Source organism: Flavobacterium sandaracinum, from assembly GCF_004349135.1.
GTDB classification, from domain to species: domain Bacteria; phylum Bacteroidota; class Bacteroidia; order Flavobacteriales; family Flavobacteriaceae; genus Flavobacterium; species Flavobacterium sandaracinum.
The window spans coordinates 173015-288357 of sequence record NZ_SMFN01000001.1; the positions used below are offsets into that span (position 1 = coordinate 173015).

General features: G+C 34.3%; 107 protein-coding genes and 1 pseudogene (2 of these 108 running past the window's edge). 62 read left to right on the forward strand and 46 right to left on the reverse strand.

Features of this window, described 5'->3' with window-relative positions:
* Both E0F91_RS00750 and E0F91_RS00755 read left to right on the forward strand, forming a co-directional pair.
* Window positions 1-212 carry the 3' end of a hypothetical protein gene (locus tag E0F91_RS00750; RefSeq protein ID WP_132064472.1) on the forward strand. The gene continues 256 nt to the left of window position 1, outside the view, so the window shows 212 of its 468 coding nt (coding positions 257-468); its start codon lies off the left edge, out of view; its stop codon occupies window positions 210-212.
* Window positions 213-242: 30 nt separating this feature from the next.
* On the forward strand, window positions 243-1145 hold the full coding sequence (locus tag E0F91_RS00755; protein ID WP_132064473.1) for an N-acetylmuramoyl-L-alanine amidase: 903 nt from the start codon (window positions 243-245) through the stop codon (window positions 1143-1145).
* Window positions 1146-1710: 565 nt separating this feature from the next.
* On the opposite strand, the gene E0F91_RS00760 is transcribed toward E0F91_RS00755, so the two are convergent.
* A complete protein-coding gene (locus E0F91_RS00760) occupies window positions 1711-2760 on the reverse strand; it encodes an outer membrane beta-barrel protein (RefSeq protein WP_132064474.1) in 1050 nt (349 codons plus the stop codon).
* 571 nt (window positions 2761-3331) lie between these two features.
* On the opposite strand from E0F91_RS00760, the gene E0F91_RS00765 reads away from it, so the two are divergent.
* Window positions 3332-3637 carry a hypothetical protein gene (locus tag E0F91_RS00765; RefSeq protein ID WP_132064475.1) on the forward strand — a complete coding sequence of 102 codons (306 nt, stop codon included), beginning with the start codon at window positions 3332-3334 and terminating at the stop codon, window positions 3635-3637.
* A gap of 79 nt (window positions 3638-3716) precedes the next feature.
* A complete protein-coding gene (locus tag E0F91_RS00770) occupies window positions 3717-4196 on the forward strand; it encodes a hypothetical protein (RefSeq protein ID WP_132064476.1) in 480 nt (159 codons plus the stop codon).
* A gap of 135 nt (window positions 4197-4331) precedes the next feature.
* On the opposite strand, the gene E0F91_RS00775 is transcribed toward E0F91_RS00770, so the two are convergent.
* From E0F91_RS00775 to E0F91_RS00805, 7 genes are all read right to left on the reverse strand, one after another.
* Complete coding sequence (locus E0F91_RS00775) at window positions 4332-5684, reverse strand: NAD-dependent succinate-semialdehyde dehydrogenase (protein ID WP_132064477.1); 1353 nt, start codon at window positions 5682-5684, stop codon at window positions 4332-4334.
* 234 nt (window positions 5685-5918) lie between these two features.
* Window positions 5919-8030 carry a response regulator gene (locus E0F91_RS00780; RefSeq protein WP_132064478.1) on the reverse strand — a complete coding sequence of 704 codons (2112 nt, stop codon included), beginning with the start codon at window positions 8028-8030 and terminating at the stop codon, window positions 5919-5921.
* A 419-nt stretch (window positions 8031-8449) separates the two neighbouring features.
* Complete coding sequence (locus E0F91_RS00785; RefSeq protein WP_132064479.1) at window positions 8450-9991, reverse strand: acyl-CoA carboxylase subunit beta; 1542 nt, start codon at window positions 9989-9991, stop codon at window positions 8450-8452.
* 119 nt (window positions 9992-10110) lie between these two features.
* Window positions 10111-11550 carry an acetyl-CoA carboxylase biotin carboxylase subunit gene (accC, locus tag E0F91_RS00790; RefSeq protein WP_132064480.1) on the reverse strand — a complete coding sequence of 480 codons (1440 nt, stop codon included), beginning with the start codon at window positions 11548-11550 and terminating at the stop codon, window positions 10111-10113.
* A gap of 102 nt (window positions 11551-11652) precedes the next feature.
* Window positions 11653-12138 (reverse strand): acyl-CoA carboxylase biotin carboxyl carrier protein subunit, encoded by a 486-nt coding sequence (locus E0F91_RS00795; RefSeq protein WP_132064481.1) that lies wholly within the window; start codon window positions 12136-12138, stop codon window positions 11653-11655.
* Between the two features lie 99 nt (window positions 12139-12237).
* Entirely contained in the window at window positions 12238-14466 is a 2229-nt protein-coding gene (locus tag E0F91_RS00800; RefSeq protein ID WP_132064482.1) for a B12-binding domain-containing radical SAM protein, read from the reverse strand.
* Window positions 14467-14579: 113 nt separating this feature from the next.
* Window positions 14580-14774, reverse strand: a complete 195-nt coding sequence (locus E0F91_RS00805; protein WP_132064483.1) for a hypothetical protein — start codon at window positions 14772-14774, stop codon at window positions 14580-14582.
* Window positions 14775-14926: 152 nt separating this feature from the next.
* Here E0F91_RS00805 and E0F91_RS00810 point away from each other — a divergent pair, with 152 nt between their 5' ends.
* Window positions 14927-16561 carry a site-specific DNA-methyltransferase gene (locus E0F91_RS00810; RefSeq protein WP_132064484.1) on the forward strand — a complete coding sequence of 545 codons (1635 nt, stop codon included), beginning with the start codon at window positions 14927-14929 and terminating at the stop codon, window positions 16559-16561.
* Window positions 16562-16656: 95 nt separating this feature from the next.
* Here the strand turns inward: E0F91_RS00810 and E0F91_RS00815 are convergent, their stop codons facing one another.
* Entirely contained in the window at window positions 16657-17034 is a 378-nt protein-coding gene (locus E0F91_RS00815; protein ID WP_132064485.1) for a GxxExxY protein, read from the reverse strand.
* Window positions 17035-17116: 82 nt separating this feature from the next.
* Between E0F91_RS00815 and E0F91_RS00820 the strand changes: the two genes are divergently transcribed.
* Entirely contained in the window at window positions 17117-19753 is a 2637-nt protein-coding gene (locus tag E0F91_RS00820; protein WP_132064486.1) for a DEAD/DEAH box helicase, read from the forward strand.
* 63 nt (window positions 19754-19816) lie between these two features.
* Here the strand turns inward: E0F91_RS00820 and E0F91_RS00825 are convergent, their stop codons facing one another.
* Entirely contained in the window at window positions 19817-21100 is a 1284-nt protein-coding gene (locus tag E0F91_RS00825; RefSeq protein WP_132064487.1) for an MFS transporter, read from the reverse strand.
* Between the two features lie 104 nt (window positions 21101-21204).
* Here E0F91_RS00825 and bshC point away from each other — a divergent pair, with 104 nt between their 5' ends.
* Together bshC and E0F91_RS00835 are read left to right on the forward strand one after the other, a co-directional pair.
* Entirely contained in the window at window positions 21205-22794 is a 1590-nt protein-coding gene (gene bshC, locus E0F91_RS00830; protein ID WP_132064488.1) for a bacillithiol biosynthesis cysteine-adding enzyme BshC, read from the forward strand.
* An 86-nt stretch (window positions 22795-22880) separates the two neighbouring features.
* Entirely contained in the window at window positions 22881-23300 is a 420-nt protein-coding gene (locus E0F91_RS00835) for a nucleoside-diphosphate kinase (protein ID WP_039109514.1), read from the forward strand.
* A 128-nt stretch (window positions 23301-23428) separates the two neighbouring features.
* On the opposite strand, the gene E0F91_RS00840 is transcribed toward E0F91_RS00835, so the two are convergent.
* Window positions 23429-23725 carry a DciA family protein gene (locus E0F91_RS00840; RefSeq protein WP_073355171.1) on the reverse strand — a complete coding sequence of 99 codons (297 nt, stop codon included), beginning with the start codon at window positions 23723-23725 and terminating at the stop codon, window positions 23429-23431.
* Window positions 23706-24146, reverse strand: coding sequence for a hypothetical protein (locus E0F91_RS00845; protein WP_132064489.1), 441 nt, complete (start codon window positions 24144-24146; stop codon window positions 23706-23708). Before E0F91_RS00845 ends, E0F91_RS00840 begins: the two co-directional genes overlap by 20 nt.
* Window positions 24147-24385: 239 nt before the next feature.
* Here E0F91_RS00845 and E0F91_RS00850 point away from each other — a divergent pair, with 239 nt between their 5' ends.
* Window positions 24386-25462 carry a serine hydrolase domain-containing protein gene (locus E0F91_RS00850; protein WP_132064490.1) on the forward strand — a complete coding sequence of 359 codons (1077 nt, stop codon included), beginning with the start codon at window positions 24386-24388 and terminating at the stop codon, window positions 25460-25462.
* 187 nt (window positions 25463-25649) lie between these two features.
* On the opposite strand, the gene ftsY is transcribed toward E0F91_RS00850, so the two are convergent.
* From ftsY to E0F91_RS00905, 11 genes are all read right to left on the reverse strand, one after another.
* Complete coding sequence (gene ftsY / locus E0F91_RS00855; RefSeq protein ID WP_132064491.1) at window positions 25650-26630, reverse strand: signal recognition particle-docking protein FtsY; 981 nt, start codon at window positions 26628-26630, stop codon at window positions 25650-25652.
* A 128-nt stretch (window positions 26631-26758) separates the two neighbouring features.
* Window positions 26759-26911 carry a DUF4295 domain-containing protein gene (locus tag E0F91_RS00860; RefSeq protein ID WP_072675716.1) on the reverse strand — a complete coding sequence of 51 codons (153 nt, stop codon included), beginning with the start codon at window positions 26909-26911 and terminating at the stop codon, window positions 26759-26761.
* Window positions 26912-26920: 9 nt separating this feature from the next.
* Entirely contained in the window at window positions 26921-27103 is a 183-nt protein-coding gene (gene rpmG / locus E0F91_RS00865) for a 50S ribosomal protein L33 (protein WP_017495179.1), read from the reverse strand.
* A gap of 27 nt (window positions 27104-27130) precedes the next feature.
* A complete protein-coding gene (gene rpmB / locus E0F91_RS00870; RefSeq protein ID WP_073355163.1) occupies window positions 27131-27367 on the reverse strand; it encodes a 50S ribosomal protein L28 in 237 nt (78 codons plus the stop codon).
* A gap of 72 nt (window positions 27368-27439) precedes the next feature.
* On the reverse strand, window positions 27440-28693 hold the full coding sequence (locus E0F91_RS00875) for a CinA family nicotinamide mononucleotide deamidase-related protein (RefSeq protein ID WP_132064492.1): 1254 nt from the start codon (window positions 28691-28693) through the stop codon (window positions 27440-27442).
* A gap of 227 nt (window positions 28694-28920) precedes the next feature.
* Window positions 28921-29265: an Hpt domain-containing protein gene (locus E0F91_RS00880; protein WP_132064493.1), complete on the reverse strand. Its 345-nt coding sequence runs from the start codon at window positions 29263-29265 to the stop codon at window positions 28921-28923.
* Window positions 29265-29876, reverse strand: a complete 612-nt coding sequence (locus tag E0F91_RS00885; protein WP_132064494.1) for a fumarylacetoacetate hydrolase family protein — start codon at window positions 29874-29876, stop codon at window positions 29265-29267. The genes E0F91_RS00880 and E0F91_RS00885 overlap by 1 nt, the downstream gene beginning before the upstream one ends.
* A gap of 34 nt (window positions 29877-29910) precedes the next feature.
* A complete protein-coding gene (locus E0F91_RS00890; RefSeq protein WP_132064495.1) occupies window positions 29911-30687 on the reverse strand; it encodes a 3'-5' exonuclease in 777 nt (258 codons plus the stop codon).
* Between the two features lie 147 nt (window positions 30688-30834).
* A complete protein-coding gene (locus E0F91_RS00895; protein ID WP_132064496.1) occupies window positions 30835-32136 on the reverse strand; it encodes a dihydrolipoamide acetyltransferase family protein in 1302 nt (433 codons plus the stop codon).
* Between the two features lie 84 nt (window positions 32137-32220).
* Complete coding sequence (locus tag E0F91_RS00900; RefSeq protein WP_132064497.1) at window positions 32221-33396, reverse strand: glycosyltransferase family 2 protein; 1176 nt, start codon at window positions 33394-33396, stop codon at window positions 32221-32223.
* 63 nt (window positions 33397-33459) lie between these two features.
* Window positions 33460-33975: a cupin domain-containing protein gene (locus tag E0F91_RS00905; RefSeq protein ID WP_132064498.1), complete on the reverse strand. Its 516-nt coding sequence runs from the start codon at window positions 33973-33975 to the stop codon at window positions 33460-33462.
* Between the two features lie 412 nt (window positions 33976-34387).
* Between E0F91_RS00905 and E0F91_RS00910 the strand changes: the two genes are divergently transcribed.
* From E0F91_RS00910 to E0F91_RS00925, 4 genes are all read left to right on the forward strand, one after another.
* The gene (locus E0F91_RS00910) at window positions 34388-35356 is read left to right on the forward strand and encodes a T9SS C-terminal target domain-containing protein (RefSeq protein ID WP_132064499.1); all 969 of its coding nucleotides are present in this window, start codon (window positions 34388-34390) and stop codon (window positions 35354-35356) included.
* 79 nt (window positions 35357-35435) lie between these two features.
* Window positions 35436-37298, forward strand: coding sequence for an ABC-F family ATP-binding cassette domain-containing protein (locus tag E0F91_RS00915; protein ID WP_132064500.1), 1863 nt, complete (start codon window positions 35436-35438; stop codon window positions 37296-37298).
* Between the two features lie 197 nt (window positions 37299-37495).
* Window positions 37496-37948, forward strand: coding sequence for a Gmad2 immunoglobulin-like domain-containing protein (locus tag E0F91_RS00920; RefSeq protein WP_132064501.1), 453 nt, complete (start codon window positions 37496-37498; stop codon window positions 37946-37948).
* A 207-nt stretch (window positions 37949-38155) separates the two neighbouring features.
* Complete coding sequence (locus E0F91_RS00925; protein ID WP_243698813.1) at window positions 38156-39727, forward strand: carboxypeptidase-like regulatory domain-containing protein; 1572 nt, start codon at window positions 38156-38158, stop codon at window positions 39725-39727.
* Window positions 39728-39959: 232 nt separating this feature from the next.
* Here E0F91_RS00925 and E0F91_RS00930 read toward each other — a convergent pair whose 3' ends face one another.
* Window positions 39960-41507, reverse strand: a complete 1548-nt coding sequence (locus tag E0F91_RS00930) for an SDR family NAD(P)-dependent oxidoreductase (protein ID WP_207919020.1) — start codon at window positions 41505-41507, stop codon at window positions 39960-39962.
* Between the two features lie 587 nt (window positions 41508-42094).
* On the opposite strand from E0F91_RS00930, the gene E0F91_RS00935 reads away from it, so the two are divergent.
* Window positions 42095-42907: an O-methyltransferase gene (locus E0F91_RS00935; RefSeq protein WP_132064502.1), complete on the forward strand. Its 813-nt coding sequence runs from the start codon at window positions 42095-42097 to the stop codon at window positions 42905-42907.
* Between the two features lie 56 nt (window positions 42908-42963).
* Here the strand turns inward: E0F91_RS00935 and E0F91_RS00940 are convergent, their stop codons facing one another.
* The gene (locus E0F91_RS00940; protein WP_132064503.1) at window positions 42964-43641 is read right to left on the reverse strand and encodes a DUF6565 domain-containing protein; all 678 of its coding nucleotides are present in this window, start codon (window positions 43639-43641) and stop codon (window positions 42964-42966) included.
* A gap of 611 nt (window positions 43642-44252) precedes the next feature.
* On the opposite strand from E0F91_RS00940, the gene E0F91_RS00945 reads away from it, so the two are divergent.
* From E0F91_RS00945 to E0F91_RS01005, 13 genes are all read left to right on the forward strand, one after another.
* Complete coding sequence (locus E0F91_RS00945) at window positions 44253-44939, forward strand: ABC transporter ATP-binding protein (protein WP_132064504.1); 687 nt, start codon at window positions 44253-44255, stop codon at window positions 44937-44939.
* Window positions 44940-45097: 158 nt separating this feature from the next.
* The gene (locus E0F91_RS00950) at window positions 45098-45955 is read left to right on the forward strand and encodes an ATP-grasp domain-containing protein (protein WP_132064505.1); all 858 of its coding nucleotides are present in this window, start codon (window positions 45098-45100) and stop codon (window positions 45953-45955) included.
* 178 nt (window positions 45956-46133) lie between these two features.
* Complete coding sequence (locus E0F91_RS00955; RefSeq protein ID WP_132064506.1) at window positions 46134-46703, forward strand: cob(I)yrinic acid a,c-diamide adenosyltransferase; 570 nt, start codon at window positions 46134-46136, stop codon at window positions 46701-46703.
* A gap of 163 nt (window positions 46704-46866) precedes the next feature.
* Window positions 46867-47088, forward strand: coding sequence for a DUF2795 domain-containing protein (locus E0F91_RS00960; protein WP_007138072.1), 222 nt, complete (start codon window positions 46867-46869; stop codon window positions 47086-47088).
* 85 nt (window positions 47089-47173) lie between these two features.
* Window positions 47174-50515 (forward strand): preprotein translocase subunit SecA, encoded by a 3342-nt coding sequence (gene secA / locus E0F91_RS00965; protein WP_132064507.1) that lies wholly within the window; start codon window positions 47174-47176, stop codon window positions 50513-50515.
* A 473-nt stretch (window positions 50516-50988) separates the two neighbouring features.
* Window positions 50989-52230, forward strand: a complete 1242-nt coding sequence (locus E0F91_RS00970) for a hypothetical protein (RefSeq protein WP_132064508.1) — start codon at window positions 50989-50991, stop codon at window positions 52228-52230.
* 167 nt (window positions 52231-52397) lie between these two features.
* Window positions 52398-54491 carry a DEAD/DEAH box helicase gene (locus tag E0F91_RS00975; RefSeq protein WP_132064509.1) on the forward strand — a complete coding sequence of 698 codons (2094 nt, stop codon included), beginning with the start codon at window positions 52398-52400 and terminating at the stop codon, window positions 54489-54491.
* 219 nt (window positions 54492-54710) lie between these two features.
* The gene (locus E0F91_RS00980; protein WP_132064510.1) at window positions 54711-55346 is read left to right on the forward strand and encodes a hypothetical protein; all 636 of its coding nucleotides are present in this window, start codon (window positions 54711-54713) and stop codon (window positions 55344-55346) included.
* A gap of 439 nt (window positions 55347-55785) precedes the next feature.
* Entirely contained in the window at window positions 55786-56928 is a 1143-nt protein-coding gene (locus tag E0F91_RS00985; RefSeq protein ID WP_132064511.1) for a BamA/TamA family outer membrane protein, read from the forward strand.
* A 229-nt stretch (window positions 56929-57157) separates the two neighbouring features.
* On the forward strand, window positions 57158-57358 hold the full coding sequence (locus tag E0F91_RS00990) for a DUF4177 domain-containing protein (protein WP_073355212.1): 201 nt from the start codon (window positions 57158-57160) through the stop codon (window positions 57356-57358).
* Between the two features lie 225 nt (window positions 57359-57583).
* Complete coding sequence (locus E0F91_RS00995) at window positions 57584-58003, forward strand: hypothetical protein (protein WP_132064512.1); 420 nt, start codon at window positions 57584-57586, stop codon at window positions 58001-58003.
* Window positions 58004-58125: 122 nt separating this feature from the next.
* Complete coding sequence (locus E0F91_RS01000) at window positions 58126-58617, forward strand: hypothetical protein (RefSeq protein WP_132064513.1); 492 nt, start codon at window positions 58126-58128, stop codon at window positions 58615-58617.
* Window positions 58618-58620: 3 nt separating this feature from the next.
* Window positions 58621-59349 carry an LVIVD repeat-containing protein gene (locus E0F91_RS01005; protein WP_132064514.1) on the forward strand — a complete coding sequence of 243 codons (729 nt, stop codon included), beginning with the start codon at window positions 58621-58623 and terminating at the stop codon, window positions 59347-59349.
* On the opposite strand, the gene E0F91_RS01010 is transcribed toward E0F91_RS01005, so the two are convergent.
* Complete coding sequence (locus E0F91_RS01010) at window positions 59346-60002, reverse strand: TrmH family RNA methyltransferase (RefSeq protein WP_132064515.1); 657 nt, start codon at window positions 60000-60002, stop codon at window positions 59346-59348. The two genes, E0F91_RS01005 and E0F91_RS01010, sit on opposite strands and share 4 nt — an antisense overlap.
* 222 nt (window positions 60003-60224) lie before the next feature.
* On the opposite strand from E0F91_RS01010, the gene E0F91_RS01015 reads away from it, so the two are divergent.
* The 5 genes from E0F91_RS01015 to E0F91_RS01035 all read left to right on the forward strand — a co-directional run bounded on the left by E0F91_RS01015 (window position 60225) and on the right by E0F91_RS01035 (window position 67737).
* Window positions 60225-60920, forward strand: a complete 696-nt coding sequence (locus tag E0F91_RS01015; protein ID WP_132064516.1) for an SIR2 family NAD-dependent protein deacylase — start codon at window positions 60225-60227, stop codon at window positions 60918-60920.
* Window positions 60921-61035: 115 nt separating this feature from the next.
* Window positions 61036-62382 (forward strand): adenylosuccinate lyase, encoded by a 1347-nt coding sequence (gene purB, locus E0F91_RS01020; RefSeq protein ID WP_132064517.1) that lies wholly within the window; start codon window positions 61036-61038, stop codon window positions 62380-62382.
* 185 nt (window positions 62383-62567) lie between these two features.
* A complete protein-coding gene (locus tag E0F91_RS01025) occupies window positions 62568-64808 on the forward strand; it encodes a cation:proton antiporter domain-containing protein (protein ID WP_132064518.1) in 2241 nt (746 codons plus the stop codon).
* A gap of 432 nt (window positions 64809-65240) precedes the next feature.
* A complete protein-coding gene (locus E0F91_RS01030; RefSeq protein ID WP_132064519.1) occupies window positions 65241-65846 on the forward strand; it encodes an NAD(P)H-dependent oxidoreductase in 606 nt (201 codons plus the stop codon).
* A 1-nt stretch (window position 65847) separates the two neighbouring features.
* Window positions 65848-67737: a monovalent cation:proton antiporter-2 (CPA2) family protein gene (locus E0F91_RS01035; protein ID WP_132064520.1), complete on the forward strand. Its 1890-nt coding sequence runs from the start codon at window positions 65848-65850 to the stop codon at window positions 67735-67737.
* An 80-nt stretch (window positions 67738-67817) separates the two neighbouring features.
* On the opposite strand, the gene E0F91_RS01040 is transcribed toward E0F91_RS01035, so the two are convergent.
* Window positions 67818-69281, reverse strand: a complete 1464-nt coding sequence (locus tag E0F91_RS01040; RefSeq protein ID WP_132064521.1) for an aminoacyl-histidine dipeptidase — start codon at window positions 69279-69281, stop codon at window positions 67818-67820.
* Between the two features lie 109 nt (window positions 69282-69390).
* Here E0F91_RS01040 and E0F91_RS01045 point away from each other — a divergent pair, with 109 nt between their 5' ends.
* On the forward strand, window positions 69391-70452 hold the full coding sequence (locus E0F91_RS01045) for a DUF3810 domain-containing protein (RefSeq protein WP_132064522.1): 1062 nt from the start codon (window positions 69391-69393) through the stop codon (window positions 70450-70452).
* A gap of 336 nt (window positions 70453-70788) precedes the next feature.
* On the opposite strand, the gene E0F91_RS01055 is transcribed toward E0F91_RS01045, so the two are convergent.
* On the reverse strand, window positions 70789-72093 hold the full coding sequence (locus tag E0F91_RS01055) for an NAD(P)/FAD-dependent oxidoreductase (RefSeq protein ID WP_132064523.1): 1305 nt from the start codon (window positions 72091-72093) through the stop codon (window positions 70789-70791).
* Window positions 72094-72292: 199 nt separating this feature from the next.
* Here E0F91_RS01055 and E0F91_RS01060 point away from each other — a divergent pair, with 199 nt between their 5' ends.
* The 12 genes from E0F91_RS01060 to E0F91_RS01115 all read left to right on the forward strand — a co-directional run bounded on the left by E0F91_RS01060 (window position 72293) and on the right by E0F91_RS01115 (window position 82554).
* Entirely contained in the window at window positions 72293-72721 is a 429-nt protein-coding gene (locus tag E0F91_RS01060) for a hypothetical protein (RefSeq protein WP_132064524.1), read from the forward strand.
* Between the two features lie 408 nt (window positions 72722-73129).
* The gene (locus E0F91_RS01065) at window positions 73130-73633 is read left to right on the forward strand and encodes an RNA polymerase sigma factor (protein ID WP_132064525.1); all 504 of its coding nucleotides are present in this window, start codon (window positions 73130-73132) and stop codon (window positions 73631-73633) included.
* Entirely contained in the window at window positions 73630-74262 is a 633-nt protein-coding gene (locus tag E0F91_RS01070; RefSeq protein ID WP_132064526.1) for a hypothetical protein, read from the forward strand. Before E0F91_RS01065 ends, E0F91_RS01070 begins: the two co-directional genes overlap by 4 nt.
* Before the next feature lie 216 nt (window positions 74263-74478).
* Window positions 74479-76425, forward strand: coding sequence for a threonine--tRNA ligase (gene thrS, locus E0F91_RS01075; protein WP_132064527.1), 1947 nt, complete (start codon window positions 74479-74481; stop codon window positions 76423-76425).
* A 16-nt stretch (window positions 76426-76441) separates the two neighbouring features.
* Entirely contained in the window at window positions 76442-76999 is a 558-nt protein-coding gene (gene infC, locus E0F91_RS01080; RefSeq protein WP_370273076.1) for a translation initiation factor IF-3, read from the forward strand.
* A 151-nt stretch (window positions 77000-77150) separates the two neighbouring features.
* On the forward strand, window positions 77151-77348 hold the full coding sequence (rpmI, locus tag E0F91_RS01085) for a 50S ribosomal protein L35 (RefSeq protein WP_022827375.1): 198 nt from the start codon (window positions 77151-77153) through the stop codon (window positions 77346-77348).
* Window positions 77349-77512: 164 nt separating this feature from the next.
* On the forward strand, window positions 77513-77857 hold the full coding sequence (rplT, locus tag E0F91_RS01090) for a 50S ribosomal protein L20 (RefSeq protein ID WP_132064528.1): 345 nt from the start codon (window positions 77513-77515) through the stop codon (window positions 77855-77857).
* Window positions 77858-78754: 897 nt separating this feature from the next.
* On the forward strand, window positions 78755-79630 hold the full coding sequence (locus E0F91_RS01095; RefSeq protein WP_341825413.1) for a DNA-binding transcriptional response regulator: 876 nt from the start codon (window positions 78755-78757) through the stop codon (window positions 79628-79630).
* A 633-nt stretch (window positions 79631-80263) separates the two neighbouring features.
* Window positions 80264-80569, forward strand: coding sequence for a hypothetical protein (locus E0F91_RS01100; RefSeq protein WP_132064529.1), 306 nt, complete (start codon window positions 80264-80266; stop codon window positions 80567-80569).
* On the forward strand, window positions 80562-80906 hold the full coding sequence (locus tag E0F91_RS01105; protein ID WP_132064530.1) for a hypothetical protein: 345 nt from the start codon (window positions 80562-80564) through the stop codon (window positions 80904-80906). Before E0F91_RS01100 ends, E0F91_RS01105 begins: the two co-directional genes overlap by 8 nt.
* Before the next feature lie 260 nt (window positions 80907-81166).
* Window positions 81167-81574, forward strand: coding sequence for a hypothetical protein (locus E0F91_RS01110; RefSeq protein ID WP_132064531.1), 408 nt, complete (start codon window positions 81167-81169; stop codon window positions 81572-81574).
* A gap of 173 nt (window positions 81575-81747) precedes the next feature.
* Entirely contained in the window at window positions 81748-82554 is an 807-nt protein-coding gene (locus E0F91_RS01115) for an endonuclease/exonuclease/phosphatase family protein (RefSeq protein ID WP_132064532.1), read from the forward strand.
* A gap of 32 nt (window positions 82555-82586) precedes the next feature.
* Here the strand turns inward: E0F91_RS01115 and E0F91_RS01120 are convergent, their stop codons facing one another.
* Complete coding sequence (locus E0F91_RS01120) at window positions 82587-83429, reverse strand: isoaspartyl peptidase/L-asparaginase (RefSeq protein ID WP_132064533.1); 843 nt, start codon at window positions 83427-83429, stop codon at window positions 82587-82589.
* Between the two features lie 37 nt (window positions 83430-83466).
* On the reverse strand, window positions 83467-84339 hold the full coding sequence (locus E0F91_RS01125) for a cyanophycinase (protein ID WP_132064534.1): 873 nt from the start codon (window positions 84337-84339) through the stop codon (window positions 83467-83469).
* Between the two features lie 442 nt (window positions 84340-84781).
* On the opposite strand from E0F91_RS01125, the gene cphA reads away from it, so the two are divergent.
* Window positions 84782-87406 carry a cyanophycin synthetase gene (gene cphA, locus E0F91_RS01130; RefSeq protein WP_132064535.1) on the forward strand — a complete coding sequence of 875 codons (2625 nt, stop codon included), beginning with the start codon at window positions 84782-84784 and terminating at the stop codon, window positions 87404-87406.
* Between the two features lie 187 nt (window positions 87407-87593).
* Here the strand turns inward: cphA and E0F91_RS01135 are convergent, their stop codons facing one another.
* On the reverse strand, window positions 87594-88853 hold the full coding sequence (locus E0F91_RS01135; RefSeq protein WP_132064536.1) for an asparagine synthetase B: 1260 nt from the start codon (window positions 88851-88853) through the stop codon (window positions 87594-87596).
* Between the two features lie 343 nt (window positions 88854-89196).
* On the opposite strand from E0F91_RS01135, the gene E0F91_RS01140 reads away from it, so the two are divergent.
* Entirely contained in the window at window positions 89197-89919 is a 723-nt protein-coding gene (locus tag E0F91_RS01140) for a DUF547 domain-containing protein (RefSeq protein ID WP_165930070.1), read from the forward strand.
* Here the strand turns inward: E0F91_RS01140 and E0F91_RS01145 are convergent.
* From E0F91_RS01145 to tgt, 8 genes are all read right to left on the reverse strand, one after another.
* The gene (locus tag E0F91_RS01145) at window positions 89916-90584 is read right to left on the reverse strand and encodes a response regulator transcription factor (RefSeq protein ID WP_132064538.1); all 669 of its coding nucleotides are present in this window, start codon (window positions 90582-90584) and stop codon (window positions 89916-89918) included. The two genes, E0F91_RS01140 and E0F91_RS01145, sit on opposite strands and share 4 nt — an antisense overlap.
* A gap of 3 nt (window positions 90585-90587) precedes the next feature.
* Window positions 90588-91379, reverse strand: coding sequence for a sensor histidine kinase (locus E0F91_RS01150; RefSeq protein WP_132064539.1), 792 nt, complete (start codon window positions 91377-91379; stop codon window positions 90588-90590).
* A gap of 642 nt (window positions 91380-92021) precedes the next feature.
* Entirely contained in the window at window positions 92022-92414 is a 393-nt protein-coding gene (locus E0F91_RS01160) for a hypothetical protein (RefSeq protein ID WP_132064541.1), read from the reverse strand.
* Window positions 92415-92583: 169 nt separating this feature from the next.
* A complete protein-coding gene (gene dnaB, locus E0F91_RS01165; RefSeq protein ID WP_073350996.1) occupies window positions 92584-94128 on the reverse strand; it encodes a replicative DNA helicase in 1545 nt (514 codons plus the stop codon).
* Between the two features lie 144 nt (window positions 94129-94272).
* Complete coding sequence (locus tag E0F91_RS01170) at window positions 94273-95226, reverse strand: acetyl-CoA carboxylase carboxyltransferase subunit alpha (RefSeq protein WP_091171356.1); 954 nt, start codon at window positions 95224-95226, stop codon at window positions 94273-94275.
* Window positions 95227-95341: 115 nt separating this feature from the next.
* Entirely contained in the window at window positions 95342-96229 is an 888-nt protein-coding gene (locus tag E0F91_RS01175; protein ID WP_132064542.1) for a DMT family transporter, read from the reverse strand.
* Window positions 96216-97304 carry an LptF/LptG family permease gene (locus E0F91_RS01180; RefSeq protein WP_132064543.1) on the reverse strand — a complete coding sequence of 363 codons (1089 nt, stop codon included), beginning with the start codon at window positions 97302-97304 and terminating at the stop codon, window positions 96216-96218. The genes E0F91_RS01175 and E0F91_RS01180 overlap by 14 nt, the downstream gene beginning before the upstream one ends.
* A 157-nt stretch (window positions 97305-97461) precedes the next feature.
* Window positions 97462-98592 carry a tRNA guanosine(34) transglycosylase Tgt gene (gene tgt, locus E0F91_RS01185; RefSeq protein ID WP_132064544.1) on the reverse strand — a complete coding sequence of 377 codons (1131 nt, stop codon included), beginning with the start codon at window positions 98590-98592 and terminating at the stop codon, window positions 97462-97464.
* A gap of 284 nt (window positions 98593-98876) precedes the next feature.
* On the opposite strand from tgt, the pseudogene E0F91_RS18055 reads away from it, so the two are divergent.
* The 4 genes and pseudogenes from E0F91_RS18055 to E0F91_RS01205 form a co-directional block, all read left to right on the forward strand.
* A pseudogene (locus tag E0F91_RS18055) lies at window positions 98877-99074 on the forward strand (tyrosine-type recombinase/integrase); the annotation flags it as partial.
* Window positions 99075-99217: 143 nt separating this feature from the next.
* Entirely contained in the window at window positions 99218-99931 is a 714-nt protein-coding gene (locus E0F91_RS01195) for a hypothetical protein (RefSeq protein ID WP_132064545.1), read from the forward strand.
* Window positions 99932-100000: 69 nt separating this feature from the next.
* Entirely contained in the window at window positions 100001-100498 is a 498-nt protein-coding gene (locus tag E0F91_RS01200; protein ID WP_132064546.1) for a DUF4468 domain-containing protein, read from the forward strand.
* 607 nt (window positions 100499-101105) lie between these two features.
* The gene (locus E0F91_RS01205) at window positions 101106-102575 is read left to right on the forward strand and encodes an ArnT family glycosyltransferase (protein ID WP_165930071.1); all 1470 of its coding nucleotides are present in this window, start codon (window positions 101106-101108) and stop codon (window positions 102573-102575) included.
* A 491-nt stretch (window positions 102576-103066) separates the two neighbouring features.
* Here the strand turns inward: E0F91_RS01205 and E0F91_RS01210 are convergent, their stop codons facing one another.
* Together E0F91_RS01210 and E0F91_RS01215 are read right to left on the reverse strand one after the other, a co-directional pair.
* The gene (locus E0F91_RS01210) at window positions 103067-103531 is read right to left on the reverse strand and encodes a hypothetical protein (protein WP_243698814.1); all 465 of its coding nucleotides are present in this window, start codon (window positions 103529-103531) and stop codon (window positions 103067-103069) included.
* A gap of 104 nt (window positions 103532-103635) precedes the next feature.
* The gene (locus E0F91_RS01215; RefSeq protein WP_132064549.1) at window positions 103636-104475 is read right to left on the reverse strand and encodes an alpha/beta hydrolase; all 840 of its coding nucleotides are present in this window, start codon (window positions 104473-104475) and stop codon (window positions 103636-103638) included.
* 210 nt (window positions 104476-104685) lie between these two features.
* Between E0F91_RS01215 and E0F91_RS01220 the strand changes: the two genes are divergently transcribed.
* Window positions 104686-105117, forward strand: coding sequence for a DoxX family protein (locus E0F91_RS01220; protein WP_207919021.1), 432 nt, complete (start codon window positions 104686-104688; stop codon window positions 105115-105117).
* A gap of 111 nt (window positions 105118-105228) precedes the next feature.
* On the opposite strand, the gene E0F91_RS01225 is transcribed toward E0F91_RS01220, so the two are convergent.
* The gene (locus tag E0F91_RS01225) at window positions 105229-105606 is read right to left on the reverse strand and encodes a hypothetical protein (RefSeq protein ID WP_132064550.1); all 378 of its coding nucleotides are present in this window, start codon (window positions 105604-105606) and stop codon (window positions 105229-105231) included.
* Between the two features lie 366 nt (window positions 105607-105972).
* Between E0F91_RS01225 and E0F91_RS01230 the strand changes: the two genes are divergently transcribed.
* The 6 genes from E0F91_RS01230 to E0F91_RS01255 all read left to right on the forward strand — a co-directional run bounded on the left by E0F91_RS01230 (window position 105973) and on the right by E0F91_RS01255 (window position 109089).
* Entirely contained in the window at window positions 105973-106542 is a 570-nt protein-coding gene (locus tag E0F91_RS01230; protein ID WP_132064551.1) for a Crp/Fnr family transcriptional regulator, read from the forward strand.
* A 64-nt stretch (window positions 106543-106606) separates the two neighbouring features.
* Window positions 106607-107143 (forward strand): heme-binding protein, encoded by a 537-nt coding sequence (locus tag E0F91_RS01235; RefSeq protein WP_132064552.1) that lies wholly within the window; start codon window positions 106607-106609, stop codon window positions 107141-107143.
* Window positions 107144-107161: 18 nt separating this feature from the next.
* A complete protein-coding gene (uraH, locus tag E0F91_RS01240; protein ID WP_132064553.1) occupies window positions 107162-107569 on the forward strand; it encodes a hydroxyisourate hydrolase in 408 nt (135 codons plus the stop codon).
* A 166-nt stretch (window positions 107570-107735) separates the two neighbouring features.
* Window positions 107736-108020 (forward strand): rhodanese-like domain-containing protein, encoded by a 285-nt coding sequence (locus tag E0F91_RS01245; protein ID WP_132064554.1) that lies wholly within the window; start codon window positions 107736-107738, stop codon window positions 108018-108020.
* A 1-nt stretch (window position 108021) separates the two neighbouring features.
* Entirely contained in the window at window positions 108022-108342 is a 321-nt protein-coding gene (locus E0F91_RS01250; protein WP_132064555.1) for a rhodanese-like domain-containing protein, read from the forward strand.
* A 177-nt stretch (window positions 108343-108519) separates the two neighbouring features.
* A complete protein-coding gene (locus E0F91_RS01255; RefSeq protein ID WP_132064556.1) occupies window positions 108520-109089 on the forward strand; it encodes a YciE/YciF ferroxidase family protein in 570 nt (189 codons plus the stop codon).
* A 130-nt stretch (window positions 109090-109219) separates the two neighbouring features.
* On the opposite strand, the gene E0F91_RS01260 is transcribed toward E0F91_RS01255, so the two are convergent.
* The 3 genes from E0F91_RS01260 to E0F91_RS01270 all read right to left on the reverse strand — a co-directional run bounded on the left by E0F91_RS01260 (window position 109220) and on the right by E0F91_RS01270 (window position 111515).
* Window positions 109220-110314 carry an alkene reductase gene (locus tag E0F91_RS01260; RefSeq protein WP_132064557.1) on the reverse strand — a complete coding sequence of 365 codons (1095 nt, stop codon included), beginning with the start codon at window positions 110312-110314 and terminating at the stop codon, window positions 109220-109222.
* Window positions 110315-110340: 26 nt separating this feature from the next.
* The gene (locus tag E0F91_RS01265; protein ID WP_132064558.1) at window positions 110341-110841 is read right to left on the reverse strand and encodes a hypothetical protein; all 501 of its coding nucleotides are present in this window, start codon (window positions 110839-110841) and stop codon (window positions 110341-110343) included.
* Window positions 110842-110933: 92 nt separating this feature from the next.
* Window positions 110934-111515 (reverse strand): Crp/Fnr family transcriptional regulator, encoded by a 582-nt coding sequence (locus E0F91_RS01270; RefSeq protein ID WP_132064559.1) that lies wholly within the window; start codon window positions 111513-111515, stop codon window positions 110934-110936.
* A 149-nt stretch (window positions 111516-111664) separates the two neighbouring features.
* On the opposite strand from E0F91_RS01270, the gene E0F91_RS01275 reads away from it, so the two are divergent.
* Window positions 111665-112519 carry a transketolase gene (locus E0F91_RS01275; protein WP_132064560.1) on the forward strand — a complete coding sequence of 285 codons (855 nt, stop codon included), beginning with the start codon at window positions 111665-111667 and terminating at the stop codon, window positions 112517-112519.
* Between the two features lie 111 nt (window positions 112520-112630).
* Entirely contained in the window at window positions 112631-113584 is a 954-nt protein-coding gene (locus tag E0F91_RS01280; protein WP_132064561.1) for a transketolase family protein, read from the forward strand.
* 67 nt (window positions 113585-113651) lie between these two features.
* On the opposite strand, the gene bamM is transcribed toward E0F91_RS01280, so the two are convergent.
* Window positions 113652-114617, reverse strand: a complete 966-nt coding sequence (gene bamM, locus E0F91_RS01285; protein WP_132064562.1) for a BamM family beta-barrel-assembly machinery protein — start codon at window positions 114615-114617, stop codon at window positions 113652-113654.
* Between the two features lie 79 nt (window positions 114618-114696).
* Here bamM and E0F91_RS01290 point away from each other — a divergent pair, with 79 nt between their 5' ends.
* Complete coding sequence (locus E0F91_RS01290; RefSeq protein WP_132064563.1) at window positions 114697-115083, forward strand: RNA-binding S4 domain-containing protein; 387 nt, start codon at window positions 114697-114699, stop codon at window positions 115081-115083.
* A 105-nt stretch (window positions 115084-115188) separates the two neighbouring features.
* Window positions 115189-115343: the 5' portion of a phosphoribosyltransferase domain-containing protein gene (locus tag E0F91_RS01295; RefSeq protein ID WP_132064564.1), read on the forward strand. Its footprint extends 346 nt past the window's final position; only the first 155 of its 501 coding nucleotides appear in the window; its start codon is at window positions 115189-115191; the stop codon falls past the right edge of the window.

The following is a 115343-nucleotide window of genomic DNA, read 5'->3' on the forward strand; positions in this document are numbered from 1 at the left end:
TTTCTAATGTTTTAAACGAAAGTATTAGAACGCAAGGCATGCTCATGAAAGCGGAGACTAGCCAAGAACTTAAAATAGAAAACTTGAAAGTTCTTTCGGAGGTTACCGATAGAAAAATAATGGAATTACTGAATAAGGATCAGAAAGAAAAATTTATCGCCCTTAATGAAGCAGCAAAAAATCCAAAAAAATCCAAAAAAAAATCTAAGTAACTGCTTGAAGTCTTTGTTAAATAAACGTACATGAGAAAAATTTTTTATTATCTGATTTTTGCCGGCATTATTACTTCCTGCTCTTCCAATCCTTACAAAAAAACGGAGAAAGTATATGATGAAAAACTTAAATCATTAAAAGAAACTATTTCAAATAAAGATCCGCATCCATTGCCGGTTATACCTCATGTTGTACTAAACATTGACACTTTATACACAAAACAATTACAGACTTATAAGGATACTATTTTTAAAATGGGTCCAACCCCATTAGAAAACGGAATCAATACAGAATGGATAGGAACCGTAAATTTTAATTTAAGAAAACCTAACTTCATTATTATTCATCACACCGCACAAGATTCTCTGCAACAGACAATAAATACATTTACAAAAATAGCGACGCAAGTTAGCTCTCACTATTTAATTTCCGATGATGGGAAAGTCATTCAAATGCTAAATGACTATTTAAGAGCATGGCATGCAGGAAATGGTTCTTGGGGCAAAAACACCGATATTAATTCTACATCAATAGGCATAGAACTGGACAATAATGGATCTGAAGTTTTTTCTGAATTACAGATTAATAGTTTGCTGGCTCTTTTAACTAAGTTAAAAAAAGACTACAATATTCCGTCCCAAAATATTATAGGTCACGCTGATATTGCACCCACACGAAAAAAAGACCCAAGTGCTCTATTTCCTTGGAAAATATTAGCCGAAAAAGGGTTTGGAGTTTGGCCTGATGCTTTTTTAGAGACAGCTCCCGCTGATTTCAATATAGAACAAGGTTTACGAATCATAGGTTACGATACTAAGAATTTATCTGCTGCAATTATCGCATTCAAACTACATTTTATTCAAACCGAAGTAAATGATCTTTTAGATGAAAAAACGATAAACACTATTTATTCTATTTATAAAAAGCAATAAATAAGTACGAGATTAAATATTAAAAACTTCTTCTAGGCTTTTGATAAGACTATTTTTAGTTGTAATAGTATCATTCAATGACGCAAAAAATTATAGTGTTCGCACTAAATAATGTACTGTAAATTACCTATTTTTTACATTAGCGTTTAGAGAATTAATCGACAAAATAACTAAACTATTTCTAACTAGATGGTCTTCTATTTAGTAAGATTGATTAAATGTACGCAAGATTAAATCGACAAAAATCAGTAAAATTTTATCACAGATTCAAAAATGAGATCATGATTTAAAAAATTATTACGCTGTGGTTAAAACGCTGTTTTTAAGCTACAACTAGAATATGAGAGATCGCATAGTTTAATAATTTAATGCAGAACAACAGCTGTTTTATCAACTACTTTTTCAATACAATGATACAAAACCCCTCTTAATGGAAGGTTACAAAATAATGAATCGCTTAAAAAAGTTCGTTTTTCATTGTTGTAATTTTACTTATACTACCCTGTAAAAAAAACTGCCAAAATACTTAAAAGTATTCTGGCAGCAAAAAAAAATAGTATTGGAATTAGAATGAATAGGTAGTTGCGAGTAAAGCATACGCAGTAACTCCTTTTGGCGCTGCATCACTATTTGAAAAGATATCCTCTGAGGCCATATCTACGCGAAACTCTGGTATAATAGTTAGATTCCCTACTTTATAATTCAAGGACAATGTATTACCCACAACGCTAGTTCCAGCAAGCAAACCTAGTCCTGCTGTAGCCTCTTTAGCATCTAAGTATTCCAATCTGTAAGCTAAACTTAAGGATTCTTTAAAAGTTACATTAGCATATCCTACTAAAGAAAACCATTCGCCATCTAATGCAGTATTAAAATCATTATTAGTCATTGCATACGTCCCATTAAATCCAAGTGAAAAAACATCGCTTACTTTTTTTGTTCCCACAAAATCAAATTGGGTTTTATTTTCATCTGACGATGGATTACTACTCCCTGAAGTTACGTTAAAGTAAGCACTACCGCTATCTCCCAAAAATGCCACTTGCCCGATAAATGTTTTCTGAGAAGAACCCGCTTCAATTGTTGTTTTGAAATCAGTTGGGTTCGAAACACCAGCCATCAAGCTAAACTTTCCTGATGTATATTGTGCTTTTACGCCAGTATTGAAGAAAGGACCATACGTAAATGCATAAGACATACTATAATTCTTATTATCGACTGCATCCACTAACTCATATCCAATATGAGTCCCAAAGCTTCCTGCGGTTACTTTAAATTTATCTGAAAATTCATAAGTAAAATTCAATTGTTTAATCATAAAAGTTTCTGCCCCGTCATTATAAGTAAATTGAGCCGCTCTGTTTCCAAAACCCAAATCTACAAAAACAGATGCTTTACCCATTTTGTGAGAAGCCTCTATAGAAGCCATTCCCAATTCAAAGGAGTTATGAGAATTCGTGAAACTCGTTAAACTATTATCTATGCCAGAAAAATCATATTTGTAATACGCGTCCGCTGATCCCGCAAAAGTGGTTGTAGGAGCAGGAGTTTCTTCCTGTGCAAATGTTAATGTAGTTGTTAGTAAAATTACTAAAGTAGTTAGTTGGTTTTTCATTTTTGGTTGTTTTGATTCGTAATAAGTTGTATAATTAATCGTTTTGCTTCAAATTTTGTAGGTTTCAGGCATTTTTTAAAGCCTTTATACCGTAAAATTCTCTTTTTATTAAAGCGAATTTATTAACTTTTATTCCACTTAGATTATTATTCCCAACTTATTTATCGAGATTTAAGAAGAATTATCAATAACGAAAAATGAATAAAATAAAATGTTTATTCTCTATTTTTAAGGAACTATTTTAAAAATACAATAATATTATTTTTACACCTACCCCCTATTTATTTATACATTTTAAAATATTATAGTTTTTAAATCTGAATATTTATAAAATTACAATACTTATATTTATACATACCCCTTAAAAAAACCCCATGTCCATAAAATATTAAATTATTAATTAAAAACAAAATAGACAACAACTTACTTAATTCTATCCAGTTAAAACTAAATCTTTACACTATTTTGACAAAGCTCAAACCATCTAACTAGAGCACCGAAACAAATAGCGCTTTACTTATTTTATGAAAATTTTAATTGTATTTGGATTCCTTTTTATTATTTTTAGAAGATGAATCAAACACTAATCAAAGCTTGTTTATTTTTAGCATTTGTCACATTCTCTTGTGTATGGATAAGTGATGGATTTGCTATACTAGATGGAGATAAAAAATTTGATTTTTACGAACAGTCGGAAAAGCAATCAGAGGAAAACAATCTAGAAATCAAAACAAAAACACTTTTCTTGAACACCATCGAAAGTATTCGTTCTTTAGAATTTTCTATTTTTGAAAAAACCAGCATACATTCTACTGATTTGTTCAGCATGAAGGAATTTGCCTTGCAAAAGACAACTCCGCCACCAAAACAAGGATAAAGACTCTCCAATATCCATAAAAAATGAAATAGAGGTAACCAAAGCTTTAAGAAATATCAATATAAAAAATATACAACAAATGAGAACTATATTCACAATACTCGCACTCTCCTTTACAGTGTCATTTATGGCACAAACCCATGAGATCACAAAACATAACGGAGAAACAATGAAGGTAAACTTCATTAAAATTGAAAATAATTTAGTCTACTATACCAATGTAGAAAGTACCGAAGAAAAGAAAATTAGCCAATTTTCAATTTCCAAATTGCACGAAAAATCAAAAAAAGAAGCTAAAACCGTATCGGAAAAAATAGCTTTATCTGGAAAGGCCGATTATAACAAAGTCATCGTTTTAAATCCCTCCCAAACTGAAGGCTTGAGAGAATCCGGAACCATAAGTAGCTTCTTAGGAAAAACTAAAGGAGAAACTAATCTATCTTTTAAGGATGGAGCGGCAAAAAGATTAAAAGAAAATGCGGCCGATAAAGGATTCCCATTTATTGTGATCCTTTCCACCAAGTCTAAAGATTTAAAAGCAGTTATGTATACGTATTAAGAAAGAGGGGGGCCACTTTGCAAAAAAACATCCAAAGCTCTTTTTTATCTGAACAAAAAAACGAGAATAGATTGTGTAAAACAATTTCTATTCTCGTTTTTTTATTAAACCACACCTTTCCTTTTAAAAAAGAAATTATTCTATAACTAGTGATTTCATATTCATAAATTCTTTAATCCCTACTGCTCCTAACTCCCTACCATAGCCCGATTTTTTTATTCCCCCAAAAGGAACTCTCGAATCAGATCGTACTAAAGAATTCACAAAGACATTTCCTGCTTCTATCTTTCTTGCTAGTCTATAGGCATGTTCACGGTCCTCTGTCCATATTGCAGCAGCTAATCCGTATCTATGATTATTGGCAATTGCAATGGCATCATTTTCATCTTTGGCTCTACTAACCGTTGCCAGTGGGCCAAAAGTTTCTTCCTGAAATGCAATTGAATTAACGGTAACAAAATCAATTAAAGTGGGTTGGAAGTTACAGCTTTCCCGCTCTCCTCCAACTATTAATTTTGCTCCTTGTTGTAATGATTTTTCCAATTGATCTGCTAAAGTTTCTGCTAAATCTAATCGAGCCAAAGGTCCCATCTCAATTCCTTCTTGAACTGGATTCCCCTGTTTTAAAGCTTTTATATTTTGAGCAAAAAGTGATACAAATTCATCAGCTACTTTTTCTGTAACTATAAAACGTTTAGCGCAAATACAAGCCTGCCCCGCATTTAACATTCGGGATTGTGCCGCAACATGGGCGGCTTTCTCTAGATCAGCATCATTTAATACGATAAATGCATCCGAACCTCCCAACTCCATTACTGTCTTTTTGATGTGTTTTCCCGCCAGCGAGGCTACTGATGAACCTGCACCTTCGCTACCGGTCAAAGTAATTCCATGGACAATATTAGAGGCTATAACACTTTCGACCTGCGGTATTTCAATGCTTATTTGTTGAAAAACTCCTTCAGGAAAACCGGCTTCTAAAAAAGCACTTTCAATCGCCTTAGCACACCCAATTACATTGGAAGAATGTTTTAAAAGGGTAACGTTTCCTGCCATAATTGCTGGTGCCGCATAACGCAATACTTGCCAAAAAGGATAATTCCACGGCATTATTGCAAAAACAGCTCCCATGGGATCATAAACAGACAGACTCTTGAATGGTGTGCTATAGTATTCGTCTTGTAGCATTTCCTCCGCATGGTCGGCGTAATAATCACAATTACTTGCTGATTTTTCTACTTCAGCTCTACTTTCAATTATAATTTTGCCCATCTCGTTCGTAATAAGCAATCCTAATTTTTCTTTATTTTCTCTTAAAACAGCTGCAAGTCTTTGCATTTTATCTGCTCTTTCTTGAAAAGAAGTAGTCTTCCAATCTTTAAAAGCGCTTTCGGACAATTTAAGCTTGTGATTGAGTTGCGTATTTGTTAATACTTCATGTTCAGCAATTACTTCTTGTGAAAATGGATTTATGGATTTAAAGATCATGTTCGTTGTATTTAAAATTTGTTATAAAGGTAGCTAGTAAGCAGCTGAAAATGGTTTCAAATTCACGCTAAAGTTACTCAATTGCTTTTGCTATATCTGATTAGTAACAAATCCGTTTAGCTATTATAATTCTATAATTTAGATGAAAGTGCCTAAATAAAACTTTAGCTGATGAACAAATTTTGGCTGTAAAAAATCAGCTTTCTTGAATTCATCAACGCAAATGTGTTAAATTTAGGAGTTACTTTCCATAAAAATCGAATCCAACAATTCAAATATTTTTTCTTTATCCAATGGTTTTGTAATATAGTCCATAAAACCATATTGCATGATTCTTTCTCTGTCGTCAAAGGATGAATAAGCGGTTTGAGCAATAACAGGAAGTTCCGGCTTGAATGCTTTTATCAGTGCAAATGCTTCAAACCCATTTAAAACTGGCATTTTTATATCCATAAAAACCAAACTAATAGTTGGATTTTCAGCACAAATATTTACAGCTTCCTGGCCATTAAATGCACGTAAAACGGTATGGTTCTTTGATTCAATAATTTTCTTTAATAGCAAGAAATTGATATTATCATCTTCCGCAATTAAAATAGTTTCACTCTCCTGATTTCCAGAAAAATAAATCTTCTTCGTCGGCAGACTTTCTAGTATAGTTTCATCATACTTTAACGGTATTGTAAATGTAAAAACAGATCCAATTCCTATAGTAGATTTTACGCTAATTTCGCCTCCCAACATTTCTACATACGCCTTAGTGATAGACAAACCTAATCCTAATCCTTTCATTTCATTGGTAGCATTAGCTTCAATTCTTCTGAATCTATCAAAAATAACTTTCGAATAATCCTCGCTAATTCCTAAACCAGAATCTTGAATGGTAAAGGCTATAACTTCTTTTTTATTATTTATTTCATAGCCAAAAGACACGAAACCTTTATCTGTAAATTTTACTGCGTTTGTTATTAAATTTACAATAATCTGTTTCAGTTTTGTTTCGTCTGTTAAGATGTTCTTTTGAATTTTATCGGCGCTATCGACAATAAAAAACTCAATTTCTTTTTCTTTTGGAATGGTTATTTTTATAGACTTATACAAATCGGCCATACATTTTTCTAAATCTAAACCTTTATAATTTGGCGTGATTTGCTTTGCATCAATTCTGGACATTTCAATTAAATCCTCAATAATAAAAACTAAACTATTTCCGCTATTCCTGATGATTTTTATATATTCGGATTTCTCATTTTCCGTCAGGTTAGCATCCGTCAATAAATCACTAAAACCCATAATCGCATTCATAGGAGTTCTGATTTCATGCGATAAATTAGCTAAGAATGATGATTTTAACGTATCACTTTCTTCAGCTTTTTGCTTGGCAATCTCTAATTGCTTCCTTTGGTTATTATTTTCTTCGAAAAGATTTCCAATGTAACCAAACTCTCCTTTGGATTTTCTCAAACTATTTATCGAATCAATGTCGCCTGTTTCCAAGATATTCTTGATTAACTTTAAAGGATTGTAAACCCATTTTTTAGTATAATAAATAAAAATAAGCATGTTAACTATTGAGGCCACCACAACTATAAAAAGAATTTCTTTTGTTTTGCTGTAATTTAAATTAAAGGGTCTTTTAAATAGTAATTTGCTTATCCGTTCATTTTTCCAATCTTTTAAATCTAAAGCTACAACAACAAAATCCTCCTTGGGTTTCACCATATAATCAGAAGCGGTCAAATTAACTTCGGAACTACTTATATTTCCTAATGAAGAGGAAAAAGTTTTATCTAAAAGTCTGGCCATAAAAAAATAGCCTGAAGGTTTTGTTTTACGCTTTTTTGGATCTCTTGAAGGATGAATTGTTGCAGCAAAAACCTCAACGATACCTTCAGGAATTTTTACATAAAACCTTTTAAGTTTAGACTCATAAAGTACGGTCATCATCTCTTTAGGAATAAAATCAAAACTTTTAATCTTGTTCGATGTTGTTTTATTTATTATTTTTTTGTCTAAATCGTAAATCCCGATATAATCCATTTCATAGGATTCAAATTCACTTACTATGAAATCGTTGTACCAATTTTTATCTTTTGTTTTCGTAAAATTGACTAATTCATCCCAAAATGTAACATCAATAATTGTGGCTGTAGACGTTTTAGAGTTGAGCCTAAACAACGATTTTACCTCACTATCATACTGATTATAGGTAGTGTTATAAAAACGTTCTTCTTCCTGAAGCGTATAAAGATATAATGAAGTATATAGTAAAAAAAAGAAAACAGTTGTTGAAGCAATCAACAAAAGTAATTTGAAATACGTATTTAAGTTAAATAATCGTTTCATAAAATTAGACAAGCAAAAAAATATAAATGATAAATCTCAAGTTTTTTTTGTAGGATATATCACTTTTTTTTAATCGCCGCAAGGTAGGCTTTTTTTTATAAAAAAACACAACCATTTAAACTAATGCAGTTTATCATAATTTTGATCAAATAATTAATTTAAACCATGCCTTAAACCAACTTGTGTTTAATTTATAAATTTATCTCCTAAATTCCATGTTGGTTTTTATCAAATTATTTTTTTGAAATTTTGTATCTACTGTACCGGCATCACAAATTCCAATCACTTTACAATCTAAAATTGGTAGTCAATAGATTAAAAAACAAACCCATTCTTGATTTTTTTTTATAAAAAACCCCAAATAGCACTTAACTTTTGGGGTAGTTCAAAAATTTATTCTCTTTAATTCTATCTCATAATTACAAAGGAATGTTACCGTGTTTTCTATTTGGAGTTACAATAACTTTATTTTCGAGCATGCTAAACGCTTTTATCAGTTTGCGTCTGGTGTCTTCTGGCAAGATTACTTCATCAACAAATCCACGTTGCGCTGCGGTATACGGATTTGCAAACAACTCACCATATTCTGCTTCTTTTTCCAATAATTTTGCTTCATGATCTTCGGCATCGCTGATTTCTTTTTTGAAGATAATTTCAGAGGCACCTTTGGCTCCCATCACGGCAATTTCAGCAGTGGGCCAAGCAAAATTCATATCGGCACCAATGTGTTTTGAGTTCATTACATCATACGCACCACCATAAGCTTTCCGCGTAATCACTGTTACTCTTGGCACAGTTGCTTCGCTGAGGGCATACAACAATTTTGCACCGTGAACAATAATCCCGTTCCATTCTTGATCAGTTCCTGGTAAAAATCCCGGTACATCCACCAAAACCAATAACGGAATATTAAAACAATCACAAAAACGGGTAAATCGAGCTGCTTTTTTCGAACTGTTTACATCGAGACAACCAGCTAAAATCATTGGTTGGTTGGCTATAATTCCAATGCTTTTTCCTCCCAATCGAGCAAAACCCACCAAAATATTTTCAGCATAATTTTTATGAATTTCATAAAAGGAATCCTCGTCAATAATTCCACCAATCACCTCATGCATATCATATGGTTTGTTGGGATTATCTGGAATAATAGTCGCTAATTGTGCCCGAACCTCATCATTTAATTCATAAGCTAAATTATGTGCTTTTTCTTTATTGCTTTGCGGCAAATAACTCAACAAGCGTTTCAAATCCTCCAGACACTCCACATCATTGGTAGAAGTAATATGTGCCACACCCGATTTAGTGGAATGCGAGCTGGCTCCACCCAATTCCTCTGAGGTCACCGTTTCGTTAGTCACCGTTTTAACTACATTCGGACCTGTTACGAACATGTAACTGGTGTCTTCAACCATCATCGTAAAATCAGTCATTGCAGGAGAATAAACAGCTCCACCAGCGCAGGGTCCCATAATAGCAGAGATTTGTGGAATTACACCTGAAGCTTGTACGTTTCTGTAAAAAATATCGGCATAACCACCCAAAGAACGTACCCCTTCCTGAATTCGAGCTCCTCCAGAATCATTCAGTCCAATCATGGGTGCGCCCATTTTTACGGCCATATCCATGACTTTACAGATTTTCTCAGCATGAGTTTCAGATAAGGAACCACCAAAAACCGTAAAATCCTGAGCAAAAATATAAACCAATCGTCCGTTGATGGTTCCGTATCCTGTAATGACACCATCCCCATAATACAGTTCTTTTTCCATTCCAAAATCAGACGTTCGGTGCGTCACCAACATGCCAATTTCTTCGAAAGAACCTTCGTCCATCAAGTAATTGACACGTTCTCTCGCCGTTAGTTTTTTATTCGAATGTTGTTTTGCTATTCTATTTTTTCCACCACCCAAATGCGCTTCGGCGATTTTATCATTTAGTATATTGATTTTGTCTTTCATATTTATTTTTTTAACCGCCAATTCGCTAATTTTTATTTGAAAACCATTTAGAAATTTAGTTTCATTTAGAAAAGCTGAGCTTAATTTTTCTTGATTTCTTAATGGCTAGAACAATAATTTTAATGTAATAAGCGTACTATTTTTTGATCTTCAAAATACTGTTTCATAGCCACAAGAGCTGCAATTTCGGCTTCTTTAGCCATTTGGTTTTTCAGTAGCTCCGCATTGTAATATTTTTTCACAAAATGAGTGTCGAAATTTCCAGAACGAAAGGCTTCATGTTCAAAAACAAACTTCCCAAAAGGCAAAGTAGTTTGTACTCCCTCCACATGATATCCATCGATCGCTTTAATCATCAACTGAATCGCTTCTTCACGAGTTGCTCCGTAAGTAATTAACTTGGCCAACATGGGATCATAATAAATTGGAATATCCATTCCTTGTTCAAAACCATTATCGACGCGTATATTTTCGCCAACAGGCAATTCATACACATCCAAGTGCCCTACACTTGGTAAAAAATCATTCGTAGGATCTTCTGCATAGACTCTCAATTCTACTGCATGCCCTTTAATTTTTAAATCTTCTTGCTTCATCGATAAAACTTCTCCTCTCGCTACTCTGATTTGCAATTCTACTAAATCAGTACCTGTAATCCATTCTGTAACAGGGTGTTCTACTTGCAAACGAGTATTCATTTCAAGGAAATAGAAATTATTATTTTCGTCCAATAAAAACTCTACTGTTCCCGCACCTAAATAATCACATGATTTAGCCACTAAAACAGCCGCTTCTCCCATTTGCTTGCGCAATTCAGGCGAGAGAACGGATGAAGGTGCTTCTTCAATTACTTTTTGGTGACGACGCTGGATGCTGCATTCCCTTTCGAATAAATACAATATATTTCCGTGACTGTCGGCCATCACTTGAATTTCGATATGCCGTGGTGAGGCTACATATTTTTCGATAAAAACAGAACCATCCCCAAATGCTGCTATTGCTTCACTAATAGCACGATCCATTTGAGATTCAAAATCACTTTCGCTTTCGACTACTCGCATTCCTTTTCCACCGCCTCCGGCCGAAGCTTTTATCAGAATGGGAAAACCAATTGCGTTGGCTGCTACTTTTGCTTTTTCGATATCAGTAATTGCTTCGTCTACACCAGGAACCATTGGAATATTATAGTCTTTAACAGCCTCTTTAGCTGCTAATTTACTCCCCATAACTCTAATGGCTTTGGATTTTGGACCAATGAATACGATGTTGTTTTTTTCACACTCTTCAGCAAAATCTGCATTTTCACTCAAAAATCCATAACCAGGATGAATTGCATCAACATTTAGGGCTTTGGCTACCTCAATGATTTTGTGTCCTAACAAATAGGATTGACTTGAAGGTGCTTCACCAATCCAAACCGCTTCATCAGCAAATTTTACGTGAGGTGCATTTCGATCTACAGTTGAATAAACGGCAACTGTTTTAATGCCCATTTTTTGTGCGGTTTTCATTACCCTAATGGCAATTTCCCCTCTATTGGCAACTAATATTTTTTTCATATTTAATAAGACTAAAAGAATAAAGACCGTTTCACTACTAGAACAAAGAGCCGAAAATTCTTATTTATTTATCTATTTTCTACACTCTATTATCTTTTTTCTCTATTCGAATTCAATTAACAACTGACCTTTATCAACAGCATCTCCCATAGCAACTGCAATGGATTTGATAACACCATCTCGAGGCGAAAGAAAGCTATTTTCCATTTTCATTGCCCCCAAAATAATCAGGTTATCATTCTCTTTTACAGTTTGCCCTACCACAACACTGATTTCTAGAATTAATCCAGGCATAGGTGCTTTGATAAAATTGACTTGTTTGGTAAGTCCTGTTTCGAATCCCATATCCTTTATCATACTATCCAGAGGATTTGAGATGACAACGGTGTAGGTGTTGTTATTTACCTTAACAGTGTAGTTTTTTTGAAGAAAATCAGAAGCGATAATTTCCGCTTGATAAGGAGTGTTTCCGTGTAAAATATGAAATTTATTCGTTTCCACACTTACTGCATCCAGTTGTGAAACACTTTCCTTTTCCAAATCAAAATGAAAAGTGTCGTTTACATTAACTTTATAACCAATACTCATTTGTCTCTATTTTAGAATCGTAAAAATAAGTAAAAGAAAACGTTTTCGTAAACCTAAAATTAAGTTTTATGCTAAATAGATATAGTTACGTAGAAAAAATCATAACACTAATAGTCCAAATTCTCGAAGCGTTTTAATTGGTTTAGAGAACCAGAATAATTCAAAGTCTTCCAACTGTGATTCAAAATCAGACTTAACTTCTTGGTAACTAATCGTTTTAGCATTGAAAACAGAAATCTTCAAGAGCATTTCAACTAACCATTCTCCTTCATTTTTATTGGTTTGAATGGTAAAACTTTCTTTTTTATCATGAAAAGTGAATGTCATCATTTCCCAAGAATTCCCTTTTTTAGATTTCGTAAAATGTTCTACAAAAGTTTTTCCTCCTAACCAAACGATTTTGGCTGTAGGTTTGATGTTGAAATCATCCTCTTCTTGTAAAGCATCATAAATAAAATCAGGCGAGATTTTAGTCTTTGGAATTTTAAATTCAAACCAATCCTGCAATTCATAATCAAAACAGATTCCGTGCATGAAGTTGAACAACGATTTCTTCAGTCCAAAACTGAATTTATCGTGATCAATTCCTGTTTTATCCACATAATTAATGTCGTTATTGGCAAAAGTCCCAATAATATCTGTTTCCTTTACGACACCAAATTTTTCAGGATATAGGCCTACAGGACTGTGTGCTGTCATGGCAAATTGATGCCAAAAACCAGATTGCAATACGCCAACTTCAAACAATTGACGCACCATTTCCAGACTGTCCACCGTTTCCTGAATGGTTTGCGTAGGATATCCGTACATCAAATACGCATGAACCATTACACCTGCTTCAGTGAAATTCCGAGTCACTTTTGCGACTTGCTCAACAGTTACACCTTTGTCTATTAGTTTTAATAATCGATCCGAAGCGACTTCGAGACCACCAGAAACGGCAATACAACCGGAAGCTTTTAAAAGCAAACACAAATCTTTGGTAAAACTTTTTTCAAATCGAATGTTGGTCCACCACGTGACTGCTAATTTCCTACGAAGGATTTCGAGAGCCAAAGCACGCATTAAAGCCGGAGGTGCAGCCTCATCAACAAAATGAAATCCGTTCTCGCCCGTTTGAGCAATCATTTCCTCCATTCTGTCGCACAATAAATTGGCTGCAACGGGTTCATAGATTTTGATATAATCCAGAGAAATGTCGCAAAACGTACATTTCCCCCAATAACAACCGTGTGCCATGGTGAGTTTATTCCAGCGACCATCACTCCACATCCGGTGCATTGGATTCACAATTTCGATAACCGAAATGTATTTATCCAAAAGCAAATCTGAATAATCAGGCGTGCCCACTTGAGATTGTTTGTAATCTGGTTTTGTTGAATTGTTTTTGTAAACCACTTTTCCATCTTCCAACAGAAAGGTTCGTTTCAAAGGCATCTCGTCCCTCGACTCCGCTCGGGATGACGCGCTTGAAGTGACAGCATTTATTAATTCTTCAATTGGTGTTTCTCCATCATCCAAAGTAATAAAATCAAAAAATTCAAAAACACGCACATCTGAAAGCGAACGCAGTTCTGTATTTGGGAAACCACCACCCATTGAAATTTTAATATTTGGATAATGCTTTTTGACCCATTGAGCAGAGCGAAAAGCAGCATATAGATTTCCCGGAAATGGAACAGAAATCAAAAATAATGTAGGTTGAATATTCTCTATTTTTTCTTTTAGAATCGAAAGAAGAATCTCATCAATATAAGTTGGTTCTTGCTGTAAAGCTTCGTACAATTCGTCAAAAGAATTAGCGCTTCGACCCAAACGTTCTGCATAGCGGCTGAATCCAAAATTGGAATCGACACATTCTACAATAAAATCCGAGATATCTTCAAGGTACAAAGTCGCTAAATGTTTTGCTTTATCCTGAGTTCCCATCGTTCCAAAAGCCCAATCCAATTCTTCCAATTGTGCAAATCGAGACGCTTCTGGCAAGAAATCTTCTTGACAAATTTGGAGTGCTAATGTTGGATTTTTTCCTTGTAAAAATGCAATTACGGGATTGATGGTTTTTAGATACTCATCTTGTAAAGCGTAAATACGTTTTGAGTTATCTGAGATAGTTTCGCTTGGAACTTGAAACCTAAAACTTGAAACCTGAAACAAATTTAAAAGTCCTTCTTTCGAAAACAATTTCAAAATCACTTCAATCCCTAAATCAGCCTGCACAGATTCAATTCCTTTTGTATTCAAAAAGCCTTTGATATAAGCGGTTGCCGGATACGGTGTGTTCAGTTGGGTAAAAGGCGGCGTGATGAGGAAAAGTTTGGTTTTCAAGTGGAATTATTTTGTGCAAAAATAAAACTAAAAATTTGAGTTTAAGAGATTTTGTCAGAATAGTAAAAAAAGTATTTACACGATTTATTCAACCGATATAGAAAATCCAATTGCTATTTATTTTTTTCTAAAAAATTAATTTTTAAATCTTTGATCAGTTCTGATGGTTCTACTTCAAGAGCGTGAGCAATTTTAAAGAATAAATTCATTGTCATTCCTTGGTTTTTATCAAAGATAAGACGCAAAGCCTTTTCGTCGCAACCAACTTTTTTTGCAAATTGAAGCTTATTCCCATTATGTTTTTCCATAAAGAGAATTCGAATTCTTTCGGTTAGGGTTTCCTTTATTTGATCTAGTTCACTTTGCACTCGACAAATAAAATCAACCCTTGCAAATTAATTCATTTTACAATTCGGAGTTTACTCCGAAAATATTTATATTTGGACAAAATCAATAACAAATGCCCACACTAAATTGGATTGGTAAAGACAAAATCATCAATCACCACCAAGATGTTCCTTATAAGGTGCTCAATCACGAATATGGCTTTTCTGAAAACGAAAAATTGGAAACCCCAATAGCATCCGGAAATCTAATCATTAACGGAGATAACCTTGAAGCGTTAAAATCCTTATTACCCAAATATGAAGGCAAAGTAAACTGCATTTATATAGACCCACCTTACAATACAGGAAACGAAAGTTGGGTTTATAACGACAATGTAAACTCACCACAAATAAAAAAATGGTTAGGAAAAGTTGTAGGTAAGGAGAGCGAAGATTTGACACGACACGACAAATGGCTGTGTATGATGTATCCTAGATTGAAATTATTGCACAAACTATTGGCAAAAGATGGAGCTATTTTTATATCAATTGATGATAATGAACAAGCCAATTTGAAATTGATGATGGATGAGATTTTTGGAAATGGAAATTTCGTTGGAAACATTGCAGTTGTTAATAACTTCAAAGGCAGAAGTGATGATAAATTTATCGCAACAGCCCATGAGAGTTTATTAGTTTTTCATAATGGTAATTTCATCACAAATGGTGTAGAGATTCCAAATGAGTATTCCTCAGAATATAAAGAAAAGGATAATTTAGGAAATTATAGATTACTAGGATTACGAAAAAGAGGTAGTAATTCAAGAGAGATAGATAGACCTAATTTATTTTACCCCATATATTTTGACGAGATTACTAAGGAAATTTTTCTTGATAAGAAAAATGGAACATTTGAAATACTTCCAAAATTATCAAATGGTGAAAACGGAAATTGGAGATGGGGTAAAGAAACTTTTATCAAAAGACTAGCTGAAGTAGAGATAAGAATTGTCAAAAAAAGAAATGAATATGATGTTTTCCAAAAAGACTATTTAGAAAAAGATGGTATCAATAAAAGAGTAAAACCTAAATCATTTTGGCACGGTTCAGAATTTTCTAGCGAGGCAGGCACATTACAATTAAAAAAAATGTTTAAAGAAAAAATTTTTGAAACTCCAAAATCAATTGATTTAATAAAGTATTGTTTACAACAAGCAACAAATCCAAACTCCATAGTCCTCGACAGTTTTGCAGGTTCAGGCACAACAGCCCACGCCGTTTTAAACTTAAACCAACAAGACAATGGTAACAGAAAATTCATTTTAATAGAAATGGAAGATTATGCCGAAACCATTACAGCCGAAAGAGTCAAACGGGTCATAAACGGTTATGCCGATGTAAATGGAACAGGAGGCAATTTTGATTATTATACTTTAGGCGAACCACTTTTTGACGAAAACAACAATCTTAACGAAATAGTTGGTGTAGAAAAAATTAGAGAATACGTTTGGTTTACCGAAACTAGAACCTCAATTAATGAGTTGTCAAGTACTAAACCATTTTTAGGAACTCACAACGACACAAGCTACTATTTTATCTACGACAAAGAAGTTATTACAACATTAGATTATGATTCGTTAGCGGAACATATCAAGGAAAAAGCCGAACGTTACATAGTATATGCAGATATGTGCTTGCTACCCGAAGTGTTTTTAAGAGAAAAAAATATTGAGTTCAAGAAAATCCCAAGAGATATAACGAGGTTTTAGGTAATATGATGGTTTCCCGCAGATCATATAGATTTAGCAGATTATTTTATTAAGTTCTCAATCTGCAAAATTTGCGAAATCAGCGGGAGATAAAATCATAACCCATTTACTTTTCTAAAAATTGATTCTAAAATAACATTAGTATTAAAATTAACAAGTATGCCCAGTTTTAGTCCTGAAAGTTTTAAATATGTTATTAGCTGTTTATGGTGTACAGACCTCAAATCTTCAACAGACTTTAGTTCAATGATAACCAAATCGTTCACTAGCAAATCGATTCTGAATGCGCTATCTAATTTGATTCCCTCAAAAATTACAGGAAGCTCAACTTGGCGTTTTACATCTAAACCCATTTCGGTTAATACATGTGCTAAAGCAATTTCATACACGCTCTCTAATAGCCCAGGTCCTAAAACATTATACACTCTAAAAATAGCACCTCGTATTTTAAATGAAATATCGTTTTCAATCATAATATTAATTTACGTAATTCAAATTAGAGTAAATATAAAAAAAAACTGATTAAAAATTTAATTTTTCACAATAAGCAAAAATATGGAACTAAAAACCTATCAAAAGCAAGTAATAGACGATTTACAAAACTATTTTGACTATTTGCAAAATCATAAGCAAGCCGATGTTGCTTTTAACACCTATTGGCAAGACAAAATTGGACAATACAATCCGTTGTCAGGCGAGGGAATGCGTCCCTATCAAAATACTGTTCCTAATGCAGTACATTTGAGTATAAAAGTCCCAACAGCTGGTGGCAAAACCTTTATTGCTTGCAATGCTTTGAAAACCATTTTTGATGCTATGCCAGATACCAAAACTAAAGCTGTGGTTTGGTTGGTACCGTGGAGTAATTTGCTGGATCAAACTGTGAAAAATCTTTCTAATCCTGAACATCCGTATTGTCAAAAACTAAATTCGCTATTCAATAATAGAATTCAAGTGTATGAAAAACGAGAACTGTTGCAAGGAGCCAATTTTAATGCCTCGACTGTAAAAGAACAATTGAGTATTATGGTAATGAATTTTGCTTCCATAAGAGCCAAAAACAAAGACGATAGAAAAATAAACGAGCAAAATTCTAATTTGGCTAATTTTCAAATTAATGAAATTGATATTTTAGAGGGAACAGAACGCGAAGCGTTAATCAATGTCATTAGAAGTTTAAACCCGATTTTGGTAGTCGATGAAAGCCACAATGCCGAAAGTGATTTGAGTGTAGAAATGTTGAATAATCTCAACCCAAGTTTTATTCTTGATTTAACGGCAACACCAAAACAAAATGCCAATATTGTAAGTTTAGTTTCGGCAATTGAGCTCAAAAAAGAGCATATGGTAAAACTGCCCGTGATTGTTTACAACCATCAAAACATTGAAGGCGTTATAGAAAGTGCGTTGCATTTGCAAAATAAACTAGAAATCGAAGCTAAAATTCTAGAAGCTAACGGCGGAAAATATATTCGCCCAATTGTTTTATTTCAAGCGCAACCCAAAGGAAAAGAAGACAATACAACGTTTGACAAATTAAAAGAACAATTAATTAAAATTGGAATTCCAGACGAGCAAATCAAAATTAAAACTGCCAATAAAGATGAGTTGAAAAATATCGATTTGATGAGTAAAGACTGCTCAGTTCGTTACATTATAACTATCAATGCCTTGAAAGAAGGCTGGGATTGTCCATTTGCTTATATTTTAGCATCGCTGGCTGACAAATCATCAGAAGTTGATGTGACTCAAATTTTAGGTCGAGTTTTGCGACAACCTTATGTAATGAAACACAGCGGAACGATGCTCAATTTGTCTTATGTGATAACTGCTTCAGTAAAATTTCAGAACACTTTGCAAAACATAATTAAAGGCTTGCAACAATCGGGATTTAGCGAAAAAGATTATCGAGAAAAAGATATAATGCCCGAATTTGTAAAAGAAGAAACGAAACAAGAATCGTTAGATAATTTCTTTTTCCCTGAACAAGTTGAAACACCTGCCGAAGTTGAAAATAGCTTTGATGTTACAAAAATATCATACAAACCCGATGAAAGTTTTACAACTACTAATTCAACCGTTTTTGAAATCGAAGAAATGGCTATTGCACAAAACGAACAATTTCAGAAGCAAATTGCCAATGTCGAAAATGTCAATATAACCAATCAAATTTATACGGAAGTTGGTATGAAAGTGAAACAATATAAAATGCGTGAAAGTGTTGCCGAGCAAGCCCAACAAATTGAATTACCCAGATTTGTAATTGAAGTGCCTCGAAGTGATATTTTTGATTTAGGCCAAGGCGATACACAGTTATTAGATAGAGTAAATTTGCTCAAATCATTTAAACTTTCGGATAAAAGCATCGAAATCAATTTCAATAAAGTTTCTGCTGATTTGTATAAAATTGACACCGAAAAAACCACCAATGATGGCTATAAAATGGTATCGGTAAAAATTGAAAACAACGTTCAAGAACAAATTACAGCCTATATCGTTGCCAAACCAAAAGAAAGCCAAATTAAAGATATTGCGTATCAAATTGTAAAAGAAATTGATAAAATGCCCCCGATTTCGGATAATGAAATTAAAAAATATGTGAATCGTATTTTGGAAAATTTGTCAGGAAATGAACTGCTTGATTTTTTACAATACAAGTATTCGTATACCAAATTAATAAAAGACAAAATCAATCAACTAGCAGATATCGAGGCTGAAAAAATATTTTTGGAATGGATTGATATTGATAAAATTACAACTCAAGCTAACTGGAAATTTGAAACAGCAATCATTCCCTCCAAAATAGGAAATGATATCGGGAATTCATTGTACACGCATGAAGGCGATATGAACGGGTTGGAACAACAATTTATTATGGAAATTTCTAATGCTCCCAATATTGCTTTTTGGCATCGAAATTTAGGTAGAGGAAAAGGTTTTTCATTAAATGGATTCAAATCCAATCATTACCCCGATTTTATTTTGGTAACTAAAACCAATAAAGTTATTGTTGTAGAAACTAAAGGATCTGACCGTGATAACTCGGATAGTGCTTCAAAACTTAGACTTGGAAAAGCTTGGGAAAAATGTGCTGGTTCTACAAAATTCAAATACTTTATGATTTTTGATAGAAATGCAATTGATGGTGCTTTTAATTTAGAAGAGGGAATAACTCGAATTAAGCAAATATAAAAATAAAAAAAAGGTCAACTGAAAAATTTCAGTCGACCTTTCTATTTTAAAATCTTTTATATTTTAAAATTTATGCTCCTCTTTACTAATCACCAGTAGTGCAAACAACGAAATACAAGCCGCTATGGTCAGATAAAATCCAACATAAGTCAAACTATAAGTGCTTGCTAACCAAATCGCAATCATAGGTGCAAAAGCAGCTCCCAAAATTCCAGCTAAGTTAAAGGTCAAAGAAGCTCCTGAATACCGAACAGCAGTGGGAAATAATTCAGACAAAAAAGTACCCAACGGACCATACGTAAATCCCATCAAAGCCATTCCTGTGCATAAAAATACAGTAATCATGACCGAACTTCCTGAGTTCAAAAAATAAGAAAATGCAAAACCAAACACCGCAATAGCAGTTGTGGCAATAATCAGCATTTTACGTCGCCCAATTTTATCGGCAACAACCGCCGAAATGGGAATAAACGCTGCAAAAAATAAAACCGAAAACAACTGAATCAATAAGAAATCTCTTTTTGCAAAACCTAAGTCGGAAGTAGCCCAACTCAATGTAAATACAGTCATTAAATAAAAAACTAAAAAGGTAGTCACTGCCGCTAAAGTCCCAAAAATCAATTGGTTTTTATACAATTTAATCAGTGTTATAAAGGGAATCTTCACCTCTTCTTGTTCTTTTTTTGAGTTTTCAAAAGATGGAGTTTCGGTAATTTTAGTTCGGATATAAAAACCAACTACCACCAAAAGCGAACTAGCTATAAACGGAATTCTCCAGCCATAATTCATAAAATCATCATTGCTCAAAGTATCTGTCAATAACAAAAACGTCCCACCAGAAAGCAACAAACCAATAGGCGCTCCTAATTGTGGAAACATGCCGTACCAAGCTCTTTTATTTGGTGGTGCATTTTCAATAGCTAAAAGTACAGCTCCTCCCCACTCGCCTCCTAAACCAACACCTTGCCCAAATCGACACAACATCAATAACAAAGGAGCCGCAACTCCAATACTAGCATAACTAGGCAAAAAACCAATAGCTACAGTCGAAATACCCATAGTCAATAAAGCCGCAACCAAAGTGAATTTACGTCCTATTTTATCTCCATAATGTCCAAAAAACGCGGAACCAAGCGGACGCGATAAAAAAGCAATTGAAAAAGTAGCTAGTGATTGTAAAGTCGCCAAGGTATTATCTGAACTTGGAAAGAATAATTGTGGAAAAACCAATACAGCGGCATTCGCATAAATATAAAAATCAAAAAACTCTATCGTGGTACCTATTAAACTGCCAAAAAGAACATGTTTTACTGAGTTTTTGGCGTTAGGCATTGAATTATCTTTCATAAGATTGTTAAAAATATTTCAATAAAAATGATACTATTTTTCGAAAGTAACAAATAAATAATTCCAATAAATAATGGTAAATTAGCATCTTATAAAACTTTATTATGCCAACCGACTGTATCAGCTATCAGAATTCCGGATATTTTTCTCCTTTGATGAATGATTATTTAGACCAAAAAACCAATTTATCATCCTTATATAACAGATTTCCAACACTTGAAAGCTTTGAAGCTCAAATTCTTGAAAAGCAAAATAACTTTGATAACGCTTCCCGAGAAACGCTGGTTACTGTTTTACAAAAAGAATATTTAAAAGTTGAAACTTCCGCAATAACGGGGCAAAATATTAAGGATTTAGCACTTCAAAATACATTCACCGTAACCACCGGACATCAATTAAACTTATTCAGCGGACCGCTTTATTTCTTGTACAAAATCATTTCGACTATTAATTTAACAACCAAATTAAAAGCGAAATATCCAACGTATAACTTCGTACCCATTTACTGGATGGCAACCGAAGATCATGATTTTGAAGAAATCAATTATTTCAATTTTAAAGGAAAGAAATTCCGTTGGAATAAAGAAAGCACAGGTCCCGTTGGAAGATTGTCTACTGATGGTTTAGCTGATTTCCTAGAAGTTTATAAACTGGAGTTGGGTTCCAGTACAAATGCCGAAACGTTAAAAAAATTGTTTGAAGATTCTTATCTTGTGCACAACAACCTAGCCGATGCAACACGTTTTTTGGCAAATGCACTTTTTGGCGCGTATGGATTAGTCATTTTGGATGCTGATAATGCCGATTTAAAACGCCATTTCATTCCATTTGTAAAAGAAGAATTACTACACCAATCCTCCCACAAATTAGTTTTAGAAACTGCCGAAAAATTAAAAGAATATACGATTCAAGTTAATCCCCGTGACATAAATTTGTTTTACATCGAGGATACTGTTCGTGAGCGTATTCTTTTTGAAGAAGAGAAATACAAAGTAAATCATACAAAAATTGAGTTTTCTGAAACAGAAATTCTAGCATTATTAGAAAATCATCCAGAAAAATTCAGTCCTAACGTCATTATGCGTCCATTGTATCAGGAAGTGATTCTTCCTAATTTATGCTATATCGGCGGAGGCGGAGAAATTGCCTATTGGTTGGAATTAAAATCCTTTTTTGCTGCTGCAAAAGTAACATTCCCAATACTTTTATTGAGAAACTCTGTCCTATTGGCAACTGAAAAGCAAGCTAAAAAAGTAGACAAATTAGAATTGAATTGGGGAAATTTATTTTCGAAACAGGCCCATTTAGTAACTACTAAAACCAAAGAATTATCAGATTTCCCAATCGATTTAGCCGATTTGAAAACACAATTGCAAAAACAATTCAGTATTCTTTATGATATAGCGAACAAAACGGACGAATCTTTCCTTGGAGCTGTAAAAGCGCAAGAAAAAAAACAAATCAAAGGTTTAGACAATTTAGAAAAACGTTTGCTAAAAGCTCAAAAAAGAAAATTAAATGACGTGTTAGAACGCATTACCAACTTACAAAGCGAGCTGTTCCCTAACCAAAGTTTACAAGAACGCCAAACTAACTTTTCGGAATTTTATTTGGAATTCGGCGAAAATCTCATTCCGGCCTTGGTTCAACAACTCAAACCATTGGACAATCAATTTGATATTATTGTACTTTAATCAGATAACCGTTATTTGAATGCCGAATTTGTAAAAATAATCAATAAAAAAATACTATTTTTGCACAAAATTTAAAAAATAAAAAGATGGCTACAAATAGAACATTTACAATGATTAAGCCTGATGCTGTTGCTAACGGACACATCGGAAACATACTTGCAATGATTACTACTGCAGGTTTCAAAATCGTTTCTTTGAAATTAACACAATTAACTGTTGCTGATGCTCAAGCTTTTTACGAAGTACACGCTGCAAGACCTTTCTATGGTGAATTAGTTGAATTCATGTCAAGAGGACCAATTGTTGCTGCTATTTTAGAAAAAGACAATGCAGTTGAAGATTTCAGAACTTTAATTGGTGCTACAAATCCTGCTGAAGCTGCTGAAGGAACTATCCGTAAAGCATACGCAACTTCTATTGGTGAAAATGCAGTTCACGGTTCTGATAGCGATGAAAATGCAGCTATCGAAGGTGCTTTTCATTTTGCTGGAAGAGAGCAATTTTAATTTCAGATTTCAGATTGCTGATCTGATATTTCAGATTTAATAGAAAATTCCCGTTTCCAATAGAAACGGGAATTTTTATATTTAGTGTAATCTGAAATCAAAAATCGTTAATCAGTAATCTAAATTCATTATCTCAAAACCACATCCTTCACCACGTCACGTCGTAGTTCCTCATTAATCATCGCCACAATTTTAGATTTCCCATGACTTAATTCTTCCCGCAAAACAGACGAAGTCAACTCAACATACAACGTACTCCCTTTCAAAACCACATTGTTCGTATAACTGTTCACACCATTACCCATCAAGTTTTTCCAAGCATCTTTCACGTCAATTTGGTCCATTCCGGGTTGCAGTTTATTCACCTGGATAATTTGTTTCAAAACATCCCCTATAGTACTTTGATTATTTAGTCGTTTTGCCATCGCCCAGTAAATTTATTGATGTTGCTTTTTTGTAATGATATTCAACTTTTTCCTTGTTCAACAGCACTAATTCTTCCGCTGAAACAGCAATTAATTCCTCACTCCACTTCATATAAGGCGTAGAATAGTCTAAGAATACTTTGTCATCCGCAAATCGAACGGTTACGTTTTCATACGTATCGTTCACCACAAACGTACCGTCTAATTGCGGCATCACTTTCTTCCGAATCCCTATATTATTCTTTATTTCGAAATAATCATACACCTCATTCATCCCGTATTCTTTGTCCTTTATGGAATCAAAAACTACCTTCTCCACTTCCCAATATCCATTTATTTTTGAAATATCTTCTGGCTTTACCTTTTGCTGACAAGCCACAAAAAGAAATGCCAAAAATAGAATGCTAACTGTTTTTTTCATAATACTAATTTTTTTTAGGAGCTGTTTCCTGCTTTACGCTTCAATCTTTTTATCCGCTGAAAAAGCGGCTAAAAAGGATTTACGCTGCAATCAGGGCTAGGGAATTTGTGATTAATCGCGTTTATTCTAGATACAAAGTTACTCTTATTAACTTCAAAGAAAACAAAAATTTCAGAAACACTTTAAACTATTTTCTATATTTTTGGTGGTAAAGGAATTAGAACTAAATCAGTAGCAAGATGTCAAAAATAATCTACAGTCTCTTCATTGTATTATTGTGCAGCAGCTGCAGTACTGAAACCACGGAACCAATTCCTACTCCACCAACAACTGAAAACCTTTATTTCCCACCTTTAACTGGCACCACTTGGGAAACAAAATCAATTGCAAGTTTAGGTTGGAAACAAACCGCTGTGCAACCGCTACTAGATTATTTAGAACTCAAAAAGTCTAAATCTTTCATCATTCTTGTCAACGGAAGAATCGTAATGGAAAATTATTTTAACGGTCATGATGCCAATGCTTTTTGGTATTGGGCAAGCGCCGGAAAAACACTAACCTCAACTGTAACAGGAATAGCACAACAAGAAAACCTCATCAACATCAATACTAAAGTTTCACAATACATAGGAACCGGTTGGACGAGTTTGCCTTTAGCCAAAGAAAATTTGATTACAAGCAAACACCTACTCAACATGACTTCCGGATTAGATGACAGTACAGATGATGTTGATCCAGCAAGTCTAAAATACAAAGCCGATGCAGGAACGCGTTGGGCGTATCATAATGTATATGTGAAATTACAAGATGTGATCGCACAAGCCAGCGGACAAACTTGGAATACCTATTTCAATACCAAATTGAAAGATAAGATAGGAATGGATGGCGCCTGGTTTCAATTAGGCAACAATTCCGTTTATGGAAGTAATTCACGTTCCATGGCGCGTTTTGGACTTTTAATCTACAACAAAGGAAAATGGGAAAGTAACACGATAGTGAATGAAAACTTTTTAAAGGAAGCTACAAATACTTCACAAACAATCAATCTAGGATACGGCTATTTATGGTGGTTGAATGGAAAATCAAGTTATCATTTACCACAAAGCCAACTGCAGTTTAATGGAAGCCTAATACCAACAGCACCAGCCGATATGTACATGGGATTGGGTAAAAATGATCAAAAAATATATGTAGTTCCAAGCAAGAAAATGGTCGTTATCAGAATGGGAGATGTTGCAAATCCAGATAATCCAACTTTTGCTTTATCCGATTTTGATGCCGTTTTATGGCAAAAAATAAGTGCTTTGTATCAATAAAATTACTTGGTTTTCAAACGTCTCATAAAACCCAAAACAAAGAAAACCAAACCTATTATCAACAAGAAATAATAAAAACCAAGACTTTTATCTCGGACAAGGTTTGCCAATATAAAAGAAATGACACTCACTAAATAAAGATACATGGGAGGTGTATTTTTTAAAGAAGAAAAATCCATCCTAATTATTATTTAAAAAAACTATCTACAAACTCATACTTATTAAACACCTGAAGATCCTCAATTCCTTCTCCAACACCAATATATTTTACTGGAATTTTAAATTGATCTGAGATTCCTATAACAACCCCACCTTTGGCAGTTCCGTCTAATTTTGTAACAGCTAAACAAGTAACCTCAGTAGCTGCTGTAAATTGTTTCGCTTGTTCAAAAGCATTCTGACCAGTTGATCCATCCAAAACTAATAACACATCGTGTGGTGCATCACCAACGACTTTTTGCATTACTCGTTTTACTTTGGTCAACTCGTTCATTAAGTTAATCTTATTATGCAATCGACCTGCCGTATCAATAATAACGATATCCGCATTTTGAGCAACAGCAGATTGTAAGGTATCAAAAGCTACCGAAGCCGGATCACTTCCCATATCTTGACGTACAATAGGAACACCTACACGATCCGCCCATATTTGCAACTGATCGATGGCAGCAGCCCGAAAAGTATCGGCAGCACCCAAAACAACATTATAACCTTGTTTTTTAAACTGGTACGCTAACTTCCCAATAGTAGTTGTTTTTCCAACACCATTAACTCCAACCACCATTAAAACATACGGTTTCGTCTGAATTGGAATTACAAATTCAGTACCCTCACCAGAATTGGTCTCTGATAATAAAGCAGCAATCTCTTCTCTAAGAATTTGATTAAGCTCCTCTACACCAAGATATTTATCTGAAGCAACACGATTTTCGATTCTAGTGATTATTTTTAATGTGGTATTTACACCAACATCCGAGGCAACAAGGATTTCCTCTAAATTATCTAAAACTTCATCATCCACTTTTGACTTCCCGGCTACCGCTTTAGTTAGCTTCGAAAAGAAATTTGTTTTTGATTTTTCAAGACCTTTATCTAATGTTTGCTTTGCCTCTTCGCTAAAGCTCGGGTCTTTTTTCTCTGATGAAAATATTCTTTTGAAAAAACTCATTGTATAAATAGTATTAAGAATGAAGTATTTAAGTCCAAAGAACCAATACGTTTTCTAATGGTAAATATAGAAAATAAAAAAGCTACTTCCGAATGAAAGTAGCTTTTCTATATAATGCTCATTGAATATTATTTCTTTTTCAAGAATTCATCAACTGATTCTGGTGTCATTATAGATTCTACGAATGTATATGCACCTGTTTTAGGAGATTTCACCATTTTGATGGCTTTTGATAATCTCTTAGAAGCTGTCTGTAAGGTTGCTACTGTTTTCTTTGCCATGACTAATAATTATTTAATTTCTTTATGAACAGTTACACGTTTCAAGATTGGATTAAATTTTTTAATCTCTAATCTGTCTGGAGTATTTTTTTTGTTCTTTGTTGTTATGTATCTTGAAGTCCCTGCAACACCTGATGTTTTGTGTTCAGTACATTCTAAAATTACCTGGATTCTATTACCTTTCTTTGCCATCTTGCTATTTTTTTATTTTGGAAGGGATTATTTAATAAATCCTTCTGCCTTCGCTTTTTTCAAAACTGCAGCGATTCCATTTTTATTAATTGTTTTTATCGTAGATGCTGCTACTCTAAGAGTAATCCATCTATCTTCTTCTGGAAGATAAAAACGCTTTTTAACTAAGTTCACAGAAAATTTTCTCTTAGTTTTGTTCATAGCGTGAGAAACGTTATTTCCTACCATCGCTCTTTTACCTGTAAGGTCACAAACTCTTGACATTATACTTATCTTTTATCGTTATTCAAAATCAGGGTGCAAAGAAAAGAAAAATAAACCTATTAACCAACATTATTAACGCACATTTTTCAAAATTTCTTTCTGCAACAGCTCTAAACTTTTAATTACTGCTCTATCTATCACTTTTTCACGGGGTTGACCAAAATTAAATTCTTCAACAATTATTTCGCTTGGCGTAGCCAATGCAATAAAAACAGTCCCAATTTCAGCATTAGAGTCCCCTTTTGATGGCCCTGCGTTTCCCGTTGTCGCAATTGCATAATCAGTTTTCATCATCTTTTTAACACTCATAGCCATCGCCGAAACTACTTCCTTACTCACCACAGAATATTCCTTTATGAGACTTTCCGGTATGCCTAAAACATCAATTTTAACCTCCGTTCCGTAGGAAACTACACTCCCTTTAAAATAACTTGAAGCACCAGCAATAGCGGTCAAAACCTGTGCGATTTTACCTCCAGTACAACTTTCAGCTGTTGATAACGTTTTATTTTGTTTTACCAGCATTTTACCCACTACAACCTCTATCGTCTCATCATCGTCAAAACCCACGATAATATCATTGATTAAAAGATCCAGCGACTTTACATTTTCAGCTAGAGCAGCTTCTAATTTTTCTTTGTTAGTCCCCCGTGCCGAAAGTCGCAAACGAACTCTTCCAGGTGCAGGCAAATAGGCCAATTTAATATATTCCGGAAGATTATTTTCCCAATCCTCAATTCGTTCGGCTACTAAACTTTCGCCTTGACCGTAAGTCAGAATAGTTTTATGAATAATATAGGGACGCTCGTATTCCCGAACTACTTTTGGTATAATTTCATGTTCTACTATATATTTCATTTCATAAGGAACTCCTGGTAGCGAAATAAAAACGGTATTTTCCTTTTTCATCCACATTCCTGGCGCTGTACCCACTTTATTGTGCAATACCGTACATTTTGAAGGAACAAGTGCCTGATCTTTATTAATTTGCGATGCTGTTCTGTTCAGCACTCGTTGAATAAGCTCAACTACATGATTTTCTACAGCTTTATCAACAATTAATTCATCTTCAAAATAATCACAAAATGTTTTCTTTGTGACATCATCTTTAGTAGGTCCCAAACCACCCGTGATAATGACTAAATCTACTTTGTTTTGAAGTCCAGCAAACGTATCTAAAATATGCGTTTTATCATCACTTATCGAAATAATTTCATTGATCTCTACGCCAATTTTATCTAACGATTTGGCTATAAAGCCAGAATTAGTATCTACAATTTGGCCTATTAAAATTTCGTCACCAATGGTAACTATGGTTGCTTTCATTTTTCTAATGCTATTTATTTTATACCGTTGTAATCAAAAAGAGAAACATACTATAGTTAGCACATTTCTCTTTTTCTTAAGGAAGTAGTTTACCTGATTTTATTTTTATTAGAGCCCTTTTAAATTTATTCAAAGCGAAAATCTTCTCTCATCTAATTATTAAAACAAGACTAGAATAATCGCAACGAGTAGCCCAACATGCTTTTTCAGTGAATCAAGACGTAATATTACAAATCGAAATCTTTTTTGATCTCTTTGATAGCGTCGTTCACTTGATTTTTCACACTCTTAAAAGTTTCTTTGATGTCTTTCTTTTTCCCTTCGACTTTGGTCCATGCTTCGATTTGAAGAATCTCTTCAAAAGCCACGTTCAAACCCATTAAATCGAGCGTTGGTTTTATCTTGTGCGCATAAGCATAAGCATGCTTGTGGTCTTTCTTTTTTATTCCTTCTTTGATTTGCAGCAAATCTTCTGGAACTTCAGTAACAAACAAAGTTAGAATTTCGTTTACAAATTCTGGATCGTTGTCTGAAAGTGCGTACACTTTTGAAAGGTTGTAATTTATAGCCATTATTTTACTTGTATTCTAAATAGTTGTTGTCCCTCTAAAAATCCTTCTAGTACATCATCGGGTTTTACTGCTGCAACCCCTTCCGGAGTTCCTGTAAAGATAATGTCACCAATTTTTAACGTAAAAAACTGCGAAACATAAGAAATAAGCTCGTCAATTTTCCACAACATAAGACCGGAATTACTCATTTGCACGGTTTTATTATTATTGGTTAATTCAAAAGTAATATTTTCTAATGAACTAAATTGACTTTTAGGCAAAAATTCACCTATAACTGCCGAACCGTCAAATGCTTTGGCTTTCTCCCAAGGCAATCCTTTAGCCTTTAACTTATCTTGCAAATCGCGAGCGGTAAAATCAATTCCGACACTAATTTCGTCATAATATTTATGAGCAAACTTAGGTTCGATGTATTTACCGACTTTACTAATTTTGACTATAATTTCAATTTCATGATGCACCTCTTCTGAAAATTCAGGAATCACAAATGGATGCTGCTTCAACAAAACAGCCGAATCCGGCTTCATAAAAACCACGGGCTCCGTAGGTCTTTCGTTATGCAATTCTTCGATATGATTGGTATAATTTCTACCTATGCAAATAATTTTCATTTCGTGCTTTATTAAATAATGGTGGATTTCAAAATTAGCTAAATTTATTATTCAGTTTTCGAAGTTTGATAGCAGTCAATACTTTTTTAGTATACAAAGGAAAATCAGCATTTTGAATCCAACTAAAATAACCAGGTTCTGTTTCCAGAATTTTATCCACTTTGATTCCTTTATGCTTTCCAAAAGCAAAAATCTCTTCATTATCTTTATCAAAAGCAATCATTCCTGCAAAATCAGCAATCTTCTTTCTTGTCGAAAATTCCGAAAGTAGTTTCATGTCATTTTCCAATTCAGGATAGCGATCCAATTGCGCTTTCAGGATTTCATAGGTTGCCATAGTATCCGCCTCCGCAGAATGCGCATTTTCCAATCCTTTATCACAATAAAATTTTAAAGCTGCAGATAACGTTCGTTCTTCCATTTTATGAAAAATAGTCTGAACATCTACTGATACTTTTCCCTTCATGTCAAAATCTACTCCAGCACGCAATAATTCTTCCGCCAACAACGGAATATCAAACCGATCCGAATTAAATCCAGCCAAATCACTGTCTTTTATCATATTGTAAACTTGCACAGCCAACTCATTAAAAGTAGGTTCATTAGCCACTTTTTCGTCGGTAATTCCATGAACGGCTGTGGTTTGCGCGGGAATTGGAATCGTTGGATTCACTAACCATGTTTTACTTTCTTTATTTCCGTTTGGAAAAACTTTGAATATTGAGATTTCTACAATTCTATCTTTTCCGATATCTATTCCAGTTGTTTCAAGATCGAAAAAGCAAATTGGTTTATTGAGTTTGAGTTCCATTTTTAATTTTTGTGTGATTACAAATATAGAAATTTGGGATTAATTTTGTTTCACCTTTGACCTTTAAAGTTCTAAAAAACATGACAAAAACAAAAAACCCGACCAATTTATAAAAACAAGTCGGGTCTAAAATACTATTATCTATTTTTAAATATCTCTGTTGACGTCAAAAGCTTCTAAATATTCAGCTACGCGTTTTACAAAACTACCTCCTAATGCACCATCTACAACACGATGATCGTAACTGTGCGATAAGAACATTTTTTGGCGAATGCCTATGAAATCACCTTCCGGAGTTTCAATAACTGCTGGCATTTTACGAATAGCTCCCAATGCTAAAATTCCCACTTGTGGTTGATTTAAAATTGGTGTACCAAAAACACTTCCAAAAGTACCTACGTTCGTTACTGTATAAGTACCCCCTTGCGTATCATCTGGTTTTAGTTTTCCAGCTTTAGCACGACCTCCTAAATCGTTTACGGCTTTTGCCATTCCTACAAGGTTCAATTGATCTGCATTTTTAATAACAGGAACAATTAAGTTTCCGTTAGGCAGTGAGGCAGCCATTCCAAGGTTGATGTTTTTCTTTTTGATAATGAAATCACCATCTACAGAAATATTCATTCCCGGAAAATCTTTCAGTGCTTTTGCAACTGCTTCCATGAAAATAGGAGTATACGTCAACTTCTCCCCTTCTCTTTTTTCAAAAGCATTTTTATTTTTTTCTCTCCATCTCACAATGTTCGTTACATCCACTTCAATAAAGGATTGTACGTGCGCAGATGTTTGTACGGAAGCCACCATATAACCCGCAATTAACTTGCGCATTCTATCCATCTCAATGATTTCGTCTCCACCACTTACTGATACTGGAGCCGCTTTTTGCGCAACTGGAGCCGAAACTATTTTTTGAACTGCCACAACCGGAGTCATCACAGCTGGCTGATTCGATCTGTTTTTTACGTAATCTAAAATATCATTTTTAGTTACTCTTCCTTCTTTTCCAGTTCCTGAAATTGCTTCTAACTCTGCAACAGAAACCCCTTCTTCTTTGGCGATATTTTTCACTAAAGGCGACAAGAATTTTTCAGAATCAGAAAAGTCAACTGGAGCGGCAACACTTTCTTTAGCAGCATCAACAGTTTTTGCAACTTCAGCTACGACTGCAGCAGGTACCGCTTCTTTAACGATTGGTACCAAGTCACCGCCTTCGGTTTCGATTATCGCAATAGTCTGACCTACTTGAACCAGATCATCTTTTCCAAACAATTGTTCGACTAAGATTCCCGAAACTTCGCTTGGCACTTCACTGTCTACTTTATCAGTAGCAATTTCAAGTACTGCTTCATCGGCTTCTACTTTGTCTCCAACTTGTTTCAACCAATTTGTAATGGTTGCTTCTGCAACGCTTTCTCCCATTTTAGGAAGTTTTAATTCAAATCTTGCCATATTGTTAACCTAAAAGGTAATTTTGATTTTCAGTTTGCGAAATTACTAAATATTTCAATTATAAATTACATTAAATGCAATTTTTTACTCGATTTTAATAACCTCACCTCTTTCGCTACTATTGTTACTTCCTATTAAAAAATTAGCTTTTTTTGGTATAATTTTAAACGTAAAGCCTGTATTCTTTAAAGATTCAAGAATAGCGATGCTTTCTTTAAATGAAAGGAATTCGTTATCCAGAATAATTTCCACTCGGTCTTTATTTTTAATAGAAGACGAATTTACCATTTTTTCTGTTTTTAAATCGTGAAACGACACTTTTTTTTGCAATACAACGCGGAGCTTATCTGCTAATTTTTCGTTAGATGAAAATAAAAGATAGGAGTTTGGACTGCTTTTTACTTTGGATTTCCCTTGAAACATTTTTACAAAAGAAAAAAATACAATTCCCATTTTCATAAAAACAGAAAAAAATGCGGAGCTGAAACCATCGGAACTAAAATGCTTTTTATAAAAGAAGTTCATGGCCTCTTGAAAACGTTTCATATAAGTCCCATCCTTGATTGTACTTTCGCCTTTGTAGTGAACAACAGTCGTTTCATGGAAATAATAATTGAATTTCCCTTTTTTAGAAATCATGTAGGACAAATCAATATCATCGGAATACATGAAACAATTTTCATCGAATCCACCTACTTCACAATACAACTTTCTTTTCATCAGCATAAAAGCACCCACCAAAATTGCAACTTTTCCAGTTTGATCTTGGTTTAAATGCTGCGCATAATAACTCCCAAAAAGTGGTGATTTAGTAAACAATCGATACAATCCAGTGATTTTGGTAAAAGCCACCCAAGGCGTTGGAACACCCCGCTTACTTTCACGCAGAAAATTGCCAGTTCCATCAATCAGTTTACAACCTATAATTCCTAAATTAGATTGTTTATTGGCAAAAGCCAAGACTTTTACAAACGTGTCTTCGGCAACAACGGTGTCAGGATTGAGAATGCAAATATATTTCCCACACGCTTCAGCAACAGCGCTATTATTTGCTTTCGAGAAACCTACATTCTCCTTGTTTTGAATGAGTTTTATGTTTGGGAAGCGTTGCCTCATCATTTGACAACTATCATCCTGCGAATTATTATCGATGACAATAATCTCGCCATCAATGTCTTCTAATGCACTTTGAACGCTTAAAACACATTGTTCGAGAAAATAGCGAACGTTATAATTAAGGATAATAACTGATAATTGCATTTTCAAAGATAGATTTTAAGATGTAAAGCCACAATAATTCCAAAAAAAATACACGCTTTCTATCTATCGTCCAAAATCATCTTGCAAACGAACAATATCATCCTCATCTGAAGGATTTTCAGCATCAGTGTGTTGCCAAATTTCAGCTACAATTCCCCAAGAATCTAAACCTATTAAACGGTGTCGTTCGCCTTTTTCCATTTGGATAAAATTTCCTGGTATCAGTTGCTGAATCTTACCTTCTTCATCAGTCAAACTGGTTTTCACCCCTACAACTCCTGAAACTATCTTCCACAGTTCTGCCCTGCGAAAGTGATATTGCCAAGACAACCGTTTGTGAGGCGCAACTACCAGAATCTTTGGACTTAACTTATTGGTGATTTTAATTGTTTTCAGATCAAGATGCGGAAAAAAAATAGCGGCAAATTCAGGAGCTTGACCTTCATCAATAACAAAAAAACCTCCCCAAGGTCTTGTATCATCTTGTTTTTCAATCGTAAAGTTTTCCTTTTTTAAAGCTGCTACCAGTTGTTCAAAAACAGCTTTTTTTTCTAAAGTATCCGGGATATTAAGATTCATTTTTAGTGTTTTAAAAGTGTAAAAGTGTTGTTTTTAATGAGATGCATGCTACCAAAAGTTTCTACAAATACTAAAATCACTTACTTACCATGTAAATTCTATCGAAAGATTTTTCACTCCTCTTGAGAGGCTCTTCCTTTTTTTTGCCCAAAGTTAAGCATAATTGTGATTTTATTTCCTTCAAAAAACTAGAGAAACAACATTTGTTGGTTATCTATTGCGGTTAATTGACATTTCTGTACCACAAATTGTTTTCCTCTCTGCTAAGTTATAATTCTTTTTTTCGAGAGAAAACGTGCTACTTCAAATTCATGTAAACAAAAATCATTCTTTCTCAATTCCTTCTTTAGTCTGTAAAATCGCTAACTTTTGAAAAATAGAAGGAAGTATTAAACCTAATCTAATTGAAGCATTGAGAAAGACACTCCTATTATTATCGCTACTAACCGCTAGCCTTGCTCAATCCCAAATTTCAGGATGTACGGATCCACTTTCCAAAAATTACAATCCAAAAGCTACCACAAATGATGGTAGTTGTCAATACACTTCGGTGAAAATCAAGCCAAAATATTCTGTAAAATTGAATGCAAGTCTAAAAGAAACTTCTGGTTTAACACAAAGCGATTCGCTTTTTTGGACCATTAATGACGATACTGATACCGTTCTTTATGGCCTTGATGCGACTGGTAGTATTAAAAATAAAATACTGCTTAAAAAAGTATCAAATACAGATTGGGAGGAAATAGCACAAGACAACAACTATTTCTATATTGGTGATTTTGGAAATAATTCCAGCGGAAACAGAAAAGATCTTCACATTTTACGAATAGAGAAAGAAACACTTTTAACACCTGACCAAAAGATTGATACGATTTCGTTTACCTATTCCAATCAAACTAATTTTAATAAAAAAGCGGCTAATACTACAGATTTTGATTGTGAAGCTTTTGTTGTTTCCGATGATAGTATTTATCTGTTTACGAAGCAATGGAAGCACAAAAAAACAAGTGTGTATGCCTTACCAAAAACTCCAGGTACTTACATTGCAAAGTTAAAAGAAACTTATAACACCGAAGGACTAATCACTGGAGCAGCCTATTTACCTGAGAAAAAATTACTTGTTTTATCAGGATATAATAGATTTTTATTTCCTTTTATATACCTTTTATACGATTATAAGACAACTCATTTTTTTTCTGGCAATAAAAGAAAGATCAAAATTGCACTTCCTTTTCATCAAATAGAAGGCATTGCCACTCCAGATGGAATTCATTTTTATTTGACCAATGAAAATTTTGTCAGAAAACCAATAGTCGATGTAACACAGCAATTGCACCAACTGGATTTAAGTCCATTTTTAAGTCATTTTCTTAATCAATAAGTCTTGAAAAGCTTCATATTCAAACAAACTATTCGCAATTAGTCATTTAATAGTTTACTTTTGCCAAAAATTTAGCCTTGTGAATTACTTATCAGTCGAGAATATATCCAAATCTTTTGGGGAAAGAACACTTTTTGAAAACATTTCTTTTGGAATTAACAAAGACCAAAAAATTGCTTTTATAGCCAAAAATGGTTCGGGAAAAACCACTATTATGAGCATTATTAATGGCTTAGACGAGTCGGATACCGGACAAGTGGTGTTGCGAAAAGGCATCAAAATGGCTTTCTTGTCGCAAAACAATAATTTGCAGGAAGAATTGACCATTGAAGAAAGCATTTTTGCCTCTGATAATGAGATTTTGAAAGTTATTGAAGCCTACGAAAAAGCATTAGAAAATCCAGAAGACGAAGAAGCGTATCAAAAAGCTTTTGACGGAATGGACCAACACAATGCGTGGGATTTTGAAACGCAATACAAACAAATTTTGTTCAAATTAAAGTTGGAAGACTTTAAACTGAAAGTAAAAAACCTCTCTGGTGGCCAGAAAAAACGTTTGTCATTAGCTATTATTTTAATCAACCGTCCGGATTTATTAATCTTAGATGAACCTACGAATCACTTAGATTTAGAGATGATTGAATGGTTAGAAACTTATTTTGCCAAAGAAAATATTACGTTGTTTATGGTGACGCACGACCGTTTCTTTTTGGAACGTGTTTGTAACGAAATCATCGAACTCGACAACGGAAAATTATATTCCTACAAAGGAAATTACTCCTATTATTTAGAGAAAAAAGAGGAGCGCATCGCTTCCGAAAATTCGAGTGTCGATAAAGCACAGAATCTTTTTGTGAAGGAATTAGAATGGATGCGCCGTCAGCCAAAAGCGAGAACGACCAAATCAAAATCGCGTCAGGATGATTTTTATGACATCAAGGAAAAAGCACAAAGTCGCCGTCGCGAAAATAAAGTGGAACTTGAAATCAACATGGAACGAATGGGAAGCAAGATTATCGAGCTTCACAAAATCTCCAAGAAATTTGACAACCATGTGATTTTGGATAATTTCAGTTTTGACTTTCAACCGGGAGAACGCATTGGAATTATTGGAAAAAATGGTACAGGAAAATCAACTTTTTTAAATTTATTGACTGGTGGAATTCCGCTTGATGGAGGAAAAGTAGTGATTGGTGAGACCATAAAACTGGGCTATTATACCCAAAGTGGTATTAACCCAAAGCCGGGACAACGCGTTATTGATGTTATTAAGGAATACGGTGAATTTATTCCTTTGATGAAAGGAAGAATGATTTCGGCTTCACAATTGTTAGAGCGCTTTCTTTTTGATGCCAAGAAACAATATGATTTCGTTGACCGATTGAGTGGTGGTGAATTGAAGCGTTTGTACTTGTGTACCGTTTTGATTCAGAATCCAAATTTCTTGATTCTCGATGAGCCTACAAATGATTTGGATATTGTGACTTTGAATGTCTTGGAAAGTTTTCTTTTGGATTACCCTGGATGTTTGGTAGTGGTATCCCATGATCGTTATTTTATGGATAAAATTGTAGATCACTTATTCATTTTTAGAGGAAAAGGTGTTATTGAAGATTTTCCTGGGAATTATTCTGATTTTAGAGCCTATGAAGATAGTGCTGATGTAGCTCAAAAAGAGGAAAACAAAGCTGAGAAAAAAGACTGGAAGCAAAACAACCCAACAGGAAATTTAACTTTCAATGAGCAAAAAGAATACCAAAAGCTTGAAAGAGAAATCAAGGATTTGGAGCTAGATAAAACTAAAATCGAGCAGTTATTCGCCGATGGCAAAGTGGCTGATGCCGATATTGAAAAGAAAGCCAAAGAACTCGAAAATATCATCCACAAAATTGAAGACAAAGAGGAAAGATGGTTTGAATTAAGTGCCAAGATAGAAGAATAGGATTAATATTAAGTTTGCAGTCGCAGTTTGCAGTCGCAGTTTGCAGTGACGTACACAAATACTTTTCGTTTATAAACCCACAACAGAATTTTAATTTTGTTTTATTTTTATGTTTTAGAAATGGGAAGGTTTAGCCAAAGAATCTGACCATACGCAATACGAGCAGTCAATGTATGGTAAAATAAAAAAATACAACTATGAGATGGACAATTTTATTATCGGCAGTACTATTATTCGCATGTAATAAAAAGGAAACTCAGCACCCTACCGTTTTGAATGACAGCCTAATGAACATTCCTGAAACAACTAAATTAGTAAAACCTTCAACACCAGAAAATTCGCTACCCAAACAGTATTCAAATGAACGTTTTAAAGAAGTAACTGTTGAACGCATAGATGAAAACAAATTCCAAGTACGCGGAAAAGGGCAAATCTTTGAGGCAAATTTTAACTGGATTATTGAAGACGGACACGACGAGTTAAAGACGGGTTTTCAGACGACTGATGCGGGAGCTCCCGAGTGGGGCAAATTTGATTTTACAATTACGGTTCAGAAAAAAAGAGAGAATTCTAAATTGATCCTCGTTTTGTTTGAATCAAGCGCTGAGGATGGTAGTCGTCAATATGAATTGCCGATTGTTCTTTTTTAAGTTGAGAAAACTCTCCAACGGATACAGTAATTCAACAGAATTTACGTCTACAAAAGTAGTCCACACAACCCACAACAGAATTATGATTCTGTTGTGGGTTTCGTTTAGTAAGAAATTAACAACAAATTAATATTTACGTTGGTAGCAGCATTGGTTTATCCTATATATTTGGCGATTGAATCCTCTCATACAATTAGCCTCAAAATCATGAAAATACTTTCTATAGCTTACATTACAACCAAAACAAAACAGCAACCTGTACTTACCATGCTAGTTCTAGCTGTTACACTACTTACATTTCAAGGAACACTGGCTCAAAATATTCAAGCAAGAATAATTGACCGCGCAACCAAAGAAAATATTCCATATGCCAATATACAAGTAAGCGCTTTAGAACATCTGGTATCGAACGAAGAAGGATATTTCAATCTTTCAGAAGGTAATAGCAAAGACGAAATAGTGATTACTATTTCCTATTTAGGTTATTTTAGTCAACAATTGACTATTAACCAATTAAAAAAATTAGATTTTGTTGTCGCACTTCAGCCTAGTATTTTTGAACTTAATGATGTCAAAGTTTCAAATGTGAAACCTAACCCTTATGAAATCATGGCCCAGGTTAAAGCAAATTTAAATACCAACCATAAAAATGATGTTCTGCCATCTAAAGATTTCATCTTTTACAGAAAATCTGGACTTTTCAAACCTGCAGTAATCGAAGTAGAAATAAATGAATCCACTGGCTTTTCTAAGCATGCACTGAAAAAAGTAAATAGTGATGTTCAAAAATTTATTAGCAAATTGATTTCTTCACCACCAAAAGACTTCACGGATATTCTAGGCAACTATTACAATAGCACCATAAAAAAAGACGACAAGTATGTACCGGTTACAAAATTAGAAGTTCTAAAAGCAACAATACTTGAAAATGAAGGCAGTAGCACCTCAGCTGATGAATTGAAAAAACTAGCGATAAATACTATCCTACAACATCTTGATTCTACTAAATACTATCGTGCTAAAAGTGGTCTTTTTGGCTCTCGTGATACTATTTCACTTCGAAAAGACTTCAACAAGAAAAAAACAAAAAATAAAAACACTAGCACGCAGATACTAGCTACAAAAAATAACCTCAATACCTTTTTGACCGAAAATAATTTACTAAACACCAGTTCGTTCAACTTTATTTATAACCCAGAATGGTATGAATATCAGTATGAAGGATTGTCTTATATGGATGGTACTGAAGCTGCTTATGTCTTAACATTTAAACCTAAAAAGAGCAAGGCAAAATATATTGGCAAATTATATATTTCTGACTCTGACTATGGGGTACTAAGAGTCACTTATGATTTAGATGCTGGCGAAAAATTGAACAATGTGAATTTGAAATTAATTCTTGGAATAAAAGCTGCAGACAATAAAAGAAAAGGAACTTTAATGTACCGAAAAAAAATCCATGGAAAAGGCTATTATTTGCAATATGCCAATATCGAAAAAGGACAATATTTTTATGTAAACCGTCCGTTGAAGTTTATTGAACTCACCAGCGAGGAAAAAGATATTTTCTCTCTTGACATTAAGATTGAGGGTAACACAAGTAGTAAAATGGAGTATTTAAATATGTCCCATACTATTATAACTCCTTCTGAACTTCAAAAAGTAACAGAAGCCGACTTTAAATTCACAAAAATTAAGTCATACGACCCTAAAATCTGGAAAGATTATAATGCTATCGAACCTCTTTCAGAAATGAAGCGTTTTAAAACTATGGAGTAAAGCAAAAGTTAAATTTGTTATACTGTATATTTTAGTTCTGAATAAAAAAAAACTTATTTTTATAAAATAATTTAATCAATACTATTTACATAGATCGTCACTAAATTCCTTAAAATCAAACCATTTATCACACCATAATTCAATAAAAAACCACAGCAAAATCCTGTTCTGCTGTGGTTTATTTTTTATTTATATGATTTTTTAATTCCCTTTTCGGGTGTTAGAGGGTTTTCTACCAAGGAATAGGATTGTAATCCTTCAAAAACTTCCCACACCAATGTTTTCCGGTATTGATTCCATCAAACAACGGATCCATCACGCGTGCCGCACCATCTACAATATCTAATGGCGGTTGAAAATCTTCTTCTTCCTGTTTTCTTTTGGCTAGTTCAGCTGGATCTTCATCAGTCACCCAACCGGTATCCACGGCATTCATGAAAATTCCGGCTTTCGCCAAATCTCCTGCTGCAGTGTGTGTCAGCATATTCAGAGCCGCTTTAGCCATATTGGTATGCGGATGACGGGCTTCTTTAAAAAAACGATGAAACTTACCCTCCATTGCTGAAACATTGATGATGTGTTTTTTTCCTGTATTGTCTTTTTTCATCACTTCCGAAAGACGGTTACACAATACAAAAGGCGCCACGGAGTTAACGAGCTGCACTTCGATCATTTCGGTAGTTTCGATTTGGCCTAGTTTCAATCTCCAACTATTGGTTTTGCGCAAATCGACTTGCTGCAAATCGGCATCAAGCTCTCCCTCTGGAAAAACTTCAGTCGCCACCAATGCATTATCAAACGAATATGGAATTTGAGATAATTTGGCGGAAGCCCGCAAACCAATTCCTGGCTCTGGTCCGTGCCAAGTCACTGGCATATTTTGATTGGACGAAATCCCCGTGGTTAACACTTTTAGTTCCTCTAAACAATCCGTATGATCTAACAATAATTCTTGCGCTTGTTTAGGCAAAGATGCGATTTGACGTTCTTCGTTTTCCATCAAATGTGCATAAAATCCTGCTGGACGCCGAACCGTTTGCGCCGCATTATTAATCAGTATATCCAATCGTTCGTATTTTTGCTCAATAAAATTGCAGAAAATTTCCACGCTAGGAATGTGTCGCAAATCCAATCCATGAATTTTCAAACGATGTCCCCAATCTGCAAAATCATCTTCTTTAGAAAATCGCAAAGCAGAATCCACCGGAAAACGAGTCGTAGCAATAACAGTAGCTCCACCGCGCAACAACATCAACGTAATATGATACCCAATTTTCAAACGCGAACCTGTGATAACGGCAACTTGCCCTTTTACATCAGCTGTTTGAAACCGTTTGGCATAATTAAAATCACCACAATCGGTACACATCGTATCATAAAAGTGGTGCATTTTAGTAAACTCGGTTTTACAAACGTAACAATTACGGGGAGTTTCCAGTTCTAATTGTTCTTTGGTGTTGAGTTCATTAAAAGCCAATAGTTTTGGCGCCACAAAAATACTAGCTTCTCGAGCATATCGGATTCCTGTCTCTTTTCGGGCGGTTCTATCTTGCTTTTCTTTTTTGCGTTTAGCGACTAATTTTCCGTCTTTTTTTCTACGGGAAAGCTCTTCTCGATCGGGTCTAGAAAACTGACCTGCCGCTTTGATTAATGCCGTTCGTTGATCTTTTGGAATCTCAAAAATTTGGTCGGTATCGGAATTTAATTGTGCTAAAATGGCGATACATTTCTCTATTTCGTCTGAAGTTATGGTCGTTTTATGTTCTATTTGTTCAATCATTATTGTGAAAAATGGGTAATTAGTACGGTACAAATTCCAAGGGCGCAAATATAGCCTTTTTAAAGTCGGAAAGTTTCAAAGTCAAAACGCTATTTCACAGAGATCCTCAAAGGAAACGCAGAGACTCGCAAAGTTTAGTTTATTGATTTTCATATTTCAATAAATCTCCGCGTATCTTTGCGTTTTTGCTTTGTGTACTCCGTTAAAGAAAATAACTCTCGCAAAGATTCTCAAAGGAAACACAGAGACTCGCAAAGTTTAGTTTTTTGATTTTCATATTTCAATAAATCTCCGTGTATCTTTGCGTTTTTGCTTTGTGCAACTTTGTGAAATAAAAAACTCTGGCAAAGATTCTCAAAGGAAACGCAAAGACTCACAAAATTTAGTTTTTTGATTTTCAAATTTTAATAAATCTCCGTGTATCTTTGCGTTTTCACTTTGTGCAACTCTGTGAAATAAAAAACTCTCGCAAAGATTCTCAAAGGAAACGCAGAGACTCGCAAAGTTTATTTTTTGATTTTCAAATTTTAATCAATCTCCGTGTATCTTTGTGTTTTTGCTTTGCGAATCTTTGCGTTACAATAACTATGCTATTTCAAATAAAATCGTATTTACAATTCCTATGGCACTCAAAAAATGAGCATGCCGTCCATTCTCCGTTTGTGTTTTGTTTACTGACGAAATGTTTCTATGATAAAAAATCTAAACCACAATACGCTGTTTTAAAAAAGTATCGAAACTCGCTTTTAGCAAACAATACTACTATTAAAGTCACTGATTTTGGTGCGGGTTCGAAAGTTTTCAAATCCAATACAAGAGTTATTTCTAAGATTGCAAAAACAGCAGGAATTTCCTCGAAGCGAGCCGAATTATTATTTAGAATCACCCATTATTTTCAGCCTGACTCTATTTTAGAAATTGGAACTTCGTTAGGATTAGCGACTGCTGCGCTTTCATTAGGAAATTTAAAAGCAAAAATAACAACGCTAGAAGGCTGCCCGGAAACAGCAAAAATTGCTCAATTGCAATTGCAAACATTCAATTATAACAATGTAGCATCTATAGTAACAACGTTTAATTCTTATTTAGAGAAACGGAATTCATCTGTGAATACTCCAACTGAACATTCGGGACTAAACACGGAACACTTTTCCTTAATTTACTTTGATGGAAATCATTCCAAAAAAGCAACCTTGGAGTATTTTGAGTTATTACTTTCAACCGTGACAAATGAAACCATTTGGATATTCGATGACATTCATTGGTCACTAGAGATGGAACAAGCTTGGAAAAGTATTAAAAGTCACCCACAAGTTACGGTCACTATAGACACATTCCAGTGGGGATTGGTATTTTTTAGAAGAGAACAGCCCAAAGAACATTTTGTGATTCGGGTTTAAACAAAAAAAATGACAGCCATCACTGACTGTCATTCTTAAGTTGAATTAATTATTCCTTATTCTTTAGCTCTCTGCATTTCTCCTGATTTAGCTCCCATTCTGTTCAATGTATACATTGGTGCAAATTTCACTTTTAAACCAGCAATTTTTCTATTGTCTTCAGCTGAAAGTCCTTCTTTTTCAACAGTATTTTTTCTACTGTCTAGTGCTTCATACATCAATTTGATTTCATCCCAGTCTTCACGAGAATATTTATCTTTGTTATCCTCAACGGTATGAACAAACTGTTGGTATACATTGTGAATGTTAGCAGCATTCACCCAATTAAAGTTCATATCCTCGCCCATTTTACCTTCACCAAACAAAGTATTCCTCATTTGCTGTTTGTTATTAGGTGCAGTAGCAATTGCGGCAGCTGCAGCCATTTTTTGAGCTTCCACCTCAGCTTTCAAAGCTTCATATTTTGCTCTACTTGCATCAAGTCGGGCTTGTGCATCTGCATTATCTTTAATATCAGCAATCGCCATTTCAGCCTCTCCAGCTCTTAATTCGTATGATGCTTCTATTCCGTCCCAGTTTCCTGCTACATCTGCTGCTGCAACATTGCCTAATGAATCTACATACATCACATAACTATCCACTTTTTTTTCTGCTTGCTCCGCTTTTTCATCTTTACAAGATGTAAATCCGATAGCGATTACCGCTAATCCTAATGCTAATTTTGTATTTTTCATAATTTAAGATTTGTTTAATTATTACTAAACAAAAGTAAATAACATTGCTCTATATTCAACAAACAACAAAAAATTATATAAAAAATGAATATAATTGTGAAATAAAAAAGATAAAAGTGTGAATTATACAAAACGAGACTAGAATTGTGTAAAACTTTAAATTTGGATAATGCTTATCAATAATCTCAAAAAACAGCTTAAATGAAAAACTATTACAAATAACCTGTTGGGTACAATTATGCAAAACGGCTGTTCGAATGTTTTTTGTGAAGTAAAACGAAACAAAACTTCTCGATACGCTCTGCTACTCGAAGTAACGTGTATCGAGAACCGTTTTTAATGAAATTTTCTTTATCCTGAGTTTTTATCGAAGGACTACATACATTTTTCTACCGAAAAATACTCGAACTGACGAAAAATTACCATCAAAAACTAATTACACCCAACGCGTTAAAAACAACAAAATAATACAGGATCTAGATTTCAGTGGTTGCAGACTGTAACAAATTAAAAAAACAACTACTTATTAGTAATTCAAAAGTTTTTGTACTTTTAAACTCTAAATTAATAGCAACCCGAGCACCGTCAAAGGTTAAAAATCATACATTCTAATGGCAAACCCGCTAATAAAAATAACCAATATCAAAAGAGATTTTGTTCTTGGAAATGAAATCGTTTATGTTCTTAAAGGCATTGATTTAGAAATAAACAAAGGAGAATATGTAGCATTAATGGGACCTTCAGGATCTGGAAAGTCTACCTTAATGAATTTATTAGGCTGTTTAGACACTCCTACTTCCGGAACCTATATATTGAACGGAAAGGATGTAAGCCAGATGAAAGACGATGAATTAGCCGAAATTCGAAACAAAGAAATTGGATTTGTTTTCCAGACTTTCAACCTTTTACCGCGAACAACTGCATTAGACAATGTGGCCTTACCCATGATTTATGCTGGATTTTCTAAATCAGATAGAAACAAACGTGCCTCCGAAGTATTGGATCAAGTAAATCTTTCAGACCGAATGGATCACCAACCCAACCAACTTTCAGGAGGGCAACGCCAGCGTGTAGCCATCGCTAGAGCATTGGTCAACAAACCTTCTATTATCCTTGCAGATGAACCTACTGGTAACTTAGACAGCAAAACGTCATTAGAAATCATGAAACTTTTTGGAGACATCCACGCCAATGGAAATACCGTAATTCTAGTAACGCACGAGGAAGAAATCGCAGCTTATGCCAACCGCGTCATTCGTTTGCGTGATGGACTCATAGAAAGCGACATTTCTAAATAGTTTTTTTAGGAGCTTATCCGGCTATCCGCTACAATCTTTTCTAAAACCTTTCAGCCCTCAAAAGGCTGGAAGCTTTTAGAAAAGGATTTCCACTATTATCCGGGCTAGGAAATCCAAATTACAATTGCGTTTACTACTACCAAACATCACTTAAAAAAATGAAAATCGCCCTATTAACCTGCGAAAAACTTCCTGATTTAAATCCCGAAGACCAAAAAATAATTCCAGCACTCGCCAAACACAATATAGAATCTACTGCTGTTATTTGGAACGACAAAAATATCAATTGGACTGATTACGACTATTTAATTTTTCGCAATACTTGGGATTATTTCGAGAAAGAAACCGAGTTTAAACTTTGGCTGGACCACATAGAAAAATTAGGAATCAAAACACTGAATCCTATCAAGGTGATTAAGCAAAACATCCATAAGTTTTATTTGTGCGAAATGGAGCAGCAAGGAATTACAATTTTGCCAACCGTTTTCATTGACAAGACAGAACATCTCGATCTTGGGGAACTGATTCCTGCGCATTGGAAAAAAGCGGTAATAAAACCTGCATTTTCGGCAGGATCGTATCTAACCGAAGTTTTTGATGTATCAAATAGTACAGAAATAGACCAACAATATGCCGCCATTGCTGTAGAAAAAGAATTACTGGTGCAGGAATTCATGCCTCAAATTCAAACATTAGGCGAAACTTCCTTTATCTTTTTCAACAAAAAATTCTCTCATGCAGTCAACAAAAAACCGGTGGATGGCGATTTTAGGGTTCAATCGCTTTTTGGAGGAATCTATACGTTAGTACATCCAAGTCAAGACTTGATTCAAAAAGCACAAAAAATAGTCGATACCTTTAAAGAAGATTTGCTATATGCTCGCGTCGACGGTATTTTAATAGACCAAGAACTTTACCTTATGGAAGTGGAATGTATTGAACCCGATCTGTATTTCAATCTAAGTGAAAATTCATTGGAGCGATTTGTTAACTCAATTGTAGAATTAATACAGTAATTTTGTTTTCAAATCAAGGTAAACACTTTTAACCTTTTTAGACTTAAAAAGTTAAACCATTAAAAAAATTAAGGCTTAATTAACTTAATGTCTTAATGGTTTAAAAAAACTATTTTTTAAAGTTTCAAAAGCGTTTGCCCTAGTTTTAAACAAGCAAAATATAAAACCTGAGATCAAAATGAAAGTATATACAAAAACCGGAGACAAAGGAACCACAGCACTTTTTGGTGGAACCAGAGTCCCAAAAGACCACGCCCGAATAGAAAGCTACGGAACCGTAGACGAATTGAATTCACACATTGGTTTAATTCGCGACCAAGAGATGAATGCACATTACAAAGAAATCCTAGTCGAGATTCAAGATCGACTTTTTACGGTTGGCGCCATATTGGCAACTCCACCCGAAAAAGAAGTGAAGAAAAACGGAGAACTGCGTTTGAAGAAATTAGGAATTATTGAATCCGATATTGAATTGTTGGAAAATGAAATAGATGCCATGGAAGAAGCGCTTCCACCAATGACTCATTTTGTGCTTCCAGGTGGACATACTACTGTGTCATATTGTCATATAGCGCGTTGTGTTTGTCGCAGAGCAGAGCGTTTAGCAGTCCATTTAAGCCATAATGAACCTGTAGCAGAGATCGCTATTAAGTACCTAAACCGACTTTCTGACTACCTTTTTGTGTTGGCACGAAAGTTGTCTCATGACCTGAACGCTGACGAAGTGAAATGGATTCCCAGAAATTAGTATTCAGTTTGCAGTGCTCAGTATTCAGTACGAAAACTTTAAACTTCAAACGGGAAACTTTAAACTAAATAAAACGTTCTTAACTTTAACTAAAAATAAATGATTTTTTACTTGTATTTTTCAGTAAAAAATTTATTTTTGCACAAAACTAAATCGACAACAGATGTATTGGACATTAGAATTAGCATCCTATCTAAGTGATGCACCGTGGCCTGCTAACAAAGACGAACTTATTGACTACGCTATTAGAGCAGGCGCTCCATTAGAAGTAGTAGAAAACCTTCAATCTATAGAGGATGAAGGCGAGATATATGAATCAATGGAAGAAATATGGCCAGATTATCCAACAGACGAAGATTATCTTTGGAATGAGGATGAATATTAAAAGGTAAACCAATAAAAAAGTCTCAAAAGAGGCTTTTTTTTGGTTTAAATTTATAAAATTACACAATTAGAAATAAAAAAATATCATGAGTTTCATAAACAGTATTATTAAAGTCTTTGTTGGCGATAAGTCACAAAAAGATGTCAAAGCTTTACAACCTTATCTCAACAAAATAAAAACTTTCGAGGAACCACTCAAGGTATTATCCCATGATGAACTTAGAGGGAGAACGAACTTTTTTAAAGACAAAATAAAACAAGCTCGTTCAGAAAAAGATGCTAAAATCACAGCTCTGAAACAAGAAGTGGAGAACATCATTGATATTGACAAAAGAGAAGATATTTACGTAGCCATTGACGCTCTTGAAAAAGAAGCGTACGACATATCAGAAAAAACTTTGATGGATATTCTTCCAGAAGCTTTTGCTGTAGTTAAAGAAACAGCGAGACGTTTCAAAGACAATACCGCCATTGTTGTAACTGCTACCCCAAAAGATCGTGAACTTTCTGCTACTAAAAGCTATATAACTTTAGACGGAGACACTTCCATCTGGGCAAATTCTTGGAGTGCTGCAGGAAAAGAAATTACGTGGGATATGATTCACTATGACGTACAGTTAATAGGTGGAATGGTGTTGCACGAAGGAAAAGTAGCCGAGATGCAAACCGGTGAAGGAAAAACATTAGTAGCCACTTTACCGCTTTATTTGAATGCTTTGACTGGAAACGGAGTACATCTTGTAACAGTGAATGATTATTTGGCTAAAAGAGATAGCACTTGGAAAGCGCCATTATTCGAATTTCACGGGATGACTGTGGAATGTATTGACAATTACCAACCCAGCTCAGAAGGTAGAAAAAAAGCTTACGACGCGGACATTACGTACGGAACCAATAATGAATTTGGTTTTGACTACTTGAGAGACAATATGGCACACTCGCCAGAAGATTTGGTACAAAGAAAACACAATTTCGCCATTGTCGATGAAGTCGATTCGGTTTTGATAGATGATGCCAGAACCCCATTGATTATCTCAGGTCCAGTCCCACAAGGAGATCGTCATGAATTCATGGAAATGAAACCAAAAATCGAAAATCTAGTAGCGCTTCAACGTCAGCTAGCCAACGGTTTTTTATCTGAAGCTAAAAAATTAATCAAAGAAGGAAATACTAAAGAAGGTGGTTTCCAATTGTTAAGAGCCTACAGAGCATTACCGAAAAACAAAGCATTGATCAAGTTTTTAAGTGAAGAAGGAATTAGACAATTGCTTCAAAAAACAGAAAATCAATACATGCAGGATAACAAAAGAGACATGCACAAGATCGATGAGGCCTTGTATTTTGTTATCGAAGAAAAAAACAATCAAGTTGAGTTGTCAGACAACGGAATCAAATACCTTTCTGGCGATACTGATTCAGATTTTTTCGTTCTTCCAGACATTGGAACTGAAATTGCAGCTATCGAAAAGAAAAAATTAGATAAAGACACTGAAGCCGAAGAAAAAGAACAATTATTTCAAGATTTTGGTGTAAAAAGTGAGCGCATTCATACGCTGACCCAACTTTTGAAAGCCTACGCTTTATTCGAAAAAGATGTAGAATATGTAATCATGGACAACAAAATCATGATTGTTGATGAGCAAACAGGTCGTATCATGGATGGTCGTCGTTATTCTGACGGATTACACCAAGCGATTGAAGCCAAAGAAAATGTAAAAATTGAAGCCGCTACACAAACATTTGCAACCGTTACATTACAGAATTACTTCAGAATGTACAACAAACTGGGCGGAATGACTGGAACAGCCTCTACTGAAGCAGGTGAGTTATGGACCATATATAAATTGGATGTAGTAGAAATTCCTACGAACAGACCAATGGCCAGATTAGACAAAGAGGATTTTATTTATAAAACGACTCGTGAAAAATTCAATGCCGTTATCGAAGACGTAACGGAATTATCTAAAGCAGGAAGACCGGTTCTTATTGGTACAACATCGGTAGAGATTTCAGAATTATTAAGCCGAATGTTGAAAATGAGAGGCGTTGCACACAATGTCTTGAATGCAAAAATGCACAAACAAGAAGCACAAATTGTAGAGGAAGCCGGAAAACCAGGTGTGGTAACTATTGCAACCAACATGGCTGGACGTGGAACGGATATTAAATTATCTGCCGAAGTAAAAGCCGCTGGTGGATTAGCCATTGTAGGTACAGAACGTCATGATTCGCGTCGTGTCGATCGTCAGTTGCGTGGTCGTGCAGGACGTCAAGGTGATCCGGGAAGTTCTCAGTTTTATGTTTCTCTTGAAGACAACTTGATGCGTTTGTTTGGTTCTGAAAGAGTAGCGAAAGTGATGGACAGAATGGGACTGCAGGAAGGTGAAGTGATTCAGCACTCTATGATGACAAAATCGATCGAGCGTGCTCAGAAAAAAGTAGAAGAAAACAATTTTGGTGTTCGTAAACGTTTATTGGAATACGATGACGTTATGAATGCACAACGTGAAGTGGTGTACAAACGCCGTCGTCACGCCTTGTTTGGAGAGCGTTTGAAATTGGATATTGCCAATATGTTGTACGATACTTGTGAATTGATTGTAGATCAAAACAAAGCAACAAACAACTTCAAAAACTTTGAATTCGAATTAATCCGTTATTTCTCCATCACTTCGCCAGTTACGGAAAGTGAATTCAGTAAACTGAGTGAAATGGAATTGACCGGTAAAATATACAAAGCAACGCTAGAATATTACACCGAGAAAACCGAAAGAAGCGCCAGAGAAGCGTTCCCGATTATCAAAAGCGTTTACGAAGATAAAAACAACCAATTTGAACGTATTGTAGTTCCGTTTACGGATGGAATCAAATCGTTGAATGTGGTTACTGATTTGAAAAGAGCATACGAAACTGCAGGTGCGCAATTGGTTGCTGATTTCGAGAAAAACATCACTTTAGCAATTGTTGATGAAGCTTGGAAAAAACACTTGCGTAAAATGGATGAGTTGAAACAATCCGTTCAGCTTGCCGTTCACGAACAAAAAGATCCATTGCTTATTTACAAACTGGAAGCCTTCAATTTGTTTAGAGCCATGATTGACAATGTGAACAAAGAAGTGATTTCATTCTTGTTCAAAGGCGATTTACCCGCTCAAGAAAACCAACAAATTCAAGAAGCAATTGATGTAACGCCAAAAGAAGATTACACCACTTCCAAAGATGAAATTGTGAGTAGCGAAGCGGCCAATCGTGAAGCTGGCGAAACACAACAAAAACAAGTTACCGAAACGATTACGAGAGATATGCCAAAAATCAATCGCAATGATAATGTTACGATTCAAAACGTGGCCAACGGACAAACACAAGAAATGAAATACAAAAAAGCCGAGAGCCTCATCGCTTCAGGACAATGGGTTATTGTTAACTAATAACCGTTTCAAATCTTTACTATTACATTCCCCAATCACGAAAGTAGTTGGGGATTTTTTTATCCTGAATACATTTCAGGATCTCATTTCAGGATTGATCCTCAATTCATTTTAAGGAGCAATTCCCGCCATACGCTGCAAGCTATTTGGTTTCAAACTCTTTTCTAGCTGCTGTCAGGAGCTTCTCCCGAAGTGTCGGGATTCGCTCTGCCACCACCAGAAAAAAGTAATTGGCTACCTGCATGCGTTTTTCGCTGCGGTCAGGGCTAGGGTTTTGCGTTGATTAGTTCGTTTAGGGTTATACAAACGTTATCGAAAAAAAGGCAAAAAGACTATTTAATGAATTGTACTACATTTATTATTTATATATTTGTAAATAATCCACTACGCGGTAACGTATATACTCGCAATTTGGGGTGGATAAATACTACTACTTAGCGCCAATAAACTAGTTAGCTGTAATACTAAAAAAAATGTACCAAGGAAGTAAATTGAAACTATATAGAGAAGGAAACTTAAAGAGTGTTTTTGGTAATTCGGCAAGTCAGATAGAGAGCCAAATTAATCAAAAATCAGAAGATTATATTCTTAACGTAAGTGAAGTAGAATTTGGCGAGTTTTTAATCCAAACTCATATCATTGATTTTCCAACACTAGATTTTGAGAATGTTTACGTAGAGAGTTACGAAAAAGAAATTCCTGCTGATAGATTTCCTGGGAATTATGATGTACGTAGCGGAGAGATATACAAGAGAGATGTTATAGTTTATCATATACCGTATTCTGGTAACATTTACATACTAAGAAATCAGGGAGTAAGCTCTTTTTCTATGTCAGGTAGTATTGATGTTGGAGTGACTAATGATAGTATAACAACCGAAATAATTAATTTTGATAGCAATCCAGAAAAAATAAAACGTGATTTTGAAGACTGCAAAAGATTTATTTTATCTGATTATGATACTCTAAAGAAAGATTGTGCAAGATTTAATAATGAAGTATTAGCCTTTGCCATAGGAAAGATTAAGGAACGTAAGCAAAAACTTCTTTCAAAAAATAATTTACTTTCTTCTTTAGGGGTTCCTTTAAAAAAGAAAGTTGGTGTTGCAGAAACATTTTCTATTCCAAAACCGGAATTAAGAAAAAAAATAATTATTGAACCGAAAGTGTATGAAAAAGGTTTTAAACCTGAGCCTACGTTATCAAATGAAAATTATTTTGAGATATTAAAAATAATAAACGATGTAGGTAAAAATTTTGAAAGAATGCCATCCACATATTCAGGCAAAGGAGAAGAAGATTTAAGAGACCATATACTTCTAACTCTTGACCCAAACTTCGAATTTGGTAGTGCAAGTGGAGAAACTTTTAATAAAAAAGGAAAAACAGATATTCTTTTGAAATATGATAGTGATGTTGTTTTTATCGCGGAATGTAAATTTTGGACAGGGAAAGGTGGTTACTTATCAACTATTGACCAACTATTGGGTTATCTAACATTTAGAAACTCTAAAACATCATTAATTATGTTTGTGAGAAATAAAGACATGAGTAATGTGATTTCAATTATTAGTGAGGTAACCGAAACACATCCAAATTACATTAGGACAGAAAAGAAAAATGGTGAAACTTGGTGGAATTATATTTTCCACATTAACGAGGATAGAAATCGAGAAATTAGTTTAGGAATTTTAGCATATCACCTTCCTGAATAAAAAGTACTTCAGTTAACGGCTGTTTTGATTTAGCTGGAATTTAGTGGAATTATCGTTTCGAATCAATTTTTCGTTAACCCGAAAGTTGATAGGTTACTAACTTCTAGACATATTAAAGTCGCGACACGTTAGTGAAAAGCATCTGAAAAATCCTGGAAATAAGAAAAATGACAACAATCGAAAATATTGATTTAGACAAGAATAATGTAGAATTTAATAATGCTTCTGAATTTGTGAAGCATACTGACAAACTTATTTATTTAACCGGAAAAGCAGGAACTGGTAAAACAACATTCCTAAAATCTTTAAAAAATAATACAACTAAAAATGCTGTAATCTTGGCTCCAACTGGAGTGGCTGCAATAAATGCTGGAGGCCAAACAATTCATTCTTTTTTTCATTTACCTTTTGGTCCATTTGTAGTAAATGACAAAAGATTAAGATCGAGTAAAGAACTTGGAGATTTAGAAGATACAACTATTTACAGCACTTTTAAATATAAAGAAGAAAAAAAAATAATTATTAAACAGCTCGAACTTCTAATTATTGATGAAATTTCAATGGTAAGATGTGATACACTTGATGTAATTGATAAAATTTTAAGAGTTTTTAGACAAAAACCTTTTTTACCATTTGGAGGTGTTCAAGTTATATTAATTGGAGATACTTTTCAGCTCCCACCTATCGCAGATTTTGCTCAATGGGAAATCTTAAAAAATTATTATGAAAGCCCGTTCTTCTTTAGTTCAAAAGTTGTTATCGAAAACAAACCAGTTTATATTGAACTCAAAAAAATATATAGACAAAAAGAACAAGAGTTTATTGATTTATTAAATAAAATAAGAGTAAATCAAATAAACGATTTAGAGCTTAATGATTTAAACAAAAAATATAATCCAACTTTTTCATCTAATGGAATTAATAATCATATCATTCTATCAACAACTAACGCACAAGTAAACCAAACGAATGCGACAAAATTAGACGAGATAAAAAGTGAAACTAAAATTTTTGAAGGAAAAGTTACAGGAATTTTTCCAAAAGACAGTAAAGGAAGTTTTGTATTACCAACTGAACAAAATTTACATTTGAAAGTTGGTGCTCAAATAATGATTTTAAAAAATGATTCTGGCGAATTTAAAAGATATTTTAATGGAAGAATTGGAAAGGTATTATCGCTCGAAGATGATAAAATTATCGTTGAGTTTTCCGATGAAAGCAAAGTTCAAGTTGAGAAAACATCTTGGAACAATATTCAATATGTTTGGAATAAAGAAAAGCGTAAAATTGAAGAAACAACTATTGGAACTTTCACACAATATCCATTAAGATTAGCTTGGGCAATAACTGTACACAAAAGTCAAGGTTTAACATTTGAACACGTTTATGCAGATTTAGGTAATGCATTTGAAGACGGTCAAGTTTATGTTGCATTAAGCCGTTGTACTTCATTAAGTGGACTTGTATTAAAAAGCCAAATTCCAAGAAATAAAATTAGAACAAATAATAATGTTATTGAATTCGCTAAAACAGAAACTCCAAGTACTTTAATCGTTCAAGAATTAAATTCTGGAAAAGCTGATTATTTTTATAGAAGAATTCGTGAAGATATAAAGACATTAAATTTTAACGAAGCATATAACAATTTTATTAAAGCATTAAAATTCAGAAATGACATTGAAACAGAAATATTTAAAAAATATTTTGTAACAACTGCCAGTAAGTTTGTTTCATACAAATCAAAACAACAATTTCTATTTACTGATTATCAAGTAATAAAATCAGAAAAAGAAGAGATTAAAGCAAAACTATTGATAAATGAAAATGAAAACATTGAATTTGAAAGCAAAATAGAAGAACAAAACAGAGGATTAAAAATTTTGTTAGAGAAAACTCGTGATCATGAAAAACTCTTAGAAAATGAATTACACAAAACAAAAAAACTTAATAGCGAAATTATACAATTAAAGAGTGAAAACGAAAAATATAAGTCTGAAAATTTAACTTATAAAACAGAAATACAACATTTAGAAAACAAGAAAAATGAACTAAAAAAGATAAAAGAAACAAAAGTGTTAGAAATAAATCTTTTAAATAAAGAAAACATTAAACTTGAAAATAAAATTTCCAATTTTGAAAATGAAATAATTGGACTTAAAACAAAACAAAATATTTTAGAAGATATTAATAGAAAAAACGAAATTGAAATAGAAAGGCAAAAAAACCTAAAATGGTACCAAAAACTTGTAGGGAAGAAATAATGCCAGCCACTAACCCCGATAGCGCAGTTTTGCAAACTGTGCCCACAACAATAAGCACATAATCTATAGAAAATACTAAATGTGATTGCTTCGTTCCTCGCAATGACTCCGTAATGGGATGTCACAGTTTAAAACTGAAAACTGCTTTTTAACCAAGCAATACACTTGTAAAACCTCTTAAAACTAAAATCAATAACAAACCTTAAAATAAATTACAAAATGAAAAAAATGATTACCATTAGTTCCCTTTTAGTTTCCGCAATGCTTTTGAATAGTTGTGCTTCCGGGTATAAAAAAATAAATCCTGAAACAATAAATTACGCATCCAAAAGTATGGAAAGCAATATTTTACTAGAATACAAATACGATTTGTTAGCAAAAAAATATAAAAAGAAAGAAACTAAAAATAACATCAAACTCATTGCAGTCAAGATTACAAATAACACCGAAAATGAAATTGTTTTGGGAAGAGATTTTAAACTCTCTTATGAAAACGGTAATGAAGTTAGTTTAATTGAAACTGAAAAATTATTTAAAACTATCAAACAAAGTCCAGCTTCCTATTTATGGTACTTACTTTTAGCTCCAGTTCAATTACAATCAGGAACTACAACAACATCAAATGGATTTTATACGGAAACTAAACCTGCAAACACATTTCCAATTGGATTGATAGCAGGTCCAGGATTAGCTACTGGTAATATGATTGCAGCAAGTACAGCAAATAAGAATTTTAAAAATGAATTGATGCAATTTGATCTTAATGGAAAAACAATCAAAAAAGGCGAAACGGTTTATGGTTTAATAGGTTCAAATTCGAATAGCTATGATTCAATTAAAGTAAAGATACAATAACGCCGCTCCGCAAAGTATCTCTGAAAACAAATAAATTTCTAGCAAAAGCTGCGCAAATGTCTCTGACTTTGCGCAATTTTAGAACTTGATAGGAAAACTAAAACATCATAAAGTCTCTGACTTTCATCAATCCCAATAACGCGGATTTACAATCCGTGCCCACAACAATAAGCATTTAAACTAAATGTGACTGCTTCGTTCCTCGCAATGACTCAATAAACCGGATCGACAGGTTTTGCAATCCTTGCCCACAACAATAATCACTTAATCAAAATAAAATGCTAAATTTGATTGCTTCGTTCCTAATAAAACTAACCAACAAATAAAGTTAAATTGCTAAAAATTCTTGACTCAAATCAATTGATTTCCATTCAAAAAACAACTATACTTGTTGCCTGAATAGGCAGCTGTTTTTATTGTATGATTTTACTATTAAACTATGAGCGTTAAAAATTTATTAGCAACGGTAATGATTTGCTTTCTGTGTAATGTAGGTGCTGTAAACGCACAAAATGTTTTTAAAAGATACTTTAATCATCTTGTTAATGATTCCACTGACGTAGCCCAACCTCAACTTTTAATATATCCAACTTTAGCCTACGCTCCTGAAACCACTTGGGAAATTGGTTTAAGCTCGCTTTACGTCTATTATGCCAAACGAGACACTACAAATAGGTTAAGTGAAATTAGCGGATTCACTTTCTTTACGCTTGAAAATCAATATGGTTTATGGTTTGACCACGCTATTTATTCAGATCAAGACAAATTGTTTTTACTGGGGAAATTGCGCTTTCAAAGTTTTCCACTTTTGTATCACGGTATTGGCAACAATTCTCCAAAAGAGTATGCGGCACTTGTCAATGCCAATCAAATTTTGATCAAAGAACGTGTGCTAAAGAAAGTAGCGAAAAATTTATTTTTAGGTTTGGAGGTAGAATATCAAAGTCTGTCCGGTGTTGATTTTGTTTTAGAAGATGCTAATAATGGTACTTTTCAATTTCCTTTAGGTGCTAATGGATCTAATAATTTAGGTTTGGGTGCAGGAATAGTGCTAGATAACAGGCATAATGTTTTAAATGTCCGAGATGGTTTTTATTCTGAGTTGGCTTTTTTGCATTCCAATCCAACTTGGGCAAGCACTTATAAATTTTCTTCTGTTTATTCAGATACCCGTATTTATAAACCCATTGGTAAAAACAATGTTTTAGCAGCGCAAGTTTTGGGGCAGTTTAATTTTGGAGATGTGCCATTCAATCAATTGGCACAACTTGGGGGCGAAAGTATAATGCGTGGCTACTATTACGGAAGGTATAGAGATAAGCACCAACTGGCTACGCAAATTGAGTATCGAATGTTACCGCTTCCTTTAAAATTTACCAAAAGAATTGGGGCAGCCGTATTTGCAAGTACTGGAACCGTTTTTAATAACACAAATGATTTGAGCGTTCCTAATTTAAAATTCTCTGGTGGTGCGGGTTTACGCTTTTTACTATTTCCAAAAAAAGACATTTGGACCCGAATGGATTATGCAATTACCAAAGAAGGTGGCGGATTCTACTTGTTTATTGGTGAGTCTTTTTAAAATAATCGATCAGCCGTAACCTTGGCCCCTATCGCAATAAATTTTGATTCGTTCCAGCGGCGATACCCAAACACTAAAAAAAATATAAAATGTAGGCACTTCGTTCTTGGGAATGAATTAGTATGTTGGCACTATTTTTTAAATAGAAGAAAAATATTTTTTTGTAATACATTTCAACTACATTTACAGAACAAGAGAGAACATATTTTAATTACCAAAAAAAAACATTATGAAAGAATACAAAGTAGAAAGTTTAATTTATTACTCTAAATTGACTTTAGATTCAAAGCACATTGCTAATGACTCAAAAAAAGAAATTCAGGAAAAACTAGATGAATATGCAGCAAAAGGATATCGATTCACTACATCAACGTCAACAAATTTTGGTTCTGCCATTTATATTCATTTGTATTTTGAAAAAGATATTTAATCAAAGTCAGACAAGAATAGATTTGATTGATTAAAAAATCCATGCTTACAAGTGAGACCATTTCATTGCATGTTAACACTGAAATGGTCTTTTTGGTGTCGTAAAGCAATCGGCTCTTTGTGAATTTGTACAATTTTTAGAACTTGAATTAATTTAAAAAATGAGAAAGCCGCAGACTTTCATCAAAACGCTCAAAATGCTAGTAATTAACAACAACTGAACGTAATGAAAAAAATACACTTCAATCACTTAACCTTTAAAAAATGGACGTCACTTTTAATGGTACTTTCTATCGTTTGTATTCTAATTGGTGGATTTGAAATTTTTGAATTTGAATACAAAAGAACAAATAGAATGTTAGCATCAATAGGTTATTTATGCCAAGCAATATACTACAGTAAAATGTTTTGGTTTAAAAACTATGTTGAATGGAATAAACTGGGAATGAACATCAAATTGAATAGTTTTTTAAGCAAATCAATCACTTTTGAAAATGTCGAAAAATTGGAATTAGACAATAATACATTGAAAATAATACAGAAATCTGGAAGGAACAAAATATTCGAAATTGATGACGTTCCTCGTAATGATTTGGAAAAACTCATAGCAATAATTCAACAAAATAGCGGGATTGAAAGCACCTAGTTTCTAGAAATTGAAAATTGTGGATTAGTGCTCACAAATACAAAAACTTCTTTACCAAAAATTAACATGCGCCACACGCAACCAAAAGCGCTTTTGACTATCTTTAAAAAAAGATTTCGCAAATGAAAAAAATAGTACTTCTCCTGCTGGTTTCATTTTTATTTATTTCCTGTTGGCCAACAACGGAAAACGGTGACTTTACACGACAAGAATACAAACCGGTGATTATTTCCCGCAGTACTCTGGAAAGTTCCATTGCGTTTCAAAATGCGCAGCCCATTATTAAATCGGGAAAAATCTACATCAAGGACAATTTCATGTTTATCAATGATGTGAATAAAGGTTTTCATGTTTATGATTACACAGATCCTACTAAACCTGTCCGTCTCCATTTCATCAAAGCGCCTGGGGCTACTGATTTAGCCATCAAAGGAAATATGGTGTACATCAATCAAGCAGTAGATTTAGTCACTGCCACATTTGATCCTATCACCAAAGTTTTTACGGTTACCAACAGAAACAAAAATGTGTTCCCGCAAAAGCAAGCTCCAAATGGTTTATTTGGCTACACCAAAGAAAATGAAATAATAATCGACTGGACTTTAATCAAGTAACACATGAAAAAAATTATATCCTTCGTATTACTCGTATTTATAATAGGTTGTTCGGACAGTGATAGCGCGCAAAACGGCGATACAGGGCAAGGTGGTTCACTTGCTGTTTTTGCCATAAAAGGAAACTATCTCTACGGCGTTGACCAGATGAAGTTGAATGTATTCTCGCTAATCGATTCTGAAAAGCCGGTGAAAGTCAATGAGATTCCAATAGGTTTTGACATAGAAACCCTGTTTTCATACGGAGATAATCTCTTTATTGGATCCAGAAACGGGATGTTCATCTATTCGATCAGCAATCCTGAAAACCCAACGAAATTATCGAGTGTGCAACACTTTACCGCTTGCGATCCTGTCATTGCGAACAGCACACATTCCTATGTAACCTTGAATTCAAACGCAACTTGCGGCAATAACACTAACGTTTTGCAGATTTATGATACTAAGGATCTTACGAATCCAAAATTAATTCATAGCAGAACACTAACACAACCCAAGGGAATTGGCTTTTACACCACTGATTATCTGTTGGTGTGCGATGATGTTATAAAAATTTTCGACATTAGAAATCCAGTTGAACCTATTTTGGTTCATGCTATTGACAAAAATTGTTTTGATGTAATAGTGCGAGACAACACCTTATTTGCCATTGGCAACAAAGGCGTATACCGCTATAAAATGAATCCAAATGACATCAAAGACATAAAACTAGAGAGTGAAACAACGTTTTAATGTTCCTCAAAATACCGTGCTTCGATTCTTTTAATGTCTTTTATCGAATTTTTGGCCCAAGCCAAACGCTTTTCTAAAATTTCATTTTCGGATAAATGCCAATCAATGTTGGAGTTGCGCAATCGATTCGTTAAGTTTTGAATGATGATTGCTGCTGAAACCGAAATATTCAAACTTTCCGTGAAACCTACCATCGGGATTTTTAGGAAACCATCGGCACGTTTCAAAATTTCTTCGGATAATCCGTCTCTTTCGGTACCAAAAAACAAAGCACTCGGTTTAGAAATATCAAAGTCTTCCATCAAACAATCCTTCTCGTGAGGCGTCGTAGCAATGATTTGGTAGCCTTGATTTTTTAAGGTATCGACACAATTCGCAATGCTATCGAAGGTGTTAATATCTACCCATTTTTGAGCGCCCATGGCAATTTCTTTATCGATACTTTTTCCGTAGCGTTGCTCGATGACATTCAATTCCTGAATTCCGAAGATTTCACAACTGCGCATCACCGCACTTGTATTGTGCATTTGGAAAATATCCTCCACAGCAATTGTAAAATGCTTGGTTCTGTTTTCCAATACTTTTATAAATTTTTCTTTTCGGTTGTCTGTTAAAATGTTTTCAAGAAAAGCGAGGTAATCGATATCAACCATTGGGAATTATTTTTTGCAAAAATAGTAAAAAAGAGTAGCTTTATAACTTCAAATTGAGTTTTGACTTCTCTTCGGTTTATAGTGTTCAACAGTAACGGAATCGTGATTGTTGACGGAATTTGCGTGAGGGATAGAGGCGGTATCCTTTTTTGGGCTTTTTTTGGCCCTAAAAAGATAAAGCCGAAAGCCCGACCCTTGTGGTCACGCCCAAATAAAAAAAATATGAAAAAGAAACTAGTGGTTTTGACAGGAGCCGGAATTAGTGCTGAAAGCGGTATCAAAACCTTTAGAGATAGCGACGGACTTTGGGAAGGGCATAATGTTCAAGATGTGGCCACTCCGGAAGGCTGGCGTAAAAATCCAGCTTTGGTACTTGATTTTTACAATCAAAGACGAAAACAGCTCAAGGAAGTAGAGCCAAATCTTGGACATCAGATTCTTGCCGAATTAGAAAACTATTTTGAAGTGTACATAATCACACAAAATGTAGATGATTTACACGAACGTGCCGGAAGTTCTAATGTTTTGCATTTGCATGGCGAATTATTAAAAGTCCGAAGTAGCAAAAACCCAAATTACATTTTAGATTGGTCAGAGGATTTGAATTTTGGTGATTTCGACGAAAATAATAACCAATTGCGGCCGCATATTGTTTGGTTTGGCGAAGAGGTTCCAGCGCTTGATGAAGCAATAACCATCACTCAAAGTGCGGATTATTTTGCAGTAATTGGAACCTCTTTGCAAGTGTATCCTGCAGCTGGATTAATTGATTACGCGCAACGGGAAACCCCTATTTTTTATATTGATCCAAAACCTATAAAAATTCCAAACCTTAGAAATCCATTGGAGGTCATTCCAGAAGTAGCTTCGAAAGGAGTTGCCTTCTTGAGAGAAAAATTACTTGGTCAATTGCAATGACAACAACAGTTGCAATGGCAAAAAATCAATTATAATTGCAATAAAAATCTAAACTTATAACCCATAACTTGTAACTTATAACTATTTTTGTGCCTTTCGAACAAACAACTAAACAATGACTACTTTAAACGAATTGAATGCTATATCGCCAATCGACGGACGGTACAGAAACAAGACTATTTCTCTGGCTCCATTTTTCTCTGAAGAAGCCTTAATCAAATACCGCGTACTAGTTGAAATTGAATATTTCATTGCTTTGTGCGAAGTGCCTTTGCCACAACTTGCAAACGTAAACCCAAATTTATTTGAAAGTTTACGTGACATTTATAAAAACTTTTCTACTGAAGATGCACTTTGGATTAAAGAAACGGAGAAAGTAACCAACCACGATGTAAAAGCGGTGGAATACTTTATCAAAGATGCATTTGAAAAACTAGGTTTGTCCCAATATAAAGAGTTTATTCACTTTGGATTGACTTCTCAAGATATTAATAATACCGCGATTCCTTTATCTACAAAAGAAGCTTTCGAGAAAGTATACATGCCTTCTTTGATTACTTTGACGTCAAAATTGAAAGATTTAAGTGTGGAATGGCGCGATATTCCAATGCTTGCCCGTACACACGGACAACCCGCTTCTCCAACGCGTTTGGGTAAAGAAATAGGTGTTTTTGTAGAACGTTTAGAGGAGCAAATGCGTTTGTTGTTTAATGTTCCTTTTGCTGCTAAATTTGGTGGAGCAACCGGAAATTACAACGCCCATCATGTGGCGTATCCACAAATTGACTGGAGAAAATTTGGAGGGAAATTTGTAGAAGAAAACCTGGGGTTGCACCACTCCTTCCCTACTACACAAATTGAACATTACGATCATTTCGCTGCCTTTTTTGATGCGTTGAAAAGAATAAATACCATCATTATTGATTTAGACCGAGACATTTGGACGTATGTTTCGATGGAATATTTCAAACAAAAAATCAAAGCAGGAGAAATAGGTTCTTCGGCTATGCCACACAAAGTAAACCCAATTGATTTTGAAAATTCAGAAGGAAATTTAGGAATTGCGAATGCGATTTTCGAACATTTATCAGCTAAGTTACCATTATCAAGATTGCAACGCGATTTGACGGATAGTACCGTTTTGAGAAACATTGGTGTGCCAATAGGACATACAATAATCGCTTTTGAAGCTACTTTGAAAGGATTGAACAAATTATTATTAAACGAACCAAAATTCCACGAGGATTTAGAAAAAAACTGGGCTGTCGTTGCTGAGGCTATTCAGACTATTTTACGTCGGGAAGGATATCCTAATCCGTATGAAGCGTTGAAAGGATTGACTAGAACCAATGAAGCGATTGATAAAAATGCCATTCATGGTTTTATTCAAACCTTAGACGTTTCGGATGCAATTAAAGCCGAATTGATGCAAATCACACCTAGTAATTTCTTAGGAATATAGATTAACAAAATTATTCGATTTTATAAAATCCCGTTGAAAAGGAACAATAAATTCTTTTGAACGGGATTTTTGTTGCTAAAAAAATCATAAAAAGCGGTATTTAGCATTAATTGTGCTTTTAAAATTAAAGTTTTTTTATATCTTACCACAGTACACAAAAACGTAAAAAAAACAACTAAACGCCTATGAATCCCGCAGAAACAGTAGCAACTGTATCACACCACTTGCAACCTTTAATTAGTGATTTAGGATTAATCCTAATGACCGCCGCAGTAGCCGTTTTGTTATTTAAAAAAATCAAGCAACCACTGGTTCTGGGTTATTTAATTGCCGGATTTTTAGCTGGAAATCATTTTGATTTTTTTCCTTCAGTAAAAGATATTAAAAGCGTTGAAGTTTGGGCAGAGATTGGCGTAATCTTTTTGTTATTCAGTTTAGGACTTGAATTCAGTTTTAAGAAACTGATGAAAGTAGGCGGAACAGCATCAATTACCGCCATAACACAAATCCTTGCAATGGTCTCCATAGGGTATTTAGTAGGTCAATGGATTGGCTGGAAACCCATGGACAGCATCTTCTTAGGAGTAATTCTTTCCATTTCGTCCACCACAATTATCCTAAAAACGTTTGACGAGCTGGGCGTAAAAACGCAAAAATTTGCGGGAATCGTTATTGGTTCTCTTATCGTTCAAGATATCGTTGCCATTTTAATGATGGTATTGCTTTCCACAATTGCAGTGAGCCAACAGTTTTCAGGAAGTGAATTGTTATTATCTGTTTTTAAACTGATCTTTTTCTTGACCATTTGGTTTGTTGGCGGTATCTTTTTCATCCCCACCTTACTAAAAAAAGCAAAAAGTATTCTTACTGATGAAATGCTTTTAATCATTTCACTGGCGTTGTGCTTAATGATGGTTATTCTTGCTGCTAATGTTGGTTTTTCACCTGCACTAGGTGCTTTTATCATGGGTTCTATCATTGCCGAAACGACTCAGGCAGAACATATTGAACATTTAGTTAAACCCGTTAAAGACCTTTTTGGAGCTGTTTTTTTCGTATCTGTTGGTATGTTAATTAACCCTGATACGTTGTACGAATATGCTTTACCTGTCGGTATTTTAACTTTTGTCGTGATTTTGGGACAATCCATCAGTTCAACAATTGGCGCACTCGTTTCCGGTCAACCTTTAAAACAATCCGTGCAGACCGGAATGAGTTTATCGCAAATTGGAGAATTTTCCTTTATTATTGCAACACTTGGAATGACTTTGAATGTAACCAGTGATTTTCTGTATCCTATTGTTGTAGCCGTTTCAGCAGTGACCGCATTTACGACTCCATTCATGGTAAAATTCTCTACTCCATTCTCAGAATATCTGGAAAAAAAATTACCCCGAAGATGGATCAAAAAAATTGAAAGGTACAGTGCTAATACGCAATCAATTAAATTAGTAAGCAATTGGCAAATAGTAGTTCGTGCTTTTTTGACACAGGTAATCATCCATTCCGTAATTATAGTAGCTCTTATTTTACTTTCATCCAAATTCATTTTACCTCTAGTTGAAGGATCACAATTTGGTAATATATTCGCTGCATTAATTACGTTAGTAATACTTTCCCCTTTTTTGTGGGCGCTATCCTTGCGTCGCGTTGCGGTTAAAGAAGTAGCCATTTTAAGAGAAGAACGCAAATATCGCGGGCCCATTCTGATGATGGTTTTACTGCGAATGGTATTAACTCTTTTTTACATTGGATTTTTATTAAATATCTTTTTCTCCCCTATAATTGCCTTTATAGCACTGATAGCGGCGGTTGTTGTCTATTTTGTTTTTCCAAAAAAATTAAATGCACAATACCAAAAAATAGAAGATCACTTTCTAAACAATCTAAATGCCCGAGAGATAAAAAAAGCCATCCGAAGCAGAAGTCATTTAACCCCTTGGGATGGTCACATGACTACTTTTGATATTGCACCAACTTCCAACATTGCAGGAAAAACATTAGAGGAACTGCGCATTAGGGAACAATTAGGAATTAATATCGCCTTTATCAAAAGGGGAGAAATTATGATTAATATACCAAATAAAAATGAACGTTTATTCCCGGGAGATGAAATTTGTGTTATTGGAACTGACCATCAAGTCAAAGAATTTAAATCTTATTTACATCAAAATGAAATAGAAATCCCGGAAAAAGTATCTGACATCGATATTATTCTAAAACAATTAGAACTTAAAGAAGAAGAATTTATTGGTACCACCATACGGGATTCTCAGTTACGCGAAAAAACAAATGGTTTGATTGTAGGAATCGAAAGAAGTGGAAAAAGGATTTTAAATCCAGAGTCAAGTATGATTCTAGAAAAAAATGATATTCTTTGGGTAGTAGGAAGCAAAAAACTATTGACCACCTTTTTCAAAAATTAAACAAAAAACAATTAGATGGATTAACCGCTTTCATACGACTAGCTGATTAATTCCTAAAAAACCGAACAATGTCTTTAAATAAATTACTTCGGGTCAAAGCCCCAGAAGTAGTAGCAAAATAAAAGCCACAGATTCACAGATTTTCAATAATTTTTATTAATCTGTGAATCTGTGGCAAAAAAATTGAAGCAAAACTTCAAGGAATTAAACCTAAAGAGATTAAATCGTGTCAGAATGATTTTATATTTTGACAGAATTTTATATTTGTCCGTTACTAAAAGTTATAAAATAGCTTTTCAACCGATTGCTATTAAAAATACTAAACAATATTTTATATCTTTCAATAAATTTAAAAAGGACAAAAAATACTGTAAATCTGAACTTTAAACACCTGTAAATTTTTAAAAAATAAATAGTTAACAACTAATTTTTATGTCAAAAAATAAAATTTTAATCCTATTTTCTCATCCATTATTCGAAAAATCACATGCGAATAGGGCTTTAGTGGAAAACATACCTAATTCAGAAAATATCACTTTTCATGATTTATATGAGGAATATCCAAATTTTGACATAGATGTAAAGCATGAGCAAGTTCTTCTAAGCCAACACGACATCATTATTTGGCATCATCCAATGTATTGGTACAGTTGTCCACCATTAATGAAACAATGGATTGATATGGTACTGGAACACAACTGGGCATATGGAAAAAAAGGAAAAGAATTACAAGACAAAATTATATTTCAGGTCATTACCACTGGAGGCGATAAGGAGAATTATTGTGAAACAGGCAGCGATCGTTATAGTATTGTTGAATTGTTGGAACCGTTCAATCAAACGGCAAAGGTGTGTAATATGATTTACTTACCTCCTTTTGTAGTTCATGGAACTCATAACATGGCAAAAGAAGATTATGACAAAAACGGAGCCGTTTATGGTTATTTACTTGACTATTTAGAGAACAGCGATTTGGATTCTGAAACCATTTTGCAATACCATTATATGAACGAATGGTTTGCTACAATACAAGTTTAATATGGATACCAATTTTTTACTACAAGCAATTATTTATTTATCGGCCGCTGTAATTTGCGTTCCTATTGCAAAAAAACTAGGCTTAAGTTCTATTTTGGGCTACTTATTAGGTGGAATTGTTATTGGTCCTTATGTTTTAGGCTTTATTGGTCAGGAAGGCGAGGATATTATGCATTTTGCTGAATTTGGAGTGGTTATGATGCTGTTTTTAATTGGTCTGGAACTAGAGCCTCGCAAGTTTTGGAAAATGCGAAAATTCATTCTTGGCATGGGATCTTCGCAAGTATTAGGAACCACTGTTCTTTTATTTGTCGGATGCCTTATTTTTATGGATTGGAAATGGGAAACTGCCTTAGCCATTTCGCTGGCATTGGCATTATCTTCAACGGCAATTGTATTGCAAACTTTAAAAGAGAAAGGATTGTTGAATACATCCGTAGGTCGATCCTCTTTTGCTGTTTTACTGTTTCAGGATATCGCTGTGATCCCAATATTAGCTTTTTTACCGCTACTTTCAACTGTAAATCTTGAAGCGACAAGTGATGCGCCACAATCCTTAATTACAGGCTTTCCAAGCTGGTTACAAACTCTAATTGTTTTGGGGATTATATCGACTATCTATTTTGCCGGTCGTTATGTATTTGTTCCCTTATTGCATATAATTGCAAAAACTCGATTACAGGAATTATTTACTGCCTCGGCATTATTATTAGTAGTAGGTGTTTCCTATTCGATGCAATTGGTTGGATTGAGTCCTGCACTTGGTGCTTTTATGGCTGGAGTTGTATTGGCTAATTCTGAATTTCGACATGAATTAGAAGGAGATATTGCTCCATTTAAGGGATTACTTTTAGGCCTTTTTTTTCTAGGCGTTGGTGCATCAATAAACTTTCAATTAATTATTGAAAATCCTCTTTTCATTTTTATTTTTGGAGCCATCCTAACTTTTATAAAATTTCTAGTTTTATTTGTAATTAGTAGAATTCACAAAAAAAACAACAATCAAAACCTTTTATTTGCTTTTGGATTGAGCCAAGCAGGTGAATTTGGCTTTGTAATCATGAGTTTTTGCATGCAATTAAGTATCATTCCTAGTGTTTTGGCAAATCAAATGATGGCGGTAATCGCTATGAGTATGCTTGCAACTCCTTTTTTACTGCTAATAAACGAGCGAATAATTTATCCCAATTCCAGAATCAAAGAAAAAGTGACGGAAAATAAAAAAGATGATGATTTCATAGATGAAGACAATCCTGTTATTATTGCTGGTTTTGGCCATTTTGGTAGCACAGTAGGACGTTTATTGAGAGCCAATAAAGTAAAATCGACTATTCTAGATTATGATTCTGATCGAATTGATTTATTACGAAAAATGGGTTTCAAAGTGTATTATGGAGATGCAACACGATTGGAATTGCTGAAAGCGGCTGGTTGTGAAAACGCCAAACTTTTTATTGCAGCCATAGACAATCCATCAGTGAATTTACAAGTAATTGAAACATTAAAAAAACATTTTCCACATTTGAAAATCTTGACTCGTGCCCGCAATCGAAATGATGCTTATGAACTAATCGATCATAAAGTCGAGCATATTTACAGAGAAACATTATACAGCGCTGTAAATATGGGTGTTGACGCCTTAGTTGAATTAGGTCATCGCAAGTATACAGCCACTAGACAAGGACGGCAATTTATAAAATATGACGAAATAACTACTCGTAAATTAGCGGAAAGACGTCATGATAAAATGGCGTATATGATTACCATTAAAGAAGAAATTGAACTACAGGAACAGTTACTGAAAAGCGATCTATATTCGCAGATTGCAGCAACAAACCATAGTTGGGATAGTGAACATTTGAAAAACAACCTCTCTGAACCCGCTGATTAGAAATTATTATACTAAATAAAAAGGCATAATTAAAATCCTAAATGGAACTTAATTATGCCTTTTTCTATGGTTTTAAACTATTATTTTACTGGAATCGTCGCTAAAATTTCCAATACAAATTTCCAAAATTTCTGAGAAGAGGAAATACTCGCTCTTTCGTCTGGAGAGTGAGCTCCATGAATGGTTGGTCCAAAAGAAATCATATCCATATCTGGATAATTAGTTCCCAGAATTCCACATTCTAATCCTGCATGACACGCTACTACTTTTGGTTTTTCTCCGTTTTGTTTCTCGTAAATTGGAACTAAAACATCTAAAATTTCAGATTCTGAATTGGGTGTCCAACCCGGATAAGATCCTGAAAATTCCACTTCACAACCCATTAATTCAAAAGCAGAACGCAGTGCGTTAGCCAAATCAAATTTAGAGGTTTCAACCGAAGAACGCGTTAAACATTGTACTGTAAGTTGTCCGTCTCCCACAATTACTTTGGCAATATTATTTGATGTTTCTACTAGATTGTCAAAATCAGCGCTCATTCTATACACCCCATTGTGAGCCGTATACATGGATCTCACAAAGTAAAACTGAGCAATTGTTGGCATTACTTTAGCAGGAGCTGCCTCCATTTTTTCAAAAACAACTTCTAAATTGGGTTCTGTTGTTTTAAACTCGGTTTTGATTTCGTTTACAATTTGCTGCATGTCAAAAACAAAAGCTTCGTCATACACCTCTGCAATAATAACTTTCGCCATACTTTCACGAGGAATAGCATTACGTAAACTTCCTCCTTTTATTTCTGAAATTTGCAAACCAAAATTATCAAAACCATCAAACAACAATCGGTTCATGATTTTATTGGCATTACCCAAGCCTTTGTGAATATCCATTCCTGAATGTCCGCCTTTCAAACCTTTTACAGTAATGGTGTACCCTACTGAACCTTCTGGAGTTTCCTCTTCATCATATTCCGCAGTAGCCGTCACATCAATTCCACCTGCACAACCAATGTCGATTTCATCATCTTCCTCAGTATCCATATTCAACAAAATTTGACCTTGCAGAATTCCTCCTTTTAGGTTCAACGCTCCAGTCATTCCTGTTTCTTCGTCAATGGTAAACAAAGCTTCAATTGCAGGATGCGGAATATCCGTACTTTCTAATATTGCCATGATGGCTGCAACTCCAAGACCGTTATCAGCACCAAGAGTTGTTCCGCGAGCACGAACCCAATCGCCATCTACATACATATCGATTCCTTGTGTATCAAAATCAAAAACAGTAGCTGCATTTTTTTGGTGTACCATATCCAAATGTCCTTGAAGCACAATTGCTTTTCGGTTTTCCATTCCAGCAGTTGCCGGTTTGCGAATGATAACATTGCGAATATCATCTTCAAAAGTTTCTAATCCAAGGCTTTCGCCAAAGTTCTTCATGAATGCAATTACTCTATCTTCTTTTTTAGAAGGACGTGGAACCGCATTTAAATCGGCAAACTTATTCCACAGCGCTTTTGGTTCTAAATTTCTTATTTCTTGACTCATTTATATTTTTTTGAAGTTTACTATTTTTAAAGTTCAAAGTTACAAAGTTTAAATTCCTTATGGTACTAATTGATATTGTAATTATATTTACATTTTGAAAAAACACTCCGTGAAACGCAACTACATTCTTCCTTCCTTTTTATTGTTCCAAATTATCATTCTGAAAATCATTCCTTTCTTTCCTGAAAATGTGGAACAATTTTACAGTAACGGATTGTATCCTATTCTTTCTCAATATTCTAGAATTGCGTTTGGGAGAATCCCTTTTTCCGTAGGGGATTGCCTTTACTTTATTTTGATTGTATTGGGTTTCAAGTGGCTTCTGAGAAAAAGAAAAACGTGGAAAACAGATTGGAAAAATAATGTTTTAGCGATTTTAAGTTTTCTGTCGGTTTTTTATTTTTGTTTTCATTTACTGTGGGGTTTCAATTATTACCGCCAACCGCTGTTTGAAAAAATGAATATTGAACGCGATTATACCGATGCTGATCTTTTGATTTTTACCCAAAAATTAATCGCTAGAACAAACGCCATTCAAATGCAGATTACAAAGAATGATCGCTTAAAAATAGTAATCCCGTATTCAAAAGAACAGATTTTTGAAATGAATCTGAACGGATATAAAACACTTTCAAACCAATATTTTTTTTTAAAATACACGCATCCAAGCAGTAAGCAATCATTGTTCAGTTTGCCCTTAACTTATATGGGTTTTGGAGGGTACTTGAATCCATTTACGAATGAAGCACAAGTTAATTATTTAGGACCGATGTACAGTTTCCCGATGACTACGAACCACGAAATGGCACACCAAATGGGTTTTGCCAGTGAAAGTGAATGCAACTTTATCGGCTTTCTGGCATCCATAAAAAATGAAGATTTATACATTCAATATTCCGGTTACAGCATGGCTTTGCGCTATTGCTTAGGGAATTGGCAAGCGAGAGATGAGGCTGTTTTTAAACAATTATTGAAAACGGTCAATACCGGAATTTTAAAAAACTACAAAGAAAGCGAATATTTCTGGAAGCAATATGACACGATTATTGATAAAGGGTTCCATGCTTTTTATGACCAATTCCTCAAAATAAACCAGCAAAAGGATGGCCTAGAGAGTTATAACAAATATGTGAATTTGATGGTAAATTACTATAAGGGAAAAGAGTTTTAGGTTATCTGTTTTCTGTTGTGGGTTATCTGTTGTCTGTTTTGGGTTTTCTGTTTTGGGTTTTCTGTTTTCTGTTTTCTGTTTTCTGTTTTCTGTTGTGGGTTATCTGTTTTGGGTTATGGGTTATCTGTTTTGGGTTTTCTGTTATGGGTTATGGGTTGTCTGTTTTGGGTTTTCTGTTATGGGTTATCTGTTTTGGGTTATCTGTTTGCTGTTTTGGGGGTTCTGTTCGTGGCTATTTATTGTGCGTTATCAGCTTTATTTTATCAAATTAATATCGAGGTTTGAAATTAATTTTTGATACGTCCTAAAAAGCATTTCTACACACGAATTCCTTTACTACATCTCATCACTAGTAAACGTGGTAAAACTTTTCTTTTTAAACGGTCTGATAATCAAACGGCCCTCGCGGTCAAAACGAATGTAATTATAAACCCAATTTAAGAAAACTACCGCTTTATTTTTAAATCCAATTAGTGAAAATAAATGTACAAACATCCAAACAAACCAAGCAAAAACGCCACTAAAATGGTATTTAGGCAAATCGACAACTGCTTTATTTCTTCCAATTGTTGCCATAGAACCTTTATCATTGTATTCGAACGCTCCCATGGGTTTATTTTGAATTAATTTCACCAGATTTTCACCCAGTAATTCCCCTTGCTGTATTGCTGGTTGTGCCATCATAGGATGTCCTTGCGGATAAGTTTCGGATTCCATGGATGCAATATCACCCACCGCAAAAATATTTTCGTACCCCACCACTTGATTAAATTCATTCACCCGAATACGTTCTACTTTTTCTACCAGAGATTTTGCATCTAATCCGGCTACAACAGCACCTTGAACTCCTGCGGTCCAAATTACAGTGGCAGTTTCAAACATCAAATCGGAATTTGTGGTTATCGTGCGTCCATCATAATTAGTGACACGGACGTTTTTCCAAATTTTCACACCTAACCCAGTTAGAAATTTTTCGGCAGCTTGAGAAGATTTCTCACTCATAGTATTCAGGATACGGTCGCCACTTTGAATTAGGTTAATTTCCATTTTGGTAATATCAAGATCGGGATAATCTTTTTGCAGAATTGCTTTTTTCATTTCAGCCAAAGCGCCAGAAAGCTCTACTCCTGTAGGTCCGCCGCCAACAAGTACAAAATTAATGAGGCTGTTTTGCTCGGCTACATCAGTGGTTAAAACCGCTTGTTCAAAATTTTCAAGAATCAAACTACGTATGTTGAGCGATTGCGGTATGGTTTTCATAGCCATACTGTTGCGCTCAATTTCTTTATTACCAAAATAATTGGTTTTGGAGCCGGTGGCAATCACGAGATAATCATAGCTTAATTCGCCAATTTCGGTGATTACTTTTTGATTTATAGTATCTATTTCCTGAACATTGGTGAGTCTGAAGTAAACGTCATCGTATTCCTGAATTACTTTTCGGATTGGATAGGCTATAGAACCTGCTTCGAGACCGCCTGTAGCCACTTGATACAATAAAGGTTGGAACGTATGATAGTTGTGTTTGTCTAAAAGAACTACCTGAACTTTTTTGTTTTTTAGTTTCTTAGCCAATGCAATTCCTGCGAAGCCACCTCCTATAATTACTATTCTGGGTAAAGCTGAATTTGGGATGTTCATTTTTAAAATAGAATGATGAATTACAAAGTTAGTAAAGATTTAAGAAATTAGCTACCAATGACTTACAATATATAATTGAAAAAATCAGATGAATAGCTGATAAACATCAAAAAAAAAGTGTCAAACACTTGTAATTACGATTCTATTATTACTATTTTAGCTACTTAATTAATTGTAACCAAAAAAAAATATTTACCTTATGAAAAAAAGAATTTCAGGTGTTGTAGTCTCTTTATCCCTACTGGTTTTACTAAATAGTTGTGGTGTCATGTTTGGTGGAAGCAGATACGAAGGTACAATTGTTGCTAAGGATCGCCCAAGCGCAGCAATTTATGTTGATGGGCAAAAAATGGGTGATGGCCAAGTCACTGCATTATTCCCAAGAAATAAAGCTCTAAATGTAGAATTAAAAGAAGAAGGTTGCGATACTAAAAAACAAACTTTTAATACAGCTTTTAGAACTGGAAACTTTATCTTAAGTGTTGTCTCGTTTGGATTAATTGGTCTTGGTGTAGATTTAGGAACTGGCGCCGCTTACAAACCAGACCATATCAATAATCCTTCTGTTAAGAAAGTTAGCGATAAAAAATATACTTTTAATGTTGATTATTCTGAATGTAAAAAATAGTCTAGTCCTTTTTTAAACTTATCAAAAGCCTTTTATGTAATTCATAAAAGGCTTTTTTGAACCCTTTTCTACTCCTTTTCACCATTAAATGAAGCTGAATACTGTTAATAGTGAAACTCTAATTTTTATACTGAAATTTCATAAAGTCACTACTTACAACTCTTAGCTGTTTATTGTAAAATATTAGGAATATAATTTTACTATTGTTTTTTTCAACTGTTGTTGTGAAATACAAAATGGGTAAATTAGCCCCGATGGAAATGGAAATCCTTTTTTTCTGATTTTTTTCAGAAAAAAGATTGAAATGTACAGCGGGACGACTTTTTTTTATAAAGTTGAGATTTTTGTGCTCCAAAAAAAAGGGAGTATTGTAACAAAAACCAGTAATGACTTACTAACGTACATAGTATGAGTGAAAATCTAGAACAATCTTTTGTAAAACAGCTGCAGGAAAACCAGAATATAATCCACAAGATTTGTAGGTTGTATACTAATGGCGATGATGCACACAAGGATTTATTCCAAGAAATTACGATTCAGTTGTGGAAGGCTTTTCCTAAATTTAGGGGTGACAGCAAATTTTCTACTTGGGCGTACCGAGTCGCGCTGAATACGGCGATTACTTTGTACCGAAAAACAAAACGATCCATAAACACGATAGAATTTGAAGGGCGACAACATTTCCTGAATGATGTAGAGTATGATTATGAAGAAGAGGAACAATTAAAACTAATGTATAAAGCGGTTTACCAGTTGAATGATATCGAAAAAGCATTGATATTTATGTATCTGGAAGACAAGGATTATCAAGAAATAGCAGAAACATTGGGAATTAGCGAAGTAAATGCCCGAGTGAAAATGAATAGGATAAAAGGGAAATTAAAAAAAATATTAAATCCATTAGGAATATGAAAGAGCTGGATTTATTAAAGAAAGACTGGCAAAAGAGTGATAATTCTTTTGAGCAGGTATCGGAAATCGAAATTTATAAAATGATTCATAAAAAATCATCTTCAATTGTGAAGTGGATTTTAATCATTAGTGTTTTAGAGGTTATACTATGGACATGTCTTAGCGTTTGTTTTGATTCAAATGAGTATTTGGAAAAAATAAAACATAGTGAGTTCATTCCCTATTTTGAGGTATTGTCCTATGCTAATTATGCAGTCATATTAATTTTTATATATTTATTTTATAAAAACTATATTTTAATATCGACAACAGCTTCTACTAAACAATTGATGCAGGATATTTTAAAAACACGCAAAACAGTTCAATATTACGTTTGGTACAACTTGGCAATGCTCGTTTTTAGCTTGATCATTGGATTCATCATCGCATTTGTTTACAATCCTGAAATGGAGATGTTAAAAGACAAAATTGCAGAAAACAACAAGGTAATGGTGATTACAATAGGTGTTTTATTCTTGATCAGTCTTTTATTATTTGGTTTATTCTGGTTGTTTTACCGAATATTATACGGAATTCTATTGCGTCGTTTGTATGTGAACTATAAGGAATTAAAGAAAATAGATTTCTAGACCCTTGTTATTACTAGAGTTAAATTTAAAATCGACCCGCGAATAAATCGTCGTTCTTTTTTTGACATTAAACTTTAAATGACGTAGAATTATTTCGATAAACTACATTGATTCTTACAAACCCTTTAGATTATTAGTTTTAGACTAACAAACCTTACATATATATTGTTTGTATTTTTGTAATGGTCTATATTTGCATTCTTAAAATATCAAACAATGATTAAGATTACTTTGCCCGACGGGTCAATTAGAGAGTTTGCTCCTGAAGTAACTCCGATGGATGTTGCAAAAAACATCAGTGAAGGATTTGCCAGAAATGTGATTTCGGCATCTTTTAACGGTACAACTATTGAAACAAGTACTCCTTTGACGACGGACGGAAATCTTACTCTATATACCTGGAATGACGCTGACGGAAAGAAAGCTTTTTGGCATTCGACTTCACACGTTATGGCACAAGTTCTTGAAGAAATGTTCCCTGGAATTAAATTAACGCTAGGACCAGCAATCGCAAATGGATTTTATTACGACGTAGATTTTGAAGATCATAAAATCACAGACGCAGATTTCAAGAAAATTGAAGATCGTGTTCTTGAAATTTCAAGAGGAAAACATGAATTCAAATTGCGTCCTGTATCAAAAGCGGATGCCTTGGAATTATATAAAGACAACGTTTATAAAACAGAACTAATTTCGAATCTTGAGGACGGAACAATTACGTTTTGTGATCATGATACCTTTACTGATTTATGTCGTGGTGGTCATATTCCAAATACTGGAATTATCAAGGCGATGAAAGTTATGAGTGTGGCCGGAGCATACTGGCGTGGTGACGAGAAAAACAAACAATTAACGCGTGTTTACGGAACATCATTCCCAAAACAAAAAGACCTTACAGAATATTTAGTTTTACTTGAAGAAGCAAAACGCAGAGACCACAGGAAATTAGGAAAAGAACTGGAGTTGTTTGCCTTTTCACAAAAAGTAGGTGCAGGATTACCATTGTGGTTGCCAAAAGGCGCTGCATTGAGAGATCGATTGGAACAGTTTTTGAAAAAAGCACAAAAAAAAGGGGGCTATGAACAAGTAGTTACGCCACATATTGGACAAAAAGAATTGTATGTAACTTCCGGTCATTATGCAAAATACGGTGCAGATAGTTTCCAACCGATAAATACTCCCGCTGAAGGAGAAGAGTTTTTGTTGAAACCGATGAACTGTCCGCATCATTGTGAAATTTATAACGTAAGACCTTGGTCCTACAAAGATTTACCAAAGCGTTACGCTGAATTTGGTACTGTGTACAGATACGAACAAAGTGGTGAATTACATGGTTTAACTCGGGTACGAGGTTTTACTCAAGATGATGCCCATATATTTTGTACTCCAGATCAATTGGACGAAGAATTTAAAAAAGTAATAGACTTGGTACTCTACGTTTTCGGTTCTTTAGGATTTGAAAATTTCACGGCTCAAATATCATTAAGAGACAAAGAAAATAGAGATAAATACATAGGTACTGATGAGAATTGGGAAAAAGCAGAGAATGCGATCATCAGTGCAGCGGCAGATAAAGGCTTAAGCACCGTTATTGAATATGGCGAAGCTGCTTTCTATGGTCCAAAATTGGACTTCATGGTCAAAGATGCTTTGGGCAGACAATGGCAATTAGGAACGATTCAGGTTGATTATAACCTACCAGAGCGTTTTGATTTAACCTACAAAGGTTCTGACAACGAATTGCATAGACCCGTGATGATTCACAGAGCTCCTTTTGGTTCGATGGAACGATTTATAGCCATATTATTAGAGCACACAGCAGGAAATTTCCCACTATGGCTAATACCTGAACAGGCTATTATATTGTCTTTGAGCGAGAAATATGAAATATATGCGAAAAAAGTTTTAGATTTGCTAGAAAATCACGAAATTCGCGCCCTGATTGATAATAGAAGTGAGACTATAGGCAAGAAAATAAGGGATGCAGAAATGCAAAAAATTCCGTTCATGCTGATTGTTGGTGAAGAAGAGGAGAAAAATGGAACCATATCTATCCGTCGACATGGACAAGAAGGAAAAGGAAATATTACCGTTACTATAGAAGCATTTGTGGCTATCGTAAACGAAGAAATCAGCAAAACATTAAAAGTATTTACAGTTTAACTTAAATTATAAAGTCATAGCAATAAGAAGCAACAGAGGTTATCAACCTCGCGTAGAAAAAAAGGATGCACACAGAATTAATAGTCTGATTCGTGGTGTACAAGAAGTAAGACTTGTAGGTGAAAATATCGAACCTGGAGTTTTTAAACTTTCGGAAGCTTTACGATTAGCGGATCAATTTGAACTGGATTTAGTTGAGATTTCTCCTAATGCTGAGCCTCCAGTTTGTAAAATCATGGATTACAAAAAATTTGTTTACGAGCAAAAGAAGCGTGATAAAATCCTGAAAGCGAAATCTACACAAGTAGTCGTTAAGGAAATCCGTTTTGGACCTCAAACAGATGAGCATGATTATGAATTTAAGAGAAAAAATGCTGAGAAATTCTTAAAAGAAGGAGCGAAATTAAAGGCTTTTGTTTTCTTTAAAGGACGTTCGATTATCTATAAAGATCAAGGTCAAATCTTATTATTAAGATTAGCAACAGATTTAGAAGAATTTGGTAAAGTGGAAGCGATGCCAGTTCTGGAAGGAAAGAGAATGATTATGTTCATTGCTCCAAAGAAGAAAAAATAATCCTCCCCCAACCCCTCCAAAGGAGGGGAGAAGAAACTATAACAAGAATTAAGGGAGAATAACAATATCACTTCTCGGCTGCCTCTCCTTTGGAGAGGGCTGGGAAGAGGAAAAATAAGTAAGTAAGAATAAATTAAAACACTAGGAAAAAATGCCTAAAATGAAAACCAAATCTAGCGCCAAGAAACGTTTTAAAGTTACTGGTTCTGGAAAGATTAAAAGAAAGCATGCTTTTAAGAGTCACATTTTGACCAAAAAATCTAAAAAACGTAAATTAGCATTGACACACTCTGCGCTAGTTCACAAAACAGATATGAAAAGTATCAAACAACAATTAAGGATAATCTAGTATACAGTCGGCAGTATCAGTAAGCAGTTATAAACCGTAAACTGAGACTGAAAACTCTAAACTTTGACCCTTTAGGTTAAAACAATTTAAAATAACCTTGGAGTATGGCCATTAAGTGCTTTTGATTCAATTCAAGCCGCCTGCTACAAAAAAACAATAAAATTATGCCAAGATCGGTAAATTCAGTTGCAAAAAGAGCAAGAAGAAAAAAAATAATGAAGCAAGCCAAAGGTTTCTTTGGTAGACGTAAAAACGTTTGGACAGTTGCTAAGAATGCGGTAGAGAAAGCAATGTGCTACGCTTACCGTGACAGAAAGGTGAATAAAAGAAATTTCCGTGCTTTATGGATTCAACGTATCAACGCTGGAGCTAGATTGGAAGGAATGTCTTATTCCCAATTCATGGGTAAAGTAAAAAAGCATAACATCGAATTGAACCGTAAAGTTTTAGCCGATTTAGCTATGAACCACCCACTAGCTTTCAAAGCAATACTTAATAAAGTAAAATAAACGTTTTATCAACACAATTTAGATTACTTACTTACCTTTATCTGAACATGTTTCAGATTATAAAACCCATTCGCCAACGCGAATGGGTTTTGTTATTTTAGGGCTGCATCTTTTACAAATGAAGCGAAAGACCACAGCGAAAACTTCAAAAACTAATCCTATTACTTACCATTATCAAAGATTGAAACATTGTCAATACTACCTAGTTCTGGAGATGAAATAATTCTAACACTTCCCCTAAAAGGGAAACAAAAAACAAATTCATAGCTTATAATCTTAAATTACTACTTTCAGTAAAGTTCTCCTAAATGTTACGTTCCCCGATTTTATTACTCCTACTATCGATTTATGTGAATTACTCTTATAACAATTCAAACATTAAATCAAACACTCTTACTGAAAATAGCAAAAAAATCAAAATTTACAATTATACTCTACTTTAACTAGAATACATGTGAACAGACTTTTTGTTTACATCTATCTTATTGTCAGAAACAAAATAGAAAAATTAAAACCGCCTACACTACTGAAATCACAATTGCGAAGTAACTTCATGAAGCATTAGCAAATGATGTATTGCAGAAAATGACTTTTACTGCGACACAAAATTTATACACAGTTAACAATAAAGAAATCATAGTCACCAATCTGGATACAATCTAAACTAAAAAAAGAAACATTTCCAGAGTAAATAACACTATAGAAATCGGTATTTGGTTTGTACCAAATCTAAAAGAAATGATGTCGTGATTTAAAACAGATTCCCATTAATATCCTTCTTAGCTCATTGGATGCTGTCGCTGGGTCTATTCTTGAAAAACTAAAGAACTCAGTATCTATAGTAACCTCCAGGAACCTTTAGTCAACGTGAAAAAGCAAAGAAAGTGTAGTTTGATAATGACCATATACAAAAAAAATGAAAATAAATTACAAATAGATTACAGTGATAACGGGGTCGGAGTCACTCTTGAAGAAATAAATTTAAAAAATGGGCAACATAATGTGGAAAACCGTATTCTAGCTATAAATAGAACGATTACTTTTGATACTGAATCCAACAAAGGATTTAAAACAAAATCATATTCCTATCTAACTGACCTCATTATGTTTAATAAAGTTTTAGTTGCCGAAGATTTAGACACTATTAATATCGCAGTAGTTCAAGCCTTAGAAAAGCTTTCTATATCAGAAATTCATAGTACAAAATATTGTGATGATGCCCTTTTAAAAATAAAAAAAGCCATTCATGATAATGTACCATACGACCTATTGATTAGTGATTTATCCTTTAAGAATGATCATAGGGAGGAAAAATTGAGTACAGGTGAAGAACTTATAGAAGCGGTAAAAAAAATACAACCCGATATAAAGACCATTATATTTTCTATTGAAGACAAATCTTTCCGAATAAAATCGCTCTTTGATAATTTAGGAATAAATGCCTATGTCTGCAAAGGGAGAGATAGTATTGAGCAACTTCAATCAGCAATTGAACGCATCCATAACAATGAAGAAGTTAAAATTTCAAATGAGTTAGCACTGACTTTAAGAGACAAATCCCTTTTTGAAATTGAAGCTTACGATATTTCTCTTTTGAAATCCTTATCCAAAGGATTAACTGTAGAGGATATTTCTGTAGAATTCAAAGATTCTGGAATTAGTCCTAGTGGCAATAGCAGCTTAGAAAAACGCATCAACAAACTAAAAGTTTACTTCAAAGCTAACAATAATGTTCATTTGATAGCCATTACTAAAGATTTAGGTTTAGTTTAAAATCTTCATCAATAGGTTTATGCAAAGCAATCCTATTTTAATTTATTTCCATTACTAATTTAGGAATACTATACCATTGGCTCAAAACCTACTAATTTAGCTAGACCAATAAAAAAAACCTTTATGGCATTCCGTAAAGTACTATTTATAAAAGAGGTTAGGTTTAACAGTTCAAACCTAAATCAAAAACAAATGACATGTTTTACTGCAAATGACATAGCATTTACAGAATATTCTACAACTATTGATCCAAAAAAATAGGCAAAGCAATGATTTTAAGCATGTAAATAAAACAGATTAAGATAATCACACTGATTTTTGAAATGTATTTTTAGAAAATTATAATGTTGCTCAAACCAAGACTAATTTTCAAAAGGCAGCATCATTTTAAAACACCCGTGATTAGAAAATGCTGTTTATAGCGCGCAATAGTCAGATTGTATTGCCCGCAATTGTGTAAAAAGAACACTTTAAATAGTTTCAAATCATTAACTAAGTATTGACTTTCAATACATTACATTCTTTATACTGAATCACCCTATTTTTATTTTACTACAATACGGTTACCCGTAAACTAAAGCTTTTTAGTAACACTAATTTTACTGTGTTCCAAAATTCTAATAAAAATAGAACATGAAGCAAAACGAAACAAAATCACCCTTGCGACTGTCTAAAATAAGTAAGCAGCACAGTATACCTGACAAATGGACAAAAACAGTAAATGATTATAATAATTACATAAAGGAGTACATCAAGCACTATAAAAAAGCCCTGAAAGGGAATTCAAATTCCTTAATAAGATATCCTTATTTAAAAGCAAAATCCGAAAGCTTGGGCAAGAGACTTGGCAAAGCTCAAAAACAAGGAATGCTGACAGAAAAGCAAGTACAGAAAATCTTGAGAATTCAATTGAAAATAATTAACGCCTGTTATGAATAACAAAAATAGAAAAAAAATTATTGGTGCAACGTTATTACTATTTATTGCATTATTCGCTAGTCCGGTTAAAAAAAATTATATCCAAAAAAGGGAAACAACCTATTTCAAAGGAAATATTAAAGTAGATACACCAGATATAATTTTGGGCGGTACCAACGAAAATGGTGTGCTTGAAGAAAAAGATAGCAAATTTACGGATTCCAGTACCTTTTATCAAACTCCAAAACCAGCCTTCATTCAGCACGAAACCGATACAGTAAAAAGCATTATATATTCTAGAAACCAAAAAGGCAAAATGATGTATGGCAAAAATACTAGCGAGAGTACATCAAAATAATACAGCTAAACAAAATAAGAAAATTAACAAGACCTAACATTTAAATAAAGTGAAAAAATAAACATGAATACATTCCCGTTTCTAACTATTAACCTATTCTTTTCTATACAAATAGTAGTAATGATTTTGGGTGCAGCATGCATTATTTACTTAGTGTATAACATCTGGAAGAACTTATAAAAAATAGATTTAAAAATTTTAAAAGGCTTACGAGTAAATCAAAAAAAACAACAAATCAAACAACAATTCCAATTCTAAAGATGAATTTAAAGTACACATTCGATGAACTAAATATCGAAAAAAATAAACTTATTCTAAATTCTAAAAAAAAGGACCAAAAAGCAATCTTATTTTCTGAAGTAGATGAAATCTATATTTCTGTTCATAAATTCCCCTCGCTACTAGAGCTTGTACCATTTTTATTTTTAATTATAATTGCGACTTTGTGCCTTTTATACTTATCCCTTGAAATAATGCTTTTTCTTCCACCATTACTTATTCTTACGTTTATTATAAAAATGAATGACTATAAAAGTTATGAATTAAAAATACGTTTAAAAAACGGTGTTTTCTTTACAAAGAAAGTCCCCCTAAAGCTAAAATACGAAACTTTAGATATTATTAGCGACATTCGGAAGCAAATTTATAACTACCGTATCGACAATTAAAACAGTACGTTGCTATCTTTTAGAATGTAGTTTTTAGCAACTGCATTTACTTGTTTTAGCGACTTGGAAAAAATGCTCAAACAAATTTTCATAAAAACTAAAGGCATTAGTTTTTCTTTTTACCAAACGATAAGCGTTAATTTGAATATTATTACACGTACCATCACTATTAAATGAAATCGCTCCTTTCTCTCCTACTTTTCTTAATTTATTGTTCTGGATTCTCACAAACCAAACTCCTTTCTTGGAACATTGAAAACTTTGGCAAATCAAAATCAGAAGCTAGCATAACCTACATTGCCAATACAATGAAAAATTATGACATTATCGCTATTCAAGAAGTGGTAGCGGGTTATGGTGGCCCACAAGCAGTTGCAAGACTCGCAGACGAACTCAATCGTAAAGGAGCCAAATGGGATTATGTAATTAGTGATCCAACTAGCAGTAGTAGTCCATATAAATCGGAACGCTATGCTTTTCTATGGAAAACGAATAAAGTAAAAAAGATAGGAAAAGCGTGGCTGGAAAAAAAATACCATTTGGAAATTGATCGAGAACCTTATTTCTGTACGTTTCAATATGATAACAAGCAATTTACAGTAGTAAACTTTCATGCCATCACTCAAAAGAAGCAACCTGAAACAGAGATTAAATACTTCAAATTTTTACCGCAGGAATACCCCAACTTAAATTTAATTTTTACGGGTGATTTTAATTGCCCACAATCACATACCGTTTTCATTCCTTTGAAGAAACTGGGGTATCAGTCATTACTAATTGACCAGAAAACCTCACTGAAGCAAGAATGTAAAAAAGAAAACTGTCTTGCTTCGGAATTTGATAATATGTATTTCGAAACTTCAAAAATCAATACTCTAAACTCCGGGATTATTCACTTTTACGAAAATTTTACTACGCTAAAGGAGGCCAGAATAATTTCTGATCATATACCAATTTGGTTTGAATTTTCTTTGAATTAATGTACTATGAAAGCTCTTTTAACTAGAGAGTATTACTCGAAAACTTCAAAATTTTCCCCATCAAAACTGGCAAAAACCATACTAGGATGAGAATCCTGATGCCACATATTTCCCTGACCATCAATTGCAATCGCTCCGGCAAAACCATCATAGGGTTTCAGTTCGCTAAAAGTTTTAGTAAAGGCTTCCTGTAACGAAAAACCATCTGAAACGCGCGTTACAATTTTTGCTGCGGTAGCATTGCTAACGATATCTTCGCCTACGCCAGTTAAACTTACGCCACAAAATGCATTCGCATAATTTCCTGCTACAGTTGCCGAGTCGGAGATTCTACCTGGAATTTCAAAACCTTTACCTCCTGTTGAAGTAGCTGCTGCAATTTTATTATTTGAATCTAAAGCCACACAACCAACCGTTCCTATTCCATTTGCTTTGCGCTTCGCCTCATATTCCAATCGCCGTTGTGGTATTTCAGTTGAAACAGCAGGAAAACCATGTACTCTTGCAAAATTGGTAGCACCACTTCCGCCCAAAACTCTATCATCATATTGCATTAATAATTGAGCAACCTGAACTGGATTTTTAACCTCTTCAATATTAATTACACCACTCATTTTCTGCGTATCGCCATTCATAATGGCGGCACTCATCCTAATTTTCCCATCGCTTTGTATTTGAGAACCCGTTCCCGCATTAAACAACTCATCATCCTCGAGAAGTGAAACGGCATGCACCACGGTTTCTAGAGCCGAATGTGATTTTAAAAATTCATAAGAATCTTTAACAATTCGTTCTAATGCAGTTTGTTTTGCAGCTTTAGTTTCGGGGTTGGTTGATGATTCTGAAAAAAAACCACCATGAATAATTAGCTTCATAATTGATTGAAAATTTTAAATCTGTACTTTTTAACTATTACAAATAATGGGAGGATTGAATGTGCATTTTATGCGTTTCAAGGTTATAAGTGTCAAATTTGCTCATAACATGGGTCACTAAATGTGAAATGGATATAGGCTGCCCTAATTCAACTTTAGTCAAATTAGTATCTTTTATTTCGCGACCATCAACTAAAATGACCAAACCAGAACCTATTGCTTCCATTTCTCGATTATTAGTAATCAACAAACCCGTATCTTCTCCAAGACCTATTCCAAGTACTCTAGGGTTACCAACAACAGCTTGAAAAAGTCTGCCAATTCTGCCACGTTGAACGAAATGGGTGTCGATAATCACACCATCTATTAATCCCAGTCCACTAGAAATTTTCACTTCTCCTTTCAATAATGCTTCTGAACTACTTCCTTGATAAATCATATTATTGGAAGCTGCCGCAGCTCCAGCCGAAGTTCCTGCATAAATAAATTCCTCATTATGGTATTTATCCAATAACATATCATGAAAAGGAGTCCCTCCAAGAATAGATGACAATCGCAACTGATCGCCTCCAGTAAACATGACTATATCTGCTGCTTTTAACCGAGCCAAAACTTCTACATCCGCAGCTTGCTCTCGTCTCTCGATCGTAAGTATATCGACGTTTTTAGCATTCAAATACTCGAATGCTTTCACATATTCAGGACCAATTTCCCTTGGTATAACAGAAGCAGTAGTGATAATTTCTATTCGTGATTTTTCTTTGTGTTTAGATTCATTTATGATTCTTTTTAAAATGCCAGCCTCAAAAAAGTTTAAGTTGCTTGAAGCATTTTTATCTAAATTGGTTTCTGTAAAACTCCCTTTATCTACCGCACCACCTATTATTATAAGTTTTCCTAATATATTCATTTGGTAAAAATAACCAAAAAGATAAAAAGAGCCTTTGAAGTTGCGTTTTTTTTTAATTATTTAGCAATGATAGCACTTACAAAAAATTATATTCTAGACAGTCTTTACGTTATTTAATGCCCTATATTAATTGACTTGACATTGAATTTAAAGGCATTTAACCCCGTGTAAAATTTTACTTTTTATGAATTAGTCCTGAATCATAAAATTCGTTCAAAAAAAATTGGGGTACGCTTAACAAATCACACGAAACGATTCGATTAATTTTAAAATAAATTTTGATTCCTATTCTAAAAAACTTTAATTTAGGTGCAGTGTAATACATTTAGATGGATTGAATAGAATGTACTTTACTTTTTTTTAAAATCAATACGGATTGATACTTTGGAAATATACTTCTAAATTCAACCGTTTTTTATATAAGTAATAATTTTTCCGTTTTATGAAAATAATCAAAGTACAAGCCCTTCGTGGCCCGAATATCTGGAGTATTCAAAGAAAAAAATTAATCCAAATGCGTTTGGATTTGGAGGAAATGGAACAATTTCCAACCAATAAAATAGACGGTTTCAAAGAACGAATTGAAGCTATGTTCCCTTCCATGATTGAACACCGTTGTTCTGAAGGTTGCCGTGGCGGTTTCTTTTCTAGAGTAGAACGCGGGACCTGGATGGGACATGTAATCGAACATATTGCCCTTGAAATTCAATCTCTTGCAGGAATGGAAACCGGTTTTGGAAGGACTAGAGAAACAAAAACTCTTGGAACATACAACGTCGTTTTTAGTTATACCGAAGAAAATGTAGGCCTCTTTGCTGCAGAATCTTCTGTTGCCATTGCCGAAGCCCTAATTGCGGGAACTGAATATGATTTGACTGCCGACTTGCAGAAAATGCGTGAGATACGCGAACGCGTGCGACTTGGACCTAGTACGGGAAGCATAGTAGAAGAAGCTGTTTCCAGAGATATACCTTGGATACGTCTTGGAACAAATTCTTTAGTGCAACTTGGATATGGAGTTAATCAAATGCGTTTTCAGGCAACAATCACCTGCAAAACCAGCAGCATTGCCGTTGATATTGCTTGTAACAAAGAGCAAACAAAAAAAATGTTAGACATGGCCTCTATTCCTGTTGCCAATGGAAGCATTTGTACTGACGAAGAAGGATTGGCTGAAACTATAAAAAAAATTGGTTATCCCATTGTATTAAAGCCTTTGGATGGTAATCATGGAAAAGGAGCATCTATAAATGTTACCAATTGGGAAGATGCTGTTTCAGGGTTGTCTTTTGCACAAGTATATGGCAAACGTGTTATTGTCGAAAAATTCATAACCGGTTTCGATTTTAGAATATTGGTTATCGATAATAAATTAGTGGCTGCCGCAAAAAGAGTTCCTGCTCACGTAATAGGAAATGGAACGGATACTATTCAGCAATTAATTGAGACTACCAATCAGGATCCAAGAAGAGGTTATGGACATGAAAATGTACTGACTCAAATCGATGTTGACAGGGATACTGAAGATTTATTGGAAAAACTAAACTATACATTGGAAACCATTCCAAGAATTGGTGAAATTGTTTTCCTAAAATCTACTGCAAATTTAAGTACGGGTGGAACTTCTGTAGATGTTACTGATATGATGCACCCGGAAAATATCTTTCTTGCTGAAAGAATTTCAAGAGTAATTGGACTCGATGTTTGTGGAGTCGATATAATGGCCGAAAATCTAACACAACCTTTAAAAGAAAATGGTGGTGTAATTCTGGAAGTCAATGCAGCTCCCGGTTTTAGAATGCACCTTGCACCTTCTGAAGGATTACCAAGAAATGTTGCCGCCCCAGTAATTGACATGCTCTATCCTCCAGGAAAATCATGCCGAATCCCTATTATTGCTGTTACAGGAACGAATGGTAAAACCACCACCACCCGACTTTTAGCCCACATTGTAAAAAATAATGGATTTAAAGTAGGATTCACCACCTCAGATGGGATTTATGTTCAAAACCACATGATGGAAAAAGGAGATACTACAGGACCTCTTAGTGCTGAATATATATTACGAGATCCAACAGTAGAATTTGCCGTTTTGGAAACAGCCAGAGGCGGAATCCTGCGTTCTGGATTAGGCTTTAGTCGTTGTGATATTGGAGTTATCACTAACATTCAGGAAGATCATTTAGGGATTAGTGACATACATACTTTAGACGATTTAGCAAGAGTTAAAGCCACAGTAGTAAAAAGTATTAAGAAAAATGGATGGGCTGTTTTAAACGGAGATGATGCTCATTGTATAAAATTAGGAAAGGACTTAGACTGCAACGTCGCTTATTTTAGTTTAAACGAAGACAATGAGTTCATCAAAAAACTTTGCGCTGAAGGAAAAACCGTTGCCGTTTATGAAAACGGATACATTACCATCAAAAAAGGAGAATGGAAAATTCGAATTGAGCGCGCCACTCACGTTCCATTAACGCTAGGTGGAAAGGCAAAATTCATGATCGCTAATGTACTTGCTGCAACTTTAGCCAGTTATTTATGGGGTTTTAAAACAGAAGATATTAGTTTATCTCTACAAACTTTTATTCCAAGTGCCGCACAAACCCCAGGAAGGATGAATATTTTTGAATTCAAAAAATTTAAAGTCCTCATCGATTTTGCCCACAATGCATCTGGCTACAAAGGTGTTGAAGACTACCTGCAAAGCGTGGATGCGACCAAAAAAATTGGAATTATAGCTGGCGTTGGGGATCGACGTGACGAGGACATTAGAGAATGTGCTAATATTGCTGCCCGAATGTTTGACCACATTATCATCCGACAAGAAAAATACCTGAGAGGGAGAACAGAAGACGAAATCATAGAATTAATTTTAGAAGGAATTAAAAGCTCTGGAAAATCAGTGACCTATGAGATAATTCCCAAAGAGACGGAAGCCATAAAACACGCGATAAATAGTGCTGAGGAAGGAAGTTTTATTACCGCTTTGAGCGACGTAGTAGCCAACGCCATTGAAATCGTACAAGAATATTTAGACAAAGAAAACGAGCACGGGATTATTTAAAAAAATTCCTTATTACCAATAAAAGCGACTGTGAAAAGTCGCTTTTATTTTTAAAAATAGAATGATAACCTATTATTTAATGCTTTTATTCTGAAACTAGCCTGCTGGGATTTTTGCCAATTTTACTGGCGGAATATTTCGTTTTCACTAAAATTAAAAATGCAACATTACTATTTTATTTAGAATGCTACGTTTTCAACTTTTTCTTTCTAGCAGCTGGAAACAGAACATTATTTAAAATCAAGCGATATCCCGGTGAGTTAGCATGCAGATCTAAAACTGTAGGCGGATCGCCAACTTGGTGTTGAAAATCCTCTGGATCGTGCCCTCCATAAAAGGTGAACATTCCTTTCCCTTTTTGACCATGAATGTAACGTGCTTCTCCATTCAGCTCGCAGGTACCCATCAACAGCACATTGGATTTTATTAAGGATACATCAAATGCAGTGGTTTGTCCCATAAATCCCTTCACTAGTTGGGTGTGATTCTGACACAGCATGCTGGGAATTGGGTCCCACTTTGCTGAAAATTCCATTAAAGTAAAATAATCCTTGATCATAGGTACTCGTCTTTTAGAAGTCATATCAATATCTGAAAATTCGTATTGCTCTGGTCTTCTTTCCAATGTAAAATCCTTAAAAGCAAACGAATTGCTGTAATTCATTTTCGATTGGTAATTTCCCTCACTAGGATCTCCATCAAACATGGCCTCACAAATATCAACGCCATCCGCTGCTAAGGCTATATCAAAACTATCTGTTGCAGAACACATAGCAAACATAAATCCACCGCCTACAACAAAATCCCTAATTTTCTTGGTTACAGCTCCTTTTTCCTGCGATACTTTAGCATAGCCTAATTTCGTAGCTAATGATTCGGCTTCTTTTTTTTGCTCGATGTACCACGGAACGTTTTTATAAGCCCCATAAAATTTGCCATATTGTCCAGTAAAATCCTCATGATGTAAATGCAACCAATCATAAAGTAACAATTGATCGCTTAAAACTTCTTCGTCGTAAATAGGAGTAAAAGGAATTTCAGCATACGTCAAAACCAAAGTTACTGCATCGTCCCAAGGTTGCTTTCCTTTAGGAGTATACACCGCAATTTTAGGTGCTTTTTCCAGCACCACTGATTCCATGTTTTGGGAAGGACTGGATATTTCATTTAAAATAGCCACTTCCTCCGCATCAGAAATAATTTCAAAATTGACTCCTCTAATTTGACATTCTTTTCGAATTTCTTCAGCATCAGGCAGCAAAAAAGAACCCCCTCGATAATTAAGTAACCAACTCGCTTTGTAATTTTTGTCCAAACACCAATACGTAATTCCGTAGGCTTTCAAATGGTTTTGCTGCGAAGTTTCATCCATTGGAATCAAAATAAAAGAAGCTTTGGCTGTTAGTGACAATAGGAAAAGAAATATATAGAAGAGTTTTTTTAGCATCTTTTACTGATTTTTTTATATCTCAAAGATAGAAAGTAAGGACTTCAAATGATTAAAATTTAACGTTTAAATGACCTTTTATCATCAATTTTCTAAAAACACGTAAAAATACGCATAGCCAAATTATTTCTAAATTATAAATTCGCAAATATCCTTTAATAAACCAAAATGAAAAATGTAATAATGAATCCAAACGAAAGTAATGATCCGTTCAATCTTATGAATTTATTAAAAAAAATAGGGTTGTGTTTATTAGTAATTCTAATCATCACCTTTTACATGCTTTGTTACCAACATCTTAGCTTTTAAAAATCTCTAATTATTCTTAAAAATATAAATTGTTTTGAAAAATTATTACACCGCACTATCAGAAGAAATTCTCGCCACTGCAAAATCAGATGGGGATTCAAGCGCGTTGAGAAGGCAACTTTTCTATATACTACCATCAAAACTGGAGAATAGTCTGGATTGTGATGATTTGAGAAAGACCTTTTGGATCAATATCTATCATGCGTTTTATCTCATCATTTCAAAAGAAACTTTAGATAACACTTTTATTTATGAAGCTAAAAGGATAAAAATTGCTCGTTCCATACTTTCATTGAACGACATAGAACATGGAATTTTAAGAAAGTTAAAATATAAAATGGGATTTGGATATCTTACAAATCCATTTTATTCTGATTTTATAAAAGCGTGTGCCGTACAAGAGTTGGATTACAGAATCCATTTTGCTTTAGGCAGTATTTATCTAGAAAAAACTACTGTTGATTATTATGACAGTACTATAATTGAAACCCAACTCATACAAACTACTAACAACTTTATTCAATCAGAGACTAAATTTGATTCAAAATTAAAATTAATTCGAACATCTAGATTTTTATTCTCTTATTTTCGGGATTTCGGTGGTATGCGGTCTGTTAAACAATTATTGCAAACAAGTTTAAAAAAAGACATAAAAGGGTATAGGCTCCAATTCAAAAGCACTAAAAAAAAAGATAAAAGCAAGGTGATTGCTTTCCCTTTAGCTACTAAATCTGATTTTAAAAAAATACAATATTAGGAATCAAAATCCATAATTTCATTCTGCACAGCATAAACTACCAAACCAGCAATATTTCTAGATTCTGTTTTTAGTAATAAGTTATTGCGATGACCTTCTACCGTTCTGGGGCTTATAAACAGCTTTTCAGCAATTTCAGCTGTACTTTTTTGGGAACAAATTAGTTTCAACACTTCAACTTCACGAGCGGTCAAAAAATTATTGTCTAGAGTGCTCTTTGTTTTTTTAGCAGTCAAGACATCATCCTGAATAATTTTCATGACATAATCCGTGTAGTAAAAACCTTTTTCAGCAACTTCATTTATAGTTGTAATCAATTCTTGGGGCGTTGCATTTTTAATCAAATACGAAACCGCGCCTACATCAATCATGTTAGCAACAAAAGACTTTGAATCGTAACTGGTCAATGCTATAATTTTTAGTTTTGGAAATTCTACATGAATGATCTTAGTTGCCTCAACACCATTAATTCCTGGCATTTTTAAGTCCATGATGATAATATGCGGATGATTATTTTTATTGTTTTGGAGAAAAGAAATCAATTCATCCCCATTTGACGCTTCAAAAATGATGTCAATATTTGTTTCACGACCCAACAAAAAAGAAATTCCTTTTCTAAAGAGAATTTCATCATCCACTAATATTATTTTTATAGTTTTACTCATTTTTTAAAAATTAAAAACTACCGAAACTCCTTTGTTTATTGCTGACTCCAAGGTCATTTTACCATCTAAAAAAGCAATTCTACTTTCTATATTTTTCATTCCTAAGCCTTTTTTATTTTCGTCGGATTTCATTTCAAAACCAATTCCATTATCTGAATAAGAACATTTTTTGATACCATTGTTTTCTTCAAAAAGAACAGCAATACCTGTGGCTTTTCCATGTCGAAGCGAATTATTCATTAGCTCTTGCAAAATTCTAAAAACGTGCAAATGTCTATCAATCTCTTTGATATCAAATGTAGTTTTATTTTCATAATTTACTTGTACAGCTTTAGAACTGCTAAACTCCAAACACAATTCTTCGACACCTGCATGAAGTCCAAATTTTTCTAAAACGGGAGGCAATAAGCCGTGTGCAATTTTTCTTGAGTTATCTAAAGCTTTCCCAGTAAGATTGATAATGTTTGCTGTAATTTCATGAATCTCGTTTGAAGATAAATTAGGCGTGGTCAATAAATGAGAGTTCAGTGAAACGATATTCAGTTTTGAGCTGATGTCATCATGCAAATCTTGTGCAATACGCTTGCGTTCCTCTTCCTGAGTAATAATGACGGCACTTAAAAGTTCTTTTTGATACTGGATTTCTAAATCCTTTTTTTCTAATTCCTTTTCAATAATTTTCTTTCTCGAAAAATAGAAAAATAAGACTAAAACCAATCCCATTAAAAGAAAAACGACACAACTATAAATTAGTATTTCAATTATTTCACTTTCTTGTAGCGTATTTACTTTCATAGAGCAGTATTGATTTCTTTTTTAGAAAAACTTTTTTTCCATTCTACAAGTATAAAAATTTGATATACGATATATAAAACTGCGTTTAAGATCCAGGGGATTTTATTTAGCTTAGGACTTAAGGAGGTCATTAAATTTCCAACTAAAAATAAAACAGTACTTCCTGACAAGTAAATCAAAATCCCTAAGTTGATATAATAAAACTCCTTATTTTTACCTAATAAATTGTACAAATGAAATGTTGCAAAAATGATAAGTAAAAATGAAGTGACAAAAATTTCAAACAAATTGAATTTAAAAAACACACTGGGATTATAACCATATTGAATGCCTAAAAGGCATAAGCCAAAAACCAATCCTCTTTCTATTACTCTTTTTTGAAAACTATTTTTTATAATTTTTAAATAAAAAAAACTTAAAAAAACGAATTGCCCAACAAAATAAAAATGAGATAAGAAAAGATTATTTATTGCAAAATAAAAAAAAACACCCGATGTAATTTGAATTACGAAAACAAATAATAAATAAGACGTAAAAACACGAAAAGCTTTCCCTCTTATTGAAAAGCCTTTAATAAATAATATTAAATTTATTAATAAAAAAACATACCCAATATTTATAAACAGATTTATCATTTAAAATTTATTGAAACATAGGACTAGAAGGATCACATGCGGTTGGACATGGAGCTGTAAAATCATAAATATCATCTTCGGCTCCTGCTGAATTTCCAACCCCAACAGTAATCATATCTACATAAATTCCTGTTTCCGGATTAAATTTTGTTCCTACAATCATTAATTTTTCAACGCCTGCATCATCCACTCCAATATAAGCTCTCACGGCATCTACTCCTTCTGCTAATACTTCCAGTAAATCAACTTTTGGAATCAAAAAAGCATTCACATGATGGTGTTTGTTGTAATTCCCTTCTCGTTTAGTCCAACGTTTGGCCCATTTTTGTGCTGTTTTTAATGGAATGGAATTAATCGATTTCCCTTGAATTTTCCCTTCTGAATTAGTTTGTTGTGACATAGGTTTTTAGTTTTGGTTCACAATATTTTTTGAAATTAAAAATCGTTAGCTAAACTACTATTTTTTTATTGTTTTAACAAAATACATCCTAACAATACAAAATTAAAAAGCCTAAATTAGATCGCTAATTTAGGCTTTTAATACTTTATTTTAAAAACGAGATCAATTTCTAAAAAGGGACGTCGCTGTCATCATCCGGATCATTCAAATTACTTCCAAAAGCATCATTAGCAGATGGTAAATTTTTAGTAATAAAAGGATTGTCATCCTGATTCATACTGGATGGTAAATCATCATACCCACCACTGTAATCTTCCAGATTATCAAACTTTCCTAAATGGCCAATAAACTTCAATCGAACGTTTTCAATACTACCGTTACGGTGTTTTGCAATCATTATTTCCGCCTGACCCGCAGTTGGAGATGCTTCATCATCATCCCATTCGTCAATTTTGTAGTATTCGGGACGGTATAAAAAAGATACAATATCGGCATCTTGCTCAATCGCACCCGATTCACGTAAATCAGATAATAAAGGTCTTTTGCTGGATCCACGTGTTTCTACCGCACGCGACAATTGCGAAAGGGCAATTACAGGAACGTTCAATTCCTTGGCCAATGCTTTTAAGTTTCGGGAAATCGTAGAAATCTCCTGCTCTCTATTTCCGCCACCTTTTCCATTTCCTCCGGCCGTCATCAATTGCAAATAATCGACAATGATAATTCGGATTCCGTGTTGGGAAACCAAACGTCTGGCTTTTGCTCGTAAATCAAAAATAGATAACGAAGGCGTATCATCAATAAATAATGGTGCTTTTTCTAAATTTTTAACTTTAGTACTCAACTGTTCCCATTCGTGTTTTTCTAATTTTCCAGTACGCAGCTTCTCCGAAGACAAACCAGTTTCTGAAGAAATCAAACGGGTGATTAACTGAACCGATGCCATTTCCAGAGAAAACAAGGCTACGGGCATTCCGAAATCAATTGCCATATTTCGGGCCATCGATAATACGAATGCGGTCTTCCCCATTGCAGGTCTTGCCGCTATAATGATTAAATCACTTGGTTGCCAACCCGAAGTAATCTTGTCTAACTTGTCAAAACCGGTGGCAACACCACTCAATCCTTCTTGACCGGCGATTTCCTCAATTCGTTTTTTGGCTTGCAAAACTAAACTTTGGGCGGTCTCTGAACTTCGTTTGATGTTTCCTTGTGTAACCTCGTATAATTTAGATTCAGCTCTGTCTAATAAATCAAAAACATCCGTTGTTTCGTCATAAGAATCTTCGATAATTTCAGTTGAAATCCGAATCAAACTACGCTGAATAAATTTTTGTAAAATGATTCTAGAATGAAATTCAATGTGTGCTGAAGACGATATCTTTTGCGTAAGCTGAATTAAATAAAAATCACCCCCTGCCAATTCTAATTTGGCATTTTTCTTGAGTTGCGCAGAAACAGTTAATAAGTCAATAGGCTGTGTTTCAGTAAAGAGCTGGACAATAGCTTCAAATATATGCTTGTGTGCTTCTTTATAAAAAGCATCGGGCTGAAGAATATCAATTACATCATCAACTCCTTTTTTATCAATCATCATGGCACCCAGTACGGCCTCTTCTAAATCGAGGACCTGCGGTTGCAATTTTCCTTTTTCAAGGCTTATTATTGTAGTTTTATCAACCTTAACAGGATTAATATTTCTGAAGTTTTCCATATAGCGAAAGTAGCGAAAATTAAAAAAAGATAGTCTTTGAGTTGTTACAAATAATTGTTCATAACTAACTATTTTTTGTTTATAACCAAAAAAAATCCGTCTCGTTTGTCACCGAGACGGATTAAATTTATTTTCATAAAAAAATTATTCCTTGTACTCGCCCATTTTACTGTACTTATCCATTCTCTGTGCAATTAATTGTTCTGTTGATAAGTCTTTCAGTTCATTGAATCCTTTCATAATATATTGCTCTACCGTTTTGAAGGCAGTTTCTCTATCGTAGTGTGCTCCACCTAAAGGTTCAGGAATAATATCATCTACTAACTTTTGCTTTTTCATGTCAGCCGATGTCAATTTCAAAGCCTCAGCAGCTTGTTCTTTGTATTCCCAGCTTTTCCATAAAATGGACGAGCATGATTCAGGTGAGATAACAGAATACCAGGTATTCTCCATCATATATACTTTATCCCCTACCCCTATTCCTAATGCGCCACCAGAAGCTCCTTCACCAACAATTACGGTGATAATAGGCACTTTTAAGCGAATCATTTCAAATATGTTTCTGGCAATAGCTTCACCTTGTCCGCGTTCTTCGGCTTCTAATCCTGGGTAAGCACCCGGAGTATCAATCAAAGTTAATACAGGAATGCCAAATTTCTCTGCCATTTTCATCAATCGCAACGCTTTTCTATACCCTTCTGGATTGGCCATTCCAAAATTACGGAACTGACGCGTCTTGGTATTGAAACCTTTTTGCTGACCAACAATCATAAACGATTGACCGTCAATTTTTCCTAAACCGCCAATCATGGCTTTATCATCTTTAAAACCTCTGTCTCCAAAAAGTTCCAAAAAAGTATCCCCGCACAAAGCGCGAACGTGATCCATTGTGTACGGACGACTTGGATGTCTAGAAAGTTGAACCCGTTGCCAAGCAGTCAAGTTTTTATAAATATTTCTTTTAGTCTCTTCTAATTTCTTATTGATTTGTTTGCAAGTATTCGTTACATCAACATCTGATTCCTGACCAATAACAAGACATTTGTCTAACTGTTCTTCAAGTTCTTTTATCGGAAGCTCAAAATCTAAATATTCCATAGGATTTCTGCGTTTTTGTTTTTATTTCGAACCGCAAATATAAAATTTTAAATCGTTCGAAAAGGTAAATATTCTATTTATGTGTAAAAATTTGCTTCAATAAAGCTAGAAGTTCTTATTCTGTTTTGCCCTTTTGATAGTGTTTAATGGCACCATTCAGGATTACCGTGATAACAATGATCAGTGCACCAATGTAAAACTCAAAACTCATTTTCTCTTTTCCGCCAAGGATGAAATACGCCAATACAATTCCGTAAACCGGCTCTAAATTGGTAGTCAACATTACCGTGTACGGCGTTAATTTCTGCATCACTTTCACCGACGCCGTAAAAGCATACGCAGTACAAACCGACGCTAAAACTAGTATTAAAATCCAATTATTAGCGGTCAGTACAAAGAAGTCCAATGAAAATTTCCCTTGGAACAAAAAGTAAATTGAAATAAAACCTACACCAGCCAAAAATTCATAAAACGAGATAACCGATGGATCGTGATCCGCAATCAGTTTTCCGTTCATCAACGTAAACAAAACGCCTAATATGATCGATGCTAAAGCATACAGCATGCCGTCCAAATAGTTGATTTCGACTTTCATAATCAATGCTAATCCGGCGATAATAATGAGTCCAAAAAAGACTTCGTACCACAAAACCTTTCGCCCATAAAACAGTGGCTCTAAAATAGAGGCAAAAAAAGCACCCAACGAAAAAACAGATAATGTAATGGACACATTAGAAACGTGAATCGCTTTAAAGAAAAAGATCCAATGTAACGCAATCAGTAAACCGACAAAAATCAATTTCAAGAACGATTTTAATGGAATTCGAAACGATTTTTTCTTAAAAACCAAAAACAACGCTAAAAAGACAGCTGCAAAAAACATGCGATACCAAACCAAGGCATCTGCTGTAATGGTTATTAAAGCGCCTAAAATGGCGGTAAAACCCCAGATAAATACAATTAAATGAAGGTTTAAATAACTTTTTAAATTATCGTTTTGCATTACGTAGTAAATAAATGGCTAAAATTCCAAAGGCAATATTGGGCAACCAAACGGCTAACATTGGCGGGATACTGGATTTTTCGGCTAAGACACCAAATATTTTATCAAAAAACACAAAGGCAAAAGCCAGTGCAATTCCTATGGCTAGATTCGTTCCCATTCCGCCTCTACGCTTCATTGAAGAAACGGCGACAGCAATAATGGTAAGAATAAATGCCGATACGGGAACGCTGTATTTTTTGTACAAAACCACTAAATACACGTTGATATTAGAGGATCCTCTTTCTCTTTCTTTTTCGATAAAAGCATTCAATTTTCCTAAGCTCAACGTTTCCGCAATATAAACTACAGGAGTTAAATCTTCCAAATCAAAAGTAAAAACAGCATCTTTTTGGGGCAGCTTTTCAATTTTATCATTGAGTTCCCCTACCGTTCTTTTAGTGTAATCATACATCGTGTAAGTGCTGTCCTTTGGATTCCATTTGATTCTGCTGGCCGTTATTTTATGCACAAGTTTTTCGTTCTTAAATTTCTCTAATGAAAAATTAAAAGCTGTTTTTGATTCGGTATTAAAACTGTTTACATAAATAAACTCATTGTCATTGATTTGGCGGTACACATCCGTATTATCACCACGCATCGCTTCTTTTCCACCGCCTTTTAAATAAGTATATCTGAAGTTGTTGAAACCTTCACTAGCCGCTGGAACAACGAAAAAACCCATTAACAAAACAAAGACAGAAACTATTGAAGCACCTATAATATACGGTCGCAAAAAGCGCGTAAATGAAATCCCAGAACTTAAAATGGCAATAATCTCCGTATCATTCGCCAGTTTTGATGTAAACCAAATCACCGATAAAAACAAAAATATAGGAAAAAGGGAGTTCGCGAAATAAACCGTAAAGTTGTAATAATAAAGTGCAATCTCTAAAAATGGAACTTTATTTTCCAGCATTTTATTGATCTTCTCAGATACGTCTACAACGATTCCGATGGGTATAAACAACAATAGCATCACCGCAAATGTGGCTAAATATCTTTTTAGGATGTATTTGTCTATTATTGTTAGCATTTTTTTTTAGTGATTAGTGATTAGTACTTAGTGATTAGTATTATAGCAACCAGTAATTAATAAGATAACAAGTAGTAAGTTAAGGGTAACAATACCTCCTGACTAACTAATCATTTTTCAACTATTCACTAATTACTTTTTACTATTCACTTCCTAGCTATAATCTTTGGCTCATATTTTTCACCATCATTTCTTTCCAAGGTCTGAAATCGCCCGCTAAGATATGTTTTCTGGCTTCACGAACCAACCACATATAAAAACCAAGATTGTGTATCGTAGCAATTTGTTTTCCCAGGTATTCATTGGCAGCAAAAAGGTGGCGCAAATACGCTTTCGTGTATTCTGTATCTACAAAGGTGATTCCCATTTCATCAATTGGAGAGAAATCAGCTTCCCACTTTTTATTTTTGATATTTATCGTCCCATTTGCGGTAAACAACATTCCGTTTCTGGCGTTACGCGTAGGCATCACACAATCAAACATGTCGATTCCAAGGGCGATATTTTCTAAAATATTGATTGGAGTTCCCACGCCCATCAAGTAACGCGGTTTGTCTTCCGGTAAAATTTCACAAACCACTTCGGTCATGGCATACATTTCCTCCGCCGGTTCCCCAACTGAAAGTCCACCAATGGCATTTCCTACTTGGTTCGAATTCGCAATATATTCCGCAGATTGCTGACGTAAATCTTTGTAACAGCTTCCCTGAACAATTGGAAAAAAAGCTTGGTCGTAACCGTATTTTACAGGCTGCGTGTCTAAATGATTGATGCAACGGTCTAACCAACGGTGCGTCATTTTCATCGAACGTTTGGCGTAATTGTAGTCACAAGGATACGGCGTACACTCATCAAAAGCCATGATAATATCGGCACCAATGGTACGTTGAATTTCCATCACATTCTCAGGCGTAAAAAAGTGGTACGAACCATCAATGTGCGATTTGAACTTCACTCCTTCTTCCTTGATTTTTCTATTGGCCGAAAGCGAATACACTTGGTATCCGCCAGAATCCGTCAAAATATTACGGTCCCAGTTCATGAATTTATGCAAACCACCTGCTTTTTCCAGGATTTCCGTTTGTGGACGCAAGTATAAGTGATAGGTATTTCCCAAGATAATATCTGGGTTGATGTCTTGTTTCAATTCCCGTTGATGCACTCCTTTTACCGATGCTACGGTACCAACAGGCATAAAAATTGGAGTTTCAATCACTCCGTGATCTGTAGTAATACTTCCCGCTCTGGCTTTAGACAGTGGGTCTTTTTTTAATAAATCAAACTTCATCTAGTATTTTTATTGTTTTTTTGGTACGTTGCCATTCGCAAATAAATACTGTTTTACCAGAACTATTTATCATATCGCATTTCCTAGCAACGTATTTCATCCGATTGTTCGGCTGGCAAAGATAGGTTAATTTGAAATTTACATCAAATAAATGTTTAGTCTTGCGGACCTTAAAAAATCAGCATCAAAATAACCCTAATTCAGTTCATTTTAAACGAAAATAATACAAGTGATTTGATCCAAAAGCCAATTCCTATTTTCTGTTTATTTTGGGCGTGCCCCGCAAAAAAGCGGGAATTACAAAACAGGCTACTTTGTATTGGCTTCGGCATAGTTTTGCTCCCCATTTATTAGAAAGCGGCACTGATTTGTTTTATATTCAGGAATTATTAGGACATAGTAGTAGCTAAACCACAGAAATTTACACCTACTTAAGTACGAAAAGTATTCAACAAATAAAAAGTCCTTTTGACGATTTGTAAGAATTTTTGAATATATTTGAAAAACAATAAAACGAAACAAACTTTCGCTTATCTACCCAAATTTGGGTGTATATACGAAGGTTTGTTTCGCGAATATACTATTTAGTTGTAATGCACCAAAATTGCACATAAAAAATACCAATATGAAAAATTCTTTTGTTGCTTTTTTTGATATTTTAGGTTTCAAAAATATGGTGGAAAAAAATTCTCACGAAGAATTAATGGAAGCTTATCAGTTTGGATTATATGACAGTTTAGAAAATGCAGAAGAAGCTACTAATTTGTTTTTGAGTATGATAACTCCACCTGAAGAGTTAGAAACTTTAAAAATTCAAATCTATGTTATCTCTGACAGTATAATTTTTATTCAAGACACTTTAACTCAAAGAGGACTTTTATATATAATTTCTTATTGTAGAATGTTAATTGGAAGTTGTCTTGCCGATGGAATCCCAATTCGAGGAGCATTATCTTTTGGTCCCGTCTCTGTAGAAAACAAAAGAGGAACTACCATCGTTGGAAAGGGTTTAACTAAAGCTTATAATTTAGAATCTAAACAACAATGGGCAGGTGGAATTGTCGATAAAGAATGTTTTGAAATAGTACCAAAAGAGAATGAAGATTTAATAAATCACTTGATTAATAATAAAAAAAACCCTATAATCACTAAATATAATGTTCCACAAAAAGATGGTTCAGAAAAAGAAGAGTTAGCTATGGATTGGACTATATATGAACTTTTAAAAAATCCAGAAGATATTAGAAAAGCATTTAGTAAGCATAACAAGGAAATAAACGATGATGTTGAAATAAAGATTGAAAATACTATTAAATTTTTCAACTCACTAAAAAAATAAAAATTACTACAGCTAAAAATAAGCAAGTTGTAATCACAACGCAGAAAAAATAAAATCTAAAAAATCATTATGAAAAAATTATTTACTTTATGTCTATTTGCTGTTTTCTCAATAAACACATTTGGGCAAAACATTGTAAAAGACAGTATTTCTCAAAAATACGAAGCTCACCAAATAATTGAGCTTGAAAGCTTGAAAGCTGATGTTATTTACACAAAAACTAAAGAATGGATTGCGTTGAATTATAAATCAGCACAAGATGTTATACAATTAGCTGATAAAGAAAGTTTAAAAATAATAGTAAAAGGTAATTTTAATTCAACACTATTTATGAAACAAGGATCTATTTCACATACTTTAGTTTTAGATTTTAAAGATGGAAGAATGCGATATACTTATTCTGATTTCAGCTATTATAGTTCAGGTTCCGGAAGTATGGCTTTTGAAAGTAAAAATTTAGGATTTAAGAAATCAATTATTAAATCAACTGAAAAAGATCTAAAAACTTCAATTGAGAGTTTAAAAAAATATATTCTACAAAATACAAATAATAACAACGATTGGTAATAAAGCACTACAGCTAACAGCCATTTTGATATAGCTGGAATTACAGTTTCACATCAAGTTTTCGTTAAGCCGAAAAATTAGCGGTTACGAATTTCCAGCCATCTCAAAGCAGCAAAACGTTATATGCTAATTGTGCCGAAATGATGCTGACGGAAACAATTTGAAAAATAGTTTGTAAAGTATAGAATATTGAGGCTTAAAAGTTTGATTTTGAAAATGGAAATTTGAAAAGTGGAAACGTGAAATTGGAATCAAAAAGCAGAAGCGTAAAAGTTGGAATGGCAAAGCAGAAACTTGAAAGTTAGAATTTGACAGCAGAAGCGTGAAAATTGGATTTTGCCAACAGAAGCGTGAAAAGTTTGCGGTTAAAATCTTACTTTCGACAAAAACAAGCCTCCAGTAACACTTGCTAGAAGATATTTGGGCAATTGGCTTAATTTGAAAATGGTCTTGTATTTGGGAAGTTTAGGCAAATCCGAAAATAAGGCTTAATTTAATCCCAAACCTCTTGTAGCGGCGACACGCTACCTACCATTTGACCAACTGACAAACCAAGATGCAAAATAGAAAAATAATATTAATAATAGCCTTTTTTTGTGTCTTAAAATTGACACTTCACCTGATTGCGGACTCTAATTCAGGATTTCAAGGAGACGAATTATTGCACATTGAAACAGGGAACTACCCAAGTTTGGGATATATGGAATTTCCGCCCGTAATTGGTTGGCTGGCTTTTATTCAAAATCAATTTCATTCCCAATCCGTATTTGTTCACCACATCTTTTCGCACATTGCTTCATTATTAATTTTAATATTAATCGCACTTACAACTGTTAAACTGGGTGGTAAAGCAAAAGCAGTTTTTATTGTACTGCTTTGCATTTTGACTGCACCAGCTTTCGGACGCGGACATCAATTATTTCAGCCCGTAGTCTTTACACACTTATTTTGGCTTTTTTCATTTTATCAATTGGTCCGATATGTTACAACCCTTGACAAGAAATATTTACTTTATCTAACAATCGGTGTTGGTTTTGGTTTCCTTACAAAATATGATATATTTTTCTTTATTATAGGGCTTACTGGTTTGCTGTTTAGCAAGCGGACACGAACCTCAATTTTGCAAAAAGATATTTGGAAATACATTCTCTTGTTGCTTGTACTTATAGCACCAAACGTTTTATGGCAATACAACCAAGGATTTCCAGTATTTGATATGTTCTCACGTCTCTATGAAACCCAATTGGACAAACTGACAATAGTAGGAGTTCTTGAAAGTATAGTTATATCCTTAAATCCATTAACATTATTTTTTTGGGCGGGTGGATTAATTTATATGTTTAGAACAAAAAATAATTTTATTTATAGACCAATTGTACTTACAATCGTCATTTCCATAGCACTATTGGCTATTAACAAAAGTAAAGCATATTATTTTTATCCTGCAATGATTACCTTGCTAATCTTCGGGAGCATCTGGTTTGAACAAAAAATCCTATCAAAACGCCAATGGGTTTTATTTCCCGCAACGGGTCTTCTTATTTTGTCGGGAATTGTGTTGATACCATTTGGGTTGGCAGTTCTGCCATTGGATACATTTATAAAATTCGCGGAAATAGAAAAGAAAGGCAATCGTTACGAAATAGAATATACAGAATATTACTCGAAATCAAAATGGGAAAAAACTATGGAAGGACTTCAAAATGTTTACGATAGCCTAACAATTAACGAAAGAAAGGATTGTTTGATTTGGGGCAAACATTATAGTCAAGCAGGCGGAGTAAACCTTTTTAGGGGAAATTACAAAATACCAAAAGCATTTTCATACCACGGTAGCTTCTACCTTTGGTCACCAGAAAAAGGTGAATTACCGAAAACGATCATAGCGTTTTCGCACGGAGAGGCTGGAATTGACTTTTTTCAGTCTTTCTTTAATTCGGTTGTGCCAGTAAAGCGAATATATAATCCGTACGCCGACGACGAAAAAGATTTGTGGCAAACAATATACATTTGTAAAGAACCAAAACTAAATTTTGAACAGTTGAAGACTGAATTTAAAACAAGGATTTTTGAATAACGAAGTAATTAAAAACGGCAGGTAACAGCTCGTTGGGCTTGAAAAGCCAACAATGAACCCGCGGTTGAACTGCCTGTCCCGTTTTTACGGGAGAACCGATTACATGCCGTCAACACTATGGAGTTATCCTAAAATGGGTAGAGTGATTACAAGAGGCTAAAACGCCTCTTTTTTTTTTGCAGTACAATGAGAGTGGTTTTTATCGTGATTTCCTTCACATATATCCATAAAATCTTCCCTACAAAATTAGCTTTCATAGGAACTAGAACTTTGGCTGCAGCCAAGATACCATCCCGACACTTCGGGAGGCGGTCCAAGCTGGTCAAAAACGGCATTTAAACAAAATAGTTTTGACTACTAATTAAGAAAAATGCAAAGTGACTTATTAATTCCTTATTCCTTTGGTTTGCATTAACAACAAAGACCGCTTTAAATTTATTTTAGAGCGGTCTTTGTTAGCATTTATTTCTATTTGTCCCTCAAAGGACATGCTAAAACACACGCAATCGTACTTTTGGTATGCCCACTCCTATTTGCGAGTTTACCGTGGTTCTGGGTACTCTATTATCATATGCTGGTTGACGATACCCATGGTAATAATAGCCCGCATTTTGATACCAGTAGTTACTGTGATTGCAATGACTGCCGCAGTGATAGTGATGCGCTGCATAACCGTCTTTTTTGCCTTGAAGATAGGCATGATAAGCTCTTCTATTCTTTTTCCTTAATTCCTTTTCATATTGTTTTTGTTCCTTCCAAAACTCACGCTCTTCGGCTTTACTTTTGACTTTAAACTGCTGCTCGTGTTGAGCGTCCTCTATACCTCTTTGTTGATAATACGATAATTCGTGTTTTGTTTGGACCTTGGTATCTTGATTAAATCCTGATTCCTGAGCATTTACATTGGGTAAGAAACAAAAAATCAGTAGGGTTAAAATGCTTTTAACTGTTTTCATAGTTTTTAAATTAGTGTTAATAAAATAGTCTTTTATAGGTAACTACACTAATAAGACAACTCTAAACTAATTTACCCTACCGAAACAAGCACTAATTATAAAAATTATTTAAGGTTACTTTTCATAAAGTCAATAATCTCATCAAAGCGATTGCTCCAAGGTGAGAAATATTGTAGAACCATTGGGACGTGCTTTTTATTCAAGCGAATTGGTGTCACCTCGGGTTGAAAAGGTTGCAATGCAGTTACAAAACGACTGTTAGCGACTTTAATGGAATTATAGGTTTTGTCTCCTACATAAATTAAAAAAGGCGGCGTGTTTTTATTTAAAAAATAAATAGGAGAAGCATCTTTCCATTGGGCTGGATTTGAGGTCCAAGTAGTTAAATAATCATCTTTTGTAGTAGGCGGATTTCCTTCTAAATAATTTTTCATGTCCAATCCAGCTGCATCGTTGAGTATAATACCAGATATGCTTTTAGGATCAAGTCCATATTTTGGATTCATAACCGCCAAAGCCCCAAGATGTCCTCCAGCTGAATGTCCTGTTATGAAAATTTGATTGGGATCACCGTTGTACTGGCTGATGTTCTTTTTAGTCCACTGTATTGCGGATACAATTTGTCGTGTCATGTCATCATAAGTGGCATCAGGACTCAATGTGTAATCTGGAATCACTGTAATAACGCCTTTGCTTGCAAAATTACGACCTAACAAATCATAGGTTCCTTTTCGGCCACTGTTCCAATTTCCTCCGTGTACAAAAATTAAAACCGGTGCCGGAGTTGCAGTTGATTTTCGGGGAACAAAAACATTAAGTTGTGGTGGATTTACAGTGTTTGTATCGGTAGTATTAAGGTACGAAATATCAGTATTTTTTTTAGAACCGCAGTTAACCAAAAGAAGTGCATTCAATAGTACGATGATAAAGAAAGAGAAACGCATATTTATTTTTTTTTACGAATATAAGATTTAAAAAAATCAAGAAAGTTAATTTAGCTTTAAAAGGGAGTTTTTTGAGAAAAATTAATTGTCGATACTTTTATACACCTATATTTACCATGAACTTCAGTTTATTAATGCGGGTAAAATTTTCCTAAATAAACTAATCACTCCATTATTTCTACCTTTATTTTTACGAAAAATTAAACACAAATGAACACTGCAAATATCCAAAATCTCGAAAAAATGAGTTTAGCTCAAAACATAAGTCGAAATATATTAGGACTATTTCTTACCACTGCTGGAATTAGTCATCTTACATGGAGTCGAACGGAATTTTTAGCACAAGTACCACCGTGGATTCCTATAAACGCTGATTTAGTAGTTCTGCTGTCTGGTGTAGTCGAAATTGCTTTGGGTTTATCCCTAATTCTATTATTTAAGTATCGCATACAAGTTGGATGGGTTGTAGCTGCTTTTTTTGTCCTGATCTTTCCGGGAAATATTGCGCAACTGGTCGAACATAGGAACGCTTTCGGACTCAATACAGAACTTGCTAGATGGCTCAGACTTCCACTTCAACCACTACTCATTCTAGTAGCATTATGGTCAACTGGAGCCTGGCATTCCTGGAGGACAAAATAAAAATAGAGCAAGGAAGCCCTATATATCTTTTATTTAAATATCAAAATTATATTGTACCAAACAAAATAGGCTGCCCTTGCGGACAGCCTATCAACATTTATCTCAAAAAGATTAGTTGAATTGTGAAGCCACATATTCAATTAAGCTTTCATCGCTCATTTTATTAGAAGTACTTTCTTTAGCCTCTACATTTTTGTATTGTGGCGTCTCACTCAAATATTTAATAAATTGTTCTTGAGCTACACCAGGTCCTGTTATGTGCAATTCATCCACATTTTGCATGTGAGCAGTGATGCTTTTAAATAATTTGTGAAGCGAATCTCTTTCAGCATTATTTGCAGCATTTTCATTTGAATTACCACCTTGACCTTCTTCTTTCTCGTGTCCTAAAACTACGAAATCTCCAGAATCTACATTTTCTCTACCTACGATAGTTGCGTGATGGGAATCCATCCAAACTCCGAATTGTTTTTTACTTTTGTCTGACATTATAATTGTATTTATTTTTATTACTATTTATAGTATTAAATTATCAAAGAGCATGCCGTGATATTTTAATTACTTATTAATTTAAAAGTAGGCTATTTTTTTGAAATAATCGCAGCTAACTCTGAATTTGGTTTTTAATTAACACTATTGGTTTGCGCTATATATAAGACTAAAAAAACCATATTTTTGATACAAACATTCGCTATTATTGGATTTTTTATAAGTACTGCCATTGAGTAACCTGATTTACCTCCTTTGTCAATTTAAGATTTCTGTATTAGTCTGTTTTGCGTTTGTATCAAATTAATTCAATAGGTATTTATTGTTTGTACCTTTACGTTCAAAATAAAACTAAACCACAATAAGATGTACACAATTCTGAAAAAGTATATCAATAGCAGAACGCAAATTAAGGATGAGGAAGTGGAGTTGATTTGTTCCTTTTTTAAACCTTTGAAAACAAAACGAAATGAAATTTTAGTTCGGTATGACGAAATATGCCAACAGTATTATTTTGTGAACAAAGGTTGCATCAGGCTTTTTACAATCAATAAAGAAGGAATTGAAACCTCTCGATTTTTTGCTTTTGAAGGTGGTTTTGGAACGGCATTACCCAGTTTTATAGATCAGCAGCCCACTTATGAATACCTACAGACGATAGAAAAATCAGAGTTGCTGGTCATTTCGAGAGCTGACTTTTATCATTTGGTTGCAACAATTCCTCAATTTGCGATGATTTATAGAGAAATTCTAGAGTTGGGTTTTATAACAGCACAAAAACGTATTTACGGTTTTCAGGGATTTGATGCCTTAGAAAAAGTAAAATGGATTATTGAAAATCAGCCTCATTTTTTATTGCGTGTTTCTAATAAAATGGCCGCGTCGTATTTAGGAATTTCCCCTTCGACCTTAAGCAGAATAAAATCCAAACTCTAAAAAACGTTGACATAGGACAAGCTTTTTCACGCGACTCATTTTTAATTTTGTAAAAAAATGAATCATGAAAATCAACTCTTTTGCACTGATATTACTTTTTCCGCTATTTTCATTGGCACAAATCAGTAGCAAAACAAATACTGTTAGTACCCATTTAAAAACGGAGGAGAATTACACCTTACAATCCGCCCAATTGTCACTCCAAACTGCATTTCGAATAACTGAACAAGCACGGTCAGCCGCCACAGTATTAGGCAAAAATGTCACCATTGCAGTACTAGATGCATCGGGACAACTTATCATACTTACCCGTGGTGATGAAGTGGGTCCGCACAATACAGAAGCAGCAAGACGAAAAGCCTACACCGCATTGTCCACAAAAACGCCTACGCTGCTCTTATCCAGAAATGCCAGATCCAATCCAGATACACAAAATTTAGCTACGCTGCCGGAATTGTTACTTTTAGGTGGTGGTCATCCGCTTTGGTACAACGGCAAAGTTATAGGAAGCATTGGCATTGCTGGCGGAGGAAGTCCTGAAAACGATGATTTAATAGCTAAATCAGGAGCTATTGCATCATCACAAATCACAACTCATTAATTTTAAATACAAACAACAATGAAAAAGTTACTTTTTACCTTATTATTTTCCGCTTTCGCAACTGCATCATATGCTCAAAACAACAGGTATCAATTGTCCAGCCATATTTTAGACGTATCTAGTGGAACAGCTGCAATTGGCGTCCCGGTAATATTAGAGAAATACGATGAAAGTACTAAAATATGGTCTTTCGTTGAGGAGAAAATTACAGATAAAAACGGTCGCATCACTGATTTTTTAAATTATAAAGAATCTAAAAATGGAATTTACAAACTTAGATTCTTGGTAGCGGACTACTTTAAGAGCAAAAAAATAGAGAGTTTTTATCCTTTTGTAGAAGTTGTTTTCCAAATTAAAGATACCAATCATTATCATGTTCCCATTACACTTTCTGGCTATGGTTATGCAACGTATCGAGGCAATTAGTTCTGTTTGATTGTTTTGGTGAGTTCCAAAAATACTAAAACGATTCGCTGCCCTACTTTTGCTATTTAGTTTTAAAAAATAATTGCCTTAAGTTAACTCGGTAATCGTAATTTTGTAGTACTTGATTCTAGATAAAAAGCGGAATAATTTTAAAAAAAACAATCAAATGGAAGTAGCAAAAATAATTAAAGAGAAACTGGGAACCATTGTCGATGTGCGGTCTTATGATGAATTTATGGGCGGTCATGTTGCGGGTTCCATCAACATTCCGTTGAATGAAATACCGCATAGAATGCAGGAAATACAGGAATTAAAAGCACCATTAGTGGTCTGTTGTGCCTCTGGAAATAGAAGTGGACAAGCACAAGTTTTTCTGACCGCACATGGAATTGAATCTTACAATGACGGTTCGTGGCTGGATGTGAATTATCTTCAATCCCAAATAGAGTAAAATGATAAATAGACTCAAAAAACTATTTGGGCTTGGCGCCAAAGTGAATTATCCAGAATTGATTAGCAACGGAGCTATTATCGTAGATGTGCGCAGCAAAGCAGAATATGCAGCCGGGCACATTAAGGATTCCCTGAATATTCCCGTGGATACATTGCGCAATACTCTTTTTAAACTGAAAGATAAAAACCAACCTATTATTACCTGTTGTGCCTCTGGAATGCGAAGTGCTTCGGCAAAAAGCATTTTGAAATCCAATGGCTATACTAAAGTTTATAATGGTGGCGGATGGAGCAGTCTAAAAAATAAAATAGAACGCTAAATCAAGAGGTTTCAAAACTGTAAATAATACAATTCTTATTTATAAATAGTTAATTAACAGTTAGTTGTATTTTAATATGTTTAATTTTATGGCACTTAAAAGTTAAGTAATCAGTTTACATGAGATGCTACAAAACAACTTTTTTCTCCTGTAAAATTAATCTTAAAAGCTACTGTTATGAGAACCGCAATTAGTAAAAATGAAAGTATTAAAGGTGCCGCACAAGGAGAAATCAATGCAGCACATGGATTACGAGATTTATTTGAAGTTGGGCTAAAAGATATTTACTGGGCGGAAAAAGTTTTAACTAAAACCTTACCCAAAATGATGAAAAATGCTTCATCACCAGAATTAATTACGTCTTTGAAAAACCAGCTCAATCAAACGCAGGAACATGTAACGCGTTTAGAGAAAATATTTGAAGTTACAGGTGTTACAGCCACAGCTAAAAAATGTGAAGCAATGGGCGGTATATTGAAAGAAACCAATAGTCTTATCAAACAAACAGACCTTGGCGTAGTGCGTGATGCCGGAATCATTGCCGCAGATCAAAAGGTAAAACATTATGAAATTGCCACTTATGGAACGTTGCATGCGTATGCAAAAACATTAGGAGAAAATAAAGCGGCAAATTTGCTGGCGATGAGTCTTGATGAGGAGAAAAAAACAGATGCTGCACTTAGTGAAATTGCGATGTCCCAGATCAACAGACAAGCCCATAAGGCTACTGCAATAACCAACACGTAGTAATTCAATTTTACAAGAACCTAAAATTTTATGTTCCTTTATAAAAAAAGAGCCCGCATGTTGCGGGCTCTCTAATGAATTGTAATTTTCCTCTAAATAAATCTTTTAAAAAAATAAAAAAAGACAGGTGTTACTCAGCCATAGCGGGATAATCAATATATCCTTTCTCAGTATCAGTGTAAAACGTAGTTTGGTCTGGTGTGTTTAATGGTGCATCCGCTTCGTAACGTGCCACTAAATCTGGATTTGCAATAAACGGAACTCCATAAGCAACAAGATCAGCATCTCCATCTTCCAACACTTTATTACCTGTTTCCTTATTGAAACCTTTATTGATAATTAATGTTCCTTTGTAAAACGGTCTAAAATGTTTAGCCACTTCAGTAACAGCAAAAGGCACTTCAGATACATCAGTAAAAGGTTCTGTTAAATGGATGTAAGCCAAACCATACTCATTTAGTTTATTGATAATGTACTCATAGGTTGGAATTGTCTGTTCATCCAGCATCATTCCTTGAGCATTGTGCAACGAAGGATTCAATCGAACACCAACTTTAGCATAATCAATAACTCCTTCTAAAGCATCTAGAATATCAAATAGGATTCGGGATTTATTTTCTATGGAGCCACCATATTCATCCGAACGATGATTGGAATAGCCATTAAAAAATTGTTGCAACAAATATCCATTGGCAGCATGCAATTCGACACCATCAAAACCGGCTGTGATTGCATTTTTTGCTCCGTTTTTGAAATCTAAAACCGTTTGTTTGATGTCTTCCATCGTCATTTCTTTTGGTACAACTGTATCTACAAAACCATCATTGGTGTATGCTTTCGCAAAAGGATTTAAAGCCGAAGGCGCGTGTGGCAATTCACCATTATGCAAATCCGGATGCGATAATCGTCCTGTGTGCCACAATTGTGCAAATATAGTTCCTCCTTTTTCGTGTACTGCTTTGGTAACGAGTTTCCAACCTTCGGTTTGTGCTGCACTGTAAACTCCGGGTACATTGATAAAACCAACTGCTTTTGTACTCACAAAAGTTCCTTCAGAAACAATTAAACCTGCTGTTGCTCTTTGACCATAATATTCTGCCGTAAGTGCTGTAGGGACATTTCCTTCATTATTGGAGCGACTTCGTGTCATTGGTGCCATCACCATTCGGTTTTTTAAAGTACTGTTTCCTAATGTATAGGGTTGAAATAAAATTGATTTACTCATTTGATTTTTTGTTAAAAATTAGTATTTTATAAAATATTGGCTTTCAAACCAATACTTGTAAATAGTGCCAAAATAGTCCTTACGGCTTCCTTATCGTTTCCGTTCAAAAAAAAGGAATCGTTAGAACTATCCCCTGATTCGAAACTCTGAACAACTTTAGAAAAAGGAAACAAATGCTGTAATTTTTCAGCAGCATTTCCGCTAGTTTTCGTATTTTTTTTGTTTTCCAAAAAAAGTACAATCTTACCTGTAGCCACGCTTCTGATTTTTTCAATAAGATTGCCATTAGTCGCAGCAATATTTGAAAGTATAATGGTATCAGCTTCCCAACTTGCATTGGTTGGACAAATCATCATCTCTGCATTTGCGTTTGGATGTTCTAAAAGTATCTGGGAATAAACGCTATTCAATATAATAGTATCATGATCAAAAAGCAAAACGGGATTGGTTTTGGCAATTTGCTTCACTAGAAAAATACTGTTGGTTTCTGAAACTCCAAGGACTGCAAATGTTCTTCTGTTTGACATCGACTTTTATTTACTTGGCAAATTTAGTGCTGTATAACTAAAATTTCCATTGATGTAAAACAAGAAATTCTATTGATCTATGTCAAGTAAAATTAAATCCTATTGGTAATTTGTTTGCGAACCCGACTCAGTGTTTCTGGTGTTAGTCCAAGATAAGAAGCAATCATGTGTTGGGGAACTCGTTTGACAATTCCAGGATAAGCATTACCTAAATTGGTATATTTTTCTTCGGCAGTTTCGGTTAAGGCCGAATTTATTCTGGCTTGATTGGCGATGTAGGCATTTTGCAACAGCAAGCGTTGGTATCTTTCAAACATAGGGATTTTATCCATCAAAGCTTCTCTGGCTTCGGTAGTCAGCAAAAGCAATTCAGAATCTTCAAGTGCTTCAATGGTGTAAATAGAGTTGCTGTTGGTTAGAAAACTGGACAAATCTGTAATCCACCAGCCTTCAATTGCAAATTGTACAATATGTTCGTTTCCTTTTTCATCCATAGAAAATGAGCGAAGAATTCCTTTTTCAACAAAAGCATTGTAGATACAAATGTCCCCTTCTTGCAAAAGCATTTGTTTTTTACGCAACTTTTTAGGGATAAAAAAGGTTTTACATAACTCCATTTCTTCTGGAGTTAATACCACTTTTTCCTGAATACTTTTGAATAATTGTTGAAACATGGCTGCAAGATACTAAATAGTGCTACAAGTGAGAAATAGTGTTGCTGTGAAAAACAGAATCCTTAATAACTATTGATAAATCTAAAAATGGAACCTTCTATTAATCAAATTATCTGATTATATTTGCGTAGTCTAATTTTAACACACAAATGAAACCGAACACACAACAATTAAACGATTTAACAATCCAAGTTAGAAGAGATATTCTTCGAATGGTACACGCAGTCAACTCAGGTCACCCAGGTGGCTCTTTAGGTTGTACTGAATTTCTTGTCGTATTATATCAAAATATAATGGACCGCAAAGAAGGTTTTGAAATGGACGGTATTGGAGAAGATCTTTTCTTCCTTTCAAACGGACATATTTCTCCTGTATTTTACAGCGTTTTAGCAAGAAGCGGTTATTTTCCTGTATCGGAATTAGCGACTTTCCGTTTGATCAATTCTAGATTGCAAGGTCACCCAACTACCCATGATGGTTTGCCTGGAGTACGCATTGCATCTGGTTCTCTTGGACAAGGATTATCAGTAGGAATTGGCGCTGCTCAAGCTAAAAAATTGAATGGGGACAACCATATCATCTATACACTTCACGGCGATGGTGAATTGCAAGAAGGTCAAAACTGGGAAGCCATCATGTATGCTTCAGCAAAAAAAGTAGACAATCTTATTGCTACAATCGATTTAAACGGAAAACAAATTGATGGTTCTACTGACGAAGTTTTAGCCATGGGAAGTATTCGTGCTAAATTTGAAGCTTTTGATTGGGATGTTTTAGAAATTGAAAAAGGAAATGATATCGAAGCTATCATTGCTGGTATGAATGATGCTAAATCAAGAACTGGAAAAGGAAAACCAGTTTGTGTATTGTTGCATACTGAAATGGGTAATGGTGTAGATTTTATGATGTACAGTCATGCATGGCACGGTAAAGCACCTAATGATACGCAACTTGACGTTGCTTTAGGTCAAAACTATAATACTGGAGGTAATTCAGATTATTAAGTATTAAGATTATTGAGTAACAATTTCTGATCCATGCGATGGCCAAATGGCGAAACATTTCAGAATTTTTTAATCTTTCAATTTTTTAATCTTTCAATTTTAAAAAGAATAATGAAAAAATATACAAACACAGGAAGTAAAGATACGCGCTCAGGTTTTGGAGCGGGAATGACGGAATTAGGTCAAAAAAATGAAAATGTGGTAGCACTTTGTGCGGATTTGATAGGTTCTTTAAAATTTGACGATTTTAAGAAAAACCATCCAGAGCGTTTTTTCCAAATTGGAATTGCGGAAGCCAACATGATTGGAATCGCAGCAGGTTTAACCGTAGGAGGAAAAATTCCTTTTACTGGAACTTTCGCTAACTTTTCTACAGGAAGAGTATACGATCAAATTCGCCAATCGGTAGCCTATTCAGAGAAAAATGTAAAAATTTGTGCTTCACACGCTGGATTAACTTTAGGAGAAGACGGTGCAACACACCAAATCTTGGAAGATATAGGTTTGATGAAAATGTTACCGGGAATGACTGTAATCAATACCTGCGATTACAACCAGACTAAAGCGGCTACACTAGCAATTGCAGATCACCATGGTCCTGTTTATTTGCGTTTTGGTCGTCCGGTTGTGCCTAACTTTATGCCAGCTGACGAGCCTTTCGTGATAGGAAAAGCAATTGTTTTAACTGAAGGTTCTGATGTGACGATTGTCGCTACTGGACATTTAGTTTGGGAAGCGCTTATTGCAGCTGAAGCATTAGAAGCACAAGGAATATCTGCAGAAGTGATCAACATTCACACAATCAAACCACTGGATGAAGAAGCGATTTTGAAATCATTGGAAAAAACAAAATGTATTGTTACTGCTGAAGAGCATAACATTTTGGGAGGTCTAGGAGAAAGTATTTCTAGAGTTCTAGCTTTAAACAGTCCCTTACCACAAGAGTTCGTAGCCGTAAATGACAGTTTTGGAGAATCTGGAACACCAGAACAATTAATGGATAAATACAAATTGAACAATCAAGCGATTGTTGAAGCGGTTGAAAGAGTCATGAAAAGAAAATAATCTTACTCCTATAATTCAAAAAAAAACCAGTTCTCAACGAACTGGTTTTTTTATGCTTGTAATTTTTCTAATTACACTTCACTAAATGTCTTTTTATCCTTGCTGGATCCGTCGTATTTCCATCACAAGCTGGAATAGAAGCGAAGGGAATCAAAACACCATTGGCGTCTGTAATTTCTTTTCTGGTACTTATACCATCTCCATCATCATCTGTATCTAAATAATTAGGGATTCCATCGCCATCTGTATCATCTGGATTCGGAACTCCTGTGGGTAAAACGCGCATATATCCATCACCGTTAACATCTTCGAGATAATTCGGAATACCATCATTATCAGAATCAACTCTATTAATTTCGTATAATTTTATACTAAAAACTAGAGGCGCATAAGAAGGGATATTAGCACTTCCTGAATTAAAATAGGCCAATCCTGATGGAATAAAAAGAACTCCTGCACCAAAATTCTCATATGAAATTGTTCCGTCAGCATTTGATGAATACGTTCCCGTTTTAAATTGTGGGAAACATTCTCCCCATCCAACTATCGTTGAAGTTAGATTAAAAAATTGTTGAGGATTTGTAGACTCTTCAAAAAAAGTAGGCGCTAGGGTTTCTACATCAGCAACTTTAGTTCGTGATAAATATTCTCCGTTGTAAGCAGTCAATACTCTATCAGTATTTGAAGGAGACTGCCCTACTCCTTCTCGCAACACTAGATAGTATAATTTATAAGTGATATCATGAAGCATTACTTCTCTACTTAAAAGCTTAGGGAAAGTAGTATTGTCTAGATAAGACCAAATGGAAGGTTGAGATCCCCCTGTAGGAATTTTTGTTATTTTAGTATCAACATCCGGCGAAACGTCTTCGATATAATAATCTTTTAAATATTCTTCAATATCATTTAAATCAGTAGCATATTGCACTGCAAATTCTCTTGGCGGGGTAATTTCCGCAGTATCATCCTTTGAACATGAAAATAAAGAGACGGTTGTAATTAATAGAATAAAATAATACTTAAATTTGTTCATTATAGCTAATTTTTTAAGTGCGCAAGATACAATATTGATTGATTTTTGTAAACTATTTAACTCCGATTTTAGAAATTTTATGAGAATAGATAAATATTTATGGTGTGTCAGGTATTATAAAACCAGAAACATGGTTACCGAAGCCTGTAAAAAGAATCATGTCACGGTAAATGGCCTTGTTGCCAAACCCTCTAAGGAAGTTTTTCCTACCGATAAAATCACGTTTAGAAAAGACCAAATCACCCAAATCATTACGGTTTTAGACATTCCTGAAAATCGAGTAAGCGCTAAACTGGTCGATATTTATAGAAGAAATGACACCCCGGCTGAAGCGTATCAACATTTGGAACTCTTGAAATTATCCAAAGAACATTACCGAAAAAATGGAACCGGAAGACCAACTAAGAAAGATAGAAGAGACATTGACGAATTTGGAAATGAAATAATCACCGAAGAAGAAGATTAGTTTCAAAAACGAAGAGATATGGGTTTAATGTTCGTGCAAAACCTAAATTTTAAAAACATTTGCAAAAGCATCTTGAAACCTTAAACAAGCAAAAAAAACAAAAAAATGAGCAAAAATATAATTTTAACAAATCAGGAAATAGAACACAAAATAAAAAGGATTGCATACCAAATCTATGAGACCTTTGTGGAGGAAGAAGAAATTGTCATTGCCGGAATTGCAGCCAACGGTTTTATATTTGCGAAAAAAATAGCGCAGGT

Coding starts and splice junctions, on each gene's coding strand:
- E0F91_RS00755 (WP_132064473.1), top strand. CDS start 243: ATGAGAAAAATTTTTTATTATCTGATTTTTGCCGGCATTATTACTTCC.
- E0F91_RS00760 (WP_132064474.1), bottom strand. CDS start 2,760: ATGAAAAACCAACTAACTACTTTAGTAATTTTACTAACAACTACATTA.
- E0F91_RS00765 (WP_132064475.1), top strand. CDS start 3,332: ATGAATCAAACACTAATCAAAGCTTGTTTATTTTTAGCATTTGTCACA.
- E0F91_RS00770 (WP_132064476.1), top strand. CDS start 3,717: ATGAGAACTATATTCACAATACTCGCACTCTCCTTTACAGTGTCATTT.
- E0F91_RS00775 (WP_132064477.1), bottom strand. CDS start 5,684: ATGATCTTTAAATCCATAAATCCATTTTCACAAGAAGTAATTGCTGAA.
- E0F91_RS00780 (WP_132064478.1), bottom strand. CDS start 8,030: ATGAAACGATTATTTAACTTAAATACGTATTTCAAATTACTTTTGTTG.
- E0F91_RS00785 (WP_132064479.1), bottom strand. CDS start 9,991: ATGAAAGACAAAATCAATATACTAAATGATAAAATCGCCGAAGCGCAT.
- accC (WP_132064480.1), bottom strand. CDS start 11,550: ATGAAAAAAATATTAGTTGCCAATAGAGGGGAAATTGCCATTAGGGTA.
- E0F91_RS00795 (WP_132064481.1), bottom strand. CDS start 12,138: ATGAGTATTGGTTATAAAGTTAATGTAAACGACACTTTTCATTTTGAT.
- E0F91_RS00805 (WP_132064483.1), bottom strand. CDS start 14,774: ATGGAAAAACATAATGGGAATAAGCTTCAATTTGCAAAAAAAGTTGGT.
- E0F91_RS00810 (WP_132064484.1), top strand. CDS start 14,927: ATGCCCACACTAAATTGGATTGGTAAAGACAAAATCATCAATCACCAC.
- E0F91_RS00815 (WP_132064485.1), bottom strand. CDS start 17,034: ATGATTGAAAACGATATTTCATTTAAAATACGAGGTGCTATTTTTAGA.
- E0F91_RS00820 (WP_132064486.1), top strand. CDS start 17,117: ATGGAACTAAAAACCTATCAAAAGCAAGTAATAGACGATTTACAAAAC.
- E0F91_RS00825 (WP_132064487.1), bottom strand. CDS start 21,100: ATGAAAGATAATTCAATGCCTAACGCCAAAAACTCAGTAAAACATGTT.
- bshC (WP_132064488.1), top strand. CDS start 21,205: ATGCCAACCGACTGTATCAGCTATCAGAATTCCGGATATTTTTCTCCT.
- E0F91_RS00835 (WP_039109514.1), top strand. CDS start 22,881: ATGGCTACAAATAGAACATTTACAATGATTAAGCCTGATGCTGTTGCT.
- E0F91_RS00840 (WP_073355171.1), bottom strand. CDS start 23,725: ATGGCAAAACGACTAAATAATCAAAGTACTATAGGGGATGTTTTGAAA.
- E0F91_RS00845 (WP_132064489.1), bottom strand. CDS start 24,146: ATGAAAAAAACAGTTAGCATTCTATTTTTGGCATTTCTTTTTGTGGCT.
- E0F91_RS00850 (WP_132064490.1), top strand. CDS start 24,386: ATGTCAAAAATAATCTACAGTCTCTTCATTGTATTATTGTGCAGCAGC.
- ftsY (WP_132064491.1), bottom strand. CDS start 26,630: ATGAGTTTTTTCAAAAGAATATTTTCATCAGAGAAAAAAGACCCGAGC.
- E0F91_RS00860 (WP_072675716.1), bottom strand. CDS start 26,911: ATGGCAAAGAAAACAGTAGCAACCTTACAGACAGCTTCTAAGAGATTA.
- rpmG (WP_017495179.1), bottom strand. CDS start 27,103: ATGGCAAAGAAAGGTAATAGAATCCAGGTAATTTTAGAATGTACTGAA.
- rpmB (WP_073355163.1), bottom strand. CDS start 27,367: ATGTCAAGAGTTTGTGACCTTACAGGTAAAAGAGCGATGGTAGGAAAT.
- E0F91_RS00875 (WP_132064492.1), bottom strand. CDS start 28,693: ATGAAAGCAACCATAGTTACCATTGGTGACGAAATTTTAATAGGCCAA.
- E0F91_RS00880 (WP_132064493.1), bottom strand. CDS start 29,265: ATGGCTATAAATTACAACCTTTCAAAAGTGTACGCACTTTCAGACAAC.
- E0F91_RS00885 (WP_132064494.1), bottom strand. CDS start 29,876: ATGAAAATTATTTGCATAGGTAGAAATTATACCAATCATATCGAAGAA.
- E0F91_RS00890 (WP_132064495.1), bottom strand. CDS start 30,687: ATGGAACTCAAACTCAATAAACCAATTTGCTTTTTCGATCTTGAAACA.
- E0F91_RS00895 (WP_132064496.1), bottom strand. CDS start 32,136: ATGGCAAGATTTGAATTAAAACTTCCTAAAATGGGAGAAAGCGTTGCA.
- E0F91_RS00900 (WP_132064497.1), bottom strand. CDS start 33,396: ATGCAATTATCAGTTATTATCCTTAATTATAACGTTCGCTATTTTCTC.
- E0F91_RS00905 (WP_132064498.1), bottom strand. CDS start 33,975: ATGAATCTTAATATCCCGGATACTTTAGAAAAAAAAGCTGTTTTTGAA.
- E0F91_RS00920 (WP_132064501.1), top strand. CDS start 37,496: ATGAGATGGACAATTTTATTATCGGCAGTACTATTATTCGCATGTAAT.
- E0F91_RS00925 (WP_243698813.1), top strand. CDS start 38,156: ATGAAAATACTTTCTATAGCTTACATTACAACCAAAACAAAACAGCAA.
- E0F91_RS00930 (WP_207919020.1), bottom strand. CDS start 41,507: ATGATTGAACAAATAGAACATAAAACGACCATAACTTCAGACGAAATA.
- E0F91_RS00935 (WP_132064502.1), top strand. CDS start 42,095: ATGCTATTTCAAATAAAATCGTATTTACAATTCCTATGGCACTCAAAA.
- E0F91_RS00940 (WP_132064503.1), bottom strand. CDS start 43,641: ATGAAAAATACAAAATTAGCATTAGGATTAGCGGTAATCGCTATCGGA.
- E0F91_RS00945 (WP_132064504.1), top strand. CDS start 44,253: ATGGCAAACCCGCTAATAAAAATAACCAATATCAAAAGAGATTTTGTT.
- E0F91_RS00950 (WP_132064505.1), top strand. CDS start 45,098: ATGAAAATCGCCCTATTAACCTGCGAAAAACTTCCTGATTTAAATCCC.
- E0F91_RS00955 (WP_132064506.1), top strand. CDS start 46,134: ATGAAAGTATATACAAAAACCGGAGACAAAGGAACCACAGCACTTTTT.
- E0F91_RS00960 (WP_007138072.1), top strand. CDS start 46,867: ATGTATTGGACATTAGAATTAGCATCCTATCTAAGTGATGCACCGTGG.
- secA (WP_132064507.1), top strand. CDS start 47,174: ATGAGTTTCATAAACAGTATTATTAAAGTCTTTGTTGGCGATAAGTCA.
- E0F91_RS00970 (WP_132064508.1), top strand. CDS start 50,989: ATGTACCAAGGAAGTAAATTGAAACTATATAGAGAAGGAAACTTAAAG.
- E0F91_RS00975 (WP_132064509.1), top strand. CDS start 52,398: ATGACAACAATCGAAAATATTGATTTAGACAAGAATAATGTAGAATTT.
- E0F91_RS00980 (WP_132064510.1), top strand. CDS start 54,711: ATGAAAAAAATGATTACCATTAGTTCCCTTTTAGTTTCCGCAATGCTT.
- E0F91_RS00985 (WP_132064511.1), top strand. CDS start 55,786: ATGAGCGTTAAAAATTTATTAGCAACGGTAATGATTTGCTTTCTGTGT.
- E0F91_RS00990 (WP_073355212.1), top strand. CDS start 57,158: ATGAAAGAATACAAAGTAGAAAGTTTAATTTATTACTCTAAATTGACT.
- E0F91_RS00995 (WP_132064512.1), top strand. CDS start 57,584: ATGAAAAAAATACACTTCAATCACTTAACCTTTAAAAAATGGACGTCA.
- E0F91_RS01000 (WP_132064513.1), top strand. CDS start 58,126: ATGAAAAAAATAGTACTTCTCCTGCTGGTTTCATTTTTATTTATTTCC.
- E0F91_RS01005 (WP_132064514.1), top strand. CDS start 58,621: ATGAAAAAAATTATATCCTTCGTATTACTCGTATTTATAATAGGTTGT.
- E0F91_RS01010 (WP_132064515.1), bottom strand. CDS start 60,002: ATGGTTGATATCGATTACCTCGCTTTTCTTGAAAACATTTTAACAGAC.
- E0F91_RS01015 (WP_132064516.1), top strand. CDS start 60,225: ATGAAAAAGAAACTAGTGGTTTTGACAGGAGCCGGAATTAGTGCTGAA.
- purB (WP_132064517.1), top strand. CDS start 61,036: ATGACTACTTTAAACGAATTGAATGCTATATCGCCAATCGACGGACGG.
- E0F91_RS01025 (WP_132064518.1), top strand. CDS start 62,568: ATGAATCCCGCAGAAACAGTAGCAACTGTATCACACCACTTGCAACCT.
- E0F91_RS01030 (WP_132064519.1), top strand. CDS start 65,241: ATGTCAAAAAATAAAATTTTAATCCTATTTTCTCATCCATTATTCGAA.
- E0F91_RS01035 (WP_132064520.1), top strand. CDS start 65,848: ATGGATACCAATTTTTTACTACAAGCAATTATTTATTTATCGGCCGCT.
- E0F91_RS01040 (WP_132064521.1), bottom strand. CDS start 69,281: ATGAGTCAAGAAATAAGAAATTTAGAACCAAAAGCGCTGTGGAATAAG.
- E0F91_RS01055 (WP_132064523.1), bottom strand. CDS start 72,093: ATGAACATCCCAAATTCAGCTTTACCCAGAATAGTAATTATAGGAGGT.
- E0F91_RS01060 (WP_132064524.1), top strand. CDS start 72,293: ATGAAAAAAAGAATTTCAGGTGTTGTAGTCTCTTTATCCCTACTGGTT.
- E0F91_RS01065 (WP_132064525.1), top strand. CDS start 73,130: ATGAGTGAAAATCTAGAACAATCTTTTGTAAAACAGCTGCAGGAAAAC.
- E0F91_RS01070 (WP_132064526.1), top strand. CDS start 73,630: ATGAAAGAGCTGGATTTATTAAAGAAAGACTGGCAAAAGAGTGATAAT.
- thrS (WP_132064527.1), top strand. CDS start 74,479: ATGATTAAGATTACTTTGCCCGACGGGTCAATTAGAGAGTTTGCTCCT.
- rpmI (WP_022827375.1), top strand. CDS start 77,151: ATGCCTAAAATGAAAACCAAATCTAGCGCCAAGAAACGTTTTAAAGTT.
- rplT (WP_132064528.1), top strand. CDS start 77,513: ATGCCAAGATCGGTAAATTCAGTTGCAAAAAGAGCAAGAAGAAAAAAA.
- E0F91_RS01095 (WP_341825413.1), top strand. CDS start 78,755: ATGACCATATACAAAAAAAATGAAAATAAATTACAAATAGATTACAGT.
- E0F91_RS01100 (WP_132064529.1), top strand. CDS start 80,264: ATGAAGCAAAACGAAACAAAATCACCCTTGCGACTGTCTAAAATAAGT.
- E0F91_RS01105 (WP_132064530.1), top strand. CDS start 80,562: ATGAATAACAAAAATAGAAAAAAAATTATTGGTGCAACGTTATTACTA.
- E0F91_RS01110 (WP_132064531.1), top strand. CDS start 81,167: ATGAATTTAAAGTACACATTCGATGAACTAAATATCGAAAAAAATAAA.
- E0F91_RS01115 (WP_132064532.1), top strand. CDS start 81,748: ATGAAATCGCTCCTTTCTCTCCTACTTTTCTTAATTTATTGTTCTGGA.
- E0F91_RS01120 (WP_132064533.1), bottom strand. CDS start 83,429: ATGAAGCTAATTATTCATGGTGGTTTTTTTTCAGAATCATCAACCAAC.
- E0F91_RS01125 (WP_132064534.1), bottom strand. CDS start 84,339: ATGAATATATTAGGAAAACTTATAATAATAGGTGGTGCGGTAGATAAA.
- cphA (WP_132064535.1), top strand. CDS start 84,782: ATGAAAATAATCAAAGTACAAGCCCTTCGTGGCCCGAATATCTGGAGT.
- E0F91_RS01135 (WP_132064536.1), bottom strand. CDS start 88,853: ATGCTAAAAAAACTCTTCTATATATTTCTTTTCCTATTGTCACTAACA.
- E0F91_RS01145 (WP_132064538.1), bottom strand. CDS start 90,584: ATGAGTAAAACTATAAAAATAATATTAGTGGATGATGAAATTCTCTTT.
- E0F91_RS01150 (WP_132064539.1), bottom strand. CDS start 91,379: ATGAAAGTAAATACGCTACAAGAAAGTGAAATAATTGAAATACTAATT.
- E0F91_RS01160 (WP_132064541.1), bottom strand. CDS start 92,414: ATGTCACAACAAACTAATTCAGAAGGGAAAATTCAAGGGAAATCGATT.
- dnaB (WP_073350996.1), bottom strand. CDS start 94,128: ATGGAAAACTTCAGAAATATTAATCCTGTTAAGGTTGATAAAACTACA.
- E0F91_RS01170 (WP_091171356.1), bottom strand. CDS start 95,226: ATGGAATATTTAGATTTTGAGCTTCCGATAAAAGAACTTGAAGAACAG.
- E0F91_RS01175 (WP_132064542.1), bottom strand. CDS start 96,229: ATGCAAAACGATAATTTAAAAAGTTATTTAAACCTTCATTTAATTGTA.
- E0F91_RS01180 (WP_132064543.1), bottom strand. CDS start 97,304: ATGCTAACAATAATAGACAAATACATCCTAAAAAGATATTTAGCCACA.
- tgt (WP_132064544.1), bottom strand. CDS start 98,592: ATGAAGTTTGATTTATTAAAAAAAGACCCACTGTCTAAAGCCAGAGCG.
- E0F91_RS01195 (WP_132064545.1), top strand. CDS start 99,218: ATGAAAAATTCTTTTGTTGCTTTTTTTGATATTTTAGGTTTCAAAAAT.
- E0F91_RS01200 (WP_132064546.1), top strand. CDS start 100,001: ATGAAAAAATTATTTACTTTATGTCTATTTGCTGTTTTCTCAATAAAC.
- E0F91_RS01210 (WP_243698814.1), bottom strand. CDS start 103,531: ATGAAAACAGTTAAAAGCATTTTAACCCTACTGATTTTTTGTTTCTTA.
- E0F91_RS01215 (WP_132064549.1), bottom strand. CDS start 104,475: ATGCGTTTCTCTTTCTTTATCATCGTACTATTGAATGCACTTCTTTTG.
- E0F91_RS01220 (WP_207919021.1), top strand. CDS start 104,686: ATGAACACTGCAAATATCCAAAATCTCGAAAAAATGAGTTTAGCTCAA.
- E0F91_RS01225 (WP_132064550.1), bottom strand. CDS start 105,606: ATGTCAGACAAAAGTAAAAAACAATTCGGAGTTTGGATGGATTCCCAT.
- E0F91_RS01230 (WP_132064551.1), top strand. CDS start 105,973: ATGTACACAATTCTGAAAAAGTATATCAATAGCAGAACGCAAATTAAG.
- E0F91_RS01235 (WP_132064552.1), top strand. CDS start 106,607: ATGAAAATCAACTCTTTTGCACTGATATTACTTTTTCCGCTATTTTCA.
- uraH (WP_132064553.1), top strand. CDS start 107,162: ATGAAAAAGTTACTTTTTACCTTATTATTTTCCGCTTTCGCAACTGCA.
- E0F91_RS01245 (WP_132064554.1), top strand. CDS start 107,736: ATGGAAGTAGCAAAAATAATTAAAGAGAAACTGGGAACCATTGTCGAT.
- E0F91_RS01250 (WP_132064555.1), top strand. CDS start 108,022: ATGATAAATAGACTCAAAAAACTATTTGGGCTTGGCGCCAAAGTGAAT.
- E0F91_RS01255 (WP_132064556.1), top strand. CDS start 108,520: ATGAGAACCGCAATTAGTAAAAATGAAAGTATTAAAGGTGCCGCACAA.
- E0F91_RS01260 (WP_132064557.1), bottom strand. CDS start 110,314: ATGAGTAAATCAATTTTATTTCAACCCTATACATTAGGAAACAGTACT.
- E0F91_RS01265 (WP_132064558.1), bottom strand. CDS start 110,841: ATGTCAAACAGAAGAACATTTGCAGTCCTTGGAGTTTCAGAAACCAAC.
- E0F91_RS01270 (WP_132064559.1), bottom strand. CDS start 111,515: ATGTTTCAACAATTATTCAAAAGTATTCAGGAAAAAGTGGTATTAACT.
- E0F91_RS01275 (WP_132064560.1), top strand. CDS start 111,665: ATGAAACCGAACACACAACAATTAAACGATTTAACAATCCAAGTTAGA.
- E0F91_RS01280 (WP_132064561.1), top strand. CDS start 112,631: ATGAAAAAATATACAAACACAGGAAGTAAAGATACGCGCTCAGGTTTT.
- bamM (WP_132064562.1), bottom strand. CDS start 114,617: ATGAACAAATTTAAGTATTATTTTATTCTATTAATTACAACCGTCTCT.
- E0F91_RS01290 (WP_132064563.1), top strand. CDS start 114,697: ATGAGAATAGATAAATATTTATGGTGTGTCAGGTATTATAAAACCAGA.